The following is a 115343-nucleotide window of genomic DNA, read 5'->3' on the forward strand; positions in this document are numbered from 1 at the left end:
CAATCCTGTTGTAATTTCATACTTATTAATTTCTGAAAAAGCATGTAATTTATATATTGATAAATCAAAATTATCTGAAGAAGTTTCAAATTATTTGAAGGAAAATAATGTTTCTATTAAAGCTTATGAAGTTATGGCAAGAGATATTTCTGATATTGAAGCTAAGAAGAATTTATACTTAGAACCTAAAAAGACAAATGTAGCTGTTTACTCAGCGATTGGAAGAGGAGTTAATGTTGTTACTGGCTTAAATCTTACTTCTATTATGAAATGTCATAAAAATGAAATAGAAATTAAAAATACTAAGAATGCATTTATTAAAGATGGAGTTGCATTAGTTAGATATCTAAATTGGTTGGAAACTGGTGTTTCAACTGGAACTATAACAGAAATGATAGCTTCTGAAAAGTTATTAGAATTTAGAAAACAACAAGATTTATTTATTGAAGATAGCTTCGAATCTATTTCTGCTTATGGTGCAAATGCCTCAATGCCACATTATAAACCAAGTCATGAACATCCTGTAAAAGTTGAACCAAGAGGATTATATTTAATTGATAGTGGTGGACATTATTTAGACGGAACAACTGATATTACAAGAACAGTTGCACTTGGAGAATTAAAAAAAGAAGAAATTTATCACTATACATTAGTTTTAAAGGCACATATTGCTTTAATGGAAGCTAAGTTCTTAGAAGGAACTAATGGTGGATATTTAGATGCTTTCACAAGATATAATCTATGGAAGAATAGAATTAACTTCAATCATGGTACAGGACATGGAGTTGGTCATGTACTAAATGTTCATGAAGGTCCTCAAAGAATAGGTACTGGAGGAAACGAATATCCAATGGAAGTTGGAATGGTAACTTCTGATGAACCTGGTATCTATATTAGTGGTAGTCATGGAATTAGAATTGAAAGTATTATGGTTTGTGTTAAAGATGAAATGACTGAATTTGGTCAATTCTTAAAATTTGACAATTTAACAGTTGTTCCTATTGATACAAGACCAGTTGATAAATCATTAATGAGTGAAGAAGAAATTACTTGGTTAAATGATTATAATAAGATGTGTTATGAAAAATTATCTCCATATTTAAGTGGACATGATTTAGAATATTTAAGAGAACAATGCAAGGAAATTTAAGAGAATTTGATATAAATTATGAATTAAAAAAACTACCTGATTTACCAGGAGTTTATATAATGTATGATAAGGATGATAACATTATCTATGTTGGAAAGTCTGTCTCTTTAAAGAATAGAGTTAGGTCATATTTTACTACTAATCACAAATACAAAAAAGTTCAAGCTATGGTAGAACATATTCATAGATTTGAATATATAATTGTAAATAACGAAACTGAAAGTTTAGTTTTGGAAGCAAATCTGATTAAGAAAAATAGACCTAAATATAATATAAATTTAAAGGACGACAAGCAGTATCCTTATATAAAAATTACAAATGAAAAATTTCCTAAAATTTTAAAAGTTAGAGATGTAAAAAATGATAAGGCTCAATATTTTGGGCCTTTTCCTACAATTTCAGACTTGGAAAAATTGATGGAATTATCAATATTGATTTACAATATAAGAGATTGTAAGTTGAACTTTGATAAAGGAAAGTTTTTACAAAGATCTTGTATGAGCTATTATTTGGGAAGATGCTCAGCACCATGTACTCAAAATATAGATAAAGAAGCTTATAATAATGATGTTAAAAGAGTTATTAAGTTTCTTTCAGGAGAAACAACTGAGATAAAAGAAATTTTACTAAATAGAATGAAACAGGCATCAGCAAAAGAAGAATATGAACTTGCGATGAAATATAGAGATTTCTTAAGTGAAATTGATTATTTATTTACTAAGCAGATTTTTAATATCAAGAAATTTAAGGAATATCATTTGATTTCATATGCTTATGCAGAAAATATTTTGGTTGTTGCAATTTTTATTGTAAATGATGGACTCGTAGTTGACAGAAAACATTTCATCATTGAAAATATTTTGGACTTGGAAATCGAAGAGCTATTTTCCAATGTTATAAGACAATTTTACATAAGTCATCATAATAAGGTTAAGGAAATATATATTGATTATTCAGAGGAGAGATTTTTAAATGAAATTTCATTATTTTTATCAAATATTTTCTCTGAAAATTCCATTTCTGTAAAAAATCCTAAAAAAGGTGTAAAATTCGACCAAATGAAGATTTTGCAAAAAAATGCAAATGAAATTTTAACAAAACATATTTTTGACAGTAAAAATATTAATGTAAAATACCTACAAGCTATTAATTATCTAAAAAATATTTTAGATATTGACAATCTAAATAGAATAGAATGTTATGATATTTCAAATATTTCAGGAGATTTCAATGTTGGAAGTATGGTAGTTTACAAAAATGGTTTTAAAAGTTCAAAAGATTATAGAAAGTTTAAGATTAAGACGGTTGTAGGTCAAGATGACTATTCAAGTCATAGAGAGATGCTTACAAGAAGATTTAATAGATTTTTAGATGAAAAAATAAATTCTATTGGAAGTAGTTTTTCTGAAATGCCGGACTTAATTTTAATGGATGGTGGAAAGGGACATGTTAATGTAGCAAAAGAAGTTCTTTTAGAGAAAAATTTGAATGTTCCGGTTATTGGCCTTGTTAAAAACGATAAACATAGAACTAAAGGAATAATTTTTGAAGATAATTATATCGAATTAGATATAAATACTAATATATATAGATTTTTATTTGATATACAAGAAGAAGTGCATAGATTTGCTATTAATTATCATAGAAGTTTACAGAATAAAAAATTGCAAAATTCTGTGCTTGATGAGATAAAAGGAGTTGGAGAAATTAAAAAGATTAAACTATTATCTCATTTTGGGAGTATTTCTGCGATAAAAAAAGCGAGTGTTGAAGAGCTTCTTATGGTTGATAAGATGGATAAGAAAACAGCAAAAAATATTTTTGAATTTTTTAATAATGAGGGATAATATGAAAAAAAGTGTTTTATTAAAAGACTTAGTTGAAAAACTTGGATTTGAGATTGTTTATAAAAGTGATGATTACGATAAAATAGAAATAGATTTTAATGAAGTTAATAGACCTGGTCTTCAGCTATGTGGTTTTTTTGATACTTTTTCATATAAAAGAATTCAAATAATTGGACTTCCAGAGCATGAATACTATGATAAATATTTACCATTTGATGAAAGAAGAAATATTTTTGATAAGTTCTTTTCATATCCTATTCCTGCTTTGATTTACAGTTATGGAATTAACATACCTTATGAAGTTTATTCTTTGGCGAAAAAACATAATAGGACAATCTTAAGAGTAGATTATGGAACTACAAAACTTATTTCTAAGTTGAATGTATTTTTGGAATTTGCTCTAAGCGAAGAAATTAGAATACATGGCGGATTGCTTGAAGTATTCGGTATGGGAATTTTAATAATTGGAAAAAGTAGTATAGGAAAAAGTGAAACTGCTTTGGAACTTATTGCTCGTGGGCATAGACTGGTAGCAGATGATGCTGTCGATATAAGAAAAATAGATAATAAACTCTATGGAGAGTCGCCTGAAAATATTAGACATTTTCTAGAGATAAGAGGACTTGGAATTTTAGATATCCAAAGATTATATGGTGTCGGAGCAGTAAAAAAATCTACTGAAATAGATTTTGTTATTGAACTTGAAAATTGGATAGATAACAAAGAATATGATAGATTAGGTCTTGATGATAAATACAAAAGTATCCTAGGTCTTGAACTTCCATATATTGTAATTCCTGTAAAACCGGGTAGAAATATAGCGTTGATTGTTGAAGTTGCAGCAAGAAATATGCGCCAAAAAATGTATGGATATAATGCTGCAGAGGAATTAAATAAAAGAATAATGGAAGAAATAAAAAATAAATCAAATTAGGTGGTAAATATGTTATTTAGTAAATTGAATTGTATTGTAAGATATGACGAACCTTTAAAAAATCATACTACATTCAAAATTGGTGGAAATTGTATAGCTTTAATTGAACCAAGAGAAGTTTTCGATATAGTTGAAACTATAAAAATATGTAGAGAAAATAGTATTAAATTTTTTGTAATTGGAAATGGATCAAATTTACTTGTTCCAGATGAAGGCTATAATGGAGTTATAATAAAATTAAAGAGTGAATTTTCAAAAATAGAAGTTGAAGGAGACTATTTAATAGTAAATTCTGGTGCAAAATTATCAGAAGTTTATACTGTAGCTTATGAAAATTCTTTAACAGGATTTGAATTCGCTTCAGGAATTCCCGGAACAATAGGTGGAGCAATCTTTATGAATGCCGGAGCCTATGGTGGTGAAATGAAAGATATAGTGGAATCCGTTGAAGTTTTGGACTTAGATAATTTCGAATTAAGAGAATTAAAAAATGAAGAGCTTGAATTTTCTTATAGAAAAAGCATAATTCAAAGAAAAAATTATATAGTTACAACTATAAAATTAAAATTAAAAAAAGGAAACAAAGAAGAAATTAATTCTGTCTATGAAGATTTAAGAGATAGAAGAAATTCAAAACAACCTTTAAACTTTGGCTCAGCAGGAAGTACATTTAAAAGGCCTGAAGGGCATTTTGCATCAAAATTAATTGAAGATGCTGGACTTAAGGGATATCATATAAATGATGCTTGGGTTTCAGAAAAACATTCGGGTTTTATAGTTAATAAGGGAAATGCAAGTTATAAAGAAGTTATGGAACTTATAGAATATGTTCAAAAAGTTGTTTTTGAAAAATTTGGAGTTAAATTGGAAACGGAAGTAAGAATTTTAAAGGATTAGGTTATGGAAGCAGTTATAATTACAGGAATGAGTGGAGCAGGAAAGACATTGGCATTAAACCATTTTGAAGATATGGGTTATTATTGCATGGAAAATCTCCCTCCAAAATTTATTGTAGATTTTGTTGAATTAATAAATAATTCTACAAAGTCTATTGAAAAGTTGGCTATAGTTATTGACGTTAGAGCTAGGTTTTTTGAAGACTTATCAGAAACAATTCAAAATTTGAAAAAAATGGATTGTGAACTTAAAGTCTTATTTTTAGATGCAAGTAATAGAACTCTTATTAATAGATACAAGGAATTAAGACGTCCTCATCCTGTAAACCCGAATGGTGCACTTTCAGATTCCATAGAGCTAGAAAGGGAATTGCTTAATGATATAAAAGATAAATCCGATATTATCATAGATACTACAAGACTTTCTGCTATAAGTTTTAAAAATAAATTGAATTCAATTTTTTTCAATGGTAATAAAAAAGATTTAGTTATAAATATAGAATCATTTGGATTTAAAAATGGAATTTTGGTTGAAGCTGATTTAGTTTTTGACGTTAGATTTTTACCTAATCCATATTATATTGAAGAACTAAAAGAACTTAACGGAAAAGATGATGAAATCCAAAATTATGTTATGGATTTTGATGACTCAAAGATATTCTTAAATAAAGTAGTTGATTTATTGGAGTTCTTAATACCTAAATATAAGGCTGAAGGGAAAAATATGTTAACTATTGGTGTTGGATGTACTGGTGGGAAGCATCGCTCTGTTTGTTTGGCTGAAAAAATATACTCTGAACTTAAAAAAGAACATTCTAATGTTAATATTTCTCATAGGGATGAAAGACTATGGTAGATGATACAAGAATTGTAACCATTGGAGGTGGAACAGGAAGTTCAGCCATCCTTAAAGGTTTGAAAAAGTATTTTAAAGATATTACTGCAATTGTAACCGTCGCTGATGACGGTGGAAGTTCCGGAATGCTTAGAGATGATTTAGGAATTATTCCACCGGGAGATATTAGAGCTTGTTTGATTTCTCTGGCAAATACTGAAAAATCAATGGAAAGATTGATGAAATATAGATTTAAAGAGGGAAATCTTAAGGGACAAAGTTTTGGAAATTTATTCTTAGTAGCGATGGCTGATATATATAAGGATTTTATGCTTGGAATACAAGAAACTTCAAATATTTTAGCAATAACCGGTAAAGTTTTACCTGTTACTTTGGATAATATAAAATTATTTGCAGAACTTGAAAACGGAGAAATAATTGAGGGTGAAAGTAATATAACAGCCTTAAATTTGGAAGATGAAAATAGCAGTAGAATAAATAGAGTTTTCATTTCTCCAAAATATGCTAAACCTCTTAATGAAGTTGTACACGAAATTTATAATTCAGATGTAATCTTAATAGGTCCCGGAAGTTTATACACTTCTGTAATTCCTAATTTGTTAATTTCTGAAATAAGTGAAGCATTAACTAATACAAAGGCAAAAATCTGCTTTATTTTAAATGTTGTTAATCAGTCAACAGAAACATTCGATTATAAGGTTACTGATCATTTAAATGCAATTTATAAACATTGTGAGGGAATTAAAATTGACACTATTATAGTAAATAATGAAATAATTCCTGAAGAAGTCGATTTGAAATATAAAAGAAAAAGTGCAAGTCAATTATTATTAAGTGATGAAGAAAGAAAGTATTTAAAAAAATTAAAAATAAGAGTTTTAGAAGATAACTTGATTAGTAAATCTTCAGGCTATTCAAGACATAACGAAGATAGACTTGCAAGATTAATTTTAGAAAATTTTTAAATAATAATTATGTTTTTAACATTTAGATTGGGGATTTCCCAATCTTTTTTTGTGTATTTAGATTGTTTAAATTTCAATTAAATTGTATCATAACATAAACAAAAATAGGAAAAAAATTTTATTTGACAAACTTATAGCACTGTGATATAATGATAAAAATAATACTTTAGGAAGTTTTTTATCATAAAAAAATTTAAGAAAATTGTAAGTTTTATGTTATTAGTTAGCATGTTATCTTCGATATTCTTGCCGATTTTTTGTAAAGAAAAAACGATTTTTGCTGAAGAGAAAAATAATCAAAGAGTTATAAGAGAAGATAAAGACTTTGTTTTGAAAGAAGATACATCCAATGGAATTAGATATTTGTATCTTAAAACACTTAATATTTCAAATGAACGATTAGAAGAAATTTTTAAAATTTCTGACGAAGGAAAGATTACAACTAGAAGTGGTATAGTAGTTGCAATTACTATTATTGCATTTTTATACCAAATATATACTACAGAGATGAAACCTCATTTTGACTTGGAAAGAGAACATAAAATAAAGTTACAAGCCACAGCTAATGGATGGATAGATATAACTAAGTATGGATTAACTATGTGGTACTATAAAACATATGGTCAATTTAAAACAGGTTGGCACTATGATAATTACTATGAAGGTTGGTACTATTTTTCTCCAGAACATAATTTTATGTTTGACCCAAGGTATAGTAAGTCAGAATGGTTATCAATAAATAATAAATGGTACTGGTTTAATATTGGAGGAAATTTAAAAGAGTTAAGTGGTTGGCAAAGATATGGAGATAAATGGATGTATCATGTTCCGGGAGATTATGGAGCTTTAGCAGGATGTCTTTGTAAGATAGGAAGTAAATATTATATTTTTAATTATAATGGGTTCATGACTTATGAAGGTAATACAGCTCCAGATTTAAGTAAATTAGGATATTCGAGGTGATTTTATGGATACAGTTATAGTATTTTGTTTATTTTCGATATTATGTATACTTGAATATAAATTAGATAAAGTTCAAAAAAATCAAAAAGAAATTAAAGAAGAGATTGAGAAGATTAGGTCAAAATTGTAAATTTTATTTTTAAGGAGCGAATGCTCCTTTTTGTTTTTGTTAATTTTGAAATTTGTATATTTGTAAATGATGTGAGAGCAAAAATTATAAAAAAATATAACCTGTATGATAGAATTAAAGGAGAATTAATTCTCCTTTAATTCTAATAATTCTTTACGTTTTTCAATAGGTGAAAGCCAATTTAAAGTTTGCATAGGTAATCTATTAGATTTATATAGATATTTTTTCATTTGTACAACCAAATCTTCATAAGAATAAAAAGATAAATTACTGTAAAATCTTTCATTGTCATTTCTATAACTTCTTTCAACCTTTCCATTGTGTCTAGGAGTTCTAGGTCTGATTAATTGATGTTTAATACCCAATTCATTACATAGTTTTTCAAAAGGATGAACTCTTTTAGTATCTTTAAAATGTGTAAATTCAAAACCATTATCGGTTTAAATAATTTCAGGAGCATAACCAAAGTATTTAATAGCTATTTTAACAAAAGTAACAGGACTATAAGAAGATTGTACCTTAAAAGGATAAATAAACCTTTCACGAGTTGCCTCATTAATAATCGTATATTGGTAGAATTTATCTGGTTTTTTACCAACATAACAAGAATTAGGAACATATTTAACATCAAGTTGCATTTTAACACCAATTTTAGTAGGAGTATGATAAGGTTTAGAAGCTTGTTTAACGTCTTTAAAAAAGCCAAGTTTTCTAAGAAATCTAAAAAGAGAGCAAAGATGTCTAGAATAACCTTTATTAAGTTTAAGTTTAGCAAAAAGTTCGATTAAATAAATATTAGGATTTCTTCTAATAAGATTTTTAATCCAATAAATTTCAGTATCGGTATGAGAATTAGGATGTTTAGATAAAGGTCTATGAGATTTATCCTTAAGGGATTCAATAGAACCATCAAATCTTTTATTCCAACGCATAAGGGAGGATTTAGATATTTTATATCTTCTACAAACAAAGCTAACAGAATTACCATTTCTTTAAGTTTTAACGACATAGAATCTTGTTTGAAGTAAATGAGGGATATAACGTTGGTTGTGTTTTATATCTTCTTGATTTTGTGGTATATTATTATTCACAAAAAGGGAGTTCCTTTCTAGTTAATTTGTTGGTAATTTTAATTATACAGGATATTCTCTTTTTTTTGTATTCTTGGTCTCACATCAATTGTATCATAACAATATCATAACATTATTTATTATAAAAATAGTAGAAAGAAAGTTCATTTTATGGTAAAATAATATATTGAGTAATTATAAATTATATGTTTTTAGGAGAGAGTATGAGAGATTTATATGAGATTTTAGGAGTGGATAAAAATTGTAATAAGGCAGAATTAAAATCTGCTTATAGAAAACTTGCAAAAAAATATCATCCGGATGTTAATCCTGATAATAAAGAAGCAGAAGAAAATTTTAAAGAAGTAAATTTCGCTTATGAAATTTTAAGTGATGATAATAGAAGACAAAAATATGATACTTATGGCGAAGCAAGCTTTAATGCAAATGCAGCAGGAGGCGGAGGCTTTGGAGGCTTCTCTGATATGGAAGATATTTTTGAAAGTATTTTTGGAGGGTTTAAAGGTTTTGGAGGATTTGGAGGATTTGGTTCTAACAGAAATTCCAATCGTCCAAGAAAAGGAGAAGATACTGAAGTTTATTTAGATTTGGATTTTTTCGAAGCTGTTAATGGTGTTGAAAAAGAAATTTTTGTAAATGTAAAAACTGTTTGTAATGTATGTTCAGGTAGCGGTGCAAAACCAGGAACAAATAAAGTTACTTGTAAAAAATGCAATGGACGCGGAAGTATTAGAGTTCAAAGACAAAGTTTTTTTGGAACAGTTGTTTCTGAAGAATTATGTAATGAATGTAATGGTACTGGTGAAATTGTAGAAGAAAAATGTGAAAAATGTAAAGGCAAAAAATTTGTTCTTGTAAGAAAGAAGTTTACTATTAAAGCTCCAAAAGGTGTGAATACAAATAATATTATGACTTTAAAAGAACAAGGAAATTGTGGAGAAAATGGTGGACCTAATGGAGATGTATATGTTATTTTCAAAGTAAAATCTCATGAATTATTTGTAAGAAATGGAAATGATGTTTTCTATGAATTACCAATTTCCTTTACAGAAGCAACTTTAGGGGCAGAAGTAGAAATCCCAACTTTAGATGGAAAAGAAAAATATACAATTCCTGAAGGAACAGAGACTGGTACAGAATTTATCCTTAAAGATAGGGGAATTTCTGATGTAAATGGATATGGTAAGGGTAATTTAACTTTTAGAGTTAAAATTATTACTCCAAAGAATTTAACTGATAGACAAAAGGAACTTTTAAGAGAGTTTTCTAATGAGAGAGAAGAACATTTGACAGAGCATAAGAAAAACTTTTTTGAAAAGGTAAAGGAGCTATTTGAATAATGGACTGGACTGAAATTGAGGTTGTAGTAAAAAATCAATTTGAAGACAATATAGTTGGAATACTTTATTTATTTGATATTGATGGAATAAATATAAAAGATTCAAGAGATTATGAAGAGTTTGCAAAAGAAAAGCCTTATTGGGTAGTTTTAGATGAGGATGATTTTGAAAAAAGTGATTTTATTACTGTTAAGACTTATTTAAAAAATGACGATGAAATTGAAGAAAATTTGCAAATTTTACAAGAGAGAATTTCAAAATTTGAAAGAGAATACAACGAAAAAGTCATTTTAAAAATAGATTCTAAAATAAAAACGGAAGATTGGGCAAATGAGTGGAAAAAATATTATAAACCTACAAAAGTTGGAAAAAATTTTATTATAAAACCTACTTGGGAAGATTATAATTTATCTGAAAATGAAATTATGATCGAATTAGATCCTGGGATGGCTTTTGGAACTGGAACTCATGAAACTACAGCCTTATGTTTAGAAGCTATCGAAAAGATAGATTTAAAAGATAAAACTGTTTTTGATATAGGTTCAGGAAGTGGAATTTTATCTGTTGGAGCTTTGAAACTAGGAGCAAAAAAAGTAGAAGCCGTTGACATCGACATCTTAGGTGTTGAGGCAACTTTAGAAAATGCTAAGCTAAATAAAGTTGAGGATAGAATCATTGTTCATCATGGAGATTTATGTGAAAAATTAAATTCAAAAGCAGATGTAGTTGTTGCTAATATTCTTGCACATATTTTAGTAAAATTATTGGATGATATAAGTAAATTTATAAAAGATGAAGGAATTTTCATTGGCTCCGGAATAATAGAAGAAAAGTATTTAGATGTTGAAAATGCCTTAATTAAAAATAATTTTGAAATTTTGGAAGTGAATAAAAACAAAGATTGGGTTTGTGTAATTGCAAGGAGAAAAAATGCATAGATTTTTTACAGATGAGTCAATCTTAGATGGAAAAGTTAAAATTTATGGAGATGACTATAATCATATAAAAAAAGTTCTTAGAATTACGGAAGATGAAAAAATTGAGGTAGTAGTTTTAGGAGAGCTTTATATTGGGAATATAGAGATTTGTGATAAATATATTTCTGTTTATAATTTGGAAAAAATTTCAGAAAATACTGAATCAAAAATTAAAATTCATCTATTGCAATGTTTGGCAAAGGGTGAAAAAATGGATTTAATAGTTCAAAAAGCAGTTGAACTAGGAGTTTATGATATAACTTTGGTGAATTCTAAAAGATGTATCGTAAAAATTGATGAAAAAAAAGAAAATAAAAAAATTGAAAGATTGCAAAAAATTTCTTATGAGGCTTCAAAGCAATCAAAGAGATTAATTGTTCCTAAAATCAATGAATTAATACAAATTAAGGATATTATAAATTTTGTAGGAGATAATTACTTACTTGTAGCTTATGAAGAGGATAAAAATATTTCTTTAAGGGATGTAATTATGAAAATAAAAACAGAAGAATCCTGCAAAGATATTTATATATTAATAGGTTCAGAAGGTGGCTTTGAAAGAGAAGAAATCGAATTTTTAACAAATAATGGAGCTTTCAGCATTGGCCTTGGAGCTAGAATTTTGAGAACGGAGACTGCAGGCATAAATTTACTTTCAATTTTGCAATATGAATTTATGTAGGAGGTTTATGAATAAAGTTAGTTTTTTAACTCTGGGTTGTAAAGTTAATCAGTATGAAACTGAAGCTATGCAGGAGTTATTTAAGAAACGAGGGTATGAGATTTGTAATGAAAATGACATATGTGATGTCTATGTTATAAATACTTGTACAGTTACAAATTTGAGTGATAGGAAATCAAGACAATTTATTTCCAGAGCGAAAAAATTAAATAAGGATGCTATTTTAGCTGTAGTAGGTTGTTACTCTCAGGTTGCACCTGATGAAATTTCTGCAATTGAGGATGTAGATGTAATTATTGGAACTAAAAATAGAGCTAGAATAGTTGAATTATGTGAAGAATCAAAGAAGTCGAATTTAAAGTTTAATATCGTTTCAGAACTTACAAAGGATTGTGGTTTTGACGTATTGTCAATAGAAAATCAAGAAAGTAAAACAAGAGCATATATAAAAATTCAAGAAGGCTGTAATATGTTTTGTACATACTGCATAATTCCTTATGCAAGAGGACCGATTAAGTCAAGACCAATTGAAGATATATATGAAGAAGCTGTAAAACTTGCGAATAATGGATATAAGGAAGTCATAATAACAGGGATTCATGTTGGTTCTTATGGACTTGATTTAGGAAATGATACTAGACTTATTGATGTTATAGAAAAATTATCTACTATCGAAAATCTTGACAGAATAAGACTTAGCTCCATAGAAGCGGGAATTATTTCTGAAGATTTCTTAATTAGATTAAAAAATTGTAAAAAAGTTTGTGAGCATTTTCATTTGTCTTTACAAAGCGGTTGCGATAAAATTTTAAAACTTATGAATAGAAGATATACAACTGATATGTATAGAAAAAAAGTTAGAATGATAAAAGAAATTTTTCCAAATGTTGCTCTTACAACTGATATTATTGTTGGATTTCCAGGAGAAAATGACGAGGATTTTCAAGAGACATTAAATTTTGTAAAAGAAATAGGATTTTCTAAAATTCATGTTTTTAAATATTCAAAGAGAAAGGGAACTCCTGCTTTTGATTTTAAGGAACAGGTTGATGGAAACGTAAAGAAATTTAGAAGTAATGAATTAATCCTATTAGCAAAGGATATGACGACAGAATTTTTGAAAAAAGAACTTTCAGAAAAACATGAAGTTTTATTTGAAGAAAATATTAATGGAAATAGACTTGTAGGTTATACAAGAAATTATATAAGATTTTCTGCTCCTTATAATGAAGATATGAAAAACAAAGTTGTTTATTGTAATGGTATTTCGGTTGAAGGAGAAGAAATATTTGGATTAGCAAGTAAAATAAAGATTTAAAAATTAGGAGGCTTATTTTGGAAAAGAAAAACTTTTATTTGACAACACCTATTTATTATCCAAATAGTAATTTACATTTGGGTCATACTTATACTACTATAGTTGCAGATGTTTTGAAAAAATACAAACAAGCTCAAGGTTTTGATGTGTTCTTTACAACAGGAACTGACGAACATGGTCAAAAATTAGAAGAGTCTGCTATAAAAGCTGGTAAAGCTCCATTGGAATATATTGATCCCATTGTTGAAAGTGCAAAGGAACTTTGGAGAACTTTAGATATAGATTTTGATGCTTTTGTTAGAAGTACAGATAAAATTCACGAAAAAAATGTAAGTGAAATTTTTACTAAGCTTTATGAAAAGGGAGAAATTTATAAAGGAAGTTATAAAGGAATGTATTGTGTTCCTTGTGAAGCTTTTTGGACTGAAAGCCAACTTGTTGAAGGAAATAAATGTCCCGACTGTGGTAGAGAAGTTTCTCCAAGTGAAGAGGAAACATATTTCTTTAGACTTTCTAAATATCAAAATAGACTTTTGAAATTATATGAAGAAAATCCTGATTTCATTCAACCGGAATCAAGAAAAAATGAAATGATAAGTTTCATTAATGAAGGTTTAACAGATTTGTCAGTTACACGTTCAAGTTTTGACTGGGGTGTTAAAGTACCATTTGATGAAAAGCATGTTGTTTACGTTTGGATAGATGCCTTAAGTTGTTATTTAACAGGTATAGGTTATGGAACAGATGAAGAAAAGTTCAATAAATTTTGGCCTTGTGATGTTCATTTAATTGGCAAGGAGATTATGCGTTTCCACGCAATTATTTGGCCTGCAATTTTAATGGCTTTAGATTTACCATTGCCAAAGAAAATTTTTGGACATGGATGGATTTTATTTGATGATGATAAGATGAGTAAAAGCAAGGGAAATATAGTTTATGCTGAACCAATTATAGAAAGATATGGAATGGACGCATTAAGATACTTTATGCTTAGAGAATTTACTTTTGGACAAGATGGTAATTTCACTTATACTAAAATGTTAAATAGAATTAACTCAGACCTTGTAAATGACTTAGGAAATTTGGTTTCAAGATCTGTAGCAATGTGTGAAAAGTATTTTGGTGGTATAGTTCCTGCTCAAACAGAATTAACAGAACTTGATAATGATTTAATTGAAACTGCTACAACAACAAGAGATAGAGTTGCTGAGTTGATGGATAAACTTAATTTCTCAATGGCTCTTGAAGAAATATGGAAATTAGTAAGAAGAACAAATAAATATATTGATGAAACAACTCCTTGGACTTTGATTAAAGAACAAAAAGAAGAAAGATTAAAAACTGTAATTTATAATTTACTTGAAAGTATAAGAATTATTTCAGGATTAATTAAACCTTTTATGAAAGAAACTTCATTAAGAATAAATGAACAAATAGGTTATTCTGATTATTCTTATGAAGATTTAACTAAATTTGGACTACTTAAAGTTGGAACAAAAGTTTGTAAAGGTAAAAATTTATTTGACAGACTTGATGTTGATAAAGAATTAGAAATCATAATTCAAAAGAATTCAGAATTAATTGAATTGAGAAAAAAGAAAAATTCAGGAGCTGACGACGTGAAAGAAGAAGTTAAAGAAAGTGAACTTATAACAATTGATGACTTTGCAAAAGTTGAACTTAAGGTTGGAAAAATCTTAGAATGTCAACCTCATCCAAAGGCAGACAGACTTTTAGTTTTTAAAATTGATATAGGAGATGAAGTTAGAACTATAGTTTCAGGAATAAGAAAATACTATTCTGAAACAGATCTTATAGGTAAAAAAGTTATTGTTGTTACAAATTTAAAACCTGTTAATTTAAGAGGCGTGGAAAGTAATGGAATGATACTTGCTGCATCTGATGATGAGAATTTAAGTGTATTGACTGTTTTAAATGATGTTAAAGAAGGATCAAAGGTATCATAATGAAAATAGTAGATAGTCACTGTCATATTGATGATGAAAAATTTGATCAAGATAGAGAAATGGTGATTTCAAATTTTGAAGATGATGGAATAGATTTTATAGTCGATCCTGCTTCTGATATATCATCAAGTGAAAAAATAATTGAAATTGTAAAAAAATATGATAGAGTATATGGAGCAGTAGGAATTCATCCACACGAAGTTGAAGATGTAACTGATGAAGATTTAAAAAAAGTTTATGAAATGTCTTTTAGTGAAAAAATAGTTGCTATTGGAGAAATCGGACTTGATTATTACTATGATAATTCTCCAAGAGAAAAACAAAAAGAAATCTTTAGAAAACAACTTGAAATCGCTGAGAAAAGAAATCTACCAGTTATAATCCATACAAGAGATGCAATGGGAGATACTTATGATATTCTATCCGAATTTAAAGGTAAAGTAAAAGGCGTAATGCATTGTTATACAGGTTCAAGCGAAATGGCAAAAAGATTTATGGAGCTTGGTTACTATATTTCTATTTCAGGAACGGTAACTTTTAAAAATGCAGTTAATGTTAGAGAAATGGTAAAGACTATTCCACTAGATAATTTGCTTGTGGAAACGGATAGTCCATATTTAACTCCAGAGCCAAATCGTGGAAAGCGAAACGAACCTAAATATGTAAGATTTACAGCTGAAAAAGTTGCTGAACTTAAAGAAATGGAATTAAATGATTTAATCTATAATACGAATAGTAATGTGAGGAATCTTTTTTCAATAGAGGATTAATATGAAAAAAATCAAAGAAATAATAGTAGTTGAGGGAAAAGATGATATTTCAAAAGTGAAATCCGCCTTTGATTGTGATGTTATTGCAACAAATGGAACACATTTTTCTAAAAATTTGCTTAAAAAATTAAAAGAGGCAAATGAAAAATGTGGAATAATAGTTTTTACCGATCCCGACTATGCAGGAGAAAAGATTAGAAAAAATATAAATAGAGTAATACCAAACTGTAAAAATGCATTTTTAAGTAGGAGTCTTGCACTTAAAGGAGATAATGTTGGAGTTGAAAATGCAAAAGTTGAAGATATTATTGAAGCTATTGAAAACGCAAAAGTAACAGTTTTGGAAAGAAAAGATGAAATAGACTTAAGCCTTCTAACTACTTTAGGAATTAGTGGAATGGGAAATAGTAAAGAGCTTAGAGAAAAACTTTGTGATTATTTTAAAATTGGATATTGTAATTCAAAACAATTTGTAAAGAGATTAAATAGTTTTGGAATAACTGAAAGCGAATTAGTTTTAGCTGTTGAAAAAATTTTAGGAGAGGAAGTTTAAAATGGATTTATATAAATTGTCAGTAATAAAGGAAATTTGTGATAAATTCGGATTTTCATTTTCTAAAAATTTTGGACAAAACTTTTTAACAGATAGAAATATCTTAGAAAAGATAGTTGAAGTTTCAGCTGTTGACAAAGAGTATGGAGTAATCGAAATAGGTCCAGGTTTTGGAGTTCTTGCTAAGTTTTTACTTGAAAAAGCTGGGAAAGTTGTTTCAATAGAGATTGACACAAGATTGAAAGAAGTTTTAGACTATACACTTAGTGAATATGATAATTTTGAATTTGTTCAATCTGACGCTCTAAAAATTGATTTGAAGAAACTTATTGAAGAAAAATTTACGCAAAAAAAAATAGTTGTGGTTGCGAACTTACCATATTATGTAACAACGCCAATAATAACAAAACTTTTAGAGAGTGATTTAGACTTGGAATCCATAACTATAATGGTTCAAAAAGAAGTTGCTCAAAGACTTGTTGCAGATGAAAATAGTAAAGATAATTCAAGCATAAGTTTATTCGTAAAATATTATGCAGATGCAAATATAGCTTTCAATGTCTCTAGAAATGTTTTTGTTCCTGCACCGAATGTAGATAGTGCAGTTGTCAATATGAGACTTAAAAAGGAAAGATTTGAGTATGAAAAAACAATGTTCAAACTTATAAAAAATGGCTTTGAAAATAGAAGAAAAACAATTTTAAATTCATTTTGCAAGTCTGGAATTGAAAAAGAAAAAATTATTAAGGTTTTAGAAAAACTCAATATAGATACTAGAACTAGGGCTGAAAAATTATCACTCGAAGATTTTAAAAATATTGCAAGAGAATATGAAAATTTATAAATTGTTGAAAAACTAAAAAATCCTTTGTTTAAATAAAAAATCAAGGGGTATAAAATTACTGAATAAATATTGAAAATATTTAAATTATCAAAAAAAATTATTAGGGGGCAAAAAATGGCTAAAGTAGTAGTATATTCAAGCGAGTCTTGTACTTATTGTAAACAAGCAAAAGAATTCTTAAAGGCAAATAACATCGAATATGTTGAAAAAAATGTTTCAACTGATTTAGAAGCTAGAAAAGAATTAATGGCAAAAGGACATATGGGTGTTCCTGTAATCTGTGTTGATGATGTAGAAATGGTTGGCTTTGACAAAGCTGAATTATCAAAAGCATTAGGATTATAATATTAAAATAGTAAATTTTAGGGTTCAGTGATTATTGCTGAACCTTTTTTGTGCATCTTTTTAAGATGTTTAAAAATAATGAAAATACTAATTTACTATACTATTATATTACCTGAAAATAAAAAAATTTCAAAAAACTACTATTAAATTTTTGTAATTTTATGGTAGTTTTTTTGTTAAAAGATATGTATTTTTTTGATTAATAATCCAATTTATGATATAATTATTTTGGTTTAGGAGGAAAAATGGAAAAATTAAAATTAAGACAATTTATTGTTTTATTTTTTATAGTTTTATTTTGTAGCATTATTTTTGGTTTCTATCTAAAGAGTATTGAACTGACTAATAGTGTTGACTATAAAATTATGACTTTAATTCAAAATAATAATATTTTTACAAAAAATACTGTTCTCCTGAATTTTATTAAATTTATAACATCTTTAGGAAATGGATCAACTTATTTTATTTTGTTTATTCCTTTTGGAGTATATTTTTATTATAACAATTTGAAAAAAGAGTTTTTATTTTTAATTGCTACATTACTATTAACATATATGTTAAATGAGTTAATTAAACATATTGTATCTAGAAAAAGGCCTATTGAATTTTTTGTGATAAATATGGGGGGCTTTAGTTATCCAAGTGGACATGCTATGAATTTTTCAGCCTTTTATTTAACTTTTAAATTTTTATTTAAAAGTATGTTTATAAACGTAATTATTTATATTATGATTTTTTTAATTGCAATAAGTAGAGTGATTTTAGGAGTTCATTGGCCAACTGATGTTATTGTAGGGTTTATATTAGGGTATTTTTGTTATAGTTTAGCTAGAGTATTATACCTTAATTTTTGGAGGGATTAATGGTATATCTGATTATCTTTACTGTTGTTGTATTTGTTTTTACATCAATAGTTGGAAATAAATTGAAAAAACAAAACTTTTTGATTGACTTAAAGTTAAAAAATTTTTTTCAAAATAATAATTTGAGATTTTTAAAATCTTCAATGAAACATATAACTTCAATGGGAGATGTTGTAACTTCACTTATTATTATATTTCCTATCTTTTTTTATTCTGTTTCAGAAAAAAATTATGTGTTGGCAAGTGCGATTTTAAATTCATCGCTATTTAATATGATATTTTTAAATTCTTTTAAATTTTTATTTAGAAGAGAACGTCCAGTTTCACATTCTGATATAAAATATTGGGGATATAGCTTTCCAAGTGGACATTCTTGCATAGGATTGAGTTTTTATCCAACTGTAATGTATGTTTTGTTTAATGGACATAGTTCATTTCCTTTTTGGATTACTGTAGGTGTTTTATTTGGACTTAGCATTGCAATCAGTAGAATTGTTGTTGGAGTTCATTGGTTTTCAGATGTTATCTTTGGTTCTTTATTAGGACTTGTATTTTTTAGCTGGACAGTATATTTGTATAGTATTGGATTTTATTATAAATTTTTGTTTTAATATTAGGAGGATTTATGGTCAAAGCAGTTGTAGGAGCAAATTGGGGAGATGAAGGAAAAGGGAAAATAACAGATATGTTAGCTGAAAATGCGGATATAATTGTTAGATTTCAAGGCGGTTCCAATGCAGGACATACTATTATAAATGAGTATGGAAGATTCGCATTGCATTTATTACCTTCAGGTGTTTTTTATAAGCATACAACATCTGTAATAGGTAATGGTGTAGCGCTTAATATCCCTTATTTACTTAAAGAAATTGAATACTTAAAAGAAAAGAATGTTCCCGATATTAATATTTTAGTTTCAGACAGAGCACAACTTGTTATGCCTTATCATATTGATTTTGATGCATATGAAGAGGAAAGACTTGGAGAAAATTCATTTGGCTCTACAAAATCTGGAATTGCACCTTGCTATTCAGATAAATACGCTAAAATAGGTTTTCAAGTAAATGAATTATTTGATGAAAACTTGTTTGAAAAAGTTGAAAGAGTTGTTGAATATAAAAATGTAATTCTAGAAAATTTATATCATAAAGAAAAAATTAATGCAAAAGAATTATATGAGCTTATGCTAGTATGGAGAGAGGCAATCAAACCTTATGTTTGTGATGTATCAAAATTCTTGAATGATGCTATAAAATCAGGAAAGAAAATTTTACTTGAAGGGCAACTTGGTTCTTTAAAAGATACAGATCATGGAATATATCCAATGGTAACTTCTTCATCAACTTTAGCAGGATATGGAGCAATTGGAGCAGGAATTCCACCCTATGCTATCAAAGACATTGTTACTGTAGTCAAGGCTTATTCTAGTGCGGTTGGTGCTGGAGCATTCGTAAGTGAAATTTTCGGAGAAGAAGCTGAAGAGTTAAGAAGACGTGGTGGAGATAAGGGAGAATATGGTGCTACAACAGGAAGACCTAGACGTGTTGGATATTTTGATGCAGTTGCTTCAAGATATGGTTGTAGAGTTCAAGGTAGTACTGAAGCCGTATTAACTGTTATTGATGCTTTAGGATATTTAGACGAAATTCCAATTTGTGTTGGATATGAAATTGATGGTGAAATTACTAGAGATTTTCCAACAACTGATAAGCTTGAAAAAGCAAAACCGGTTTGGAAAGTTTTAAAAGGATGGAATAGGGATATAAGAGGAATTAAAAATTATGAAGAACTACCAATTGAATGTAGAGAATACATTGAATTTATTGAGAAAGAATTGGAAGTTCCGGTTAAGATGATTTCTAATGGTCCAAAGAGAGAAGATATAATTTATAAAAATAGTAATATTTAATTTTATAAATTAGTATTAATGGGTATTATATGAAGAAAAGTAGAGGAATTTTACCTAATGCCAAGGAACATTTAGGTTTAGTTATTTTAATTGTATTTATTAGTTTGTTTTTAATAAAAAATGTATTTTTTAATAAAAATTTAAATAAGGATATAATGGTTTTGGAAAATCCAAAAACTTATGATTTAAATCTTACTTCTAAAGCATTAGTTATAAAAGATGAATACCTATATTATGTCGGAAAAAGTAATATTGAAGTAGATAATTCTAAAGTTGGAGTTGATAAGGAAATAGGAGAAGTTGATGTTTCAAAAATTGACCAAAACTTTAAAGATTATTTAGCTGAAAAGGTTAAAACTTTACAAGAGCAAGAGGATAATAAAGATTCAAAAGTTGAAAATATTGACATGGAGAGTATCTTAAAACATATTCGAGATAAAGATTTTTCAAAAACTTTTGATATACTTTCAAGTGATCAGAACAAAACTGCTTTTGGTAAAAAATATAGTTCCGATAAATTATTTAGATATTCATTATTAAATGATACAATTAATTCTGGAAAAATTGTTTCAAAAAATTCTGGAGTTGTATTAAACAAGATTGATGGTCTAGAGAATGTATATGATTTTTCTATTATTGATTCTATAGATGAAAAGGACTTTAACTTCGATAATGCAAATAATATATCAAATATTGACGGAATAAAAATTGTAGATAATTTGAAATATTATCTTTGTATTAGAGTTAAGGCTGAAACTTTAGAAGATATAGATGTAAATAAAAGTATCAAGGTAAATGTTGGAAATTCTATTGCTACCGGAATAATCAAAAAGGTAAAAAAAGGTTCTGAATATGATTTAATTGTTGCTCAGTTTTCGTCTGCTTTTAATGAAATTGCAGATAAGAGATTCATCGACTTAAATGTAATAAAGACAGTTTCTAGTTCTTTTGAACTTCCATTAACGGCTCTTACTTCTAAAGATGGTGAAGATTATGTTTTAGTGGTTGATTCTTTCGGTAATATAACAAGAGCAAAGGTCAAAGTTAAATTTATTGATAGGATAAATTCAAAAGTTTATATTGACTCAAAAAACAGTTCAGTCGGAATTTTTTCTAATATCTTAAAAGATGCTAGTAAAGTTAAAGAAGGTGAAATTTTAAAGTAATGAAAGAAAATATAAATAATATACTTGAAAAAATTTCTCTAGCTTGTAAAAACTCAAATAGAGATAAAGAAGAAATATTTTTATTACCAGTTTCAAAAACAGTTGATGTTGATAAAATTCAAGAAGCTATCGATTTAGGTTTTGATACTTTTGGAGAAAATAAAGTTCAAGAAATACTAAAAAAATATGAATACTTTGATGGGAAAGTAAAATTTCATATGATTGGACATCTCCAAACAAATAAAGTTAAATCTATTATTGATAAAGTTGAATTGATTCATTCTTTAGATAGAATTTCACTTTTAGATAAATTGGAAACTGAAGCTAAAAATAAAGGGATTACTGTAAATTGTTTAGTTGAAGTAAATATTGGGAAAGAAGATAGTAAATCAGGAATTTTTGAAGAAGATGTCCTTGATTTTATAAAAGAAGTTTCAAAAAGAGATAATGTTTTTGTAAATGGACTTATGACAGTTGCTCCATACTGTGAGGATGCTGAAGATACTAGGGTTTATTTTAAAAAGATGAAATCATTATTTGATGAAATTTCAAAATTTAATTTAAAGAATATTGATATGAATATTCTATCTATGGGAATGAGCAATGATTTTATGATTGCCATAGAGGAGGGAGCTAATCTTATCAGGATTGGAACATCAATATTTGGTACTAGAAATTATGGAATAAATTAATATTAATGAAATATTAAAAAATTTATTAAAATGATTATAATTAGAAAATTTTAAATTTTCGTTTGTTATAAAATATATAAAAATATGAGGAGGAATATTATGGCAGGCTTTATGGACAAAATAAAGAAATTTGTTGGCAGTGATGACTTAGAAGATGAATACGATGATTATGAAGAAGAGGCAGTTGTTGAAAAACAACCTAAATCAGTTGGGGAAAGTTATGCTAGAAGTAGTAGCAAACTATCTTTAGAAAAAGAAAAATCAAATATCGTTACAATGCCTAACATTAGTAGATTTTTAATTTCTATCAGAGAACCAATCACTTTTGATGATGGAACTCAAGTTTTAGATGATGTTTTAAAAGGAAAAGTTGTTGTTTTGAATTTGGAAATGTTGGAAGTTGATAAGAAAAGACAAATTTTTGATTTTGTAAGCGGAGGTATTTATTCTCTATCAGGAAAAATACAAAAAGTTACAAAAGATATCTTTATCTTAGCTCCTAAGGGAATTGATATTGACGGAAAAGTTAAAGATCAAATTGAAAATAACGGATTTTATCAAATTTAATTAAATGAAATCATTTGATAAGATTAAGATTTTAGATAATATTAATAATATAGAAATTAAAAAGACCATCAATAAATTTTTAGATGGTCTTGTTTCTATGGAAAAAAGTTACAAAGAAGTTTTTGTTTCTAACTTTTTTACTCCGTTGGATCTTAAATATGTAGAGAGAATTTTAAAAAATTTAGATTTTAATTATGATATTATCTTTGCTGAAGAAGATTATGAAAGAAAATTTTTGATTTTTTATAGACATGACTATTCATTAAATGATTATTTAGAAACTTTAAGATTTAAAGATATTTCAGGAATAGAACATAGAAATATCTTGGGAAGTATTCTTCATTTAGGAATAACTCGTGAAAAAGTCGGAGAAATATTAAAATTTGATGGATATTGGTATGTTTATTGCTTAAAACCGATAGGGACATTTTTGTTTTCTAATGGGTTAAAATTTTCAGGACAAGATTTAAAATTGGAAATTATGGATGACAATTTTATACCTACTAATTTTAGAAAATACGAAAACGAAAAAATAATAGTCTCCAGTTTGAGATTGGATTGTTTTGTAAAAGAACTTGCAAGAACTTCAAGAGAAATTGCCCAAAAATTCATTAAAAGTGGAAATGTAAATTTGAACTATGAGGAATGTAAAGATTTCGATAAGAAGATAAATGAAAATGATATAATTTCAATAAGAAAAGAAGGAAAATTTAAGGTTGACAGTTTTGATGGTTTAACAAAAAAGAACAAATTTGTCGTCAATATTAAGAGGTATTCTATATGATATATGCAATTATAATAGTTGGATTAGCATTAGACCAACTTACTAAATACATTACAGTAGCCAATTTAAAAGGTGCTGATTCAGTGGTTTTAATTAAAAATTGGCTGGAATTTACCTATGTAGAAAATACAGGAGTGGCTTTTGGTAGTTTTAGAGGATATAAATATTTCTTTATTTTTATTTCTTTAGTTGCGTTTTTTTGGATTTTATTTTATATATATAAAAATAAAGATAAAATGGCTAAAATTGAAAAAATATTATTCGCTTTAATTGCTTGTGGAGCATTGGGAAATTGCATTGATAGAATTAGATTTTCTTTTGTTGTCGATTTTATACACACAAGATTTGGTGGGTTATATGATTTTCCTGTATTTAATTTTGCGGATATTTATATTTGTGTAGCTTGTTTTTTACTTATAGTTGTTTCGTTTACTAAAAAGGAGAATTAAGATGATGTCTAATTATGTTGCTTGGAATGAATATTTAAAAGATGAATTTAAAAAAGACTATTTTATTAAGATGAAAAATTTTTTAAATGAGGAATATAAACATAAAACTATATTTCCGCCTAATGAATCTGTCTTTACTATTTTTGATAAAATATCACCAAAAGACATTAAGGTAATTATCTTAGGGCAAGATCCATATCATGGGGTAAATCAAGCAAATGGAATGAGTTTTTCGGTAAATAGAGGAGAAAAAATACCACCTTCACTTCGAAATATATATCTTGAGTTATATTCAGATTTAGGAATAACTCCTCCAAATCATGGAGATTTAACTTCTTGGGTTGAACAAGGTGTTTTTCTTTTAAATGCTACTCTTACAGTTGAAAAGGCAAAGCCAAATTCACATAAAGATATAGGCTGGCAAATTTTCACAGATAGAGTTATCGAAATTATTTCAAATTTTGATTATCCTAAAGTTTTTATCCTTTGGGGCAGTTTCGCTATTTCAAAGAACAATTTGATAAAAAGAGATGAAAATAATTTTATAATTACAAGCACACATCCTTCTCCTTTTTCCGCTCATCGAGGATTTTTTGGAAGTAAGCCATTTTCAAAAGCAAATGAATTTTTGATTAGCAAGGGAGTTGAACCGATAGATTGGAGAGTGTAATTTTTGACAGAATTAAAATATATTAGTGATAAAAAAATTAGATGTGATGTTTTTTTATCCGAACAAATTTCTAATTTATCAAGGACTTCAATTCAAAAATTGATAAAAGAGAAATTAGTTTTTGTTAATGGGAAAAATATAAAGCCTAATGTAATTTTAGAAATAGGAGATGAAATTACAGTTTCTATTCCAGAAAAAAAAGAAATTACTTTAGTTGCTGAAGATATAGATTTAGATGTTGTATATGAAGATGATTATATCATAATTATAAATAAACCTAGAGATATGGTTGTTCATCCTGCTGTTGGAAATGAAGAACATACTTTGGTTAATGCTCTTTTAAATCATTGTAAATTATCAATGATTAACTCCGAAAGACCAGGAATTGTTCACAGACTTGATAAGGATACAACAGGACTTATAATCTGTGCAAAGGACGATGAAACACATCTAAAATTGGTTGAAATGTTTGCTAATAGAGAAATTAATAAAAAATATTTGACAATTTGTAACGGAAGTTTTTCAAAAGAAAATGGATTCATAGATAAGCCTATTGGTAGAGATGAAAAAGATAGAAAAAAGATGAGTGTAAAAAGCAAATCAGGAAAAGCAGCTATTACAGAATACAATGTTTTAATTTCAAATTTAAAATATTCATTAGTTGATGTAACTCTACATACTGGTCGAACTCATCAGATAAGAGTTCATTTTAGTAGCCTTAATCATCCAATTATTGGAGATGAAACTTATGGAAATAAAAATGAAAAGATAAAGGCTAATGGTCAGATGTTACATTCCTACTATCTTGAATTTTTACATCCAATTACGAAAGAAAAATTAAGTTTTACAGTTTTACCTGATGAATATTTTTTTAATATTTTAAATAAAATAGGATTGGAATTTAATAAGGAGTTATTATGCAAAGCGAAAGATTAATTTTTAGAAAATTCAGTTTAGACGATATAGACGATGTTTTTGAGTTTGGAAATGATGATGAAACTTGTAAATTCGTTACTTGGGATAAACACAAAAATATTTTGGAATCAGAAAAAGTAATTACTGATTATTTTATGAAAAATAAATATTGTTTTGCGATTGTTGAAAAAATTTCCAATAAATGTATCGGTTCTTTTGAATACAAAGCGGATATGAAAAATAATTCCTTATCTTTAGGATATGTTTTAAATAAAAATTTTTGGAACAAAGGTTATATGACTGAAACTTTGAATTTTATGCTTGATTATGCTTTTAATACCTTAAAAGTTAATAGAGTTTGTGCAGTGCATATTAAAGAAAACATCGCTTCAGGAAAAGTTATGGAGAAATGTGGACTTAAAGTTGAGGGTAAATTTGAAGATGAGGAATTTTTAAAGGGAAGATATATAACCTTAATACATAGAGCAATTTTAAGAAAAAATTATTTAAAAGGAGAAAAGAGAATGAAACAATTAGAAATGCCTAAAAATGGTGAAAAAGTTTATATAATGAAAACAAATGTGGGGGAAATTTCTTTTAGATTATTTAATGAAGTTGCTCCTAAGGCTTGTGAAAATTTTATTACATTGGCTAAAAGAGGATATTATGACGGGGTTATTTTTCACAGAGTTATTAGAGATTTTATGATTCAAGGTGGAGATCCAACAGGTACTGGAATGGGTGGAGAAAGTATCTGGGGAGAATCATTTGAAGATGAATTCGACGGAAATTTTAGAAATTATAGAGGAGCATTGTCAATGGCAAATGCTGGACCAAATACGAATGGAAGTCAATTTTTTATAGTTCAAAATAGTAAAATTTCTGATGATTATGTAAACTATTTAAAAAATTCAGATAAAAAAGTGTATCCTGATGAAGTTGTTGAAACTTATGAAAAATTTGGTGGAGCTTTCTGGTTAGATTTTAAGCATACTGTTTTTGGTCAAGTATTTAAAGGAATGGAAGTAGTTGATGAAATAGCAAATACTTACTGTTCAAATGACAAGCCGGTAGAAGATATTGTAATTTTGTCAATTGAAGAAAAAGTTTTTGAGGGTTAATTATGCATCAATATAAAGGTAAATTAATTTTACATACTGGAAGTATGTTCTCGGGAAAGACTTCAAGTTTATGGAAAGACTTAAATAGATTTGAAATTGCAAAATATGAAACTGTAGTCTTTAAGCCAAAATTTGATAATAGATATGCAGATAAAGAAATAGTTACTCATGATAATAATAAAATGAGAGCTATTCCGGTTGAAAATATTGATGAAATTATAGAATATATGAAGACGAGTACTGCAAGTATTATAGGAATTGATGAAGTACAATTCATCAAGGGAGATATTAATAAGATTGTTGAAACTTTAAATTTATTTTTAGAAAATGAATTTACTGTTGTTCTTGCAGGTCTTGACATGGACTTTAAAGCTGAACCTTTTGAGTTAGTAAAAGAGTTAATGCCAAGAGCTGATTATCTATATAAACATCATGCGGTTTGTGCAAATTGTGGTGTTGATGCTTGGGTTAGTTACAGAAAAACACATGATGATGAAAGAATAAAACTTGGAGCTGCAGAAAGTTATGAGCCTCTTTGTAGAAAATGTTATTATGAAAAAGAAAAAATCAGAAAACAAATGGAAAATCAATTAAGTATGCTAGAAGATGAATAAATTTTACTTGCTTTATTTTTTTAATTATGTTATAGTATGAAGGTAGTAATAATTTACTACATATTTCCTATAGTATTGGAGGATTAGAAGGATATGAAAGGAACTGTAAAATGGTTCAATGCAGCTAAAGGATTTGGATTTATTTCTACTGAAGATGGAGAAGATGTATTTGTACATTATTCAGCATTAGAAGAAACTGGTGAATTTAGAACTTTAGATGAAGGACAAGCTGTTGAATTTGAAATAGTTGACGGCGCTAAAGGTCCTCAAGCTTCTGGTGTTGTTAAGTTATAAGATTGTCTTTTCTTAAGAGAAAATTCAATTTAAACATACTTAAGTATGTTATTATATTAATATTAATCAAGAAGTAAAATCTCCTATTTGGGAGATTTTTTAAATTTAATTAAAAGGATATTTTATGAGTAAAAAATTATATGAGATGAGTTTAGAGGAATTGTGGGAAATTTTTCCAATATTTCTTGTTGAACATAATGATGAATGGAAAACTTGGTATAAAGATGAAAAAGCAAATATTTTATTTTTAATTCCAAATGAAAAAATTTACAGAATTTCGCATATAGGAAGTACATATATTCCTATAATATGGGCAAAAAATATTGTGGATATTCTTTTAGAGATTAAGAATAATGAAGATTTACAATTTGTAAAGGATATATTATTAAAAAATAATTGGCTTTGTATGAGTGAAGATGAAAAGAGAATTTCTCTGAATAAAGGATATACTGAAAAAGGATTTGCTAAAAAAGTATTTCATTTGCATATAAGATTAGTCGGAGACAATGATGAATTGTATTTTAGAGATTATTTATTTGAAAATTCTGAAATTGCAAAAGAGTATGAAAAACTTAAATTATCTCTATGGGAAAAATTTGAACATAATCGAGATGCTTATACAGAATCAAAAGGAGAATTTATTAAAAAATATACTGAAATTGCGAAGAAAAAATATGGTAAAAGATATTAATTTATCAATTGATTTCTTTAAAATTTTAGTATATAATTTTATGTAAGATTAATATTAAGGAGTTTTTATGGCAAAAATATTAAGATGTATTGATGAACATAATTCAATGAGATTTTTCTTTGCTTTTACAGATGATATAATAAAAGATTTTGAAAAATTACAAAAGAGTTCTGTCAGTTCAAATATTGAAATGGGAAAAGTTTTAACGATGAATGCTTTGCTTTATTCTGATTTAAAGAATGATACTGACTCTATTGACTTGAAGTTAAAGACAAATGGAGAATGTGGTCTTATAATTTCAAAATTATACAATAACTCATTCATAACAGGATATTTAGAAAATAAAAACTTAAGTAAATATGATAAAATCTATGAAAAAGGAAAATTTTCAAAAGATTTTATAGGTGATAAAGGAATACTTGTTTTGATAAAGGATTTAGGGCTTAAAGCTCCTTATGTTGGACAAACAAGCATAATTTCTTCAGATATTAGTGAAAATTTTACTAATTATTTCAGTGTCTCAAATCAAACTGTTACCTCTATTGATTTACAGGTTAAAAAGGTTGAAGATGATTATATTTCTTTTGGATTTATGATGGAGTTATTACCTAATTATACTGAAAAAGATTTATCACAATTTAAAATCTATTCAGATATGTTTAAGACAGAACTTGAAAATTATCTTGTTTCAAAAACTGATGATATGAGTTTTTATGATTATATTGTTTCTATTTTGAAGATTTTTAATATTAGAGTTATCGAGGAAAAAATCATTCGCTATAAATGTAATTGCAGTGATGAAAAGATTGATAATATGTTGTTGGGTTTAGGTAAAAAAGAGCTTAATGATATAGTTAAAGATAGAAAAGATATTGAAATTTCTTGTAATTTTTGCGATAAGAAGTACAAGAAAAGTATTGAACATATAAAAAATTTATTAAAAAAACTTTAGGAATTATTTATGAAAAAAATAAATTTATTAGATAATAGAATCTATAGAAATTTAGTAATGATGTCTATTCCGATAATGACAACTTCATTTATTCAAATGTCTTACACTTTAATGGACACATTTTGGGTTGGAAAGCTTGGAACTGAAGCAATTGCTGGAGTAGGAATTGTTGCATTTATTATGTGGTTTGCAAATTCCTTGGTTTTAGTTTCAAAAACTGGAATAGAAATAGGTGTTGCCTATAGTGTAGGTTCAAGGGATGATAAACAATTCAGAAAATATATTGATACTTCCGTTGCTATAAATTTATTTATGTCTATAACATTTGGAATAATCTTATATATTTTTAGACTTGATGTAATTAAATTTTTTAATATAAAAAGTGAAGTGGTAATTTCACTTGCAAATAGCTATTTGAAGATTGTATTATTAGGACTTCCTTTTACTTTTTTAAATCCACTATTTTCAGGGGTATTTAATGGTTCTGCAAATAGTAAGGTTCCTTTTATAGCAAATTCAATCGGACTTATAATAAATATAGTTTTGGATCCCATTTTAATTTATGGATATTTTGGATTACCGGAATTTGGGGTTAGTGGAGCAGCTATTGCTACAACTTTATCTCAACTTATTGTTACATTTATTTTTATAATATTTTCAATTTTAGACGGGAAAATTCTTAAAGGAATCAATTTAGTTAAAAATTTTAACAATGCTACATTTAAAGAAGTTTTAAGGCTTGGAGTTCCAACTGCTTTTAAATCTTGTATTTTTGCCTTTATTTCAACTATTTTACTTAGAATAATAGCAAATTGGGGGGAAAATGCAGTTGCTGCAGAAAATGTTGCTGTACAGATTGAAGCTATAAACTGGATGACTGTTGAAGGTTTTTCCATTGCACTTTGTGCTTTAATAGCACAAAATTTCGGAGCTAAAAATTATGAAAATATAGCTTCCGGATATAAAAAAGGACTTAAAATAATTTTAGGAATTGGAGTATTCTGTTCATTCTTTTTGTTTTTTTCATCAGATTATATAATTAGATTATTTATAAGAGATGACTTAAATACAATTAGAATGGGTGTTAGTTATTTGAAAGTTTTAGCCTTTTCAGAGATATTTTTAGCACTTGAAATTGGAATTTCAGGAATGTTTAATGGACTTAAAAACACAAAAACGCCGACAGTGATAAGCACATTTTCAAATGCATTAAGAATTCCCCTTGCTTATTTAGTTTTCTATCTAAAATTAGATATAGTTTATATATGGGCTGTAATTTCTTTTTGTACTTTTTTAAAGGGAATGCTAAATTATATATTTTTTAAGAAATTTATAAAGGAAAACTTTGATTTTAAGTTATAATGTGTTGAAAAAAAATAAAAAGTATGGTATTATATCTTTGTTATATTTTAGAAAATTTTTGATTGAAAGTAGTAAATATATTCAAATTTTTAGAGAGTTATTGTTTGGTGAAAAATAATATTTTGATGTATTGAACTTATTCATAAAATGCAAAAGCCGTTGATTACGTTATAATCTTAGAGTGAGTTTAATACTAATTAGAGTGGTACCACGGAATTTATACTTTCGTCTCTTTGTGAGGCGGAAGTTTTTTTTGTTGTGAATGGAGGAATGCTATGAAAAATTATAATCCGAAAAATATTGAAAAAAAATGGCAAGATATTTGGGATGAAAAGAAACCTTTTAAATGTGAAATTAATGATAAAGAAAAATTCTATCCTTTGATAGAATTTCCTTATCCATCAGGTCAAGGACTTCATGTAGGTCATCCAAGACCATATACTGCAATGGATGTTGTAAGTAGAAAAAGAAGACTTGAAGGACAAAATGTATTATTTACAATGGGTTGGGACGCTTTTGGTTTACCAACTGAAAACTATGCGATGAAAAATAAAATTCATCCTGAAGTTGTAACAAAAAATAATATTGAAAATTTTAAAAAACAATTAAAGAGTATCGGATTTTCTTTTGATTGGGATAGAGAAATAAATACGACAGATCCTGAGTATTACAAATGGACACAATGGATTTTTATGAAGATGTTTGAAAAAGGACTTGCATATAAAATGGAAATGCCAATAAATTTCTGTACTTCTTGTAAAGTAGGGTTATCAAATGAAGAAGTTGTTGGAGGTTGTTGTGAAAGATGTGGTAGTGAAGTTATTCATAAAGTTAAAAATCAATGGATGTTAAAAATAACTGAATATGCAGACAGACTTATTGATGACCTTGAAGAAGTTGACTTTATTGACAGAGTTAAAACTCAACAAATAAATTGGATTGGCAGAAGTTATGGAATGGAAGTTAAATTCCAAATTAAAGATATTGATGATACAATTTTGGTATATACTACAAGACCTGATACAATTTTTGGTGCAACTTATATGGTTATATCTTGTGAGCATCCATTACTTAAAAAATATGAAGATAAAATAAAGAATAAAGAAGAAATAGAAAAATATATTTTAGAAGTTCAAAAGAAATCTGAATTTGAAAGAACTGAAATGAATAAAGATAAGACGGGAGTTAAAATTGACGGGATAACTGCAATCAATCCTTGTACTAAAAAAGAAATTCCTGTTTTCATTTCCGATTATGTCCTAATGACTTATGGAAGCGGAGCAATTATGGCAGTACCTGCACATGATACGAGAGATTTTGATTTTGCAAAAAAATTTGGTTTAGACATTGTTGAAGTTGTTAGTGGTGGGGAAAATGTACAAGAAAAAGCCTATACGGATACTAATAGTGGAATTATGGTTAATTCGGATTTTCTAAACGGACTTTCAGTTAAAGAAGCAAAAGAAAAGATTTTTGAATATTTATCAAAACTTGGTATTGGAAATAAAAAGACAAACTTTAAACTTCGTGATTGGGTTTTTTCAAGACAAAGATATTGGGGAGAACCGATTCCTTTGATAAATTGTGAAAAATGTGGTTGGGTTGCAATTCCTGAAGAAGAATTACCTTTAAAACTTCCTGAACTTGAATCATTTGAACCAACAGAAACAGGAGAATCTCCACTTTCAAAAATTGATGAATTCGTAAATTGTACTTGCCCAAAATGTGGAGAAAGGGCAAAGAGAGAAACTGATACAATGCCACAATGGGCAGGGTCTTCATGGTATTATTTAAGATATATGGATCCACATAATAAAGAAAATCTTGTTGGAAAAGATGCCTTAAAATATTTCAATCAAGTTGACTGGTATAATGGTGGCATGGAACATACTACATTGCACTTGTTATATTCAAGATTTTGGCATAAATTCCTTTATGATATAGGTGTTGTTGATACAAAAGAACCATATTTCAAAAGAACTTCTCACGGAATGATTCTTGGAGAAAATGGAGAAAAAATGTCTAAGTCAAGAGGAAATGTTGTAAATCCGGATGAAATGATTGACAAATACGGAGCAGACGCATTGAGATGTTATGAAATGTTCTTAGGAGATTTTGAAAGAAGCGCATCTTGGTCTGATGGTGGAATTAATGGTTGTAGAAAATTCTTAGACAGAGTTTGGAAATTACAAGAAATTACAAACTCATCCGAAGAAATGACAAAATCATTAGAAAAATCAATTCATAAGACTATTAAAAAAGTATCAGAAGATTTTGAAAGTCTTAAATTTAATACTGCAATAGCAGCTCTTATGACTTTGATTAATGAGTTTAACTCAGCAAAAGAAATTTCAAGAGAAGATTTGAGAGTATTCTTAATTCTATTAAATCCAGTTTCTCCACATATAACTGAAGAAATATGGGAAGAAATGAATTTTGGAGGATATATTTTTGAACAAACTTGGCCAAAATATGACGAAGCTAAAACAATTGATGATGAAGTTGAAATGCCAATTCAAATAAATGGAAAAGTAAGAACAACATTAATGATTCCAAAAGATGCAGGATTTGAAGAATTTAAAGAAGCACTTTATGACAACGAAAATGTTAAAAAATTTACAGAAGGAAAAACTGTTGTAAAAGAAATTTTTGTTCCGGGAAAAATTTGTAATATAGTTGTTAAATAGTAATGAAAGAAAGATATGTATTTAATTGCATATCTTTTTTTGTTATAATTTATATAATATAATTGATATGATTAAAAATTTTATTTAATCAAGGAGGTTTGAAAATGAAGTATAAAACAAATATAGATATACCGGAATTGGATTTAGAACTTCAAGATGATGAATGGAATAAGGAATATATTGATCATAATAGACAAATTGTCAGAGCAATTGTTGTTGATGACTCAAATTATTTTTACTTTGTTAGAGTTCATAGAGATGATGACTTTGGCAAAGCTACTCTTATTGAAACTGCAGGTGGTGGAGTTGAATTAAATGAAAATTTAGAATCTGCTGTCAGAAGAGAATTAAGGGAAGAATTAGGAGTAGAAGTTGAGATTATTTGTAAAATAGGAGTTGTAAGTGACTATTATAACCTTATCCATAGACATAATATTAATAATTACTATTTTTGTAAAATAGAATCGTTTGGAGATAGAAATCTTACAACTGAAGAAATTGAGAGTTTTAAATTATCAACACTTAAATTGACATTTGAAGATGCTATAGAGGAGTATAAAAAATGTTCAAATACAAAACTGGGGAAGCTGATTTTAAATAGAGAGCTACCCGTTTTAAATTATGTAAAAGAAATTTTAAATATATATAAATGTTTTAATTAATTGTAAAATTAATTAAATTTAGTAGACTTACTTTTTTGTATATTTTTTGATTTTATGGTAAAATAATAAATATAATTAATATGATGTGAGGTGTTTTATGAATAATAAAGTTGCATTAGTTATTGAAGGCGGAGCAATGAGAGGAGCTTTTTTAAAAGGAGTTTTAGACTGCTTTAAAGAAAATGGAATTAAATTTCCATATATTGTAGGAGTATCTGCCGGAGCTATTACAGGCTTTGAATTTTTTAGTGGAATAGAATTTGATGTTAATAAATTGTTTCAAGAGTTTTTGAAAAATATGGAATTATTAAAGAATTCTTCTGAGCCTATTGATTTGAAATCAACAGTTAATAGTATTTTTAATTTTCCTGAATTTGATAAAAATTTAGTGGGAGATTTTGAAGCGGGGGTAACTTCTTTGATTGATGGCAGTTATAAATTTTTTTCAGCTAGAGATGCAAAAAACACTTCAGATATGGTTGATAAAATAATGGCATCATCTTCTCTTCCGGATATGGCAAAATTTGTAATGATTGATGGAATTCCTTATTTTGATGGAGGGATGTATAATAGTAATCCACTTGAGAGAGCAATTGAAAAAGGTTATGAAAAGTTTGTAATTTTGTTAACTAGAAATAGAGGCTATAGAAGAGAGAGTTCAGATGTTAGTGATAGAGTAAGATTTGCTTATAAAGATTATCCTAAATTTATTGAATCAATGGAAAATGAAAAAGATAAATATAATGAAACTATGGATTTAGTAGATAATCTAGAAAAAGAGGAAAAAGCATTAGTTTTTGCACCAGTTAATCCTTTGAAATTCAAATCATTTACAACTAATATGCAAGATGTTGTAGATTTATATAAGGAAGGATATATGGTTGCAAGTCAAAGTATTGAAAAGGTTAAAAAATTTGTTTAGGAGATAGAATGATATACGGTTTATCTGATTTGCATTTAGATTATACTGGAGATAAGTCAATGGAGGTTTTTGGCTCCGCTTGGGAAAATTATGAAGAAAGAATGTTTAAGGCTTGGAAAGAAATTGTAAAAGATGATGATTATGTCGTTGTACCCGGAGATATTTCTTGGGCTTTAAAAATTGAAGAGGCTTATAATGATTTAAAGAGAATTGAAAGTCTTCCCGGAAAGAAAATTTTTTTAAAGGGCAATCATGATTTATGGTGGAGTAGTCTTAATAAAATAAGAGAATTAAATTTAAAAAATATGTTCTTTTTACAGAATAATAGTTTTGAAACGGAAAAATATGTATTTATTGGAACAAGGGGATGGGTCTCTCCAAAATCTTCTGAATTTTCTGAAGATACAGATAGAAAAATATATAATAGAGAGCTCATGCGATTAAAATTAAGTTATGATTCTGTTAAAAATAAGGAAAAGGAAATAATTTGTCTTTTTCATTATCCACCAGTAGAAAAAGATAGGACTTTGAATGACTTTGGATTATTCGTTAAAGAACATAATATAAAAATTGTTTTATATGGACATTTACATGCATATTCTTTGAATAATGTTGTGGATGAAGTGGTTGATGGAATAGAATTTCATTGTATTTCTGCAGATTACTTAAAATTTATCCCAAGACTTATTAGGAGATAAAATGGAGAAAGAATTAGAAGTTAAAATTTTAAATATAGATGTTGAAGAAGTTAAATCCAAATTGGAAAATTTAGGGGCAAAATTTTTGAAAAGTGAAAATCAAGAAAATATAAGACTTACATCTTCAAAATTTGATTGCATTCCCAAGGGAAGTTTTTTGAGAATTAGAAAATTTTTAGATAAAAACGGAAAAGAAATTAATTCTGAATTAACATATAAAGAACATAGAGAAAATAAGTTTTTAAGAGAATTTAACGAATATAATGTTTCTTTGAAAAGTAGTGAAGAGATGTTAAAAATATTAAATTTTTTAGGATATGATAAACTTGATATAGAGAAAAAATTTAGAACATCATATACATTAAGAAATGCACATATTGATATTGATATATGGGATAAAGAAGTTTATCCTAATCCATATATGGAGATTGAAGTTTCCAATTATGATGATTTGTGTGAAGTTTTGAATTTATTAGAAATAAGTGAGGGGGATATTTGCCTTAAATCTTTACCTGAGCTTAAGGAAGAATTAAAAAATAGGAGTTAATATGAAAGGATTATTAGAAATTTTGGTGAAAAAAAGAACATCAGTGCTTATAGTTTTACTTGCAATATTTACTGGAATGCTTTTAACATATTTGCTTAGTAGATTGAAAAATAGATTTATTAAATTTATTCCTGCATTTATTTTAATTATAGTTGGAACTGTATTCTTAGCAGATGGATGGACAAATATTTTGACTGCAAGAGGTATAAATTCACTATACTATGCAATGATTATAGGTACAAGTGGTGTTGTTTCACTATTTTTTGCTTTAATACTTATGAATTTTAAGAGAAAGTAGGTGTTTATATGGGTAATATTGCTGCGTTTTTTGATATTGACGGAACTATCGCTAGAGAATCTCTTATGATTGAACATTTCAAAAGACTTATAAAATATGAGATTTTAGATGAAAGTGTTTGGGTAGATAATGTAAAACAGTTATATATGGAATATGTTAATAGATATGGGGCTTATGATGCCTATATTGAAGCACTTTCAGAAAAATATAGAAGTGATTTAAAAGGATTTGATATACGATATAATAAATTTATTGCAGAACAATCAATTAAAAAAGTATTTGAAAGAGTTTATGTATTCTCAAGAAATCAATTGGAATTTCATAGATCTAATGGGCATCTAATCTTTTTTATTTCAGGCAGTCCTGATTTTTTGGTTAAGGAAATGGCTGAAAAATACGATGTTACAGAATTTAGAGCAACAAAATATTTATATGATGAAGATGGAAAATTTACCGGAGAAATTGTACCAATGTGGCATAGCGAAGGAAAAGATGAAGTCTGTAATGAAATCATTGAAAAATATGATATAGATATCGAAAAATCTTATGCCTATGGAGATACAACGGGAGACTTATCAATGCTTAGAAGATTCGGTAATGCTTATACAATTAATCCGTCAAACAAATTATTGCAAAGAATAAAAAATGATGAAGAACTTTCAAAAAAAGTAAATATAATAGTAGAGAGAAAAGATGTTATTTATAAATTGAAAGCAGATGTAACAACTTTATAAATTATAATTTTTAATATTAAGAACATAAAAAAAGTAGCACATTGGCTACTTTTTGTTTTTTATTACAAAGTAACAAGGGTCCCGGGTACCCACCCGATGCGAAGCATCGTGGAAGGGTGGGGGGTTCTTATTTAATTATGCTTTAGCTATCTTTTCTCCGAATGCTACACAATCATCTTCATCTTCTGGTGTAGGACAATCATATACGCAAAGTGGTTCAGCTACAATTTTAGCTCCAACTCCTTCACATCTAACTTTCCAGTCTTTCATCCATTTTTGTCCTTCATTCCATTCATAAGATCCGAATAAAGCGATTTTTCTACCATTTAATTCTTCTTCAACTTCTTCGAACATTGGTTCAAAGCTTGATTCTTCAAGAACTTCATCTCCCATTGCTGGGCAACCAAATGCAACTAAGTCATAATCATTTAACATATCTGCTCCAAAATCGTCACAGAAGATTACTTCAACTTCAGAACCTGCATTCTCAATTCCTTCGGCGATACAATCAGCCATTTTTTCAGTATTACCTGTACCTGACCAATATACAACTGCTACTTTCATTTAAAAGTCCTCCTTAAATTTTGAATAACAAAGTAAAAATTTATTGTATCTATAAATGATACAACATGAATCATAATTAAATTTAAAATAAATATTTTAAACTTAATAACAATTTCTACAAGATAATAATAACAATAATCTAAAAATTTGTCAACCATTTACAATATTTTTGCATTATAATTTATATGATAAATAGATTACTTCATTATATAAGTTAGTAAAATATCTTTAAATTATTTAGAAAAATAGCTATTAAAAAATTTTTTTAATAAAATTGTTTTAAAACTTGACATAGGGGAATAATAGTAATATAATATTGTTAGCAGTCTAAGAGAATGAGTGCTAAAAAGAGGTGATAAAATGCTTGATGATAGAAAATTGAAGATTTTATATGCCATAATAGATAGTTATATCAGCACATCAGAGCCGATTGGTTCTCGTACAATTTCAAAACAATATGATATGGGAGTTAGTTCGGCGACAGTAAGGAATGAGATGAGCGATTTGGAAGAATTAGGTTTTTTAAACAAAGCTTATTCTTCTTCAGGTAGAATTCCGTCAGATAAGGCATATAGACATTATGTTAACTATTTATTGTCTTCACATTTTGATGAGATTTCAAAAAATATGTATGGAATTGACATTTTATCAAAACATATCAATGAAAAAAATAAAATTTTTAAAGAATCTGCAAAGATAATTTCAGAGGTAACGGAATGTATCACAGCTACAATGATTACAGATTATATGGATTGTTCCGTTAAGAGTATTGACGTTATCAATATAAGCGGAAATTGTTATGTTTTAGTTTTAGTTTTTGATACAGGAAAGGTAATTAATACTGTATTTGATTCAGAAACAGAGTTTAGCATAGAAATTTTACAAGAGCTTATATTCTATTTAAAAAAATATTTGATTAATATTAAAGTATCAGATTTGAACGAAAGACTAGAGTATTTAAAACTTACTTTTGTTTCAAAAATTCCTTTTATAACTGAGATTTCTGATTTAATAGGTAAAGAGATTTCAAAGACTGAAAAATCTAATATTGAGCTTGAAGGAATTTCTAATATATTTAATTTTCCTGAATATCGAGATTTGAATAAAGCCAAAGAACTAATTCATTTCCTAGAGGATAAAAATGAACTTGAGGATTTATTCTTAAGTTACAGTGGAGATGAAATATATGTAAGTATAGGAAGTGAAAATAATAAAGACTTTTTAAATGAAAATACAATAGTTGCAACATCTTATAATCTTGGAGACGGTAGCAAAGGAAAAATAGCGGTTATTGGACCTACTAGGATGGATTATGAAAAGATAATATCAGCTATGTTAAGTTTAAATGATAGAATTAGAGATATTTTAAAATGACGGGAGGCGAAATAGTTGAAAAAAAGCAAAAAAGAAATAGATGATGAAATTAAAGAAGAGACTACTGAAGAAGTAGAAGAAAAAGATTTAGAACAAAACTCTTCTGATGAAGTTGAAGAAAAATTAAATTCAGAAATTGAAGAATTAAAAAATCAACTTTTAAGACTTCAAGCTGATTTTGTTAATTATAAAAACAGAACAGAAAGAGAAAAATCAAATTCTATTATCCTTGCAAATGAAGGTTTAATTTTAAAATTGTTACCAGTTTTAGATAATTTTAACAGAGCTTTTACTCATGTAAATGTAGAAGATGAGACTGTTAAAGGTTTTGTTATGATTAAAGAACAGTTTGAGTCAATTTTAAAAACTGAAATGGTTGAGGAAATAGAAAGTGATGGTGCTGTTTTTGATCCTAATCTGCATAATGCAGTTATGACTGAAAGTAAAGATGGAGTAGACAGTGGCATCGTATTAGAAACCTTTGAAAAAGGATATAAAATTAAAGATAAAGTAATTAGACCAAGTATGGTTAAAGTTAGTGAATAATTAGGAGGGAAAAGATTATGTCAAAAATTATAGGTATTGATTTAGGTACAACAAACTCAGCAGTTGCTGTTATGGAAGGTGGAGAACCAACAATTATTGCAAACGTAGAAGGAAATAGAACTACTCCTTCAGTTGTTGCATTTGCAAAAAATGGAGAAAGATTAGTAGGAGAAACTGCAAAAAGACAAGCAATAACAAATGCAGGAAGAACTATAACTTCTATTAAGAGAGAAATGGGTACAGACTACAAAGTAAAAATAGATGATAAAGAATATAGCCCAGAAGAAATTTCTGCAATGATTTTACAAAAAATTAAATCAGATGTTGAAAGTTATTTAGGAGAAACTGTTTCAGAAGCTGTAATTACAGTGCCTGCTTACTTTACAGATAGCCAAAGACAAGCTACAAAAGATGCTGGAAAGATTGCTGGTTTAGATGTTAAAAGAATTATTAACGAACCAACAGCAGCAGCACTAGCTTATGGAATGGATAAAGATACTGAACAACATAAAATAATGGTATTTGACCTTGGTGGTGGTACATTTGACGTTTCTATTTTGGAAATTGGAGATGGAGTTTTCGAAGTATTATCTACAAGAGGTAATAATAGACTTGGTGGAGATGATTTCGACGAAGTTTTAATGAACTATATGATTTCTGAATTCAAAAAAGAAAATGGTATTGATTTAAGCAAAGATGTAACAGCAATGCAAAGATTAAAAGATGCTGCTGAAAAAGCTAAGAAAGAACTTTCAACAACAATGACTACAAATGTAAACTTACCATTCATTACAGCTGTTGATGGAGCTCCAGTTCATTTAAATATGGATATTAAGAGAGCAAAATTCGAAGAATTAGCTTCAGACTTGATTGATAAAACATTAGTTCCAGTTAGAGAAGCATTAAGTGATGCAGGACTTACTGCATCTGAAATTGATAAAGTTCTTTTAGTTGGTGGTTCAACAAGAATTCCAGCAGTACAAGATGCTGTTAAAAAATTAATTGGAAAAGATCCACAAAAAGACATTAACCCTGATGAATGTGTTGCCATTGGTGCTGCAATTCAAGGTGGTGTTTTAACAGGAGAAGTTAAAGATTTACTATTATTAGACGTAACTCCATTGTCATTAGGTATCGAAACAATGGGTGGTGTAATGACAAGATTAATCGAAAGAAATACAACTATTCCTGCAAAGAAGAGTCAAATATTCTCAACAGCTGCAGATGGACAAACAGCAGTAGATATTCACGTTTTACAGGGTGAAAGAGAATTTGCTCATGATAATACAACATTAGGAAGATTCCAATTAACAGGTATTCCTGCCGCTCCAAGAGGAGTTCCACAAATTGAAGTTACTTTTGATATAGATGCTAACGGAATTGTAAATGTTCATGCTAAAGATTTAGGATCAGGAAATGAACAAAAGATTACAATTACTGCATCAACAAAATTATCTGAAGATGAAATTAATAAGAAAGTAAGAGAAGCAGAACAATTTGCTCAAGAAGATAAGAAGAAAAAAGAAGTTGTAGAAACTAAAAATAATGCTGAATCTTTAATCTATCAAACTGAAAAAACTTTGAAAGATTTAGAAGGAAAAATCTCAGAAGATGAAAAATCTGCAGTTAATGCAAAATTAGAAGATTTAAAATCAGCAATAACAACTGACAATGTAGAAGACATTAAAGCAAAGAATGACGCTTTAACTCAAGAATTCTATAAAATTTCAGAAAAATTATATCAAAATGCTAACCCACAAGGACAAGGAGCAGAACCAAAGAAAGATGATGTAGTTGATGCTGACTATGAAGTAGTTGACGAAGACGAAAACAAATAGAATAAAAAATTCTAAAAGGTAGTGTGTGATGCACTACCTTTTCTATTGAAAAAAAATGTATTTATTGATATAATTAATTTGTTAAGTTTGTTTTTAAAAATAATATATTTAAGTGAGGAAATGATATGGAAATTAAGAATTTATGTATTAATACTATGAGAACATTAAGTGCTGATGCTATTCAAAAAGCAAAGTCAGGACATCCCGGACTTCCGCTTGGAGCATCACCAATGGCATTTACTTTATTTAATGATTGTATGAAGATTTCTCCTAAAAATCCAAATTGGTTTGACAGAGATAGATTTATTTTATCAGCAGGACATGGTTCTATGCTTTTATATTCATTACTTCATTTATTTGATTATGGTGTTAGTATTGAAGATATAAAGAATTTTAGACAAATTGACAGCTTGACTCCGGGACATCCTGAATATGGTCATACTGCTGGAATAGATGCAACAACAGGACCACTTGGACAAGGTGTTTCAATGGCTGTTGGTATGGCATTAGCTGAAAGTCATTTAGCTTCAATTTTCAATACTGACGATTGTAAAATAGTAGATCACTATACTTATTCAATCGTTGGAGACGGCTGTCTTATGGAAGGTATCAGCAATGAAGCATCTTCACTTGCAGGTACATTAAAATTAGGAAAACTTATAGTTTTATACGATAGCAATAATATAACGATTGAAGGAGATACTTCAACTGCTTTTGGCGAAAATGTAAGAGCTAGATATGAAGCTCTAGGTTGGGATACTTATTTTGTTGCAGATGGTAATAATATCAATGAAATTAAAGAAGCAATAGAAAGAGCAAAATTAACTGATAAACCTTCATTAATAGAAATAAAGACAAAAATTGGATATGGTTCAACTAAACAAGGAAGTGCTTCAGCACATGGAGAACCTTTAGGAGAAGATAATATTCCAACATTTAAGAAAAATATTGGTTGGGAATATGAAGAAAGTTTTTACGTTCCAGAAGAAGTTAAAAAATATATGAAAGAAGTTGTTGAAAGAAAAAATACTTTTGTTGATGAATGGAAAAGATTACTTGAAGAATACAAAGTTAAATATCCTGAAAAATATGATTTATTCCAAAAGTTTATGAAAGAAGAAATTGACGAAGAAATCTTAAACGATTCATCAATTACTGAATTTGATAAAGATATGGCATCAAGAGAATCAAGTGGAATTGTATTAAACAGATTTTCTAGATTATTACCAAATCTTTTTGGAGGTTCAGCAGATTTAGGACCTTCAAATAAATCAACAATGAAAGAATTTGACTACTATTCACCTGAAAATAGAAGTGGAAAGAATATTCATTTTGGAGTAAGAGAACATGCTATGGCTGCTATCTGTAATGGTATTTCATTACATGGAGGACTTTTACCATATTGTGCAACATTCTTTGTTTTCAGTGATTATTTAAAACCTGCTGTAAGACTTTCTGCACTTATGAATCAAGGAGTTATCTATGTTTTAACTCATGATAGCATTGGAGTTGGGGAAGACGGACCTACTCACGAACCAATAGAACATTTGGCAATGTTCAGATCTACACCAAATGTTTCAATGTATAGACCTTGTGATGCAAAAGAAACAGCTTATGCTTGGATATCTGCATTAAAGAATAGAAAAACTCCAAGCTGTCTAGCACTTACAAGACAAAAATTGACTAATTTAGAAGAAACTTCATCTGAAGCTCTAAAAGGTGGATATGTTCTAAAAGACTTTGGAAAAGACTTTGAAATGATTATTATTGCATCAGGTTCAGAAGTTGGATTGGCTTATAAAGTTTGTGAAAAACTTTTAGAAGAAAATATTTGCACAAGACTTGTATCAATGCCGTGTATGGAAGAATTTGAAAAACAAAGTAAAGAATATAAAGAAACTGTATTACCAAATAACATCAGAAAGAGAGTCAGCATTGAAGCTCTATCAACATTTGGTTGGGGCAAATATGTAGGATTAGATGGAATTTCAATAGGTCTTGATACATTTGGAGCATCAGCACCAGCAAATCTATTATTTGAAAAATTTGGATTTACAGTTGATGCAGTTTATGAAAAAATAAAAAAAGAATTATTCTAAATAATAAAAATTTGTAAAGAATAGCGAAGAAAAACTTCGTTATTTTTTAATGAAAATATTTTCATTAAATTGTTGAATATATTAGTTTAATTTGTTATAATCATCTTAAGTTATAAATTAATAAGATTACTAGGAGGATAACAATGAGATACTTATTTTTTTATGGTTTAATGGTTTTAATTTTGGCTAGATATGTATATATAGGACTTATGTTCTATAAGATTAGAAATAAAGAGTATGTTTCTGAAGCATATAATATTTTAATGAGAAATCCTAAAATGAAAAATCCTGAAAAGATTTTGAAATATTATGGATTATTTCATTTTATTATTGCTGCTTTAGTAATTATACTCTTTTTTATTGTAGATTTGGGAGTTATAGCATTATTTGTATGGGGTTTGGCTTTGCTAGAAGACATCTTTTTCATCATAATATCAAAGAAATCTGAAAAAATAAAACATATAATAAGTTTAGTTTCTATAGTAATAATAATACTTTTTGAAATAAAAAGTCTTGATGATTATGAAACTACAAAAAATATTTATAGCATTTCATACACAATTGTGATTGAAAACGGAGTAAGTGATTTTAAAGAACTAAAAGAAAAATCTATTCTTGAAGAAATTTTTAAGAGTGAAATTAAAAATGTATCTAAAATGAAAGATAAAAAAATTGAATTATACGACCAAAAAGGAAAGCTATTAATAAAATCCGACTTATACGAAGCAGAAGTAAAAGATTCTTCTACAAATGAATATGAAAAGCAGGAAAATATAATAAAGTATAAAGGAAAATATTATAAAATTTATGAACCTAAGAAATTTGATTAAAATATTAAAATTTGAAATTAAAATAAGATAATAAATAATAAATTAATATAAAGAGAGGTGTTTGTTATGAAAATTGTTTTAAAATTTAAAACAGATAATAATTTCATCCCTAAAGATTATCATCGTTTCTGCATTAAATTTTTTAAAACAGCGGTATCAAATTATTCTAATGGTGAATTTTTTGAAAATTTTTTTGGGGATGATTATATCAAAAGTGATGAAAAAAAATATTCATGGGCAGTTAAATTTTTTAAACCCAAATTTTTTTCTAACAGAATTGAAGTTGGAGAAAATAATTTTGAGATTACTTTTAAATCTCCAAAAAAAGATGTTGGAATTATCTTTTTCAATTCGTTTTTAGAATATAAAGACAAGGAATTTAAAATTTCTGAAAATAATTTTATAGTTTTAACAGATGCTAAAATTGTCAATGAAAAAAAGCTTGTAGGAAATTGTGCAAGATTTAAATTTTGTTCTCCTCTTGTAATTCGTGAACATAATAGAGAAGATAATACAGACAGACATATAACTGTTGAAGATGAGGATTTTTTTGATAAATTTAAAGAAAATTTAAAAATCCATTTTCCAAGTTATTCAAACTCTATAGATGATATGGAGATTGATACTTCTGAAATGAAAAAGGCAGTTGTACTTTTTTATGGATTATATATAGACGTTAGTTTAGGAGTAATTGAAATTAAAGCAGATAATAACTTATTAAACGAAATGCTGATTTCGTCTGTCGGAAGTAAAAATGCATCCGGTTTTGGACTATTACAGCTTATAGAATCTTGGGAGATGATTTAATGATAGAAGAAAAAGGGAATTTTAGCGGATATGATAGGAAATTAGAATTTTCCGATTGGAGATTTTCAGCTGCTGCAGTTGGAATTATAAGGTATCTAAAATATCATAAGCTCAATTATTCAACAGAATATAATGGAAGAAAAGATGTGCTTTTATATAATTTTGATGATATAGATATATCAAAAAATGAAGAGAAATATTACGAATTTGTAGAAGAATATTTTAAGGATAAAATGCATCATAAAAGATTAGAAAATCTTTTGAATTCTGAAGATTTTGATGAAGAAAAAGTTAAAAATTTAAAAAGTTTTTGGAATACAATAATGAAGAATACATTTAAAAATGATGAAATTTCTATAAAAAACAAGGATAATATTTTATTGAAAATATCTGATAATAAGCTTGAATTAATAAAAAAGACATTTGAAGGGGCAAAATCAATGTATTCAAAATTTTGTAATCCAAGTTGTATAGGAAAAAAGAAACAAAAAATATGTAGGTTATTGGGATACTATGTTGATCAAGGGAGAAAAACAAAATCTTTATCATTCAATTGGGACTATAATACCTATGTGTTTGAAGATTATTGCGAATTTGATTATATTCCTTTTGCGTTCTCAAAAGGAGATAGTTCGTTTTTTATTAATAATAATTTTTCAACTGATATGTTATTAAAATCAAATGATTATTTAACAGATGAAAATTTGGATTTAGATAAGAAAAATTCCGTAGGGACTTTTAAAAACTTCAAATTGAATTTATTTTTTGACATAAAAAATGTTTCAAGATTTTTAGATTATGAAGTTGAAATAATATCTAAAAATATGCAGATTAAAAATGACAAAAAAGAAAATTTTGAAACTATGTTTTTACGAAATTCAGCTATTAAAATTTTTGGGAAAATTTCAGATATGAAAGATGATAATATTTTTAAAGCAATAAACAGTTCTTGTAAATTAAGGACGGAGGAATATGAACCGGTTTTAGATGAAGTTATTGATTGTATCCTATATACTAAGTATTTGGATTATCTAATTGATAAGCTCCTTAGAGATGGCAGTAATCCAAAAAATAAAGATAACAAAGAAAACAAAATAGATAACCATAGTTTTTTAATTAGTCAATTAATTAGAATAAACCAAAAAATATATGAAGGAGTTGATATTATGGTGAATAACAAAAAAGAAAAAGAGCAATTTGAAAAGGAAGAGAAACAAATGAATTCTAATTTGAAAAATGCACAAGAAAGTGCAGAAAAAGTTGTTAATAAATTAATAGATACACCTAGAAAAGTCGATGCATATAGGAATAAATTAATTTCCTGTTTGACTTTTAAAGATTATGAAAAGTTTTCAGTAACATTACTTCAACTTTCATCTTATAGCTCTGTAACATTTGAATTTGCATATTATTTATTTAAAGATTTTGAAAAAAATAAAAATGTGGCATATACATTTGTAAATGCATTGCGTGTTAAAGAAGATAATAATAAAAATGGAAATAACGAAAATAAGTAGGAGGATTAAAAAATGGAAAATAAAGAAAAGAAAAACTTAGGAATAACACTTACTATTGTATGTAATATTACTTCAAATTATGGAGAAACTTTAGGGAATGCATCATCTGTACAAAAAGTTTTTAAAAATGGTAAAATTTATGCTACAAGAAGTAGAGAAAGTATGAAAAATGCAATTATGACTCAAAGTGGAATGTATGATGATTTGAAGGTTGTAGTACATGAAATAGCACAAAAAGACGTTACTAAAGAGATGAATGCATCAAATTGTAGGGCACTTGAAGGCGGATATATGAATACCAATAATTTAACAGTTATAAGAAAAAGTTCATTCTATTTAACAGATGCGGTTGCGTGTGATGAATTTGTTAATGAAACAAGATTTCACAACAATTTATATTTAGCATCAATAAGGGCTAAAGATAAAGGATTAAATTTACAAAAAGACGCAAAAAAGGTAGGACTTATACCATATCAATATGAGTTTGATAAATCACTAAAAAAATACAGTATAACATTCGATTTAGATAAAGTTGGTGTTGATGAAAATTTTAATGCAGAGGCAGAAGTTTCTGAAAAAATTGAAAGAGTAAATTTAATATTGGAAACAATAGAAAATTTATCATTAGTTGTTAAAGGAAATCTTGATAATTCTGAGCCTTTAATGATATTTGGAGGAATTGGAAACTGTAAAACTCACTATTTTGATAATGTCGTAAATGTTAGAAAAAGTACACTAAACATAACTGATGAATTGATTGAAAGGTTAAATAAAGGAAATTATAAAATGGCATTTATTGAAGGTGGAAATTTTGCAAATGAACAGGAAATAAAGGAAAAGTTAAATCCTATAAGTATAACTGAATTTTTTGAAAAGTTAAAAGGGGATGTAAAAAATTATTATGAAGGATAAACTTTTAAGGATAAAGTTACATCAAAATAAAGCTAATTATAAAAAAGAGGAGACTGTAGATAATAAAATGACTTATCCTCTTCCTCCTTATTCAACCATAATCGGTGCAATTCATAATGCTTGTAACTATAAAGAATACAAAGATATGGATATAAGTATTCAAGGTAAATTTCAATCCTTAGGGAAAGAAATTTATCGAGATCAATCCTTTTTAAATAAGATTGAACATGATAGGAATGATTTAGTTAAAATTAAAAACCCACATATACTTAATGATGGATATACAGTGATAACTAGAATAGAAAGCTCAAAAAACAAATCCAAAAATAAATCTGATAAAAAACTAAGAATAGATATAATTGATATTGATGAGGTTAAAGAATATATTAGGTTATACAAATTAAGTGGGAAAAAAACTAAAGATTTTGATAAATTTGAAGAAGCTATAAACGGAAGAATTTCTGAACTTAACTTAGAAAAAAACGAATCTATAAAACGAGTAGATATATCATTTGATTATAGTGATAATTTTAATTTGAATTTAGGAAAAGATAAGTCAAATAAAGATATTGATTCTTATAATTTTGATTCTTTCTATAAAGTTCTTGTTAATTCTATTAAGTATTATGAAGTTTTATATGATATTAATTTAGTAATTCATATTCGAGCAGACAAAAGCATATTAGATGAAATTATAAGAAATATAACCAATTTAACATCACTAGGAAGAAGTGAAGATTTTGTTGATATAGAAGAAGTTAAATTTGTTAATATCTATGAAGACAATCCGAATGATATTGAATTTATATATAATAGTGGATATATTTATACTGAAGCAATAGAGAAAGGAATTGTAACTTTTAAAAACATCAGAAAAAAAGTTAATAAGATAAAAACTAAAGGAACTAATTATTTTATTAATAAAAATTATAAAATAGAAAAAGGTAAAAGAATATTTAAAAAGTATAGAGTTGGTTATTTATCTGAATATAAAATAAATTTTGATGAATTAAAAGAATATAATAAATCCACAGATAAAAATATTTATTTGGATGAAGATGGTTATATTGTTAGTTTAGTTTAGGGGATTAAATGGAAATTTTCAAAAATAGATTTATAGCAGAGTCACTTGCAAAACCGGATGAAACTATTGAAAAGCATACAGAAAACTTATTAAAATGTTTAGAATTACTTATAAGTTTGAATTATGTAGATACTGAAGATAGTAAAATTTTAGAAAGAGCAATTATATACCATGACGTAGGTAAGGCAGATTTTTTATTTACTGAAAGGCTTAAAAATAATACTAAATTTGATAAGTTTAAAGAGGTTCCTCATAATATATTGTCATATTATATGATGTATATTGAATTAAATGATTTTTCTAATAGTTTTCTTAATGAGAATAGTTTGGCATCTTATGCAATTTTAAATCATCATCATTATATTGATAATTTTGAATATATAACTTGTGAAGACAACAGAAAGTTGATATTGGAGAGACTTTTAAATATTTATCCAGATTTAGATAAAAATCAAAAAGAAAAATTAGATAACAACTTAGAAATTATTGAAGATTTATATGAAGAAAATCAAATGGACTTTATAAAAATTTTAGGATTACTTAATAAATGTGATTATTCTGCAAGTGCTCATATTCCTGCTGAATTTTATCCTAATTTTTTGGAAAATGGATTGGATAATTTATTAAATACTTGGAAAAAAGAAGATGACAAAGCTAATTGGAATGAATTACAAAATTTTTGTAAGGAAAATAAAAAAGAAAATTTAATAGTAATTGCACAGACCGGAATGGGAAAGACCGAAGCGGGATTACATTGGATTGGTGATACCAAAGGCTTTTTTGTGTTGCCTTTAAAAACAGCTATAAATTCTATTTATAACAGGATTATAAATAATATTTGTAATGGTGAAGAAATCGAAGAAAAGGTCGCATTATTGCATAGCGATACTTTGAGTATGTATCTTGAGAATTTTGATGGTGAAGATAATGATAAAATTTTATCCTATTACGAAAATAGTAAAAAGTTTTCTATTCCTTTAAATATAACAACACCTGATCAGATTTTTGATTTTGTTTTTAGAAGTAAAGGATTTGAATTTAAAAATGCTATGATGAGTTATTCAAAAGTTGTTATAGATGAAATACAGGCATATAGTCCTGAGCTTCTTGCAACTCTTATTCGTGGGATACAGGATATAATTGAAATAGGTGGGAAAGTTTCCATATTTACAGCAACTTTTCCACCTTTCATAAAAGACTTGTTGCTTACGGAAAATTTAGATTATTTGAACGAACAGGAGCAAAAATATAAATTTATTACTAAAGAATTTACAAATGATATGAAAAGACATAATGTAAAAATATTAGAAGAAGAACTTAATTCGGAATATATCTATAATCATTATGTAAAAAACAATTCAAAAAACAAAAAATATTTAGTTGTTTGTAATACAATAAAAAAATCTCAAGAAGTTTTTGCAGAATTAAAACAAAAGGGATTAGAAAATGTAAATATTTTACACAGTAAATTTATAAAAAAAGAAAGAAATGAAAAAGAAAATAAGATAATAGAAGTTGGAAAAACTGAAAATATAGGAAATGAAATTTGGATTTCAACGCAAATAGTAGAGGCCAGTTTAGATATAGATTTTGATTTCTTATTTACCGAACTTTCAGATTTAAATGGTTTATTTCAAAGGCTTGGTAGAGTTAACAGGAAAGGGAAAAAAGAAGTTAATGATTACAACTGCTATGTTTTTACAGAAATAAATAAAAATTTAATAAAAGAAAACAAAGATTCAAAAAAAGGATTTATTTATAAAGAAATTTATGATTTAAGTAAAGAGGCAATTAAACAAAAAGGTGATGGAATTTTAACTGAAAAGGACAAACAGAATTTAATAAAAGAATTTTTTACTTTCGAAAAAATAAAGGAGTCTGCATTTTGGGAAGAATATAAGGACAGATATAATTATATTAATCTATCATTAAGAGATTTGGGAATAGAAACTGAAACTAAACAGACATTTAGAGATATTATATCATTTAATGTTTTTCCGGTAGATATTGAAAGAGGACTTTTAAATGAAAATGAGATAAATTCAATATTAAATGAACTTAAAGATATAAAGAGCAAGTTACTTTGTAGCAAATCCGAAGATGAAATAATAGAATTAAAGTTAAAATTTACCAAAAAGTTAGATGAACTTATGAAATATACTGTATCTGTCGGTTTATATGATACTAAATATTTAAAAGAGAAAATTGAAATATCAAAAAATATAAACTTATACAAAGTATATTGTAAATATGATGAAAAAGGATTTATCAGATTGACTTCTGAAGAAGGAAAGTTGTTAGACAGTACAGGATTTGAAAAAATAATTGATGTCGATAAAAAAGACTATGAATATGAATACGACAGTTTTATATAGGTGATTTTATGGATAGAGAAATTACGGGAATAATGATTTATTACAATTTTGTTTGCAAAAGGAAACTTTGGTACTTTTATAATGGGATTACAATGGAGCATACAAATGAAGATGTTTCGATAGGAAAATCCATTGATGAAGAGTTTTATAGTGGAGAAGAAAAGCATATTAATGTAAAAAATATTATAAATATAGATTATATAAAAGATGAAAATGTAATTCATGAAGTAAAGAAGAGTAAAGTAATGGAGGAAGCCTCTATTGAACAGATAAAATATTATCTTTGGATTTTACATAATGAAGGAGTTAAAGACATTACGGGAGTTTTGGACTATCCTCTTCTAAGAAAGAGTAAGAAAATTAAATTGGAATTGGAAGATTTTGAAAAGATTCCAAAAATTCTGGAAGAAATAAGAACTTTGGTTGAAAATGAAAAGCCCCCTGAATTTAAAAAGATAAAATTATGTAAAAATTGTGCATATTGCGATATATGTCTAATATAGGGAGGAGTTATGAAAAAAAGCTATTTTATATATTCTGAATCAGATTTAAAAAGAAAAGATAATACTTTACAGATTTGTACAAACAACGGAAATAAAAAAGATATCCCAATAGAAACTGTTTCCGATATTTATGTTATGACTGAAATGGGGTTCAATACGAGTTTGATAAATATACTTTCAAAATACGGAATATCTGTACATTTTTTTAACTATTATAATTTTTATACAGGAAGTTTTTATCCGAAAGAACAAAATATTTCAGGTAAATTGCTCGTAAAACAGGTAGAATACTTTTCTGATGAAGATAAAAGACTTATTTTAGCAAAAGAATTTGTTAGAGGAGCAACAGAGGGAATTTTAAGAAACTTAAGGTACTATAACGAAAGAGGAAAAAATGTAAAAGAATTTATTGAAATTATTTCAAATCTAAAAAGACATATTGATTTACAAACCAATATTTCTGAACTTATGGGGATAGAAGGAAATATTCATAAAGTTTACTATGATTCGTGGAATACAATTATTGATAAAGAAATAAACTTTGAAAAAAGAGTAAAGCGTCCGCCGGACAATTTAATAAATACTTTAATTTCATTTGTAAATACATTAATTTATACAACTGTACTTTCACAAATATACATAACTCAATTAAACCCTACTGTAAGTTATTTACATTCTCCAGGAGATAGAAGATTTTCACTTGCACTTGATATAGCAGAAATATTTAAACCTCTTATAGGGGATAGAATGATTTTTTCACTCTTAAATAAAAAACAAATTACAGAAAAGCACTTTATAGAAGGATTAAATTATCTTCAATTTACAAAACAAGGTTCTCAGATAGTTTTAAAAGAATATGAAGATAGATTAAATAAAACTATAAAGCATAAAACTTTAGGAAAAAGTGTAAGTTACAAATATTTAATTAGATTAGAGGCATATAAACTTGTAAAACATCTAATGAATGAAAAAGAATATGAAAGCTTTAAACTTTGGTGGTAGAAATGTATATAATATTAGTTTATGATATAGTGCTTGATGAAAAAGGTGCAAAAGTGTGGAGAGATACATTCAAAACTTGTAAAAAATATCTCTCTCATGTACAAAATTCGGTATTCGAAGGAGAATTAACCAAATCCCAACTATTTACCTTAAAAAAATCATTAGCCAAAATAATAAGAAAAGATAGAGATTCACTAATAATATTTAACAGTAGAGACGAAAAATGGCTCGAAAAAGAAATCCTAGGCATAGACAACGGAGCTACAGATAATTTTATTTAAAATGTCTATTATAGCTTTTAGTCGATATATATTTTAAAATTTTGTATTAGAGGAGGTTATTGTATGTGTGATTTCATTAAAGATATTAAAGAAAATTATTTAAAAATGGAAAAAGAATTGGTAACTCAGTTGAATTATAACGTTACTAATCAACAATTAACAGCTGGGACATATCGTGAAGAAATTTGGGCAGATTTTTTTAGGAGGATAGTACCTAAAAAATTTAATATTGAACGCTCAGTATTTATAATAGACTCAAATGAAAATATTTCAAAAGAAGTAGATATAGCAATATATGACGAACAATATACACCTTATATATTTAATTATGGGTTGATAAAATTTATACCAATTGAAGCAGTTGCAGCGGTTGTTCAATGTAAAAGTAGATCATTAGATAAGGACGACTTATTAAATTGGACAGACTCTATTAATAATTTACAAACTTCAAATGATTCAATAGTTAGATTAGCTACATATATTAATATTGGGAGAGAAAACAAAGATGCATCTATTCAGACAGCAACAAATCCTATTAAGATATTATGTCATATACCTACAGAGGAGACATCTAACGATGATACTTGTGGTAGGGATAGTTTCGACATTATTATTGAGGCATATCAAAAAAGTAAATCAAGTGAAGAACAAAATCAAAATAATTCTGAATATAATGGTAATTTAAAAATAAATTTTAGTGATGAAAATTTGTTAGAAGTATTAAAAAATTATAATCAGGCTGATAAGAAAGGATTGGAAGATGAAAAAGGAGATAAGAATAATAAATTTGAAACACTAAAAAATAGAAAAATAATAGATTATACTATATACAAAGGAAAAGAAAAATATACATTGCTTTCATTTATTTTTCAATTCAATCAAATGTTAATGATGATAAATAATCCTATGTTTTTTCCACATAAGGCTTATGTTGATATGTTTAATAAAGATATAAAGGAGAAATAGTTTATGCATACTATTATAGCAATAACTGTTGAAAAAGTTCAGAGATATATTTTTCAGGCGATTGATAAAACTCAAGCAGATGAAAAAACTCTTAAAAATATTATTTCTGCATCTAATAACGTTGCAACCAATATTTTGAAGGAAATTGAAACTAAATTTAATCTTAAAGATACAGAATACGGAGATGGTAATAAGATTCTTTGGATTTCAGGAAAAGTAGTTTTTTGTTGTGAATTATCAAAGGAAGATATTAAAATTAAGTTAAAAGACTTATATCAAAAGGTTTATGAAAATTATCAGGGAAATATTTTTTTGAATTATATAGTTTTTTCTGTTGATAAAATGGATAGACTAAATATTTTAAGAGAAGCGGAAAAGTTACTTAAAAGTAATAATACTAAATCACAAGTTATAAAAGATAATAGAGAAGTATTATTTAGGTTTACAGAATTAGAAATAAAAAATCAGAAAGAGTTAATTGAAACTAAAAATGATAAAGAAAATATATTTTTAACTAATATGGATGATTTAGTTGTAATGGACGAAAATCATGAAACAGACAGTAGTAATGGGAAGATTGCAATTGTAAAAGCAGATATTAATAATCTTGGAAAAATAATGGAGACAATTGATAATTATGATGAGTATTTACAATTAAGTAAGCTGTTATCAGAAAAAATTTCCTTAAATAATATTAGAAAAATGATTGAAGAATATAATGATAATAGTGATAAATTAATTAAAAAAATGGTTCCATTTTATGTTGCAGGAGATGATATCTTTTATGCAGTAAGGATTGATGCTTTATTTGATTCTATAATAATATTAAGTACTTTGATTAAAGAAATTAATGAAGAGTTAAAAATAAAGCAAAGCAATTCGAATAACATAGAATTATCAATAGCGATTGGAGTTGCTTTTGTTAATAACCATCAGCCGATAAGATATTATAGGCAAATAGTGGAAAATGAGTTATCTAAAGCAAAGAAAAGTATGAAAACTAAAAAATCATTTGACTCTATTGTCGGAATATGTATGGCAAACAATCTGTTTTTCATTTATAAAGAAGGTCTAGGATTCAAAGAAAATGATTCATTTTTCCGCTTTCGTAGTGAACTTGGAGAACTTAAAAAGATGATGGATGAAAAAATATTTTCAAGGACAGCATTGCATAATTTTCTAATAAATTTGGAAATAGAAGAAGATGAAGAAAAGAAAATGTTGTATGCTTTGTATTTCTTAATGCCAAATCTTAGAGTTGGAGAAATCAATAACATAGGAGAAAATAAGGAATTATATTTCAAATATTATTGGTTATCCCATTTGCTTGAAGATAAAAAAGGAGCTTTTGAAAGATATTTTGAATGTGGAAAAATTGCTAATATTCTAATTCCAAAGTTAAAATTAGTATTGTTATTTTTAAAAGATAATTATTGTTTAGAAACTTATACAAATCAATATATCATTTCATCTGAAGAAACTTCTAAAACTGATCAAAAGAGAAGAATACGTTCAGTTATGTTTCATAAACCGATAAACTTTTTATTAAGCAAGCTAAATGAAAATGATATAGAAAAACTGTTTATAAATAGAATCCCGAAAAATACAGAAAAAGGATTAAAACAACTATATGTATCAGTGCATTTTGAGCCAGCAATATTTTATAGAGCAAAAAGATTAATGGAACTGGGGAAAAAAGAACAAGTCCTAACAATGTTTATAAACTATAATAACAGTTTTAATCAAAAAGAAGCAGAACAAGAAAATAGCGTTCATACTATGAATTTTGACGAGGAAAAATTTAGAAAAAAATTTGAAGATAAAAAAGATATACGATGGTTGGATAAGCTTATTCTACTTTTTAAATACAATGAACAAAGAATTATCTTAAAAACGATAGAAAAAAATTCTAAGAAAAACCACAACAATAAACGGATTTAAAACATTTTATATAGAAAATAATATATAAACAAAAAATAGAGTATAATATTTTATAGAAAAAATACAGGAGGGTTAAATTATGTTTGAAATTAAAATAAAAATAACTACAGTTTCTTGTTGCTTAATTGGAAACCAAACGGAAAGTTTTTCCGTAGGAGGAGTTGACCAGTCAACAACTATAGATGAAAAAGGGAACCCAATTATTCATGGTTCAGCTTTTAAAGGAGCTTTACGTAATTTAATTAGAGAAAAATATCAAGATAAAATGGTAAATACTACTGGATATATGAAATCTGTTATTAAAGAAACTTTAGAGAAATATGAGAATGAAGATATAAATAAGACTGAAAAAATTAATAAAATAATATCAAATTTAAAGTATAAAAACGAAAATTTCAAATCAGAATATATTTTTGGAATTGAAGGAGTTAATGGTATGCCTAGATTATTTTGCTCTGATTTTAGGGTATCAAAACGTAAGAATAGAAAAGAAGATTATTTTTTAATAGATACAAAAAATAGTTTGGAAGAAAAAGACGGAAATATATTTAGTAATCCAAGAACCTATAAAGTTATAAAACCCGGTGTTGAGTTTGAAGGAATTATTAGATTCTATAATCCATTTTCTATGGAAACAGAAGATTCTTCAAAAGAAGGATTAATAAAAGGTGAGCTTGAAAAAGTATTGAAAGAATTTAATTGTGGATTGTATAGAATTGGCAACTCAAAGTCAAGAGGATATGGACAAATAAAAGTAGAAATAATTGATTAGAATAAAAAAGGGTGAATGAAATGATAACATATGAAGTTAAATTGAAAAAAATAGGAGAAATGACAACTATACCTGATTCTCAAAGACTTTTTGGTTTTTTAATTAACAGTTCTAAGAAATGTTGCACTGAAGATGAGATTAGCATATTTGTAAAAGGGGTTAAGGAAAAGAAAGAAAAATGTATGATTTCAAATTTAATGCCTACTGGGTATTATCCTACACCTAAAGCGTTTATTCTTCAAAACTTAGAATTTAAGTTAGCTGAAAATCAGGAAAAAATTAAAGAATATGAAAAAGAACAAAATGAATTAAATATTGAAAGCAAATCGATAGTTAAAGAATTAATAAGCAAAAATAATATAAAAAAAAATGAGAGTATCGAATTAAATAAAGAAGAGAAGAAAAAATTAAATGATGAAATAAATAATTTAAAATTAGAATTAGATAAAATAAAAAATAAATATAATAGTTTATCTGAAAATATAAATAATTTATCTGCTAAAAATATCTATGAATCTATTAAAAATATGGATTTTATTGAGAGATGTCAATTGAATGATTTTTTGATACTTTCAGAAAGTAAAGAAATAATTAATGTAAAAAAGATGAAAAATTTTAATTATATAAAGAAAAATCAAACTTTCATTCAAAAATTTCGTTTAGAAAATCAAATTAAAGAACTTCCAGGATTACCAAATGTTGCATATTCTTTACCTATTCTTTCTTTTGTAGATAAAGAAGATAATTTTGTAAAAGAATTTAGTTTCTTTGTTAAGGTAATGGAAGGAACTTGTATTTCAAATATTTTGAAATATATGAAAAATAGTATTTCTGAACAGAAGACAATAGGTGATAAATCTGAAATTCCATGTTTTTTAGGAGGGAAAGGAAGCTCGGGTTATAATGAGTACAGTATTCATAATATTGAAATTATAAGCGAAGAAGATGAGGAGATATCATCTACAAATGCAAATTATCTTAATATTGGAGTTTTATTACCAAATTTTGATAATATTGATGAGAATAATTCAGTTTTAGATATATATACATCTGACAGAAAGCCTTTTGAAATAGAAAATGAAATATCTAAAGTAATTAGTTTTGTAACTGCAGGGAGTGTTATCAAAGTAAAAGAAGATAAAACAGAATTATATAAAGTTGGGAAAAGTATAGATAATAGTAAATATAATCCTTTATATAAGAAAAATGCAATTATTTTTGGTAACTCTTATCTTATTAAATTGGAGGTGTAAATAGTGAAACTTAAAATTACAACTATTTCATCCTTGATTTTATCTCCTAGAATGGAAAAAGCATTGTACAAGGGTGTTGACTATAAAAATATTAATGAAAATATAAAAAATTCAAACATAGTAAATATTAATAATATAAATATTATTTACCCTTTTTATAGTTATGAAGAGAGAAATTTATTACCTGAGAATGAATTTTTATATGCACAAGAGTATTATATTCCAGCATCTTCTTTAAAAGGAGCATTGTTATCTGGTACAAAAAACGAAGATGATAATAGCTTTAGAACTAAAATTTTATTTCAAGATATTAAGATAAGTAAGGAAGATATAGAATTAAAAAATTTATATAAATTTCAATACTTATATCAAAATGACAAGAAGAAAAATAAAGGGAAAAATCAAAAGACTGTTTATAAAGCTCCAAAATTTGAAACCTTTTTTCCTAGTTTAGCTATAGAGATGATTGGAAGTGGAAAAAAATTTGAAACTGAAGTCTTATTTAGATGTGATGTATCTGCAGAATTCAAAAACAAATTAGAAGATAGTTTTGAAAGTACTAAAAATAAATTAAATAATTATATGGAAGAAATAGAAAGAAGGATAACAAATATTGAGTCTTGGATAAAGAATAGAAAATTAGAAAATCAGGTAGAAAAAAGTAAAGATAATGAAAATTATTTAGAAAAATTGAAAAAGATTAAAGATAATATTCAAAAACTACTACAACAAATACAAAATAATAAAAATATAGTGTTTTTAGGTGGTTATAAGGGAATTTTAGGTAGTCTATCTGAGCTTAATCAAAATCTTAATTTGCAAAATGGATTTTATATTGATGAAAAAACAATGCTACCATACGGATTGATTGAATTAAGTATAATTGAATAACTTGAATTTCAATATATTAAACTAAAGATAGTAAAATTATTAAAAAAGATGATTTGTCAACCTTCAGTATGTGAAATTTACTGGAGGTTCGACAGATTAAAAAAATGTTAAATTTTCAAGTAATTCTGTTTCAGTTAAAAAATTTAGTGGAAAATTTCAAAAAAATTTTGTAGGTAGACAGAATTGACTTATTAATAGTAGTATTTTCAATATGTATAGAACTACCTGTTTAAATAGAAACATACTGTAATGTAAATTACAATAGATGACGCAATAAAAGAAAGTGAAGAAAGGTTTAAATAGAAACATACTGTAATGTAAATTAATAAAAAAAATTAGGAGAATAAATTATGTATAAAGTTTAAATAGAAACATACTGTAATGTAAATGTTGGTTATGTGAAAGCTGAAAAATTTGGCAAGATTGTTTAAATAGAAACATACTGTAATGTAAATAAAATATTAAAAAAGATGAGAGTAAAGTACAAAAAAGTTTAAATAGAAACATACTGTAATGTAAATAACAAAATATAATAAATAATAGCAATATTTCTGAGTTTAAATAGAAACATACTGTAATGTAAATAACAAAATATAATAAATAATAGCAATATTTCTGAGTTTAAATAGAAACATACTGTAATGTAAATATAACTCATTTTTTAGAAGAAAATAAAAACGTAAAGTTTAAATAGAAACATACTGTAATGTAAATCAATACTTTTAACCTTTTAGCTTTCCATTCCTTTGGTTTAAATAGAAACATACTGTAATGTAAATTTTGCTAACATATAATTCCTCCTATGCTCTATAAATGTTTAAATAGAAACATACTGTAATGTAAATTTAGTTTGATTTTTCTGTAGCTCTAAGATTTTACGTTTAAATAGAAACATACTGTAATGTAAATTACATAAAGTCTGACGAAATAAAGACTTTTAAGGTGTTTAAATAGAAACATACTGTAATGTAAATTCAATAATTATTGGGATGGCATTTGCTTTTGTAGCGTTTAAATAGAAACATACTGTAATGTAAATTGTCTAATGGAGAAAGGAATAAAAAATGAGTGAAGTTTAAATAGAAACATACTGTAATGTAAATATTCAAGAATCGGAGAAAGTTCATTTCAAGAATCGGGTTTAAATAGAAACATACTGTAATGTAAATATAAATTCTAACGAAGCAGTTCCAGGGGATTTAGGTTTAAATAGAAACATACTGTAATGTAAATCAGCCTTACACCGTTTGCGAAAACTTGTTTAAGTATTTGTTTAAATAGAAACATACTGTAATGTAAATTGACTTAGAAGATGAATACGATGATTATGAAGAAGGTTTAAATAGAAACATACTGTAATGTAAATAAGTTAGTATGATATTCTAATTCATCTGCGATTTGGTTTAAATAGAAACATACTGTAATGTAAATATGTCTAAATATGGCGTTTCTTTTACACAGTCTTTTGTTTAAATAGAAACATACTGTAATGTAAATCTAAAACTGCCGCTTAATGCCATTAATCCACCGCGTTTAAATAGAAACATACTGTAATGTAAATATGTTATAGGTTGTCTTAATATTTCAAGACATTTGGTTTAAATAGAAACATACTGTAATGTAAATTTATCTTTATGTGAGTTAATTCTGTGATTAACCCAGTTTAAATAGAAACATACTGTAATGTAAATTAGCTTTTAAAACTATTCTTCTTTGCTCTTTACTTGTTTAAATAGAAACATACTGTAATGTAAATTTTTCTGTTTTTTTGAAAATAAGGGATTGAATTTTATCAGTTTAAATAGAAACATACTGTAATGTAAATTAATATATAGAGAATTTATAATATCTTTTATATTTTCGTTTAAATAGAAACATACTGTAATGTAAATTTGATTCTGGATGATATCTCACCTCTTCTTTTTCCTGTTTAAATAGAAACATACTGTAATGTAAATCTTTTAGCTTCCCAGTCACTATTATCTGCAACTCTTGGTTTAAATAGAAACATACTGTAATGTAAATTTAAGAATAAATCATTATTCAAAACGGTCTTTCCAGAGTTTAAATAGAAACATACTGTAATGTAAATTTAGTAGAGATGGAGTATTAACAGAAGAAGAAAGTTTAAATAGAAACATACTGTAATGTAAATAAAAAGTACTTAACTACATTTTTTATAATTTCTAGTTTAAATAGAAACATACTGTAATGTAAATATTGGATAAACAACGGTGCTTTTTGGAACGTATGGAAAGTTTAAATAGAAACATACTGTAATGTAAATGTATGAATACTTCCTTGAATTGCTACATTTCTTCGTTTAAATAGAAACATACTGTAATGTAAATCCTATTTATATTTCATCTGATAAATCTTCAATTTCGTTTAAATAGAAACATACTGTAATGTAAATAAAAGCTTGTAGCAATGAGTCATCATCTGTCCTCGTTTAAATAGAAACATACTGTAATGTAAATTGAATATTAACTATTGTTCCTTCAATTAATTTTATTGTTTAAATAGAAACATACTGTAATGTAAATTTTGTAGTAATTACAGGAATTTTAATAGTTTTTGGTTTAAATAGAAACATACTGTAATGTAAATGTATTACCTATTTTTGAATAAGTGTTTTCGTCTTGTTTAAATAGAGACATACTGTAATGTAAATCAGAAAACACGGAGCATATATGACTAGCGAAACTTGTTTAAATAGAGACATACTGTAATGTAAATATTTCCCTTGCAAAATTTGCTTCTGTACCATATTTTGTTTAAATAGAGACATACTGTAATGTAAATTTAAGTCTAAAAATCCGTTATCCACATTAAACAAATAAGGGTTTAAATAGAGACATACTGTAATGTAAATGTAGTTATGTTGCACCATCTTGCTAATATCAATATGTTTAAATAGAGACATACTGTAATGTAAATACTTTTAAAGATATTCAAAAACAAATGAATTTAAAAAAGTTTAAATAGAGACATACTGTAATGTAAATGGGAATTTTTGTGGTAAAACCATTAGTTTGTTTGAGTTTAAATAGAGACATACTGTAATGTAAATTAAGTTTTCTTAAAACTCTGTAAGCTGATGTTGCGTTTAAATAGAGACATACTGTAATGTAAATTCAACAAAAGTGTTTTTAACTCTAACTATATTATAGTTTAAATAGAGACATACTGTAATGTAAATGTAGTTATGTTGCACCATCTTGCTAATATCAATATGTTTAAATAGAGACATACTGTAATGTAAATAAAGGAACTTATGTCGAAGTTGGTCACCAAGGTGGGTTTAAATAGAGACATACTGTAATGTAAATATATTTGCAGATACCACAAAAGAAGAATTAATAAAGTTTAAATAGAAACATACTGTAATGTAAATAAAGGTTTTTCAAGTGAAAGTTTTAATAGTGGGGGATTTAAATAGAAACATACTGTAATGTAAATTAGTGTAGATATAGAAAATTCACTACTTAACAAAACATCATTTAAATAGAAACATACTGTAATGTAAATGTAGTATCGTTATATTCCATTGTGCAACCTTTTTATTTAAATAGAAACATACTGTAATGTAAATTCCATAACTTCATCGCATTTCTTATTAATTGAAAAGTTTAAATAGAAACATACTGTAATGTAAATAATCTTCAACTTTATAAATAGAATAAATAAAGTTGTGTTTAAATAGAAACATACTGTAATGTAAATGGACTTCCTTTATATTCTGTTTTTAATTCAGGAATTGGTTTAAATAGAAACATACCGTAATGTAAATCTTGAAAATTCACTTTCTAACTGATTTGCTTTTAGTTTAAATAGAAACATACTGTAATGTAAATAAAAGAGGAGTTCCTCCATTTAATTTTCCTTTATAGATTCAAATAGCAATATACTATAATTTCGTAGGGTAGTCAAACTTTTTACATTGAGACGGCGATTAAAGTCTTGATTTAGAGTGTTGAAAAAGTTATTATAATATTACAAATTCTAATAGAGTTATTTCTGTATTTTGATTAGCAGTTATGCTATAATATAAAAAAACTACAAAACTAATTATAATAAATGTTTCCTATTTTTTTGACACAGTGGTATGATAGTTTTAGGAGGTTGTCCAATGAACGAATTTAATAAGTACAAAATACTAAGTGCAGGAAAGGCATTTGGACATAGGGCTAAAATTGCTTTATTATTACTTGATAGTAGTACGGCTTATGAAGAACTTAAAGAGGAAGCTGCACAAACTTCAGTTGCAGGAAGTTATGATTGTGTAGGTGGTTTTCCTGCAGAAATACTTGAAAGAATAATAATTGAATTGATATGCTGTGATACATGGTATTTGCCTGACAATGTAAAATTTTGGGACAGGCGTTTTGGGAGTCTGTTTGAGACAAAGTTTTTTTGTTATGATAATGATGTAGAAACTTGGAGTAAGATACTGAATAAATTCTTTGTAAAGCTACAGTGGATGCCAAAAAGAGAAGATTATAGTTCAACAAAAAGTTTCAATAATGCTTGGGGATATTTTGCAGAACTTTTAGCAGTTGTAAAAGAAAATAATCATCCTGAATTCAATGATTATTATGAGATTGCAATAAAAAATGGTATGAATGAAGCGGTATTTGAAAAAAAGCTAAAAAAGTTGTCTGAAATAAAACAGTCATTTATTAATGTTTAGATAAATTAAGTTTGGAGTCAGAGCTGGTGATGCTGTAGTAGCAGTTATATTTTCCTATTGCACTAAGTCGTTTAACATATATAGGAGATATATTAAAATGGATATTTTATTTTTACAAGTAGTTTTATATTGTTTATTATTCACATTATTAGTTGCTTTATCATTTAGAGGAAATACGATTAATATTATATATTTTTATCCTAAATCCGTTATAGATAAGGTTGTTGAATTTGGTTATACAGATTATAAAACAATTAAAAGAAAAAAGATTATATTTTATTCTCTATTTATTGTTCTTATGTTTGGAAGTTTGATATTAATTGTTGGATTATGGAATGAAATCAAGGATTTTAAACAGGCATTTATTCAATTAAATATTTTTCTTCAATCTTGGAATATCTTTGATGGAGCGGTTATGGATATTTTATGGACTAAGAACAGCAAAAATTTAAAAATCAAAGGCATAGAGGATAGAGAGTATATACCTAGTGTTTTAGATGTAATTAAAAAGAGAATTATTTTTATTCCTGTTTTATTTTTAGTGGCTTTAATTTTAGCTAAAATCATTGTACTTATATATTAAATTATTTGGCAGTATATAATGAATAGTTTGTTTTAAACTGAATCAATAAGATCATGGAAAAGATATACTTTTATGATTAGAACAAGATTAAATATTATTGATAGTTTTTTAAAAAATATAATAGTAATATAAAGCGCAAATATTATTGGATGTAAATTGAAAAATTATGAATCCATTATTTTACAAAAGGATGTAATGTAATTTCTTTCTTTAATAATTCTTTAAATACATTATTTAGTTTAAATAGAAACATATTGTAAGCAAATTAGATATTTAAAATAACTATTATACTTAGTCAAAATATAAATGCATTTTAATTGAAAATTATTATACAAATCGGTTATAATATATATTACTAAAAAAGATTTTAAGTTTTAAATTAATATTATTTTTTATATATTTTTTTGATAAAATTAGTAATATTTAAGGAGGGGAAATGAAAGCTATATTATTTGATTTGGATGGAACTTTGCTTCCTTTGGATGAAAAATTATTTGTTGATATTTATTTTACGGAATTGTCAAAAGTTTTTTCAGAGTATAACATTGAAAGTAACAAGCTTGTTGAAGCTATTTGGACCGCAACTCATGAAATAATTAAAAATGACGGGAAGAGAACTAATGAAGAGGCTTTTTGGGAGAAGTTTAAGAGTATTATAAATATTGATTTATCAAATGTTAAAGAAGTATTGGAAAAGTTTTATGCAAATGAGTTTTTTACTAAGCTAAAGAAGTGCTCGACTGAAAATAATTTAGCAAAAGTTGCAGTTAATCTTGCAAAGAAAAATGGAAGAAAAGTTGTTCTCGCTACTAATCCGGTTTTTCCTATAGATGCATTAGTTAGATTAAAATGGACAGGACTTGATATTGATGACTTCGATTATGTTACTCATTATAGTAATAGTTCTTTTTCAAAGCCAAATCCTAAATATTATTTAGATTTATGTAAAAAACTGGATGTTGAACCAAAGGAGTGTTTAATGATTGGAAATGATGAAAGACAAGATATTTTTGCGGCGAGTAGTGCCGGGATGAATTGTTATTTAGTAACTGATTATCTTTATACTTATCCTGAATGTAAAGTAAATTGCGAAAAAGGAAGCTTTAAAGATTTAATTGAAAAGCTAAAAGTTTTATAATTGAAATATTTATAAATTAAAAAGACAACAATTAGTTTAAATTGCTGTCTTTTTTGATGTTCTTGTTTAAAATTAATAAAATTTAAATGTTATCTATTGTTATTAAAATACTTTTTATTTACATAGACCAAGGAAATTTCATTCTAAATAAAGCTTTATGAGATCTCTCGACTACACTCGAGATGACGTAGGGGGAGATATTCTTTGAATAGTAAAAAGACGTGAATTATTTCACTATTACACAATTATTCTCTCAAATTTACTATTGTTTACAAGTAAACAAAGTTAGGATTAGATTGACTTAGTTTCACATTGTTCAACCATACTATATATGATGCGTCGGGAGACATTCTAAAGATGACGTTCTTATTTCTTTTTAGCTATTAAGAATTTTATTTTTATTCCTAATGATTTGAATTTGTTTTCATATTCTGTTTCTATATTTTGTGGATAGTCAAAGTTTGCTAAGTCATAAGTTATTAGTATTACTTCAAAACCATTTTCGTTAAAGTATTCTAAACTTGCTTTGAAAAGATCGTCGTCATCCGTTTTAAAGTGTATTTCTCCTTCTTCTATAAGTAGTTTATTGTATTTTGCTAAAAAGTTAGGATGAGTGAGTCTCCTTTTATGATGTCTTTTCTTTGGCCAAGGGTTACAGAAATTTATGTAAATTCTGGATATGGAATTTTCGCTAAAAATTTCATTTATTTTTTCTATATTTGTGGGAATTGCACGAACATTTAATAATTCTAAATCCCTAATTTTTCTTGTTGCATATACAATAGCATTTGTGTCCAAGTCCAATATACAGTAATTAATATTTTTGTTTACATCAGCAATTTCACTTATAAATTTTCCTTTTCCACAACCAAGTTCAAGATTAATAGGATTTGTATTTTTAAATTCTTCATTCCATTTTCCTTTTAAACTTTCTGCATTAAATATTACCTGAGCATTTTCTTTCATTTCCGGGACTGCCCACCATTTTTTTCTAAGTCTCATTAATTTTCCTTTCATAAAAAATTTTTTCATCATAATTATTATATCATATTTTTGAATTTTATATTTATTTTATAAAAAATTTAAAAAATTTTTTAACTACTAATAGTAATATTTTTATATCCACCAAAATATTTTTAGAAATACCACAAAACATACTATATATAGTTCAAAATAAAATTTTATTTCTATATATATTTTGTTTTGTAATGGGTATAAATTTTCGGAGGTGATTTTATTGAAGATTATAAAGAGAGATTTATCAGAAGTATCATTTGATATTTCAAAGATAGAAAATGCAATTTATAAAGCATTTGTTAGTGTTGGTGATGAAGATAAAAAGTTACTTTCAAAACAATTGGCAGAAGAGGTTTTTGAAAGTATTTTACAAGATAAGGCAGAAAATTCAAGTATAAGTGTTGAAGAAGTTCAAGATTATGTTGAAAAGACTTTAACTAAGAATAATCATTATGAAACTTTGAAAAGCTATATCTTATATAGAGAAAAGAGAAATTCACTAAGAAAAGAATTAAATTCTTTTAGAGAATATATTGAAGATGAAAGTTTAATTGAAGTACTTGCTAAAATTCAAAAAGATTTTTCAACAGAAGGTTACGAGCTTGACAGATTATGTAGAAAGTTTTTGTCCTTTGTTAAACCAAATTCAACTTTGAATGAAAAAGTTGAGCTTTTGATAAAGGCATCTTCTGAATTAACTTCAAAGGAAAATCCGAATTGGGAGTATATTTCTGCTAGAATTTATGCTTATAAAATTCATAAAGAGATTTCAAATTATGAAAAAGAATGGCATATTGTTGATTTTAAATCAAAGATACAAGCTTTGACAAAAGCTAATTTATATGGGGAATATATTTTAGAAAATTATTCAAGTGATGATATTGATGAGCTTGAAAAGTATATAGATAATAGTAGAGATGAGTTATTTACTTATTCATCTTTAGATTTAGTATATAAGAGATATTTAATTTGTGATTCACATAAAAAAGTAATTGAAACAATGCAAGAGATGTTTATGGGTATTGCGATGCATCTTGCAATTCCTGAAAAAGATAGAGTTTCCTTTGCAAAAAAAGTTTATGACGTGCTTAGTAATTTAAAGGCGACTGTGGCGACTCCTACAATGTCAAATGCGAGAAAGCCATTCCATCAACTTTCTTCTTGTTTCATAGATACAGTTCCCGATACTTTAAAAGGAATTTATAGAAGTATAGATAATTTTGCCCAAGTTTCTAAACATGGTGGTGGAATGGGACTATATTTTGGAAAAGTTCGTGCAAGTGGTTCTGATATTCGTGGATTTAAAGGTGTTGCAGGTGGAGTTATCAGATGGATAAAACTTGCTAATGACACAGCAGTTGCTGTTGATCAACTAGGGGTTAGACAAGGTTCTTGTGCTGTTTATTTAGATGTATGGCATAGGGATATTCCTGAGTTTTTAAATCTTAGAACAAATAATGGTGATGATAGAATGAAAGCACATGATGTTTTCCCTGCAATTTGTTTCCCTAATTTATTCTGGCGTTTAGCAAAGGAAAACATAAATTCTAATTGGTATTTATTCTGTCCACATGAAGTAAAGGAAGTAATGGGCTTCTGTTTGGAAGATTTTTATGGAGAAGAGTGGGAAGAAAAATACAGACTTTGTATTAAAGAGCCTAGACTTGATAAAAGAGTTTTAACTGTAAAAGATTTAGTTAAATTAATTCTTAAAAGTCAAGTTGAAACTGGAACACCTTTTATTTTTAATAGAGATAATGCAAATAATGCTAATCCAAATTCACATAAGGGAATGATTTACTCTTCTAACCTTTGTACTGAAATAATGCAAAATATGAAAGAAATTTTAGATGTTGAAGATAAAATTTTACAAATAGATGGAGAAGATCATGTTGTAACTGATGTTAAAGCTGGAGATTTTGTAGTTTGTAATCTTGCAAGTTTAGTTCTTGGAAATATTGACCTACAAAATGATGAAGAAATGGAATTTGTAGTTTCTACAATGATAAGGGCATTGGACAATGTAATCGACTTAAATTACTATCCAACACCTTTTGCTAAAATAACAAATTCAAAATATAGAGCAATTGGACTTGGTACGAGCGGATATCATCATGCTCTTGTAAAAAATAAAATTATGTGGCAAACTGAAGAACATCTAGAATTTATGGACAAGGTTTATGAAAAAATAAATTATTTTGCTATTAAGGAAAGTTCAAAAATTGCTGAAGAAAAAGGAAGCTATAAATATTTTGAAGGCTCAGAGTGGCAAAATGGAAAATATTTTGAAAAAAGAGATTATAATTCTAAAGAATGGATTGAACTTAAAGAAAAAGTTGCTAAAAACGGACTTAGAAATGCTTATCTTTTAGCAGTTGCTCCGACAGGTTCAACTTCAATTATTGCAGGAACTACAGCGGGTGTAGATCCTGTTATGATGAGATATTTCCTTGAAGAGAAAAAAGGTTCAATTATTCCGAGAGTTGCTCCTGATTTAACTCCTGAAACTTTTTGGCTATATGAAAATGCTCACGAAGTAGATCAAACTTGGTCTATAAAAGCGGGTGGAGTTAGACAGAGACATATTGATCAAGGACAAAGTTTAAATCTTTATATCACGACAGATTATAAGATGAGTCAAATTTTAAAACTTTTGATTTTATCTTGTGAAGTTGGATTAAAGAGTATTTACTATATAAGAAGTAAGAGTTTAGATATTGAAGAATGTGATAGCTGTTCAGCATAGGAAGGAGATATTATGGAATTAAATAAAAAAGCTCTATTTAATGAAAATGGCGATATTGAATTGTCAAAAAGAAAAATGATAAACGGAAATACGACAAATTTAAATGATTTTAACAATGTAAAATATACTTGGACAAATGAATGGTATCGTAATGCCATGAATAATTTTTGGATTCCGGAGGAAATAAATTTGTTCCAAGATTTAAAAGATTATAAAATGTTGGATGAATATGAAAAAACTGCTTTTGATAAAGTTTTAAGTTTTCTTATATTTTTAGACAGTATTCAAACTGCTAATCTTCCATATATCGGAGAGTATATTACAGCAAATGAAATCAATCTTTGTCTCACTATCCAAGCTTATCAAGAAGCTATTCATTCTCAAAGTTATGGATATATGTTAGATAGTATATGTTCTCCTGAAGAAAGAACAAATATTTTATATCAATGGAGAGATGATGAACATCTTCTTGCAAGAAATAAATTTATTGGAGACTTATATAATGAGTTTCAAGTAAATAAAGACCCTTACAGTCTAGTAAAGACAATGGTTGCAAATTATATTCTTGAAGGGGTTTACTTCTATTCAGGATTTATGTTCTTCTATAATTTAGGAAGAAATGGAAAAATGCCCGGATCTGTACAAGAAATCAGATATATAAATAGGGATGAAAATACACATCTTTGGTTATTCAAAAAAATGCTTTTAGAATTACAAAATGAAGAACCAGAATTATTTACAGAAGAAAAAGTTGCTGTATATAAAGATATGATTAAAACAGGTGTAGAACAAGAAATTGCTTGGGGAAAATATGTTTTGGGAGAAAACATTCCTGGTCTTACAATGCAAATGGTTGAAGATTATATTAAATATCTTGGAAACCTTAGAAGTACAGCTTTAAACTTTGGAAAACTTTATGATGGTTATGATGAAGAACCTGAAAGTATGAAGTGGGTTAGTGAATATTCTGATCCAAATGCGATAAAGACAGATTTCTTTGAAGCAAAGCCTTCAGCATATTCAAAATCAAGTGTAATTGATGACGATTTAGATGATTTATAAAAATATAAAAACTACTTTTTTGATTTTTCAATTAAGTAGTTTTTTTTTACAAAAATTTTGATTTTAGCTATTGCAAAAATAAATTAATAGTAGTATAATATTAACACAAATAAGAATTATTTGCATTAAAGAAATTTTAAGGAGGATTATTTATGAATATAAAATTGAAAAAAATTATTTCAATTATTATGATTAGCTGTATGTTTTTAATTGCTTGTTCATCAAATAAAGATGAAAAAAATAAAGAGCAAAAAACTACAGAACAAAAAGGAAATAAGAAAGTTATTTATACAACTTTTTTCCCTGTAACAGATCTTACAAAGAGAATTGTTGGAGATAAAATGGAGGTTAAAACAATAATAAAAGGAAATCAAGAACCACATTCCTTTGAACTTAAAGCGGGAGATATGCAGGAAATTGTAAAAGCAGACTTGATTATTTATAATGGTGCAAATATGGAGTCTTTTATTTCTGCTATTGAAGATACTGTTAAGGATAAAAATAAATTTTTAAATCTATCACAAGGATTGACTTTGTTAGAAAGTGGAGATGGGTTGGAAGAGGAAGAAGAACACGGAGATAAAGATGGGGACAAACATGACGATGAACATGGACATAATCATAAACACGGACATGATCATAAACATGGACATGATAAAACAAATCCACATACATGGCTTAGTGTAAAAAATGCTATTATACAACTTGACACTATTTATAAAAAAGTTTCTTCTATAGACCCTGAAAATGAAGCTTATTACAAGGAAAATCTAAAAAAAGCACAAGATGAATTTAGAGCTTTAGATAAAAAATTTGAAACAGAGCTTTCAAAAGTTAAGAGTAAACAAAAGTATTTTGTTGTAAGTCATGCTGCTTTCAACTATTTAGCAAATGATTATGGATTAAAGCAAGTTGCAGTAACAGGTATATCACCAGAGGATGAACCATCAGCAAAGCAACTTCAAAAAATTGCCGACTTTGTTAAGAAGTATAAGATAAATACAATTTTCTTTGAAGGAAAAGCAACTCCAAAAGTTGCAGAAACTCTTGCTAAAAACACAAACACAAAGACTGATACTTTATACACAATGGAAAATTTGACAGATGAAGAAATTAAAATGGGATATTTAAAATTAATGGAATTAAATTTAAAAGCTTTAGTTAAATCTTTTAATGAATAGGAGGAGATTATGAGTAAAAATTTAAAAAAGAAAATTACAAAAATGAATTTAATTTTAGTTTGTAGTGCAGTTTTACTTGCAAGTTGTACGAAGAAAAAGGAAGAAACAAAACAAAGTACTTCTAAAAACTTTGAATTTGTTGAAAAAGAAACGAAATATAAAAAAGATGAAACAACAGAAGTTTTAATTGATGCTGAAATAAAAAAAGATGATATTGTAAGATCTTATAAACATGGAGATCATTGGCATGTATTTACTAAAGACGGTAAAGAACATATTACTTATACAGATCCTTCAAAATTGGGAAATGGAAATTCATTATCTCTTGTTAGTGTTGTTTCAAGAAATAAATTAAGAGGATTAAATGTAACATCAATATTAAAACATGGAGATCACTGGCATGTTTATACAGCTGATGGGAATGAATATTTAACTTATGAAGATCCATCAAGTATGTTTCCTAATATTACAGTAGGAACTTATGTAGGTTCACATAATTCACATAGAAACAGAAGAAATTCAAATAACTATTCACATGCAAATATTATTGAAGAGAAAAAAGATAGAGTAGTAAAAATTTTGAGACATGGAGATCATTGGCACATTTATACTGCAAGTGGTAAAGAATATATTAGCTACACAGATCCAACCTCAAAATATCCTGATGCAGAAGTCGGAGAATATCAAGGAAATCACGGAGATTCACAAGATAATACAGAGAAAGAAAAACCAAGTGAGAAACCTAATGTTCCAAGTGCTAGTGAGAAATTATATGAAGCTAGAAAAAATTTAAATATAATAAATGTTTTGGGAAAAGATCCTGTTAACAGATATGATATAGTAAAAATTTTAAAACATGGAGACCATTATCATATTTATGATTCAAAAGGAAATGAAGGAATAACATATACTGACCCGAGATCTCTTTATCCTGAAGCTGAGTTTGGCGAATATAAGGGAAGTCATGGAGACGAAAATAAAAAACCATTTGAATGGCCAAAAGGTGTAACAAAAATTGTAGATCATGGAGATCATTGGCATTTATATGTGGGAGATAAGGAAGTTGGAGTTGTTCATGAAAACCCTAGAAGCCGTTATCCTAATGCTGAATATATTAAAGAGGGAAGTGATCACTCAGATATAGGTGTAGATGAAAAAGAATTATTTACTTATGAAAGTGTAAAAGCTGAAATAAAAGACAAAGTAATCCCATATCTGGACAGTAACCTTAGAGCGATGAGACATTATGGAGATTTGGATACAACATTACCTGTTTATGGTTCAAATGGAGTGAAAAAGGGAATATTCTACTGGTTACATGGAAATCACTATCATGCTATAACTATAAAACAAATTATTCAAAATGCAAAAGCAGGTCAATATGGAGATTGTACAGCAAAAGAAATAGTAGCTGCTTTGAAATATATAATTCAAAATCCTGGTAAAGATATTGAATCAAAAGTAACTGTTGATAGAGAAGAAGTATTGAAGTATCTTAGAAAAGTATATAATTTAGAAGATGAAATGGATGCTTATACTATAGGTGATATTGCATATGTTTATGCAAATGGAGAAACATATACATTCAGTTTAGCTGATTTTGAAAAGGTAAATGGAGAAATTAGATATAAAAAGAAACTTCCACAAATTCCAAAAAAAGCTGATTCAAATGAGAAAAAGTCTGAAGAAAAGGAAGATGCTACAGAATTACCTAAACAAAATGAAGAAGATAAAAAACTTCCAAGTGTAGATAAATCTGAAAAAGAAACTAAAAACTCTACTACAAAGTCTGAAGATAAAAAAGTTGATGAAAAGAAAAATGAAGAAAAAACAAAAACAGATAAACCAACAAAATCAGACGAAAACAAAGAAGAAAAGGAAAATAAAAATAATTAGTTTTATAATTTAATAAATTTTCTAAATTTAAAATCACTCAATTATAGAGTAAAATCTGTATTGAGTGATTTTTTGTGAATAAACAAGTTTATTTTAAATAAAATTTTTTAATTAAAAAAATTTTTTTCTAAATATGTTTATAAATTATATTTTATGTGGTATAATATATCTGTAATTAATTAGCACTCAAGTTAATAGACTGCTAATAACTTTAATAGGAGGGATATTATGAAATTAAAACCAATAGGAGATAAATTAGTTATAGAAATGGTTGAGGTAGAAGAAAAGACAAGTTCTGGGATAGTTCTTCCTACTTCTGCAAAAGAGGCACCAAGTGTTGCTAAAGTTTTGGCAATTGGTGATGAAATTTTAAAAGATGAAGATAAAAAAGATTTAATTAAAGTTGGAGATAAAGTAATTTTCTCAAAATATGCAGGAACTGAAGTTAAACTTGATAAAAAAGAATATATTGTTGTAAAAATTGCTGATGTTTTAGCAGTAGTTGAAGATTAGGAGGTTTTTTAAATGGCTAAAGAAATTAAATTTAATGAAGAAGCAAGAAAAGGAATGGAAGCTGGTATTAATAAACTTTCAGATACAGTTAAAGTTACTCTTGGACCTAAAGGAAGAAATGTAGTTTTAGATAAAAAATTCGGTTCACCACTTATTACAAATGATGGTGTTACTATTGCAAGAGAAATTGAATTGGAAGATCCTTATGAAAATATGGGAGCTCAACTTGTTAAAGAAGTTGCAACTAAGACAAATGATGTTGCAGGTGATGGTACAACTACAGCAACACTTTTAGCTCAAGCAATTATTAGAGAAGGATTAAAGAATGTTGCAGCCGGAGCAAATCCTATGATTATTCAAAAGGGAATTAAAAAGGCAGTTGAAAAGGCAGTTGAAGGAATTAAAGAATTTTCAAAACCTGTTGAAACAAAAGAAAGTATTGCTCAAGTAGCATCAATTTCTGCAGCTGATGAAGAAGTTGGAAAATTAATTTCTGATGCAATGGAAAAAGTTGGAAAAGACGGTGTTATCACTGTTGAAGAATCTAGAAGTATGGGAACAACTTTAGAAGTTGTTGAAGGTATGCAATTTGATAGAGGATATGTTTCTCCTTATATGGTAACTAATACTGAAAAAATGGAAGCTGAACTTGAAGATCCATATATTTTAATTACTGATAAAAAGATTACTAATATTCAAGAAGTTTTACCTGTATTAGAACAAATTGTTCAACAAGGAAAACCACTTTTGATTATTGCTGACGATGTAGAAGGCGAAGCAATGGCAACACTTGTTGTTAATAAATTAAGAGGAACATTCAACTGTGTAGCTGTAAAAGCACCTGCTTTTGGAGATAGAAGAAAAGATATGTTACAAGATATTGCAATTTTAACAGGTGGTACAGTTATTTCAGAAGATTTAGGATATGAATTAAAAGAAACTTCTATTGAAATGTTAGGTAAAGCAAGAAGAGTAACTGTTGGAAAAGAACTTACTGTTATCGTAAATGGTGCTGGAGAACAATCAGCTATTGAAGAAAGAGTTGCTTTAATTAGAAATCAAATAGAAATAAGCGATTCTGAATATGATAGAGATAAATTACAAGAAAGACTTGCTAAACTTGCAGGTGGAGTTGCAGTAATTCAAGTTGGTGCAGCTACTGAAACAGAACTTAAAGAAAGAAAGTTAAGAATTGAAGATGCACTTGCAGCTACAAGAGCAGCAGTTGAAGAAGGTATTGTTCCTGGTGGTGGAACTGTATTATTAAATGTAATTCCAAAAGTTAAAGCACTTCTTGAAGAAACTAATGGAGACGAAAGAACAGGTGTTAATATAATTGTTAAAGCGCTTGAAGAACCTGTTAGACAAATTGCAATCAATGCAGGTTTAGAAGGTTCAGTTATCGTTGAAAATGTTAAAAATGCAGAAGCTGGAATTGGTTTTGATGCTTTAAGTGAAAAATATGTAAATATGCTTGAAAGCGGAATTGTTGATCCTACAAAAGTTACTAGATCAGCACTTCAAAATGCATCAAGTGTTGCATCAATGGTTTTAACAACAGAAGCTGCTGTTGCTGATGTAACTAAAGATGAACCAATGGGACAAATGCCTGGTGGAATGAATCCTGGAATGGGTTATATGTAGAAAGTAGTTAACTTATAGCTAAATTTATGGTAAAATAGAACTTGGATAAACCGAGTTCTTTTTTTATGGAGTTTTTATGATTAAAATATTTTTTAATATCATGTTTTTAGTTAGTATTTCTATTTTAGTTATACATCAAAGTTTTTATTATTATCAATTTAATAAGATTTTTAAAAAATTGAAAAATTTAAGTGAAGAGAGAAATATAATTGAAGATAGAAATTTAATTTTAGAGTACAATTATAATCTCGCACAGCTTAATTATATTTTTTGTGTATATTTTTGTGGGTTGATGAAAAAAATTCTATATAAAAAGAATAATTTTGAATATGTTGAATAGGAGAAAATTTTGAAAGATTATTTATTTATATATAAAAATGAAGAAAAAATTGAATATGGAAAAGTTTTAAATTCAAAATTAAACTCCTATTTTGTAAAAACATTTAGTGATTTTGAAATTGGAGACATATATAGAGCAAGGGTTGTAAAAAAAGTTGATGCATTACAATGTTTTTTTGTAGAACTTAAAAATGGAAAAAATGGATTTTTAGACTTCAAAGATACTATTGGAGAAGTAAAAGTTGGAGATGTAATATTTGTTGAAATTTACAAAATTAATGCAGGAGAAAAAGCACCTAATGTTTCAATGAATTTTTCTGTTTCTTCAATGTTTTCAGTTATATCTTACAAAAATAGAGAAGATATTTTGATTTCAAAAAAATTAAAAGAATATAATTTTGACTTTGAGAAGATAAAAAATATAAAATCAAATTTTTCAGTAAAATTGAGAACAAAAAGTATCGATTGTGATGAATATACTTTATTGAATGATATAAGAAAAAATGTAGAAAAAATGCAAGAAATAGTGGATAGTTTAAATAATTTACCTGTTCCGAAATTAATCTACAAAAAGGAGAATTTTTTAGATGACTTTTTATTTGAAAATGAAAAACATTGCTGTATATTAAGTGATAAAGAGCTGTATAAGAGTTTTAAAGATAATAAATTTTTGAAAAATGAATTAAAATACAATGATGAATATTCTCCAAGATATGACTACAATATTGGAGTATATCTTGAGGGATTAAATAAAAAAACAATTGAAGTTGAAGATATAAATATAGTTATAGAAAAAACGGAAGCCCTTACAGTAATAGATGTAAATTCAAAGAAAAAAACAAGTGAAATAAATAAAAGTAAAAATGCTTTAAGTGTAAATTTAATAGCAATTGAAGAAATTATTAGACAGATTTCTTTTAGGGATATTTCAGGGATAATAATTGTAGATTTTATAAATATGAAAACAAAAGAAAGAGAAATTTTAGAAGAAAAAATTAAGGAAATACAAATCTTTGACAATAAGATTTGGAATTTTCACGGATTTACAAAACTTGGATTATATGAAATTACAAGACAAAGAGGAAAATAATGGAATTAAAAAATTTAGAAATAATTGATAATACCAATGAGGGACTTGGAGTTGCAAAAAGTGAAGAAGGAATAGTTTTTGTAAAAGGTGGACTTGTTGGAGATATTGTCGATGTTGAAATAACACAAAAAAAGAAAAAATTTTCTAACGGATATGTAAAAAAATATTTGAAATATAGTGAATACAGAGAAAATTTATATGATGAAAAACTAACAGATATCTATCATTTTATAAATCTAAAATATGAAAAAGAACTTGAATTAAAGAAAAAGATGTTTTTAGACAGCCTTAGAAAAAATACAGCCATAGAATTAGAGCATGTTGAAATTTTAGAGAATAAAAACAACTTAAATTATAGAAATAAAATTGAATTAAAGACGAATGAAGATTTTGAACTTTGCTACTGTGTGGATAATGGGGAAAGTAAAATAAAACTTGAAAATTGTCCATTAAGTGATGAGTGTATAAATAAATTTCTTCCGTTTTTACAAGCAAAATTAAAAGAATTTAAAATTAAATCCTATGATGTAAATACGGATGATGGAATTTTAAAAAATATCAGTATAAGGTCAAATTTCAATTCTGAAATTATGATTACTGTTGTTGTAAAAGAAAATATAGTAGAAGCTCAAAATTTTGTAAAAAGTTTAAGTGAATATGAAAAATTGGTAAGTGGATATATAAATATAAATCCTAAAAAAGCAAGTATTATTATGGGACTAGAAAGTAAATTAATATTTTCGAAGAAATGCTTTACAGATAAAATCGGAAAATATGAATTTAATATTTCCCCAAAGAGCTTTTTTCAAGTAAATAGATTTCAAACTGAAAATTTATATAAAATAGCTAAAGATTTTTTAGGAGAAAACAAAGATAAGAATTTGTTGGATTTATATTCAGGTATAGGAACTACAAGCATATATTTTGCAGAAAATTTTAAAAAAGTAATTGGTGTAGAAGTTGTAAAAGATGCAGTAAAAGACGCTAAAGAAAATTTAAAACTAAATGATGTAAAAAATGTTGGGTTTTTATATGGAAAAAGTGAAGAAAAAATCGAAGAAATATTAAAAAATAATAACATAGATATAATATCCGTAGATCCTCCACGAAAAGGACTTGATAAAAAGGTTGTAGATACAATTATTAAAAGTAATATCAAAAAAGTTGTATATGTAAGTTGTAACGGAGCAACATTGACAAGAGATTTAAAACATTTTATTGACGGTGGATTTGAATTAAAGAAAGTAAAACTATGTGATATGTTTAGTAAAACAGCACATTGTGAAGTTGTTGTTTTGATTGAGATGATGTAAGAATAGGAATAATACTATGTATACTTTAATATTTTTATTGGAGGTAAAATGAGCAAGAAAAAATATTTAGAAAATCCAATTGAATATTCAGCTTTGTCATACTGGAAAAATAAAAATTTCAAAGTTCCTGATAATATGAAAATAGTTAATGATAAGTATTTCTCAAAAGATTTATTAAAAGATTTCAATGATGATATTTATTTTAAATTAGTTCACAACTTAAATAATATTATTTTACATAGCCTATCTGAGAATTTTATTTTTTACAAATGTAGTATTGAAGAATTTGGCATTCATATAAATAGTTGTTACGATGATGAGGGAATAACAATAAAAGAATTAGAGTCTTATAAAGAACGTATAGTATATGATGAAGAATTGTGGATTTGTATTTTTGATAAATATAATAAAAAAATAGTTGCTACAGGAATTGCTGAATTTGATAAGGAAATAAAAGAGGGATATTTGGAGTGGATTCAAGTTTCAAAAGATTATAGAAAAAAAGGATTTGGAACAGTTATAGTAAATGAATTATTGTTTAGATTAAAGGAAAAGGCTGATTTTGTTACTGTTTCTGGGAAACTAAAAAATGAAAGCAATCCTGAAAATTTATATTTAAAATGCGGTTTTGAAAACAAAACAATATGGCATGTTTTGACAAAAAAGGAGATATTTTAAAATGGATAGTAAATTTGAAAAGATAAAAGTTCTTGAGAGTTCAAATACAAAAAAGGAATTGGATTTAAAATTATATGGAGAAGAACAGGCGAAGGCTGTACTGAAATTTCATAAGCAAATTGAGGAATACAAGAAAACTCCACTAATTTGTCTTACTAATTTAGCTTCAAAGTGGAATGTTGAGGAGATTTATGTAAAAGATGAGTCAAAGCGTTTTTCACTAAATGCATTTAAAGGACTTGGTGGAAGTTATGCTATGTTTAGAATTTTATGTGATGTATTAAATCTTAATCCGGATACCACTAGTTTAAATGATTTGTTATCAGATAAATATAAAAAAAGACTTGAACAGATTGAATTTGTAACATGTACAGATGGGAATCATGGTAGAGGTGTTTCTTGGGCATCAGGGTTATTTGGATGTAAAGCTCATGTATATATGCCTTATGGAACAGCGGAAGTTCGTGCGGAAGCAATTCGTAAAGTTGGACCTGCTGAGGTAGAGATTACAAATTTAAGTTATGATGATACAGTAAAATATGCTTTAGAAATAAGTAAAAAACATGGTTGGATTTTAATTCAAGATACTTCTTGGGATGGATATGAGAAAATTCCAACATGGATTATTCAAGGGTATCTTACAATGGCTTATGAAATCACTGAAGAATTAGAAAAATTAAATGTAATTCCTACACATATTTTTTTACAGGCAGGAGTTGGTTCAATGGCTGGAGGAATGATTGCATATTTTGTAGAACATTATAAGAATAATAAACCTATATTTACTATTGTGGAGTCAAATGTTGCAGATTGTATTTATCGTTCTGCAGAGATAGGAGATGGTAAATCTTACTCTGTAGGAGGAGCTCCAACTACCATTATGGCAGGATTGAATTGTGGCTCTGTTTGTAGTCTTATCTGGCCAATTGTTTGGAATTATACTGACTTTTATATTTCTGGTTCTGATGATATGGCAGTTGATGGAATTAGAGCCTATGCTTTTAGTGAAGGAGAAGATTCAAAAATTATTTCGGGAGAATCAGGAGCTTCAACAATGGGTGCATTACTTGGAGTTTTGACGGAACCTGCTATGGAAGAAACGAAGAAAAAGATGAGAATAGATGAAAATTCAGTTATCCTTTTAATTAATACCGAAGGAGATACCAATCCAGAAAATTATAGAAGAATTGTAGATGGAACTTTTAAATAATAAATTAAAGACTAAGCAAGGTAGCGTGATTATTTATGGATAAAAATGTTACAATTGTTAGAAGAAATGTTAGTACTATACTTAGAGATATTTTGCAACATAAAAAGCTTTTAAAAAAAGAGTTAGAGGAATCTAACGAAAAAGTAAAGGGTAAAAAAATTAATGTTGAAGATATGATAAAAGATGAGCATTTATACTTTAGAGGAGAAAGTAAATTCTATAATTATCGTGTTCCTACATTATATAGAAAAGAAAAATTGGTAAAAAACGGAAGTGAATATTATTATAGAACATTGTTAAATGAATTAGGAAAAGATGATTATGGCGAGAACACTTCTTTAGTTAGAATGATATCTGAATTACAACATTATGGGGCAGTAACTAGAATGTTAGATATTACTAAAAGCCCTTTGATTGCTCTTTATTTTGCTGTAGAAAAAGATGATAATGAACCGGGATATATTTATATTTATCATGCTTATCCAGAAACTGAAAAATTTGATACAGGCCATACAATCGCTATAAAATGTGCTTTAAATTTTATGAGTCAATCTTTAATTGATGATTTTATTTTAGCTTGTGAATCGCTTAAAGAGAATTTTAATAAATTGCGTAATATTTCTTTAGATGAATTTATGCAAATATCTGATATAGATGATAAAGTTAAAGAATCAGTTAAAAAATTTATGGAAATTCTAAACCAAAGAGCAAAGGTTCAGGAAAAGTTGATTTATCCAATAAGAATTTTTGAAGACTTGAGTAAGTCTCATTTAGTTCTTCCAGCTAAAACAACAGATAGAGTTAGACAACAACAAGGAGCTTTTATATTTCCTAAATATACTAATTCAAAAGGAAGTTTAGGAGAAATCCAAAAAGAAATAAGTAATTCTATTTCCGAACTTAATTTAGTTTTGAAAACTGAAAAGTATGATGAAAAAAATAAGGAAAGATATGAGATTAATTTTAATTGTATTAAAATTAATGGTGGAGATAAAAGGGCAATTAGGAATGAGCTAGAACAGTTAGGAATAACAAAAGGATTTATTTATCCAGATATTGAACATGTTTCAGAATCTCTACTTGAATAAAAATATTTTAAATATGGGTATATATTAACTGAATTTAATTATAAATCTTAGGTAAATAGAAATAGTAAAGTTGTTTTTACAAATAGTTGAATTTAACAGAAAATAAGGAGGTAAATATGAAAGCTATTATTTTTTATTATTCAAATAGTGGAAAAACTAAAAAAGTTGCAACAAAAATACAAGAAAGTCTTGGTTGTGATATGATAAGTATTGAACCTGAGGTTTCTTATGGTTCATATTTTAAGGCTATTGGAAGAGCAATGGATGAAAAGAAAAAGGACGTAACTGCAAAATATGTAGCTCCAGTAGTAGATATTTCCGATGTTGATGTTGTTTTAGTAGGCTATCCAATTTGGTTTAGTAAACCTCCAATGATTGTATTAGATTATTTAAAGAATTATAATTTAGATGGAAAAAAGGTGGTTCCGTTTTCAACATCTGGATCTAATAATGTTAAGTCAACTTTAAATACTCTTAAAGAATTTATTGGTAATGCAGAGATATATCTTCCATATAGCAAAGCTATAATATTTAAGACGAACTTTAACAAATGGATTGAAAAAGTTAAAGAATTATAGTATGTAGGATTTTGATACTTAAAATAAAAAAAAGCAGTCATTTAATTGAACTGGATTTAAAAATACAGAAATTATTAAAGGAATGTAATCCACAATTAATAGGAGATATTCCTTTTAAATTATTCTTAATTATTTGAGTTGGAAATGATTAAAACCAATTTGTTTTTTCATCCCTAAATTTTGGTATTTTTCCATTTTGATAAGGATTATAGTTGTTTCGATTACAGCCGAATTCTTTTAATTCTTTTATTTTATTGTCATCAGTCCATACAACAAGAGAAATTCCGTCAAAATCTTCGATACTTCCATTATTCATTTTATTCTTAAAATACCATTCTACAATAGTTTGATTACCTTTATGAAAAAATTGTTTAATTGTCCAATCTATTACAATTCCACGATTATTCCATTCATTAAACCATAATTTTACTGTTTCACGATTTTCATATTTGGGGCTCCAACTTTCTGTGTAAATAACATCTTCTGTAAAAATTTCATCTATTCCTAAATCTTTTTGTTTTATCCACATATCAAACCATAGTTGAATTATTTTTTCTTTTTTATTCATCATACACCACCATATAAGCAATTCTCAATCAATTAAACAAACACAATTAAAAGAATGTTTTTATCATTATAACACATTTACATATAGTTTTATAGTATTCATTTTTACTTATAAGAGTCATTATTTCCTATATATTTTCACAGAATAATTTTTCTATTATTTTTATATTTAAAAACTGACCTTCAAAAAATTGTTTTTAATTTTGAGGTCAGTTTTAATTTCTTTATGACTAATTATATTTTCTTGATTTTACAAAAATACAAATGGAAACTACTATACTTAAGATTACTACCAATATTGATGCTTTTTCAATAGAAGTTTGTGGTAGTTTGTTACCCATATTTTTTGTATTAGCTTTTGTATTAGTATCATTTCTAGAAATATTATTATTGCTGTTATTGTCTAAACCTGAGTTATTGCCTTCAGAAATTTTTTCCTTTGTTTTGTTATATTCAATGATATATTTTGAAAAGTGTGTCGTTTCAAATGATACAGTTTCTTTAGTTTGAGAAAATTTACATGAAGTTAATTCTCCGGATTCGGAAAGGTGATAAACGGCTTTAACATCATTAAATTTTTTATTTAAAATTACTTTAAACTTACCAGTCATATCAACTGTTTTATCATTCAAATTTTTAAACTGTATGTCAAAGGCGTTTGAAAAATTACTTTGTAGATTTTTTATATTGTCTGAATTTATTTTTTCAACACTCAGCTTCAGATTTGTAAATTTTGTTTCTCCTAACGAAACTACAGTTATGTCATATTCTTCGTTTCGGATTACTTTTTCTTTATAATCTTTACAAGCATCTTTTATTGCTTCAAACATGCCTTCTCTATGATATTTTGCTTTTTCAACTTTTAGGATATTACCAATTGAATCAACATTTCCAGACAAAATTTCTCTATAGTCTAATCCTTCGTAATCTGATAAAGTATCCAATGCTAACTTGTGATATCCTTCGTTATCCTCATCAACATTTTCCACTTCCGTACCATATTGATTTAAGGTTCCTTTTCCTATATTGTAGCTCATATCCAAAATATATAAAATTTTACCATTCTTGTCAAAATAAACATTAACACCTATATGATATGATGGTATAGGTAATGGACTATTTAATTTATGATGACCTTGTAACATAACAGTTTTTGATATTTCGCCTTCTCCATTTACCAAGTCTGTAAGAAATTTTAATTCTTTCTTAAGTCTTTTTAATTTTCTAGTATCCAATGCACTGTTATTATATGATTTTTCAGCATAATTAATTTTGTCTTCTAACAATTTTTTTGATTTTTCATTACCATTTGAAAGACTTTTTTTAGCTTTTTTTAATAAAATATCAATATCTGATCTATCAATTAAAAAATTAGTTTCAAAAATATATTTAAGCATTTCTCCTTCTCTTAAATTAGTTTTTTCTAAGAGAAGTTCTCCTTCTTTTTTTACATCCAAAAATAATTTTTTTGTTTTTTCTTGAAATTCATCTAATTTTAAAGAATCAATTCTTTCAATAGTTTTTTTTAGTTCAGTTCTATCTTTAGCCAAAGTATTTTTATTTACAATAAAATTATTTCCATCAGGAATTTTATTAATATTTCCACTGGTAATTTCAACTAAAACTTTTTTATATTCTAAATTTCCTGGATTTTCATCAAATGAATTAAAAGCTATTTTTTTTAGTGAATTTGAGAAAATAACTTCTTTTATTGAATTTTTCCTAAATGCTTCTTCTCTTATTTCTTCAATGCCATAAGGTAAATTAACTGAAGTGATTAAATTACCTGCAAATGCTTGAACTCCTATGATTTTTAAATTTGGAGTTTGAGTTAAATCAACTTTATCTATAGCATTTCCTAGAAATGCCATTTCTCCAATTTCTGAAAGTTTTTCTGAATTCATCAAAAGCATATTTATTTTATTGTTTCTAAATGCTGAAATTCCAATTTTCTCAACATTTTTAGGAATAAATACAAATTCTAAATTGTTTATATGAAAAGCTGCATCATCAATAAGTTTTAAATTGTCATTCAAATTTAGTGTACTTATTTTATTATTCATAAATGCACCTTTTCCGATTTCAGTTAAATTTTCACACTCTTGAACATCTAATTCTGTTATATAATTTGACTGAAAGGCAAAATTTCCAATTTTTTCTATGCTATTAGGTAAGGTTACACTTTCCAAGTCATATTTTTTTAGACTTTCATTTTTAAAATTAATGTTTCTAAAAGCATCATCTGCAATTTGTGTTAATTTTATTCCGTTATGTTCACTTGGAATTTTTAAATTTTTATTCTTTTTAACTTTCAAAAGACCTCTATTAGAAAATCCTTCAATTACATTTTTATTAATTTTAAAATCAGCATTTTCCCAAACTTTATAATTTATTTCAGGTTTTTTTACTTTTAAATCATCAGATGGATCTACATAAAAAGAAGCTCCGAATAATTTATTTGGATTATTTTTATGTTCAGTCCAAAGCGTAACTATATAGTTATATTCTTCATTTCCATAATTGCCGTTAAATGCATCTGATGCTATTTTTTTTATACTGTTTGGAATATTAATGCTTTCTATTCTATTATCTTCAAAAACTTTTTCTCCAAGTTCAGTAATTTTTTTACCTTTAAACTCAATATTTGAAATTTTATTGTTTTTAAAAGTTCTTTCTCCCAAACTTTCAAACTTTTCTGGTAGAATAAGATTCCCAGTAATTTGACTTTCCATAAATGCAGAGTCGCCTAAAGTTCTTAATTCACTTGGTAATTCCAAACTTTTGTCTAATGCTATATGTGCAAAGGCATAATCACTTATTCTTGTTATAGTAGATGCAAGTTTAAGTTCATTTAAACTCTCATTAAAATCAAAGGCATCTTGCCCGATGTATTTATATCCATCAGGAATAGTAACAGATTTAATAAGTGTATTGTTAAACGATTCTCCTATATTACGAATTTCATTTCCATCAACATCTTTATTATTTTTTTCGCCATTCTTACCTTCACGACCGATATAATCTTCAATTTCTTTCTTTTTATCTGGATGAAAAGCAAAACTTGCTACCTTTGTTATTTTTATACCGTTTTTCTCTGTAGGTAAAATTACTTTTCCATTCTTCTTAAGTTTTTCAGCACCTTTATTAGAAAAACCGTAAATAGTGTCATTTTCTATTATAAAATCGTCAATTGTCCAGTCATCATTTATACTGTTATCATTTGCAGTAGCAGTATGACTGTTTATTGACAAAAATTTTGGTATTAATAGAGAAAAGACAAATAAAAATACCATAAATATTTTTAAAATTCTTTTTGTTTTCATAAAACCTCCATATATTTTTACATTACGATAATGAATATCACAAAGAGAATATTATAATATTTTTGTAAAAAAGTCAATATATATGAGGTTAAAATTATTTAATTTATTAATATACAATGTGTTTATAGTAATTTAAATTTATTTTTTTTAAAATCTATGATTCCTTCTTTTTTTAATTTTCCAAGTTCTCTTGAAAGATTACTTCTGTCTAGTGCAAGGTAGTCTGCCATTTCATTTCTATTTAGATTTATTTCAAAGTTGCTATCTATTGATAGTAACTTTTTTTGAGTTGCAAGGTATTCTAAAATTTTTTCTCTAGTAGTTCTCTTTGATAGTATTTGTAATTTTTTATTTAAAATTAAATTTTTTGTAGATATTATATTTAAAAGATTATTTAAAATTTTTTGGTAATATAGAGATTTTGATAGACTTTTATATTCAATCCATACAATAGATGAATCTGTTAGAGAAATTACTTCATGGGGGATTTGAATTTCTAATGAAACCAAAGCCTCGGCAAAGGAATCTTCTTTTTCAAAAACATTTAAAATATTTCTATTTCCAAAGTAGTCGAAATTTGATAAAGCTATTTTTCCATTTGTAATTATTCCAAAATATTCTATTTTTGTATTTTCAGCGAGTATAATATCATTTTTTTTATAAATTTTTTCGTAAAAAGATACTACTGAAAATATTTCTATTATTTCGTCTATTGAAAAGTCCTTAAATATCGGACATTCTTTTATTATTTCAAAGTTATTCAAGTTGACCTCCTAAAATTTATTAACTATATTTTAGAACTTTTTTTTACATTTTTCAAGATATTTTGTTTATAATTTATGAAAAATTTTTATTGTGGTGAGAAGAAAGTGATAAAGTTTAAAGAAATTTGTTATACATTCTAAAAAACTTTGTAAAAAATATTGCAATAAATTTGAATAGGTGTTATAATACTTAAAACGAGATTACGTTTTTTAATTTTACATATTAATACAAATAGTTGAAAACAAAAATGGTAGGAGGTTTATTATGTTGGATGAAAAAATTTCTGTTGCAGTTATAAAACGTTTACCTAAGTATTATAGATATCTAGAACTTATTGGGGATAAGGGAATTATCAGAGTATCTTCTCAAGAACTAAGTAAAATTACTGGCTTGACTGCATCACAAATTAGACAAGATTTGAATCACTTTGGCGCATTTGGTCAACAAGGGTATGGATACAATGTAGAAGAGTTAAAAATTGAATTAGAAAAAATTATGGGGGTTGATAAACCTTATAATGTAGCTATTGTTGGTTTTGGTAATATTGGTAGTGCATTGTTAAACTATAGCGGTTTTAAAAAGAAAGGTTTTAAGGTTGTAGGAATTTTTGACAATTCACCAGAGATTATTGGAAGCAAACAAAATGATGTCGTTGTAAAAGATATCTCAGAATTAGAAGAAGTTGTTACTAGAGAAAAAGTTGATATTGCAATTTTAGCAATTCCTGCAATACCTGCACAAGAAATTACTGATAAATTAGTTGCTTGTGGGATAAAAGGAATTTGGAATTTTGCTCCAATTGATTTAAAATTACCAAGAAATGTTGTTCTTGAAAATGTTCATTTAGACGGAAGTCTTTTGACTCTTACATATTATATGAATAGCTTAAAAGATTATCCTGGTGTAAGATAAATCTATAGTATATCAAGGTGTATTTAAAAAACCTTGATTTTTTTTTGTTTTATGCTATAATTGGAATAAGTTTTATTAAAGGGTATAACTTTTTGCAGATAAATTGAGTTAAAAGTTATTACAATTTTTCAATATTGCTAAACTGTCTTATGAAAGGCTTAAGATATATGAATTATATTAATGGAATTTTAGAAAAATATGGCCTGAATATAGATGAACTTTTAATTTTAATAGTTTCATTTACTGTATTTTTACCATTTTATTTTTTAGTTTTTTCATTTAATGCTCTATTTTTTTATTTATTGGTTAGTGGAAAAATTATTCCTGTTTTAAAAGAAACTCCTTATGTTAAAAATATTTTGGTATTTACAGGGCTTATATTTTGTGTATCAATTATTAAACAAAATTTATATGGTATAGGAGTATCAATAATTATATTTGAATTTTCTATATTTTTTATGTATTATAGATCCGTTATTAATAGAAAGCTATTTTCAAGAATTATAAATTTATATATGATTGTTTCGATATTTTGTTTTATTTTAACGATTCTTTCAGTTTTATATAAAAAATTCAGTATGAATTTAAAAATGTATGAGTTTATTGAATATATGGCTCTACATAGACCGATTTCATCATTTTTCAATACGAATTATTATGCAACAATCTGTGAGTTTATAATTATAATTGCGATGTATTACTTTTTATCTAATAAAAATAAAAATAATAGATTGTATTTTTTGTGTGTAAGTACACTTGCATTTATCGTTTTATTTTTAACTGAAAACAGAACAGCTTTGCCGACAATACTAATTGCAACACTGGTGCTTTCCTTAACAAAAAACAATAAGAAGGTGTTTGCATTTTTGGGAGTATTTACTATTGTTATAGTTGTTCTTATGATATTTTCAAATAGAATTTTTCCTAGATATGAATTTATAGGGAATTCTTTAGGAACTAGAAAAATTATTTGGGAAAATGCAATAAAATTATTTAAAGATACTTTTTTATTTGGAAGTGGACCTATGGCTTATCAAAACACAAGTTGGGTTACACATCCAGCAAATCATGCCCATAATATTTTGCTTGACTTACTGATTAATTTTGGTATTATAGGAAATTTAATAATTCTTCCTCTTTTTATAGGAATATTTAAGAAAGTTTACAGCATAAGAAAAAGAAACTTGTTTAGACTAATTGTTTCTTTAACTGTTGTTGTAATTTTACATGGAATGTTGGATGTCACAATACTTTGGCATCAAACTGCTTATATTTATTTTAGTGTTTTACTAGCAGTTGGAAAGGTTAGTACTTTTGAATCCAAGTTCTTTTTCTAAAAGGGTGTTTTATGGTTATTTTAAGTGTTAACGGCTTAACGAAGTCGTTTTTGAATGAAAATATATTAGAAAATTTGACTTTTTCAATTTCTGATAGAGATAAAGTTGGAATTGTAGGAGATAATGGTAGTGGAAAAACTACACTATTTAATCTTTTGACTAAAGAATTATCCGTTGATAGTGGAGAAATAAATTTTGCAAAAAATGTAAATTTTTCTATATTAAGACAAAATATTTCTTATAAGAGTGATAATAATGTTTATGAGGAATGTTTAGAAGTTTTTAAAGATATTATACAACTTGAAAAAGAAATTAGAGAATTAGAAGTTGAAATGGGAAATCAAAATTTAAGTGAAGAAGAAATTCATAAACTTTTTGATATATATGAGAATAAAAGACATTATTTTGAAGAGAATAATGGATATTCGTATAATTCAAAAGTTAGAGGAGTTTTGCTTGGACTTGGCTTTTCAGAGGAGGACTTTTCTAAATCAGTTAATAATTTGAGTGGTGGACAAAAAAGTAGATTACATTTGGCAAAAATTTTACTTAAACCGTCAAATTTAATTTTATTGGATGAACCAACAAACCACTTAGATATAGAATCAATCCAGTTTTTGGAGTCTTATCTTAGGGAATATAAAGGAAGTTGTCTTATAATTTCTCATGATAGATATTTTTTAAATGCTGTTTGTAATAGGATTTTTTCAATAGAAAATAAGAAATTAAAAAGTTTTAATTGTGGTTATGATGAATATATTTCAAGACGTGAAAAAGACTTTGAGATTAATAGACATCTTTATGAAAAACAACAAAAAGAGATTTCTAGGCAGAAAGAAATTATTCAAAGATTTGAAAACTATGGAAATAATAGATTTATAAAGCAGGCTAGTTCAAGACGTAAGCTTCTTGATAAAATTGATTTGATTGAAAACCCTGAAATTTATAAAAATTCTATGAAATTAAAACTTGTTCCAGAAGTTGAATCTGGGAAAGATGTTTTGACAATTTCAGATTTATCAATGGGTTTTAATGACAAAATTTTATTAGATAATATAAATTTAAATATTTATAAGGGAGATAAGATTGGTCTTGTTGGAAAAAATGGAGTTGGTAAGACAACTTTATTTAAAATAATTTGTAATAATCTAGATGCTATAAAAGGAAGTTGTGATTTAGGTGCTAGGGTATCGGTAGGTTATTATGATCAGGAACAAAAAACTCTGAGTAATCAAAATTCTGTTATGGATGAATTTTGGGATGCATATCCAAAGATGAATAATTTTGAAGTTAGAAGTCATCTTGCAAAGTTTAATTTTTATGATGAAGATTTATTTAAGTCTGTTGGAGAATTAAGTGGTGGAGAAAGAGCAAGACTTGAGCTTTTAAAACTTATGTTATCCAAATCCAATTTTTTACTTTTAGATGAACCGACTAATCATTTAGATATTGAAAGTAAAGAAGTTTTGGAAAAGGCAATTGTAGATTATTCTGGAACTGTTCTTACCATTTCTCATGATAGGTATTTTTTAAATAAGGTTGTAAATAAAATTTGGTATTTGGAAGATGGGAAAATAACTGAGTTCTATGGAAATTATGATTATTTTTTAGAAAAGTTAAATGAAAAAGATGAAGTGGAAGAAAAGATAATTTCAAAAACTGAAATTGAGAAAGAGAAAAAGAAAAAAAGAGAAGTAGAAAGACAAGAAAGAGCAAAAAAACAAAAATTAAAGGAAATTGAAAATAAAATTTTTGAAATTGAAGAGAAAATTGAAATTTGTAACAAAGATATTCAAAATCCGGAAATTTTTAATGATAAAGATAAATTTTTAGAGATTAGTCAAGATTTATCTGAGTTGATAAAAGAAAAAGAAAATTTATATTTAGAATGGGAAAATTACTTGTAGGAGAATAGTATGAATAATGTTAATCCGTTAGAAAATGTTCAAAAGATTTTAAAGAAATCTTGTGAATTATTAAATTTAGATGATAGTTTATATGACCTTTTAAAAGAGCCTGAAAGAACTATAGAAATAAATATCCCTGTTAAGATGGATAATGGAAAAGTTAGAATTTTTAAAGGTTATCGTTCACAACATTGTGATGTTATGGGACCATATAAAGGTGGGATTAGATTTCATCCTAGTGTAAATGTTGATGAAGTTAAAGCTTTATCTATTTGGATGAGTTTAAAATGTTCTGCAACTCATCTTCCTTTTGGTGGAGGAAAAGGTGGGATAATTGTGGATGTAAATGAATTATCCGAAAATGAACTTGAAAGACTTTCAAGAGGATATGTAAAAGAATTGTATAAATATATTGGAGATAGATTTGATATTCCAGCTCCGGATGTAAATACTAATGAAAGAGTTATGGCTTGGATGTTAGATGAGTATATAAAATTAACTGGAAACAATACTCTTGCAACTTTTACAGGGAAAGCATTAGGTTTTGGTGGTTCTTATGGGAGAAAAGAAGCAACGGGAGTAGGAGTTGCTGTAATGACAAGAGAAGCTCTTAAAAAAATGGGGATAAATATAAGAGAATCACAAATTGCTATTCAAGGTTTTGGAAATGTAGGGTCTAATACAGCAAAACATTTAGAAAGAATGGGTGGAAATATTTTATCAATTTCAGAATATGATAAAGAAAAAGGCGTTTATACAATCTATAATAAAAATGGTTTTAATGTTTCAGAATTAATTGATCATTTTTCAAAAAATCATACATTATATGATTTTGAAGGTGCTAAACATATTTCTATTGATCAGTTCTATTCTTTAGATGTAGATGTAATTATTCCATGTGCTTTGGAAAATTCTATCACTGAAGAAGAGGCTCAAAAAATAAGAGCTAAATTAATTGTTGAAGGAGCGAACGGTCCAGTAAATTATCTAGCAGATAGAATTTTAATACAAAAAAATGTTGTAGTTATTCCAGATATTTTGGCAAATTCAGGTGGAGTTATTGCTTCATATTTCGAGTGGGTTCAAAATATATCCGGTATTGATATGACTGAAGATGATGTTTTGAATAAAGTAGAATATAAAATGTTGCTTGCATATAATGAAATAATAAAAATACAAAATCAATATGGTGTAACAATGAGACTTGCTTCTTATATTTATTCTGTTTTAAGACTTAACAAAATACTAAAGTTGAGATCAAGAATTTAATTTTTAAAATAATTTTGCTTTGGTACTTGACATTAATTAAAAAATATTCTATTATATTAGTGTAAGTCGGACAAAGATATAATTAAATAAATAAAAAATTTAGTAAATTGGTTTTTTTTTTCTCTATTTAGAGGTAAAAAGAAGACCAATTTTTTTATAGGAGGAAATTATGAGCAGAATTGAAGATTTTGGAAAATTTACTTTTAACAAAAGTGCAATGAAAAGAAAACTGCCATATCCGATATATTTAAAGTGGAAAAATGCAATTAGAAAGGAAGAATTGTTGGATAAAGACAGTGCTGATATAATTGCACATGCAATGAAAGAGTGGGCGATTGAAAAGGGCGCGACACATTATTGTCACTGGTTTCAACCATTGAATGGTAATACAGCAAAAAAACATGAGAGTTTCATAAGTAAATCAAATGAAAATTTGCCTATAGTTAGATTTTCAGGAGAAGAACTTTTAAAGAGTGAACCCGATGCTTCGTCTTTTCCAAATGGTGGAATGAGATCTACATTTGAAGCTAGAGGTTATACATATTGGGATTGTACTGCTAATGCTTTTATAATGGACAATATTTTATATATTCCTTCAATTTTTGTTTCCTTTGATGGAATAAGTTTGGATAAAAAAGCTCCTCTTTTAAAAAGTATGGACTTTTTATCAAAACAAGCTACAGCTTTATACAATTTATTTTCAGATGAAAAGATTTTTAGAGTTAGAATTAAAGTTGGTTTAGAGCAAGAGTTTTTTTTAATTGATAGGAAATTCTATGAACAGAGAGTTGACCTTATAAATACGGGAAGAACATTAATAGGTGAAATGCCACCAAAGGATCAAGAGATATTACAACATTATTTCGGTTCAATTCCGAAAAGAGTTATGAATTATTATAATAGTATTAATAAAAAATTAGAGGAATTAGGAATAAATTCAAAGACTGAACATAATGAGGTGGCTCCTGGGCAATTTGAAGTTGCAATTTTATATGATACGGTAAATGTTTCAGTAGATAACAATCAAATTGTCATGGAAGTTTTAAGAAATACGGCTTATGAGCATGATTTAGTTTGTTTATTACATGAAAAGCCTTTTAAAAATGTTAATGGAAGTGGTAAACATAATAATTGGTCTTTAGTTACAAATTATGGTAAAAATTTACTAAATTTACCAAAAGATGATAATGAAATAGATAGGTTAATTTTTGCAATTTTTATGGTTGCTACAGTTTCTGCCGTAAATAAATATTCTTCACTACTTAGGGTGTCATCTTCTAGTGTTAGAAATGATTTAAGGCTTGGTGGAGATGAAGCTCCGCCGTCAATAGTATCTGTATATTTAGGAAATGAAATTGAAAATGTCTTATACGATATTTTAGAAATGGAAGTTAAAAATTCTATTAAATTAAATGATTTTAATATCAGTAATTTGGAATTTGCACCTAGAGATACTGATGATAGAAATAGAACATCGCCATTTGCTTATACAGGTGGAAAATTTGAATTTAGAATGTTAGGATCAATGCAAAGTGCGGCAGATTGTAATATAATTTTAAATACAATTGTAGGATCAGAGCTTAAAAATATTTTGGAAAAAGTTGAGAATATTAAAGATAAGACTGAGAGAATTTCTGCTTGTAAAAATATTTTAAAAGAAATTTTTATTGAAAGTGAAAGAATTTTATTTTCTGGAGATAATTATTCAAAAGAATGGATTGAAGAGGCAGAAAAAAGAGGGTTAAAAAATAATAGAACATATTTAGACGCTTTGTTATATGCTAAAGAAAGTAAAGAATATGAAGTTCTTTTGAAAAATGATATTTTAAATGATTTAGAATTGGGTGCTGTTTATGATGTTTGTATTCAAGATATTAAAAATACTTATATGTTAGAGATGAAAACATTGGTTAATATGATTAATAAAGATGTTATTCCATCTTGTATAAAAGAACTTAACTTTGAAATGATTTTAAATGAGAAAATAAAAAATGCAAAGCTTAATGAAAGAGTAAACAAACTAAATAATTTACTTGAAGGATTATTTGTTAAACTTGAAGAATTTAAAGAGTTTGAAAAAACAGTTATAAGTAAAAAAGGAATTGATGGAGTAATTAGTTTACATAAATTCGTTCCAAAAAATTTGGAAGAAATTAGGAAAATCAGTGATGAAATTGAATCAAATGTTTCAAGAGAAAATTGGGATATACCAACTTATGAAGAAATGTTTAGAGTATTAAATTAGGAGGATATGATGAGTAAATTTATTTTCATTACAGGAGGAGTTGTTTCTGGAATAGGTAAAGGAATATGTGGAGCAAGTTTGGGAAGACTTTTAAAGGATAGAGGATTTAGTGTTTTTATGCAAAAATTTGATCCTTATATTAATGTTGACCCGGGTACTATGAGTCCTTATCAACATGGAGAAGTTTTTGTAACAAAAGATGGTGCAGAAACTGATTTGGATTTAGGACATTACGAAAGGTTTATTGATGAAGAACTTACTCAAAGAAGTAATGTTACTACAGGACGAATTTATAGTGAAGTAATTCAAAAAGAACGTAGAGGAGATTATAACGGTTCAACAGTTCAAGTTATTCCTCATATCACTGATAGAATTAAGGGATATGTTTATAAGGCTGCTGAAGAGAGTAAAGCTGATATAATAATAACTGAAATAGGAGGAACTGTAGGAGACATTGAATCACTTCCTTTTATTGAAGCGATTAGACAAATTCATGCTGAAAACAAAAAAGAAGATGTTTTATTTATTCATATTACATTAGTTCCAACAATACCGGGATCGGACGAATTAAAAACTAAGCCAACTCAACATTCTTTTAAAGAGCTTATGAGTCAAGGAATAAAGACAAATATAATTGTCGTTAGAAGTCCTGAGAAAATTTCTGATGAGATAAAAAATAAAATCAGTCTTTTCTGTGATGTTCCAAAGAGTGCAATTGTTCAATCTGAAAATGTTGATTTTATTTATGAAGTTCCTGTTAGATTACATGAACAAGGTTTAGATGATTATGTTTTACATAAACTTTGTCTGGAAGGAAAACCAATAATAAAGAATAATTGGAAAGAAATGGTTGATTCTTATCGAACAGTAAAAACAGAATTAGAAATTGGACTTGTTGGTAAGTATGTTCAACTTCATGATGCTTACCTTTCTGTTTCCCAGGCCTTAATAGACGCAGGATATAAAAATGCTCATAAGATTAATATTCGTTGGATAAATTCTGAAGAAGTTACTGCAGAAAATTCTAAAGAAGTATTTAAAGGACTTGATGGAATTATAGTTCCAGGCGGTTTTGGAGGCAGAGGAATTGAAGGAATGATTGCTACAAGCAAATATGCAAGAGAAAATAACATTCCTTATTTTGGTATATGTCTTGGAATGCAAATTGCAATTATAGATATTGCTAGAAATGTTGCAAATCTTGAAGGAGCAGATTCAACTGAAAAAGATGATACTACAAAATATCCTGTTATAGATTTGATGGAAAATCAATTTGATGTTGAAAATATAGGGGGAACTTTAAGACTTGGAAATTATGATTGTGAACTTTTAAAGAATACTAAAGCTAGAGAACTTTATAATTCTGAAATTATTCAAGAAAGACATAGACATAGATATGAATTTAATAATAAATTTAGAAAAGAGCTTGAAAAAGCAGGAGTTATTTTTTCAGGCATAAATCCTGAACTTGACTTGGTTGAAATTATCGAATACACTGGTAGCGATTATTTTGTAGCTTGTCAATTCCATCCGGAATTTAAATCAAGACCAAATAAAGTTCATCCGTTATTTGATGGATTTATAAAGGCATCTATAAAAAATAAAAATAAATAGTTAATATTAAATAAGAAACAGATTTATATTTGTTTCTTATTTTTTATGGAAATAAATTTTATAAAATGATATAATTTAGTAGGAAAATTATTAAATACAATTTTTAGGAGGCAAAAATGGGATTATTCGATATAGTTAAAAAAGCTCTAACGGGAGCAAGTGATGAAGATAATAGAAAGAACAAGGCTAGAATGCGTGAAATTTTTAATTCTTGTGTTCCAAATGGTGATGAATATAAATTAATATATTGTCACATGCAAAATTATACTAATGCAGTTATTGTAGAAGTTACCAAACATAGCAATTTTATTGTAGGTTACAAGGAAGGCGAAGTTGTTATAATAAATGTAAATGCTACATTGACAGAATATTCAGAACCAGAATTTTTTAATAAAGAAAATGGTTCAACTATAAAAACAGCTATTGGATATTGTATTGCTGATAAAGAAAATGTTCATTATCAATTTGAACCTATAACATATGAGCCGGGAATTGGAAAAGGTGCGAAGTATTCAGTTGCAATTACACAAAGTGGAGCAGAAGTATCAGAATTTCGTAATTTTTTCAAACGTGGATTGTAATTTAATATTTATTTTATAAACTTTTACGATTAAGATTTAATCTTAGTCGTTTTTTGATTGAAATGGACCAGGAATTGAAAATTGATATGTAAAATAATTGTAATAAAATACAAAAAATGTTAAAATTAGATTGAAATAAGTAATTGAAAAAATTTATTAGTGATTTGGAGAAATATATGTTATTAGTTATAGATGTTGGAAATACAAATATTGTTTTGGGAGTTTATGAAGGGTATTCACTAATTTGTGATTTTAGACTCAACACGATAAAAAATAAAACAAGTGATGAGTATGCGATGTCCATTACAGAGATATTACATGCTAATGATATTAAAAAAGCTGAAATTGATGATGTTGTTGTAGCATCTGTTGTTCCTGATGTTATGCATTCAATTGAAAATGCTATAAAAAAATATTTTAATTTAAAGCCTATAATTATTGATGATAATTGTGATTTAGGAATTAAAATAAATCATGATAATCCTAAAACTATAGGGGCAGATAGAATTGTAAATTCTGTTGCAGGAATAAAAAAATATGGAGTTCCTTTGATAATTATAGATATTGGGACAGCAATTACTTTTGATGTAGTTGATGAAAATTCGGTCTATCAAGGTGGAGCTATCATTCCAGGTATTGGAATTTCATCTGAAGCACTATTTTTAAAAACTGCAAAACTACCAAGAGTTGAACTTTATAAACCTGACAGGATTGTTGCTAAAAATACAATGGATAATATCAGAGTTGGTATGGTAATTGGTTATATTGGACTTATTGAAAAATTAATTGATGAAGTCGTAAAAGAGATGAATTTTGATGTTTCTAAGTTAAAAGTTGTTGCAACAGGTGGATATTCCAGTTTGATTTCTAAAGGTATAGATAAAATAGATATTATAGATAAAAAACTTACCCTTGATGGAATGCTTGAAATCTATAAGATGAAAAAGGGGCTATAATATGCTGGGCGGAGATATTTATTTAGCTCCACTTGCAGGAGTTAGTGATGTTGCATTTAGAATTTTAGCAAGTGAAATGGGAGCAAGTCTAACTTTTACAGAGATGGTTTCAATAAAGGGTTTATACTATGATAATGACAAAACTTCAATTATAACTTATATTGATAAAAGAGAAGGCCCTGTTGGATTACAAGTTTTTGGAAGTGATGAGAATATCATGGAAGAAATAATACAAACTAGATTCAATAAAAGAGATGATATTTATCAACTTGATTTGAATTTAGGATGCCCTGCTCCAAAAATTGTTAAAAATCACGAGGGAAGTTACTTGATGAAAGACCCTAAAAAGGTGAAGAGTATTGTTTCAGCTATGGTAAAAAATTCTAAAGTTCCTGTAAGTGTTAAAATCAGACTGGGTTTTGATGACAACAATAAAAATTTTTTAGAAGTTGCAGATGCTATTGTTGAAGCAGGAGCATATATGATTACATTACATGCTAGAACTAGAGAAATGTTTTATTCTGGGAAAGCTGATTGGAATTCTATAAAAATTTTGAAAAATCATGTTCCTATAAAAGTTGTGGGCAATGGAGATGTTTGTAGTGTGGAGGATTATGTTAGAATGAAAGAAGAAACTGGTGCTGATGCTGTTGCAATTGGAAGACATTCTCTTGGAAACCCATTTATTTTTAAACAAATAAAGGATTATAATTTAACTAAAAAATATTCTTCTACAACTTTGGAAGAGGTTATAGACACTATAAAAAGACATTATAAATTGGAGTTGGAATTTAAACCTGAAAGAATAGCTATAAGAGAGATGAGAAAAAATATTTTATGGTATTTGAAAGGTTTTAAAGATTCAAACAAAGTGAAAAATACTATAAATACTTTAACTAATATTGACGAAATTTTCTATGTATTAAATGAATATAAAAATAATTTTAATTAAATAGGAATATTTATTTTCACTGTGATTATTCTAGTGAATCTTGGAGGATGTTATGAAAAAATTATTTAGAGTCTTATCATTTTTACTTATTTTTGTATTATTTTTAACTTCTTGTAAATCTGCAGTAAATGGAACTTATGAAGGAAAAGCTAGAGGCCATAATGGAGATGTTGTTATTGATGTAAGTTTTGAAAATAATAAAATAAAAAAAGTATCACTTAAAGAAAGTGTTGAAACGGAAGATGTAGGAAAACTTGCTATTGAAAAATTAATTGAAAAAGTTAATTTAGGAGATTTCAATTTAGATGAAGTAACAGGAGCGACTTATTCTTCAAAAGCTTTTATAAATGCTCTTGCAGATGCAATAAAAAAATCCGGTCTTGACTATAAAAAAATTCTTAAAAACAATCCTACTATGAATGAAAAGTTTGAAACTAAAGAAATGAATGTTGATGTGGTTGTTGTAGGTTCAGGTGGAGCAGGATTAATTGCGGCAATAAAAGCTAAACAAGTAGGAGCTAATGTTGTAATTTTAGAAAAATTGCCGTTAATAGGTGGGAATACTTTAATTTCCGGTGCTGAGTATTCAGCTCCAATGAATTGGTTGCAGGAAAAAGAAAATATAAAGGATAGTATTGATTTATTTAAAAAAGATGTCGAAAAAGCAGGAGGAGATAAGGAACTTATAGATGTTTTAGCCAATAATGCACTTGATGGTGCAAAATGGTTAAGAGATGATGTTAATGTTGAGTGGACTGATGAACTTATGTTTTTTGGAGGTCATTCAGTAAAGAGGTCTTTAATTCCTAAAGGACAATCCGGAAAAGAATTGATTAATAAATTACATGCAAAAGTTGAGGAGTTGGGAATAGAAATTTTAACAGAAACTAATGCTTTTGAGCTTATCACAAAGGATAATGCTGTTACAGGAGTTAAAGCTAAAATAAAGACTGGAGAATTGATTGTAAATGCAAAATCAGTAGTTTTAACAACAGGTGGTTTTGGAGCAAACAAAAAAATGCTTAACGATAATGATAAAGAAGTTGATGATAAAATTCTTTCAACAAATTCTGCAGGATCAACAGGTGATGGTATAAAAATGGCACAAGCTATTGGAGCTGATGTCATAGATTTAAATAAAATTCAGTTATATCCAGTTTGTGATGTTGAAACAGGTAAACTTTTATATACCGGAGATACAAGACTCGTTGGTGGTGCAATACTAGTAAATAAAGAAGGAAAAAGATTTGTAGAAGAGTTAGGGACTAGAAGAGAAATTTCAATGGGAATTAAGTCTCAAACAGATAATGTTGCATATCAAATATGGGACGAAGAATCCATGAAAAAATCAAATATTTTGCCTACTCATGAAGTTGAATATAACAATTTAATAGAAGGTAAAAAACTTTGCAAGGTGAATTCAATTGATGAAATGGCAGATTTTTTTGGAATAGATAAAGAAAATTTAAAAGCGACAATAAATAAATTTAATGAAGATTCTGAAAATGGAAAAGATACATTATTTAATCTTAGAAGATTAGGTTTTAAAATAGATAAAGCACCTTTCTATTGCTTAAAAGCTGTTCCTGCAGTTCATCATACAATGGGTGGACTTAAGATAAATAAAGACGCAAATGTATTGGATAAAAACGGAAAAATAATAAAGGGATTATATGCTGCGGGAGAAACTACTGGTGGTATTCATGGTAATAATAGACTTGGTTCTGTATCAATTGCAGATATAACAGTTTTTGGAATTATAGCAGGAACTAATGCAGCAAAAAACAAATAATTTATACACAAAAAAGGAGCTTAGCTCCTTTTTTAACATTTGTTTTTTAATTCATTGTAGAAAATTGAAGGGTCAACAGGTAGATTATTTCTTTCTTTTATTGTAAATAGGAGCAATCTTTTTTTCGCTCTTGTCATTGCAACATAGAACAATCTTCTTTCTTCTTCCAATAATTTTTCATCAAAAGAATTTAATACACTCTTTTGTGGAAATTCTCCATCAATTAGGTCAATGATAAATACATTATCATATTCTAAACCTTTTGCAGAATGTATTGTTGAAATTGATATATTTGAATTTGAACTTGATGCATTTTTAAGCAATTTCTTTAAATTGTCCAATTTTTCTATAAATTCATCAAAAGTTTTTAAATCTTTGGATAAATATTTTATCAAGTCAAAAATAAGATTATAATTTAGATTAGAAAAATCGTTGAAATTATCCAAATAATCTCCGTATCCTATCTCATAGAGAATACAGTCAATTTTATCTTCCATTTTCATCCTTTTTAATCTTTTAAAATCATTTCTTAAAGATGTAAATTTGTTTAGATAAAAATCATTTAACTCATCCAAGTCCAGCAAACTTTCCAAAACACATTGATTATATGGTTTATATTCCAATTTAGCAATGAAGTCCTTTTTTATATAGGCATTAAGTTTAAAATAAAATTTTTTAAAAACTTCCAAGTCGGATGTATCTTCTGAAAATAAAAGAATATCTTTTACATCATTTAAAATTCTATTTGAGTAAAAATCGAATTTATTCTCTTTTATAAAAAATTCTATATTATTATTTTTTAATATGTCCGCAACATATAGCGAAGATATATTATTTCGATATAAAACTCCAATAGTTTCATTAGGGTTTATTTCAAAAATTCTTTTCACCAATTCTCTGGCTTGAATAATGGAGTTTTTAACTTTAAAAAGCATTATCTGTGAATTTTCTTCAGTTGTGTGTTTAGAAGATTTTTCATATCTGATTTTATTTCCTTGAATTATTTTATTGCTTATTTTTATGATATTTTTTGTAGACCGAAAATTTTTATCCATAAAAAATATTTTGGAATTCGGATAAATATTTTTAAAATTTAATAAGTTTTCAGGACTTGCACCTCTAAAACTATAAATTGACTGATCATCATCTGCTACTATAAATACATTATTTTCAGGAAATACTATTTTTCTGATTATTTCAAATTGCAAAGTAGAAGTGTCTTGACCTTCATCAATTTGGAAAAACTTATATCTATTTTTTAAAGCCTTTAAAAGTTTTTTATCCGTTGAAATATATTCATTTGCTAAAATGAGCAAGTCATTAAAATCAATAAAATTATTTTGAATTTTTATTTCATCATACAAATTATACAGTTTTAACATTAAAGAACGATTGGAAATAAAATGATTTTTTCTTATATATCCTTCAAAATCATACATTTTATTTTTTGTAAAATCGTAAATTGAAAAGAAATCATTGATTTCTTCATCAGATAGTTTTTTATAATTTTTTTGATAATAAATTCTTTTTAAAATTAAAATTCTATTGAATTCTTTATTTCCTTCAATCAAAGTTTTTTTGATATTTTTTAATTTCATATAATTTCTAACAATTTCATAACAAAAAGCGTGAATTGTTTTAAAAGTTATTTTTCCTCTAAATTCAGGGTTTTGAGCTAAAAATCGTCTTTCCATATCAATTCCTTGAGATTTACTGAACGTTATTGAAATTATTTCACTTGGATCTATATTATGATTTTTAATTAAATTTAAAATTCTATTTAATAATACAGTTGTTTTGCCAGAACCCGGCACTGCCAAAATCAGAGCAGGACCTTCAAAATGTTTAATGGCATCAAATTGTTGATTTGTAAAATTCATATAATCACCTTAGTATATTCTATCATAAAAATAATTCCTTTTAAAGCGTATTTATGGTAAAATATAGGTCGGAGGTTATTACATGGATAAACATTATATTCCTAACACTGAAGGTGTTATATTTGCAAATAAGAATAAATTTTCTTTTAGTATTGATTCGATTTTATTATCCTATTTTTCAAAAGTGAAAAAAGATAAGATATTGATTGATATTGGAGCAGGAACTGGAATAATAGGCTTTAGAATTAATTTTTTAAATAATTTAAAAACAGTATATCTCATAGAAATACAAAATGAAAATGCAGAACTTATTAATCATAGTATAGTTGAAAATAAGCTAAAAAATGTTATTCTTTTAAATAAAGATTTAAAATTGTGTTATAATGATTTTGATAATTCTTCAGTTGATTATATTGTTTCAAATCCTCCATATAAAAAAATGAACACAGGAATATTAAATGAAGATGAGAATTTTTTAATTTCAAGATATGAATATATGCTTAAACTCGAAGATATTTTAGATTTTTCGTATAAAAAACTTAAATCTGGTGGAAAAGTATTTTTGATTTACAGTATGGAACGTCTAGTAGATGTATTAAGCGAATCCAGAAAATATAGATTAGAAGCTAAAAGAATACAATTTATTTCTACAAATATTGAGAAAAAACCACATCTATTTATGGTTGAACTAGTTAAAAACGGTAATAGCAATTTATTTGTTGAAGATAATATTTATATTTATGATAAAAATGGAAAATATACCGATAAAATTAAGGAGATATATTATGGACAGAATTTCTAATATTTATTTTGTTCCAACACCTATAGGAAATATGAAAGACATTACACTTAGAGGATTGGAAGTTTTAGAAAAAAGTGATATAATTTACTGTGAAGACACAAGGAACAGTCTTAACTTATTAAAATATCATAACATAAATACTAAATTAATATCATACCATAAATTTAATGAGAGCGAGAGAGTTGAAGAAATAATCAGTAATATTGAAGGCGGAAAAATTGTTTCTGTAATTTCTGATGCTGGAATGCCGATAATTAATGATCCAGGTTTTGTGATTTTGCAGGAAATTATAAAAAGAGATATATCTTATGAAATCTTACCTGGAGCTTGTGCATTAATAAATGGAATTTGCGGTAGTGGATTTGATGCGACAAGTTTTGTTTATATGGGATTTGTTCCTAAAATGGACTCGGAACGTGAAAAATACTTTAAAAACTTTAAAAATATGAATGTTACAGGAATATTTTATGAAAGTCCACATAGACTTTTAAAAACATTAAAATTTTTATATTCCTTATTTGGAAATATAAATGTGTGCGTATGTAGAGAACTTACAAAACTTTTTGAAGAGTACAAAAGGGGAACTTTAGAAGAAATTATCTCTTATTATTCTGAAAAAGGGGTAAAAGGAGAGATAGTCCTTATAATAGAAAAAATATCTGAAGAAAAAGAAGCTATTGATATTGAAAAGGAAATATTAAGTTTAAAAAATAATGGATACAGTAATAAGGACGTTGTAAAAATGCTAAAAAATAATTTTAATATTTCAAAAAATGAAGCATATGAATTAGTATTGAATTTTGAAAATGAGGAGGAAAAATAAATGTCAGAACAATTATTAAAAGAAAAACAATATCATATTGATATGAAAGTGGGAGATGTAGGAAGATATGTAATTTTACCTGGAGATCCAAAAAGATGTAAACTAATTGCAAAATATTTTGAAGATGCAGTTTTAGTTGCTGATAATAGAGAATATGTAACATATACAGGATTTTTAGAAGGAGAAAAAGTTTCTGTAACAAGTACTGGAATTGGTGGAGCAAGTACATCAATAGCTGTTGAAGAATTGCATAAAATCGGTGTAGATACATTTATAAGAGTTGGGACTTGTGGTGGAATCGACTTAGAAGTTGAAGCTGGAGATTTGGTAGTAGCTACTGGAGCAATCAGAATGGAAGGAACTTCAAAAGAATATGCGCCAATAGAATTTCCTGCAGTTGCTGATTTTAATATCGTAAATGAGCTTTCAAATGCTTGTATTGAAACTAAACAAAAATATCATGTTGGAGTGGTTCAATGTAAAGATGCGTTCTATGGACAACATCAACCAGAAACTAAACCTGTAAGTTATGAATTATTAAATAAATGGGAAGCGTGGAAAAGACTTAACACTAAGGCAAGTGAAATGGAATCAGCAGCGCTTTTTGTAGTATCAAGTTATTTAAATACAAGAGCTGGTTCAATATTCTTAGTTGTAAACAATCAAGAAAGAGTAAAGCAAAATCTATCAAATAATGTAATAGAAGATACTGACAGAGCTATAAAAACAGCAATACATGCCCTTAGAAATTTAATAAAAAAAGATAGAGAAAACAGATAAAATTGATAGATTTTTTTAATGTAATAATTTGATTGTTTTATAAAAATAAAGTTTATAATAAATGGTCTAAATTGCTTGACAATTGATTTACTTTATGTTATCATCTTATGAGTAATATAATGTATAATTATGTTCAAATTTAGCTTTCAAGGAGGTGTTTCTATGAGAGATAAAGTTGTGTTGGCATGTACAGAATGTAAAAATAGGAATTACAATACTAAAAAGAACAAAAAAGTTACAACTAACAGGATTGAATTGAACAAGTATTGTAAGTTTTGTAAAAAACACACTCTTCACAGAGAAACAAAATAGTTAGAGATTGGAGGAGAGTAGTATGGTGGCAAAAACTACTGATCAAAAACAAAAGAAAACTAGCTTTATGCGTGGAGTTCGTCATGAATTTAAGAAAATAGTATGGCCTTCTAAAAAGAGTGTTTTTTATTATAGCCTTGCAGTAGTTACAATTTCTATAATTAGTTCAACTATGATTTGGGGATTGGATAATATTTTAAAAAGATTGTTAGGTTTAATTATCCATTAATTATTAAGGAGGGAAGGACTTTAGTCCGCTTATATGACAACAGAAGAATTAAAGGATATTAAAGAAAAAGAAGCCAAATGGTATGTAGTACATACATACTCAGGACACGAAAACAAAGTAAAGGCTAATATCGAAAAGTTAGTTGTTAATCGTGGAAATGACATTGACATATTTGAAGTTGTTGTTCCAACGGTTAAAGAAGAAACAGAAACTGGAAAAATCAAAGAAAAGCAATTATTTCCTGGATATGTTTTAGTTAAAATGATAATAACAGATATTTCTTGGTATTTAGTTAGAAATACTAGAGGAGTAACTGGGTTTGTAGGTTCAGGTAACAAACCTGTACCGCTATCAGAAAAAGAAGTTGAAGCATTAGGTGTTTCAGCAAAACCATATAATGATGTGGAAATTAACGAAGGAGATTCTATTACGATTATAGATGGAGCATTTAAAGATTTAACTGCTAAAGTAATAGAAGTATCTCATGAAAATGGTAAATTAAAAGCTTTCGTTTCTTTATTTGGAAGAGATACGCTTGCTGAATTAGATTTTAGTGACGTAATAAAAAATTAAATTTGAAAATAATTTGAAAAAGTATTCAAAACAGAGATATACGAGAGTGGGAGGGGTTTAGCACCCGAAAAACCACATTAGTTTTTAAGGAGGAACTATAAAATGGCTAAAAAAGTACAAGCATTAGTAAAATTACAAATTCCAGCAGGAAAGGCGACTCCTGCTCCACCAGTAGGTACTGCACTTGGACCTCATGGTGTAAATATAATGCAATTTACAAAAGAATTTAACGCAAAGACAGCTGACCAAGCTGGATTAATTATTCCGGTTGTATTGACTGTTTACCAAGATAGATCATTTACATTCATTACAAAGACTCCACCGGTACCAGTATTAATTAAGAAAAAATTAGGTATCGAATCAGGATCAAAAGTACCAAACAAGACTAAAGTAGGTAATTTAACTAAAGAACAAGTTAGAGAAATTGCAGAAATGAAAATGCCTGACTTGAATGCTGCATCTATTGAAGCGGCTATAAGTATGGTTAAAGGTACTGCTAGAAGTATGGGAATAACTGTAGAAGAGTAATATTACGTGGGAGCAAAAAGCGAACACCACAAGGAGGATATAAATGAAAAAAGGTAAAAAATATTTAGAAAGTTTAAAATTAATAGATAAAACAAACTTATATGATTTAAAAGAAGCGTGTGAGTTAGCTGTAAAAACTTCAACTGCAAAATTTGATGAAACAGTTGAATTACATGTTAAACTAGGTGTTGACTCAAGACATGCTGATCAACAAGTTAGAGGTACAGTAGTATTACCTCATGGAACTGGTAAAACTTTAAGAGTTTTAGTTTTATGTAAAGAAAATAAAGTTCAAGAAGCTAAAGATGCTGGAGCTGATTATGTTGGAGCAGATGATCTTGTTCAAAAAATTCAAACTGAAAACTGGTTTGATTTTGATGTTATAGTTGCAACTCCAGATATGATGGGTGTTGTAGGTAGAATCGGTAAAGTTTTAGGACCTAAAGGTTTAATGCCAAACCCTAAATCAGGAACAGTTACTTTTGACATTGCTAATGCTGTTAAAGAAATTAAAGCTGGTAAAGTTGAATATAGAGTTGATAAAGCAAACATCGTTCACTGTCCAGTTGGAAAAGTTTCTTTTGGTGCTGAAAAAATAGAAGAAAATTTAAGAACTATAATTACTGCTATTATAAAAGCTAAACCATCAGCTGCTAAAGGAAAATATTTAAAATCAGTTTCTATTGCAACTACAATGGGACCTGGAATTAAATTAGCTTCTACTAAATTAGGAGAATAATTAATAAATTTAGACACCGCAAAGGTGTCTTTTTTTATTGTGAAACAACAAGGTTCCCGGGCACCCAGCCGATGCGAAGCATCGTGGAAGGGTGGGGTTCTTATTTTCTAATTTATTTTCTTATTAGATTATCTATTTTATAGAGATAGCCTTTTTAATTTAAAATAAAAATCAATATTAAAGATATTGAAAAGCAATATTAAAAGTGTTATAATATTTTTAAACGACGAAGACGTCGTTTGTGTAAAAATACTTATTCAATTTATTTCTAATATTTTTCAGAAATATATTGAATATAGAATAAAATAGGAGGGTTTAATGGATATTTATAAGAAATTATTTAAGTATGTGCCTGATAAAAAGCATCTCGTTTATATTGGAATATTTATGAGTCTTATTTCGTCAGTGCTTTCAATTTTACCATATTGGTTTTTGTATAAATTTTTGAACGAATTTTTATTAAAGAAGGATTTTACTCAAGCAAAAAATTATGCAATTACTATTTTTGTAATTATGCTTGTTCAGTCCTTAATTTATTTTATTTCAGTAGGATTTACTCATTTATTTGCTTTTCGATTGGAAACAAATCTTAGAAAAGCAGGAATAAGTCATCTAATGAAGGCTTCATTTTCATTTTTTGATGTTAATGAATCAGGGAGAATAAGAAAAATAATAGATGATAATGCTACTGATACTCATATGATAGTTGCACATTTAATTCCAGATATAACTGTTGCATTGATAACGCCAATACTTTTATTTGTGATAATGTTTTCTGTAGATATTTATTTAGGGATAGCAACTGTTATTTTAACTATATTATCTGCCATTTTTACTAAACTTATGTATGGTGATGTGAAATTTATGGAAAAATATAATAAAGCACTTGAAAGAGTTAATAGTGAGGCAGTTGAATATGTTAGAGGTATGCAAGTTTTAAAAATATTTAAAGCTTCAATATTTTCTTTTAAATCATTTTATGATTCTATTGTTGACTACTCTAGATGTGCTTATGAGTACAGTAAAAGCTGTAAACAGCCTTATGTTATATTTCAAATTATTCTGCTTGGGGCAGCTGCGTTTGTAACTCCATTTGCAATTATGCTTTCAAGGGGTGCAGAAAATAATGTGTCAATAATGATTAAATTAATTTTCTTTACATGCTTTATTGGAACTTTATTTGGTTGTTTTATGAGAATTATGTATGTAGGAATGCACCAATATATGGCAACACAAGCAGTAGAAAAATTAGAAAATCTTTTTACAGAAATGGAAGCGAATGATATTAAGTATGGAAATGATAAAGAGTTTTCTAGCTATGATATAGAATTTAGAAATGTTAGTTTTAAATATGATACTGCTAATATTTTGGAAAATTTAAGTTTTAGACTTGACGAAAACAAAACTTATGCTTTGGTTGGTTCATCAGGTGGTGGTAAGTCAACCATTGCAAAATTAATTTCGGGATTTTATAAGATTGACGAGGGAGAGATTTTAATAGGTGGAAAAAATATTTCTACTTATTCAAGGGAAGCTCTTATGAATAATATTTCGTTTGTTTTTCAAAATTCAAAGCTTTTTAAAACTACAATTTTTGAAAATGTAAAGATAGGAAATGAAAATGCTAGTTATGAAGAAGTTATGAATGCTTTAAAATTAGCAAGATGTGGAGATATTTTAGATAAATTTGAAACTCGAGAAAATACTGTAATAGGATCAAAGGGAGTTCATCTTTCAGGTGGTGAAATTCAGAGAATAGCAATAGCAAGAGCAATTTTAAAAGATGCGAAGATTATAATTTTAGATGAGGCTTCAGCAGCATCTGATCCGGAAAATGAACATGAGATACAATTAGCATTTTCAAATTTAATGAATAATAAAACTGTAATTATGATTGCGCATAGATTGAGTTCAATTAGAAATGTTGATGAAATATTGGTTGTTGATAATGGGAAAATTATTGAAAGAGGAACAGATAAAGAGCTTATGGAAATTGGTGGAAGATATAAATTTTTACAAGATTTATTCTCTCAAGCTAATGAATGGAGGATATAATTATGAAAATGCTTAAAAGAATGTTTCAATTAACTGATAAGGGAACTGCCGGAATCATAAAGGCATCAATAGCATCATTCTTTTCATATTGTAGTTTAATGATTCCAATGATTTTACTTATGTTTTTTATTCAAAATGTTATTGAAGGGAAAGAAAATACTATTTCTTTCTTTGTAATAGGAATATTAATTATGCTACTTATAATGTATATTCTTATGTCAATAGAATATGATTGCTTATATAATGAAACATATAAAGAAAGTGCAAATATTAGAATTGAAATAGCAGAGATTTTAAAAACTTTACCACTTTCATTTTTTTCAAAGCACGATGTTTCAGATTTATCTCAAACAATTATGAAGGATGTTGCGACTATTGAACATGCAATAAGTCATGCTATTCCGAAGGCTATAGGTCTAATATTTTATTTAATATTAATAGTATCTATGTTATTAATTTATAATTTTAAATTAGGACTTTGTATTTTAATTCCAATTGTTTTGTCAACTGGATGTATATTTCTATCAAAAAAAATGCAAGTTAATGGGAACAAAAAATATTATAATGTTATGAGAGGTATTTCAGAGGATTTTCAAGAATCCATTGAATTACAGCAAGAAATAAAAAGTTATGGACAAGTAGATAAAATTACTAAAAAAATATATGATGATATTGATTATTCAGAAAAAATTCATATAAAAGCTGAAGGTAAAATGGTATTTCCATTGAGTATTTCAACAAACATACAAAATTTAACTTTGGGAGCTACGATTTTATTTGGAACAGCTTTATATTTAAAGGGTGAGGCATCTATTCTTTATCTAATAGGTTATATAATGTGTGCTTCAAAGGTTATTGATGCTGTAAATGGAATGCTTTCAAATTTTGCAGAACTTATGTATTTGGATGGAAATTTACAAAGAATTAGAGAATTAAGAAGTACTAAAACCCAAACTGGAGAAGCTAAGGAACTTAAAAATTTTGATATAGAATTTAAAAATGTTGAATTTGGATATGGGGAAAATAAAGTAATTAATGATATTTCTTTTGTTGCAAAACAAGGTGAAGTTACAGCTTTAGTTGGACCATCAGGTTGTGGTAAAACAACAGTTTTAAGATTAATGTCAAGATTGTATGACTATGATAGTGGAAAAATAATAATAGACGGAAATGATATAAAAGGTATAGAAACAGAAAGTCTTTTTGAAAATATTTCAATAGTTTTTCAGGAAGTTACACTATTTAATACTTCAATTTTAGAAAATATTCGATTTGGAAATAAAAATGCAACCGATGAACAAGTCAAAGAAGCTGCAAGACTTGCTAATTGTGAAGAATTTATTGAAAAATTACCTGAAAAGTACGACACCTTAATTGGAGAAAATGGAAGTAAATTATCTGGTGGAGAAAGGCAAAGAATTTCTATTGCACGTGCATTTTTGAAGAATGCTCCAATAATTTTACTTGATGAAATTAGTGCAAGTCTTGATGTTGAAAATGAAATGAAAATACAAGAAAGCTTAAATAAGCTTATTAAAAATAAAACCGTATTGATAATTTCACATAGAATGAAATCTATAGAGAATGTAAATAAAATAATAGTAATGGAAAATGGAAAAATAGAATCCCAAGGAAATCACAATGAGCTTTTAGAAAAATCTAAGGTTTACAATACAATGGTTAAAAATTCTAATTTAGCTGAAAATTATAGTTATTAATATGAGTGCTGTTTTTACAGCACTTTATATTGTGAAACAACAAGATTCCCGGGCACCCAGCCGATGCGAAGCATCGAGGAAGGGTGGGGTTCTTATTAATTTTTAATTGATTGGGGGAATTTATTTGATAGAGCAACGTAGAATAAATTTATTTGTCTTAATTTTTATGAATTTGATTTTTGGAACGTTGATTTTAGTGTGGAATAATTTCAAATTAGATATGATTTATTTTTGTATTTGTTCTTTAATTTTAATTTATAGTGGAAAAACCAAAAGATTTATAAAATTTCTAATTTTTTATCTTATTTGTTTATATATAGTTTTTTATATAAAGTTGCCTGATGATTCATTTTTCTCTTTCATAGGTTTTATCAGTTATTCAAATGTAAAGATGTGTCCAACATACATGATAGCGAGTTTTATTGTTTTAGATATAAGAACAAGTGAATTGATTTATGTTTTAGGAAAATTGGGATTTGGTAAAAAAATAAGATTTGCATGTACGATTACTTTAAAATTTATTCCTATTTATTTTGCAGAAAAAAGAATTATAAAAAATGCTTTAAAGCTTAGAGGAGTAGATATTTCATTTACTAAACCTATTAAACGATTTGAATATTACATTGTACCAACTCTTTTTAGGGCATCGAATATTGCAAATGAAATGACAGAATCAGCATATACAAGATGTGCGATGTGTACTGATAGTATGAATTCAATATACTATAAAAATTTTGACATAGTAGATTTTGTTCTTATTGTTATGTTGATTTTACTAGTAGCTTCTTGGGGAGGTGGATTTATTGATAAAATTTGAAAATGTAAGTTTTACTTATGAAAATTCTGATAAAAAAGCCTTAGAAGATATAAGTTTTGAAATAAATAAAGGAGAATTAGTATTAATAACAGGAGCTTCTGGTTCTGGTAAATCTACGATATACAAATGTATAAATGGACTGATTCCGCATATTTATGACGGGGAACTTTTAGGAAATATTTTTATTGATGATAAAAATACGAAAGATTGTGAAAATTATGAGCTATGTAAAATAATAGGTTCGGTTTCTCAAAATCCGAGAGGACAATTTTTTACTGATAATACCACTTCTGAACTGGCATTTACTTTGGAAAATTTGGGATATGAAGTTAAAGAAATTGTAGAAAAAATAGAAAATATTTCGAATTTCTTTGGTATTTCAAATATTTTAAATAAAAATGTTTTGGAAATTTCTGGTGGAGAAAAGCAAAAAATCTCTATTGCATGTGTTTCAATATTAGATGCGAAAACTTTAATATTTGATGAACCTTCTGCAAATTTGGATTACTTGGGAATTGAGCTATTGAAAGAAATTTTTCTAAAATTAAAGAAAAACGGATATACTATTGTCGTTGTTGAACATAGAATTTTTTATTTAAAAGAAATTTTTGACAGGTTAATTCATATAAACAAAGGAAAACTTATTGTAAATTTAGGTAGAAAAGATGCTTTAAATTATAGTGCAGAAGATTTGAGAAGTTTAAATCCTTTCGATAATGAATTAACTGATATAAAAAAAGTAAAAAGAGAGGAAAAAATATTAGAAATAAGAAATCTTAAATTTAAAGACATTATTAAAGATATTTCTTTTGATATATATAGAGGTGAAATAGTTGGACTTGTAGGTAAAAATGGTGTTGGGAAATCTACAATTTCTAAGTTAATCTCTGGAATATATAAGAAGACTTCAGGGAAAATTTTAAGTAAAAGTTTACCTTTTGTTTTGATGCAAGATGTGGATTACCAGTTATTTTCAGAAAGTGTATTTTCAGAATTTTTCTTATCAAATAAAGACTTAACTGATGATGAAGTTTTGGAAATGTTAAAAGTTATTAATCTTTATGAAAATAGAAATTGTCACCCATTTTCGCTTTCTGGAGGAGAAAAACAAAGATTACTTATGGGAATTTGTGCGAAAAGTGATTCTGATATTTTGATTTTAGATGAACCAACTAGCGGTTTGGATTTTAATAATATGATTATTATTTCTGATATTATAAAAAAATTAGCAAAAGATAAAGCGATAATATTAATTTCTCATGACTATGAATTGTTGTCAAGAGTTGTTGATAGAGTGATATTTCTTGAAAATGGAAAAATCATAGAAGATTTTATTTTAAAAGAAAAAAATCAACTAACTAATATTTTTCAAAAAATAAAAGGAGGAAAATAAAATGAAAATTAAAGATTTAGTTTTAGTTGCTATTTTAGGAGCTTTAAATTTGGTTGTTTCAATGATTGTAACATTTGCATTATTTCCATTGGGACCATATGCACATTGTATAAGTCCTGGAATTGCAGGATTATTTTCAGGGACAGTTTTTGTATTTATGTGTAATAAGGTTGGAAAAAAGGGGAGTTTTTTGCTGTTTTCAGGTGTTTATTTGATTGCAATGGCTGGTGCTGGATTTTACCTTCCGTGGATTATTTCATATACGGTTTCCTTTATTATAGGAGAAGTTATACTTTCATATATGGGTTATCAAAATAAAATTGCTCAATTTATAGCTTTTGGATTGATTCAAGTAGGAAGTGAATGTGGACAAATAATACCGGTAAATTTCTTCTTAGAATCATTTAAGAAAACTTGGGTAGGAAAAAATGGAGTTACAGAGAGTGCTATAAATGAGATGATAAAATTTTCAACTGGAACATATGGATTAATTAACCTTTTGATTGTATTTATACTGGGCGGACTTGGTGTTGTAATTGGAAATAAAATTTTGAAAAAACATTTTAAAAAAATTTAAAAATTTCGAGAAATAAAGATTTTAAGAGATATATTTGCGTATATCTCTTTTGTTTTTTTTGAGTATATGTGATATAATTAATGTAGTTTTATGCCTTGTGATAAAACTACATTAATTTCATCGTAATTACCATAAGAAAATAATCAAAAAGGAATTACGATATAATTAAAACTTTTATGCCTTGTGATAAAACAAAATTTATTTTTTAAATAATAATATTAATTTAATTGCATATTAAAATATGTGATATAGATTTTATATAGTTAGGAGTTAGAGTATGAATATTACAATCATATTAGCTGCAGGTGAAGGAACTAGAATGAAAAGTAAGAAATCAAAGGTTTTACATAAAATTGTTAATCGAACTTTGATTGATTATGTTTATGATGCTAGTTGTGATGCAGGTAGTGATAAAACTATAATTATTGTAGGAAAAAATAAAGTTGAAGTTGAAGAAAAATTTGAAGATAAAGTATTATATAAGGAACAAAAAATAGGTAAAGAATATCCTTATGGAACAGGTTATGCGGTTCAACTTGCTGTAGATGAAATCAGTGATGACGATAATGTTTTAATTTTGAGTGGGGATACTCCTTTAATAAAAGGGGAAACTTTACAAAAATTATTAGAAGAACATATTGCTATGAACTCAAAAGCAACTGTTCTTACGGCATTTATCAATGATACTACAGGATATGGTCATATTATAAAGGACAATAATGGTAAATTTTTAAAAATAGTCGAAGATAAGGATGCTACTATTGAAGAAAAGAGAGTTAAAGAAATAAATTCAGGAATTTATGTTTTTAATGGGAAAGCATTAAAAAATTCAATAACAAAGATTGATCAAAATAATGTTCAAAATGAGTTATATCTTACAGATGCAATCAAAGTTTTAGTGCAAGATGGAGAGCATGTTTCAACTTATAAACTTGACGACATTGAAGAAATTTATGGTATAAATTCTAAACTTCAACTATTTGAAGCTGAAAAAATTATGCGTTACAGAATAAATTCAGAATATATGAAAAATGGTGTTATAATGGAAAATCCAGAAAATACTGTTATTGAAAAGGGAATAAGTATAGGAATAGATACATTTATTGGAAGTGGTGCTAGAATTTTTGGAAATACTAGAATAGGAGAAAATGTATATATAACAGGAGATTCTTTTATAGAAAATTCTGTTATAGGAAATGATGTTGTAATTAGAAGTTCTTACATAGAGGACAGCATTGTTGGAGATTCTGTAACTATGGGACCTTTTGCTCATCTTAGACCAAATAGTATTTTAAAAAATGAAGTTCATATAGGAAATTTTGTTGAAGTTAAGAATTCAACTGTTGGAGAGAATACCAAAGCTGGTCATTTATCCTATATTGGAGATGTAATTGTTGGGAAAGATGTAAATATGGGTTGTGGTTCTATTTTAGTAAATTACGATGGGAAAAATAAACACATTTCTGAAATTGGAGACGGTTGTTTTGTAGGTAGTAATTCTAATATAGTTTCTCCAGTAAAAATTGCAAATGATACTTTTATTGCTGCTGGAACTACTGTGGTTTCAGATGTGGAAAATGAAGGTTCTTTAATAATTGGACGCAGTGAAACTTTTGAAAAAGAAAATTGGGTTTATAAAAAGAATTTAAAAATAAGAAAGTAATATTTTAGGAGGAATTATGTTAGCTTATACTGGACCTATGAAAATTTTTTCAGGAACTGCAAATAGAAAGTTTGCAGAAGATATTTGTAAATGTCTTGATATGCCACTGGGGGAAATCAATATCGGGAAATTTAGTGATGGTGAAATTAATCTTTCAGTTGAGGAAACTGTAAGAGGTTATGATGTTTACATTATTCAACCAACTTGCAATCCAACTAATGACAATCTAATGGAAGTGTTAATTATGGTTGATGCTTTCAAGAGAGCTTCTGCAGGAAGAATTAATGTGGTTATTCCATATTATGGATATGCAAGACAAGACAGAAAAACTAAAGCTAGAGAACCAATTACAGCAAAATTAGTAGCTAATTTGATTGAAAAATCAGGGGCTGATAGAGTTATAACTATGGATTTACATGCAGGCCAAATTCAAGGATATTTTGATATTCCTGTGGATCATTTATCTGCTATTAAACCACTTGCTGATTTCTTCAAGGATGAATTAAAAGATGAAGACAAAAAAGATATGGTTGTAGTTTCTCCTGATTTAGGTGGAGTTACAAGAGCTAGAAATTTCTCTAATTATTTAGATTTGCCTATTGCTATCTTGGAAAAGAGAAGACCACGTCCAAATGTTTCCGAAGTAATGAATGTTATAGGCGATATAGAAGGAAAAACTTGTATA

The 115343-nt window shown here is 26.9% G+C and carries 105 protein-coding genes, 2 pseudogenes, 1 CRISPR repeat array and 1 other annotated feature (1 of these 109 running past the window's edge); of the genes and pseudogenes, 100 read left to right on the forward strand and 7 right to left on the reverse strand.

Features of this window, described 5'->3' with window-relative positions:
- The 8 genes from VJI95_RS06285 to VJI95_RS06320 all read left to right on the forward strand — a co-directional run.
- Window positions 1-1150 (forward strand): aminopeptidase family protein P (locus tag VJI95_RS06285; protein WP_324010696.1); only part of this gene is annotated, 1150 nt, incomplete at its 5' end.
- Window positions 1135-2997 (forward strand): excinuclease ABC subunit UvrC, encoded by a 1863-nt coding sequence (gene uvrC, locus VJI95_RS06290; protein WP_324010698.1) that lies wholly within the window; start codon window positions 1135-1137, stop codon window positions 2995-2997. The genes VJI95_RS06285 and uvrC, both read left to right, overlap by 16 nt.
- Window position 2998: 1 nt before the next feature.
- Complete coding sequence (gene hprK / locus VJI95_RS06295) at window positions 2999-3931, forward strand: HPr(Ser) kinase/phosphatase (RefSeq protein WP_324000351.1); 933 nt, start codon at window positions 2999-3001, stop codon at window positions 3929-3931.
- Window positions 3932-3940: 9 nt separating this feature from the next.
- Window positions 3941-4828, forward strand: coding sequence for a UDP-N-acetylmuramate dehydrogenase (murB, locus tag VJI95_RS06300; protein WP_324010700.1), 888 nt, complete (start codon window positions 3941-3943; stop codon window positions 4826-4828).
- A gap of 3 nt (window positions 4829-4831) precedes the next feature.
- Window positions 4832-5683, forward strand: a complete 852-nt coding sequence (rapZ, locus tag VJI95_RS06305) for an RNase adapter RapZ (RefSeq protein WP_324010701.1) — start codon at window positions 4832-4834, stop codon at window positions 5681-5683.
- The gene (locus VJI95_RS06310) at window positions 5677-6648 is read left to right on the forward strand and encodes a gluconeogenesis factor YvcK family protein (RefSeq protein WP_324010702.1); all 972 of its coding nucleotides are present in this window, start codon (window positions 5677-5679) and stop codon (window positions 6646-6648) included. The genes rapZ and VJI95_RS06310 overlap by 7 nt, the downstream gene beginning before the upstream one ends.
- Window positions 6649-6861: 213 nt before the next feature.
- Window positions 6862-7611, forward strand: a complete 750-nt coding sequence (locus VJI95_RS06315) for a hypothetical protein (RefSeq protein WP_324010704.1) — start codon at window positions 6862-6864, stop codon at window positions 7609-7611.
- Between the two features lie 4 nt (window positions 7612-7615).
- Complete coding sequence (locus tag VJI95_RS06320) at window positions 7616-7741, forward strand: hypothetical protein (RefSeq protein WP_324010705.1); 126 nt, start codon at window positions 7616-7618, stop codon at window positions 7739-7741.
- Between the two features lie 125 nt (window positions 7742-7866).
- On the opposite strand, the pseudogene VJI95_RS06325 reads toward VJI95_RS06320, so the two are convergent.
- Window positions 7867-8799, reverse strand: a pseudogene (locus VJI95_RS06325) (DDE-type integrase/transposase/recombinase).
- Window positions 8800-9035: 236 nt separating this feature from the next.
- On the opposite strand from VJI95_RS06325, the gene dnaJ reads away from it, so the two are divergent.
- The 33 genes and pseudogenes from dnaJ to VJI95_RS06490 all read left to right on the forward strand — a co-directional run bounded on the left by dnaJ (window position 9036) and on the right by VJI95_RS06490 (window position 37225).
- Window positions 9036-10172 carry a molecular chaperone DnaJ gene (dnaJ, locus tag VJI95_RS06330; protein ID WP_324010707.1) on the forward strand — a complete coding sequence of 379 codons (1137 nt, stop codon included), beginning with the start codon at window positions 9036-9038 and terminating at the stop codon, window positions 10170-10172.
- On the forward strand, window positions 10172-11110 hold the full coding sequence (prmA, locus tag VJI95_RS06335; RefSeq protein ID WP_324010709.1) for a 50S ribosomal protein L11 methyltransferase: 939 nt from the start codon (window positions 10172-10174) through the stop codon (window positions 11108-11110). The genes dnaJ and prmA overlap by 1 nt, the downstream gene beginning before the upstream one ends.
- Window positions 11103-11831 (forward strand): RsmE family RNA methyltransferase, encoded by a 729-nt coding sequence (locus tag VJI95_RS06340; protein ID WP_324010710.1) that lies wholly within the window; start codon window positions 11103-11105, stop codon window positions 11829-11831. Before prmA ends, VJI95_RS06340 begins: the two co-directional genes overlap by 8 nt.
- Before the next feature lie 7 nt (window positions 11832-11838).
- The gene (gene mtaB, locus VJI95_RS06345) at window positions 11839-13149 is read left to right on the forward strand and encodes a tRNA (N(6)-L-threonylcarbamoyladenosine(37)-C(2))-methylthiotransferase MtaB (protein ID WP_324010711.1); all 1311 of its coding nucleotides are present in this window, start codon (window positions 11839-11841) and stop codon (window positions 13147-13149) included.
- A 17-nt stretch (window positions 13150-13166) separates the two neighbouring features.
- Window positions 13167-15116, forward strand: coding sequence for a methionine--tRNA ligase (gene metG / locus VJI95_RS06350; RefSeq protein ID WP_324010712.1), 1950 nt, complete (start codon window positions 13167-13169; stop codon window positions 15114-15116).
- On the forward strand, window positions 15116-15886 hold the full coding sequence (locus VJI95_RS06355) for a TatD family hydrolase (RefSeq protein WP_324010713.1): 771 nt from the start codon (window positions 15116-15118) through the stop codon (window positions 15884-15886). Before metG ends, VJI95_RS06355 begins: the two co-directional genes overlap by 1 nt.
- A gap of 1 nt (window position 15887) precedes the next feature.
- Window positions 15888-16439 carry a ribonuclease M5 gene (gene rnmV / locus VJI95_RS06360; RefSeq protein WP_324010715.1) on the forward strand — a complete coding sequence of 184 codons (552 nt, stop codon included), beginning with the start codon at window positions 15888-15890 and terminating at the stop codon, window positions 16437-16439.
- Window position 16440: 1 nt separating this feature from the next.
- Window positions 16441-17283 carry a 16S rRNA (adenine(1518)-N(6)/adenine(1519)-N(6))-dimethyltransferase RsmA gene (rsmA, locus tag VJI95_RS06365; protein ID WP_324010717.1) on the forward strand — a complete coding sequence of 281 codons (843 nt, stop codon included), beginning with the start codon at window positions 16441-16443 and terminating at the stop codon, window positions 17281-17283.
- Window positions 17284-17397: 114 nt separating this feature from the next.
- Window positions 17398-17628, forward strand: coding sequence for a glutaredoxin family protein (locus VJI95_RS06370; protein WP_324000316.1), 231 nt, complete (start codon window positions 17398-17400; stop codon window positions 17626-17628).
- A 245-nt stretch (window positions 17629-17873) separates the two neighbouring features.
- Entirely contained in the window at window positions 17874-18491 is a 618-nt protein-coding gene (locus VJI95_RS06375) for a phosphatase PAP2 family protein (RefSeq protein ID WP_324010718.1), read from the forward strand.
- A complete protein-coding gene (locus VJI95_RS06380) occupies window positions 18491-19102 on the forward strand; it encodes a phosphatase PAP2 family protein (RefSeq protein WP_324010720.1) in 612 nt (203 codons plus the stop codon). Before VJI95_RS06375 ends, VJI95_RS06380 begins: the two co-directional genes overlap by 1 nt.
- 14 nt (window positions 19103-19116) lie before the next feature.
- Window positions 19117-20400, forward strand: a complete 1284-nt coding sequence (locus VJI95_RS06385; protein ID WP_324010722.1) for an adenylosuccinate synthase — start codon at window positions 19117-19119, stop codon at window positions 20398-20400.
- Window positions 20401-20429: 29 nt separating this feature from the next.
- On the forward strand, window positions 20430-21566 hold the full coding sequence (locus VJI95_RS06390) for an HlyD family efflux transporter periplasmic adaptor subunit (RefSeq protein WP_324000312.1): 1137 nt from the start codon (window positions 20430-20432) through the stop codon (window positions 21564-21566).
- Window positions 21566-22258, forward strand: coding sequence for a YggS family pyridoxal phosphate-dependent enzyme (locus VJI95_RS06395; RefSeq protein ID WP_324010724.1), 693 nt, complete (start codon window positions 21566-21568; stop codon window positions 22256-22258). Before VJI95_RS06390 ends, VJI95_RS06395 begins: the two co-directional genes overlap by 1 nt.
- Before the next feature lie 99 nt (window positions 22259-22357).
- On the forward strand, window positions 22358-22825 hold the full coding sequence (locus VJI95_RS06400; RefSeq protein WP_324000310.1) for a cell division protein SepF: 468 nt from the start codon (window positions 22358-22360) through the stop codon (window positions 22823-22825).
- A 4-nt stretch (window positions 22826-22829) separates the two neighbouring features.
- Entirely contained in the window at window positions 22830-23609 is a 780-nt protein-coding gene (locus tag VJI95_RS06405; RefSeq protein ID WP_324010726.1) for a YlmH/Sll1252 family protein, read from the forward strand.
- Window positions 23606-24058, forward strand: coding sequence for a signal peptidase II (gene lspA / locus VJI95_RS06410; protein WP_324010727.1), 453 nt, complete (start codon window positions 23606-23608; stop codon window positions 24056-24058). The genes VJI95_RS06405 and lspA overlap by 4 nt, the downstream gene beginning before the upstream one ends.
- A 1-nt stretch (window position 24059) precedes the next feature.
- Entirely contained in the window at window positions 24060-24728 is a 669-nt protein-coding gene (locus tag VJI95_RS06415; RefSeq protein ID WP_324000307.1) for a uracil-DNA glycosylase, read from the forward strand.
- Window positions 24729-24731: 3 nt separating this feature from the next.
- Complete coding sequence (locus VJI95_RS06420) at window positions 24732-25664, forward strand: RluA family pseudouridine synthase (protein ID WP_324010729.1); 933 nt, start codon at window positions 24732-24734, stop codon at window positions 25662-25664.
- Window positions 25646-26101 (forward strand): annotated as a pseudogene (locus tag VJI95_RS06425) (GNAT family N-acetyltransferase); the annotation flags it as partial. The gene VJI95_RS06420 and the pseudogene VJI95_RS06425, both read left to right, overlap by 19 nt.
- 66 nt (window positions 26102-26167) lie before the next feature.
- On the forward strand, window positions 26168-26764 hold the full coding sequence (locus VJI95_RS06430) for a peptidylprolyl isomerase (RefSeq protein ID WP_324000328.1): 597 nt from the start codon (window positions 26168-26170) through the stop codon (window positions 26762-26764).
- Between the two features lie 2 nt (window positions 26765-26766).
- Complete coding sequence (locus VJI95_RS06435; RefSeq protein WP_004833679.1) at window positions 26767-27378, forward strand: thymidine kinase; 612 nt, start codon at window positions 26767-26769, stop codon at window positions 27376-27378.
- A gap of 93 nt (window positions 27379-27471) precedes the next feature.
- Window positions 27472-27672, forward strand: coding sequence for a cold shock domain-containing protein (locus tag VJI95_RS06440; protein ID WP_324000300.1), 201 nt, complete (start codon window positions 27472-27474; stop codon window positions 27670-27672).
- Window positions 27673-27796: 124 nt separating this feature from the next.
- Entirely contained in the window at window positions 27797-28363 is a 567-nt protein-coding gene (locus VJI95_RS06445) for a GrpB family protein (protein ID WP_324010730.1), read from the forward strand.
- Between the two features lie 67 nt (window positions 28364-28430).
- A complete protein-coding gene (locus VJI95_RS06450; protein ID WP_324010731.1) occupies window positions 28431-29315 on the forward strand; it encodes an Hsp33 family molecular chaperone HslO in 885 nt (294 codons plus the stop codon).
- Between the two features lie 9 nt (window positions 29316-29324).
- Window positions 29325-30677, forward strand: a complete 1353-nt coding sequence (locus tag VJI95_RS06455; RefSeq protein WP_324010732.1) for an MATE family efflux transporter — start codon at window positions 29325-29327, stop codon at window positions 30675-30677.
- A gap of 49 nt (window positions 30678-30726) precedes the next feature.
- Window positions 30727-30913, forward strand: a binding site (T-box leader).
- A gap of 39 nt (window positions 30914-30952) precedes the next feature.
- A complete protein-coding gene (gene leuS / locus VJI95_RS06460) occupies window positions 30953-33364 on the forward strand; it encodes a leucine--tRNA ligase (RefSeq protein WP_324010733.1) in 2412 nt (803 codons plus the stop codon).
- A gap of 104 nt (window positions 33365-33468) precedes the next feature.
- On the forward strand, window positions 33469-34026 hold the full coding sequence (locus tag VJI95_RS06465) for an NUDIX domain-containing protein (protein ID WP_269754958.1): 558 nt from the start codon (window positions 33469-33471) through the stop codon (window positions 34024-34026).
- Between the two features lie 97 nt (window positions 34027-34123).
- The gene (locus tag VJI95_RS06470) at window positions 34124-34948 is read left to right on the forward strand and encodes a patatin family protein (protein ID WP_324010735.1); all 825 of its coding nucleotides are present in this window, start codon (window positions 34124-34126) and stop codon (window positions 34946-34948) included.
- A gap of 8 nt (window positions 34949-34956) precedes the next feature.
- Window positions 34957-35646, forward strand: coding sequence for a metallophosphoesterase (locus VJI95_RS06475; protein ID WP_323998428.1), 690 nt, complete (start codon window positions 34957-34959; stop codon window positions 35644-35646).
- Window position 35647: 1 nt separating this feature from the next.
- Entirely contained in the window at window positions 35648-36193 is a 546-nt protein-coding gene (locus tag VJI95_RS06480) for a class IV adenylate cyclase (protein WP_323998429.1), read from the forward strand.
- A 1-nt stretch (window position 36194) separates the two neighbouring features.
- Window positions 36195-36491: a hypothetical protein gene (locus tag VJI95_RS06485; protein WP_324010736.1), complete on the forward strand. Its 297-nt coding sequence runs from the start codon at window positions 36195-36197 to the stop codon at window positions 36489-36491.
- Between the two features lie 8 nt (window positions 36492-36499).
- Window positions 36500-37225: an HAD family hydrolase gene (locus VJI95_RS06490; protein WP_324010738.1), complete on the forward strand. Its 726-nt coding sequence runs from the start codon at window positions 36500-36502 to the stop codon at window positions 37223-37225.
- 135 nt (window positions 37226-37360) lie between these two features.
- Here VJI95_RS06490 and VJI95_RS06495 read toward each other — a convergent pair whose 3' ends face one another.
- Window positions 37361-37789, reverse strand: coding sequence for a flavodoxin (locus VJI95_RS06495; RefSeq protein ID WP_004833660.1), 429 nt, complete (start codon window positions 37787-37789; stop codon window positions 37361-37363).
- Between the two features lie 360 nt (window positions 37790-38149).
- Here VJI95_RS06495 and hrcA point away from each other — a divergent pair, with 360 nt between their 5' ends.
- The 21 genes from hrcA (at window position 38150) to VJI95_RS06600 (ending at window position 65194) form a co-directional block, all read left to right on the forward strand.
- Complete coding sequence (hrcA, locus tag VJI95_RS06500; RefSeq protein WP_324009198.1) at window positions 38150-39163, forward strand: heat-inducible transcriptional repressor HrcA; 1014 nt, start codon at window positions 38150-38152, stop codon at window positions 39161-39163.
- 15 nt (window positions 39164-39178) lie between these two features.
- Window positions 39179-39709: a nucleotide exchange factor GrpE gene (gene grpE / locus VJI95_RS06505; protein ID WP_323998437.1), complete on the forward strand. Its 531-nt coding sequence runs from the start codon at window positions 39179-39181 to the stop codon at window positions 39707-39709.
- A 17-nt stretch (window positions 39710-39726) separates the two neighbouring features.
- On the forward strand, window positions 39727-41547 hold the full coding sequence (gene dnaK / locus VJI95_RS06510; RefSeq protein WP_323998438.1) for a molecular chaperone DnaK: 1821 nt from the start codon (window positions 39727-39729) through the stop codon (window positions 41545-41547).
- Between the two features lie 125 nt (window positions 41548-41672).
- Window positions 41673-43646, forward strand: coding sequence for a transketolase (gene tkt / locus VJI95_RS06515; protein WP_323998440.1), 1974 nt, complete (start codon window positions 41673-41675; stop codon window positions 43644-43646).
- 143 nt (window positions 43647-43789) lie between these two features.
- The gene (locus VJI95_RS06520; protein ID WP_323998441.1) at window positions 43790-44476 is read left to right on the forward strand and encodes a hypothetical protein; all 687 of its coding nucleotides are present in this window, start codon (window positions 43790-43792) and stop codon (window positions 44474-44476) included.
- A gap of 66 nt (window positions 44477-44542) precedes the next feature.
- The gene (gene cas6, locus VJI95_RS06525; protein ID WP_323998442.1) at window positions 44543-45283 is read left to right on the forward strand and encodes a CRISPR-associated endoribonuclease Cas6; all 741 of its coding nucleotides are present in this window, start codon (window positions 44543-44545) and stop codon (window positions 45281-45283) included.
- On the forward strand, window positions 45283-46800 hold the full coding sequence (cas8a1, locus tag VJI95_RS06530; protein ID WP_323998443.1) for a type I CRISPR-associated protein Cas8a1/Csx8: 1518 nt from the start codon (window positions 45283-45285) through the stop codon (window positions 46798-46800). The genes cas6 and cas8a1 overlap by 1 nt, the downstream gene beginning before the upstream one ends.
- 12 nt (window positions 46801-46812) lie before the next feature.
- A complete protein-coding gene (gene cas7i, locus VJI95_RS06535; RefSeq protein WP_323998444.1) occupies window positions 46813-47712 on the forward strand; it encodes a type I-B CRISPR-associated protein Cas7/Cst2/DevR in 900 nt (299 codons plus the stop codon).
- Window positions 47702-48796, forward strand: a complete 1095-nt coding sequence (cas5, locus tag VJI95_RS06540; RefSeq protein ID WP_324010740.1) for a CRISPR-associated protein Cas5 — start codon at window positions 47702-47704, stop codon at window positions 48794-48796. Before cas7i ends, cas5 begins: the two co-directional genes overlap by 11 nt.
- Window positions 48797-48804: 8 nt before the next feature.
- Complete coding sequence (cas3, locus tag VJI95_RS06545; RefSeq protein ID WP_324010742.1) at window positions 48805-51171, forward strand: CRISPR-associated helicase Cas3'; 2367 nt, start codon at window positions 48805-48807, stop codon at window positions 51169-51171.
- A gap of 8 nt (window positions 51172-51179) precedes the next feature.
- Complete coding sequence (gene cas4, locus VJI95_RS06550; RefSeq protein WP_323998447.1) at window positions 51180-51674, forward strand: CRISPR-associated protein Cas4; 495 nt, start codon at window positions 51180-51182, stop codon at window positions 51672-51674.
- 9 nt (window positions 51675-51683) lie between these two features.
- Complete coding sequence (cas1b, locus tag VJI95_RS06555) at window positions 51684-52676, forward strand: type I-B CRISPR-associated endonuclease Cas1b (RefSeq protein WP_324010743.1); 993 nt, start codon at window positions 51684-51686, stop codon at window positions 52674-52676.
- A 2-nt stretch (window positions 52677-52678) separates the two neighbouring features.
- Window positions 52679-52957: a CRISPR-associated endonuclease Cas2 gene (gene cas2, locus VJI95_RS06560; protein ID WP_009448575.1), complete on the forward strand. Its 279-nt coding sequence runs from the start codon at window positions 52679-52681 to the stop codon at window positions 52955-52957.
- Window positions 52958-53020: 63 nt separating this feature from the next.
- Window positions 53021-53923 carry a DUF6602 domain-containing protein gene (locus tag VJI95_RS06565; RefSeq protein WP_323998452.1) on the forward strand — a complete coding sequence of 301 codons (903 nt, stop codon included), beginning with the start codon at window positions 53021-53023 and terminating at the stop codon, window positions 53921-53923.
- Between the two features lie 3 nt (window positions 53924-53926).
- Window positions 53927-55864 (forward strand): Cas10/Cmr2 second palm domain-containing protein, encoded by a 1938-nt coding sequence (locus VJI95_RS06570; RefSeq protein ID WP_323998453.1) that lies wholly within the window; start codon window positions 53927-53929, stop codon window positions 55862-55864.
- A 79-nt stretch (window positions 55865-55943) separates the two neighbouring features.
- Window positions 55944-56636, forward strand: coding sequence for an RAMP superfamily CRISPR-associated protein (locus VJI95_RS06575; protein WP_323998454.1), 693 nt, complete (start codon window positions 55944-55946; stop codon window positions 56634-56636).
- A gap of 20 nt (window positions 56637-56656) precedes the next feature.
- The gene (locus tag VJI95_RS06580; RefSeq protein ID WP_323998455.1) at window positions 56657-57889 is read left to right on the forward strand and encodes a coiled-coil domain-containing protein; all 1233 of its coding nucleotides are present in this window, start codon (window positions 56657-56659) and stop codon (window positions 57887-57889) included.
- 3 nt (window positions 57890-57892) lie between these two features.
- Window positions 57893-58780 carry a hypothetical protein gene (locus VJI95_RS06585; RefSeq protein ID WP_324010745.1) on the forward strand — a complete coding sequence of 296 codons (888 nt, stop codon included), beginning with the start codon at window positions 57893-57895 and terminating at the stop codon, window positions 58778-58780.
- A gap of 227 nt (window positions 58781-59007) precedes the next feature.
- Window positions 59008-62637: direct repeats of the CRISPR family, unit length 30 nt; unit sequence GTTTAAATAGAAACATACTGTAATGTAAAT.
- A 275-nt stretch (window positions 62638-62912) separates the two neighbouring features.
- Window positions 62913-63473, forward strand: a complete 561-nt coding sequence (locus VJI95_RS06590; RefSeq protein WP_029948759.1) for a hypothetical protein — start codon at window positions 62913-62915, stop codon at window positions 63471-63473.
- A 97-nt stretch (window positions 63474-63570) separates the two neighbouring features.
- On the forward strand, window positions 63571-64056 hold the full coding sequence (locus VJI95_RS06595; RefSeq protein WP_029948760.1) for a hypothetical protein: 486 nt from the start codon (window positions 63571-63573) through the stop codon (window positions 64054-64056).
- A 436-nt stretch (window positions 64057-64492) separates the two neighbouring features.
- Window positions 64493-65194 (forward strand): HAD family hydrolase, encoded by a 702-nt coding sequence (locus tag VJI95_RS06600; protein ID WP_118058916.1) that lies wholly within the window; start codon window positions 64493-64495, stop codon window positions 65192-65194.
- Between the two features lie 366 nt (window positions 65195-65560).
- On the opposite strand, the gene trmB is transcribed toward VJI95_RS06600, so the two are convergent.
- Window positions 65561-66196 (reverse strand): tRNA (guanosine(46)-N7)-methyltransferase TrmB, encoded by a 636-nt coding sequence (gene trmB / locus VJI95_RS06605; RefSeq protein WP_324010750.1) that lies wholly within the window; start codon window positions 66194-66196, stop codon window positions 65561-65563.
- Between the two features lie 235 nt (window positions 66197-66431).
- Here trmB and VJI95_RS06610 point away from each other — a divergent pair, with 235 nt between their 5' ends.
- From VJI95_RS06610 to VJI95_RS06670, 13 genes are all read left to right on the forward strand, one after another.
- The gene (locus VJI95_RS06610) at window positions 66432-68957 is read left to right on the forward strand and encodes a ribonucleoside-diphosphate reductase subunit alpha (RefSeq protein ID WP_324010751.1); all 2526 of its coding nucleotides are present in this window, start codon (window positions 66432-66434) and stop codon (window positions 68955-68957) included.
- A gap of 12 nt (window positions 68958-68969) precedes the next feature.
- Window positions 68970-70019: a ribonucleotide-diphosphate reductase subunit beta gene (locus VJI95_RS06615; RefSeq protein WP_324010753.1), complete on the forward strand. Its 1050-nt coding sequence runs from the start codon at window positions 68970-68972 to the stop codon at window positions 70017-70019.
- A 152-nt stretch (window positions 70020-70171) separates the two neighbouring features.
- Window positions 70172-71200, forward strand: a complete 1029-nt coding sequence (locus VJI95_RS06620) for a metal ABC transporter substrate-binding protein (RefSeq protein ID WP_324010755.1) — start codon at window positions 70172-70174, stop codon at window positions 71198-71200.
- Window positions 71201-71209: 9 nt separating this feature from the next.
- Window positions 71210-73096 carry a hypothetical protein gene (locus VJI95_RS06625; protein WP_324010757.1) on the forward strand — a complete coding sequence of 629 codons (1887 nt, stop codon included), beginning with the start codon at window positions 71210-71212 and terminating at the stop codon, window positions 73094-73096.
- 228 nt (window positions 73097-73324) lie between these two features.
- A complete protein-coding gene (locus VJI95_RS06630; protein ID WP_323998481.1) occupies window positions 73325-73609 on the forward strand; it encodes a co-chaperone GroES in 285 nt (94 codons plus the stop codon).
- A 12-nt stretch (window positions 73610-73621) separates the two neighbouring features.
- Window positions 73622-75253, forward strand: a complete 1632-nt coding sequence (gene groL / locus VJI95_RS06635) for a chaperonin GroEL (protein ID WP_323998483.1) — start codon at window positions 73622-73624, stop codon at window positions 75251-75253.
- A gap of 76 nt (window positions 75254-75329) precedes the next feature.
- The gene (locus VJI95_RS06640; protein ID WP_324010759.1) at window positions 75330-75593 is read left to right on the forward strand and encodes a hypothetical protein; all 264 of its coding nucleotides are present in this window, start codon (window positions 75330-75332) and stop codon (window positions 75591-75593) included.
- A gap of 9 nt (window positions 75594-75602) precedes the next feature.
- Window positions 75603-76682 carry a ribonuclease E/G gene (locus VJI95_RS06645; protein WP_324010761.1) on the forward strand — a complete coding sequence of 360 codons (1080 nt, stop codon included), beginning with the start codon at window positions 75603-75605 and terminating at the stop codon, window positions 76680-76682.
- Window positions 76682-77995 carry a 23S rRNA (uracil(1939)-C(5))-methyltransferase RlmD gene (rlmD, locus tag VJI95_RS06650; protein ID WP_324010762.1) on the forward strand — a complete coding sequence of 438 codons (1314 nt, stop codon included), beginning with the start codon at window positions 76682-76684 and terminating at the stop codon, window positions 77993-77995. The genes VJI95_RS06645 and rlmD overlap by 1 nt, the downstream gene beginning before the upstream one ends.
- A gap of 48 nt (window positions 77996-78043) precedes the next feature.
- Window positions 78044-78673 carry a GNAT family N-acetyltransferase gene (locus VJI95_RS06655; RefSeq protein ID WP_324010764.1) on the forward strand — a complete coding sequence of 210 codons (630 nt, stop codon included), beginning with the start codon at window positions 78044-78046 and terminating at the stop codon, window positions 78671-78673.
- 1 nt (window position 78674) lies between these two features.
- Window positions 78675-79883, forward strand: a complete 1209-nt coding sequence (locus VJI95_RS06660) for a diaminopropionate ammonia-lyase (RefSeq protein WP_324010766.1) — start codon at window positions 78675-78677, stop codon at window positions 79881-79883.
- 35 nt (window positions 79884-79918) lie between these two features.
- Window positions 79919-80971, forward strand: coding sequence for an FRG domain-containing protein (locus VJI95_RS06665; protein ID WP_324010768.1), 1053 nt, complete (start codon window positions 79919-79921; stop codon window positions 80969-80971).
- Between the two features lie 116 nt (window positions 80972-81087).
- Window positions 81088-81549 (forward strand): flavodoxin, encoded by a 462-nt coding sequence (locus VJI95_RS06670; protein ID WP_324010769.1) that lies wholly within the window; start codon window positions 81088-81090, stop codon window positions 81547-81549.
- Window positions 81550-81697: 148 nt separating this feature from the next.
- Here VJI95_RS06670 and VJI95_RS06675 read toward each other — a convergent pair whose 3' ends face one another.
- From VJI95_RS06675 to VJI95_RS06685, 3 genes are all read right to left on the reverse strand, one after another.
- Window positions 81698-82117, reverse strand: coding sequence for a nuclear transport factor 2 family protein (locus VJI95_RS06675; protein WP_324010770.1), 420 nt, complete (start codon window positions 82115-82117; stop codon window positions 81698-81700).
- A 229-nt stretch (window positions 82118-82346) separates the two neighbouring features.
- Window positions 82347-85439 (reverse strand): leucine-rich repeat domain-containing protein, encoded by a 3093-nt coding sequence (locus tag VJI95_RS06680; protein WP_324010771.1) that lies wholly within the window; start codon window positions 85437-85439, stop codon window positions 82347-82349.
- A gap of 122 nt (window positions 85440-85561) precedes the next feature.
- A complete protein-coding gene (locus tag VJI95_RS06685) occupies window positions 85562-86203 on the reverse strand; it encodes a Crp/Fnr family transcriptional regulator (RefSeq protein ID WP_324010772.1) in 642 nt (213 codons plus the stop codon).
- Window positions 86204-86468: 265 nt separating this feature from the next.
- Here VJI95_RS06685 and VJI95_RS06690 point away from each other — a divergent pair, with 265 nt between their 5' ends.
- From VJI95_RS06690 to VJI95_RS06735, 10 genes are all read left to right on the forward strand, one after another.
- A complete protein-coding gene (locus VJI95_RS06690) occupies window positions 86469-87116 on the forward strand; it encodes a redox-sensing transcriptional repressor Rex (protein ID WP_323998501.1) in 648 nt (215 codons plus the stop codon).
- Window positions 87117-87283: 167 nt separating this feature from the next.
- A complete protein-coding gene (locus VJI95_RS06695; RefSeq protein ID WP_324010773.1) occupies window positions 87284-88453 on the forward strand; it encodes an O-antigen ligase family protein in 1170 nt (389 codons plus the stop codon).
- Between the two features lie 11 nt (window positions 88454-88464).
- Window positions 88465-90360, forward strand: coding sequence for an ABC-F family ATP-binding cassette domain-containing protein (locus tag VJI95_RS06700; RefSeq protein WP_324010774.1), 1896 nt, complete (start codon window positions 88465-88467; stop codon window positions 90358-90360).
- 9 nt (window positions 90361-90369) lie between these two features.
- A complete protein-coding gene (locus tag VJI95_RS06705) occupies window positions 90370-91629 on the forward strand; it encodes a Glu/Leu/Phe/Val family dehydrogenase (RefSeq protein ID WP_324010776.1) in 1260 nt (419 codons plus the stop codon).
- Between the two features lie 169 nt (window positions 91630-91798).
- Complete coding sequence (locus VJI95_RS06710) at window positions 91799-93874, forward strand: glutamine synthetase III (protein WP_324010778.1); 2076 nt, start codon at window positions 91799-91801, stop codon at window positions 93872-93874.
- A 9-nt stretch (window positions 93875-93883) separates the two neighbouring features.
- The gene (locus tag VJI95_RS06715) at window positions 93884-95488 is read left to right on the forward strand and encodes a CTP synthase (protein WP_324010780.1); all 1605 of its coding nucleotides are present in this window, start codon (window positions 93884-93886) and stop codon (window positions 95486-95488) included.
- Between the two features lie 116 nt (window positions 95489-95604).
- The gene (locus VJI95_RS06720; RefSeq protein ID WP_324010781.1) at window positions 95605-96069 is read left to right on the forward strand and encodes a hypothetical protein; all 465 of its coding nucleotides are present in this window, start codon (window positions 95605-95607) and stop codon (window positions 96067-96069) included.
- Between the two features lie 176 nt (window positions 96070-96245).
- Window positions 96246-97025 (forward strand): type III pantothenate kinase, encoded by a 780-nt coding sequence (locus tag VJI95_RS06725; RefSeq protein ID WP_323998513.1) that lies wholly within the window; start codon window positions 96246-96248, stop codon window positions 97023-97025.
- 1 nt (window position 97026) lies between these two features.
- Window positions 97027-97977, forward strand: a complete 951-nt coding sequence (dusB, locus tag VJI95_RS06730; protein WP_324010782.1) for a tRNA dihydrouridine synthase DusB — start codon at window positions 97027-97029, stop codon at window positions 97975-97977.
- A gap of 52 nt (window positions 97978-98029) precedes the next feature.
- Entirely contained in the window at window positions 98030-99769 is a 1740-nt protein-coding gene (locus VJI95_RS06735) for a flavocytochrome c (RefSeq protein ID WP_324010784.1), read from the forward strand.
- A gap of 32 nt (window positions 99770-99801) precedes the next feature.
- Here the strand turns inward: VJI95_RS06735 and VJI95_RS06740 are convergent, their stop codons facing one another.
- Entirely contained in the window at window positions 99802-101649 is a 1848-nt protein-coding gene (locus VJI95_RS06740) for an ATP-dependent helicase (protein ID WP_324010785.1), read from the reverse strand.
- An 82-nt stretch (window positions 101650-101731) separates the two neighbouring features.
- Here VJI95_RS06740 and VJI95_RS06745 point away from each other — a divergent pair, with 82 nt between their 5' ends.
- The 15 genes from VJI95_RS06745 to VJI95_RS06815 all read left to right on the forward strand — a co-directional run.
- On the forward strand, window positions 101732-102451 hold the full coding sequence (locus VJI95_RS06745; RefSeq protein WP_323998524.1) for a tRNA1(Val) (adenine(37)-N6)-methyltransferase: 720 nt from the start codon (window positions 101732-101734) through the stop codon (window positions 102449-102451).
- A complete protein-coding gene (rsmI, locus tag VJI95_RS06750; protein WP_323998525.1) occupies window positions 102435-103274 on the forward strand; it encodes a 16S rRNA (cytidine(1402)-2'-O)-methyltransferase in 840 nt (279 codons plus the stop codon). Before VJI95_RS06745 ends, rsmI begins: the two co-directional genes overlap by 17 nt.
- A complete protein-coding gene (gene udp, locus VJI95_RS06755) occupies window positions 103275-104054 on the forward strand; it encodes a uridine phosphorylase (RefSeq protein WP_324010787.1) in 780 nt (259 codons plus the stop codon).
- Window positions 104055-104216: 162 nt separating this feature from the next.
- Window positions 104217-104366: a 50S ribosomal protein L33 gene (gene rpmG, locus VJI95_RS06760; RefSeq protein ID WP_009372623.1), complete on the forward strand. Its 150-nt coding sequence runs from the start codon at window positions 104217-104219 to the stop codon at window positions 104364-104366.
- 22 nt (window positions 104367-104388) lie between these two features.
- Window positions 104389-104595 (forward strand): preprotein translocase subunit SecE, encoded by a 207-nt coding sequence (gene secE / locus VJI95_RS06765; protein ID WP_323998527.1) that lies wholly within the window; start codon window positions 104389-104391, stop codon window positions 104593-104595.
- Between the two features lie 33 nt (window positions 104596-104628).
- Entirely contained in the window at window positions 104629-105168 is a 540-nt protein-coding gene (gene nusG / locus VJI95_RS06770; RefSeq protein ID WP_324010790.1) for a transcription termination/antitermination protein NusG, read from the forward strand.
- A gap of 102 nt (window positions 105169-105270) precedes the next feature.
- Window positions 105271-105696: a 50S ribosomal protein L11 gene (rplK, locus tag VJI95_RS06775; protein WP_323998529.1), complete on the forward strand. Its 426-nt coding sequence runs from the start codon at window positions 105271-105273 to the stop codon at window positions 105694-105696.
- A gap of 43 nt (window positions 105697-105739) precedes the next feature.
- Window positions 105740-106435, forward strand: a complete 696-nt coding sequence (rplA, locus tag VJI95_RS06780) for a 50S ribosomal protein L1 (RefSeq protein ID WP_323998530.1) — start codon at window positions 105740-105742, stop codon at window positions 106433-106435.
- A 318-nt stretch (window positions 106436-106753) separates the two neighbouring features.
- Window positions 106754-108490 carry an ABC transporter ATP-binding protein gene (locus VJI95_RS06785; protein ID WP_324010791.1) on the forward strand — a complete coding sequence of 579 codons (1737 nt, stop codon included), beginning with the start codon at window positions 106754-106756 and terminating at the stop codon, window positions 108488-108490.
- Window positions 108490-110208 carry an ABC transporter ATP-binding protein gene (locus VJI95_RS06790; RefSeq protein ID WP_324010834.1) on the forward strand — a complete coding sequence of 573 codons (1719 nt, stop codon included), beginning with the start codon at window positions 108490-108492 and terminating at the stop codon, window positions 110206-110208. The genes VJI95_RS06785 and VJI95_RS06790 overlap by 1 nt, the downstream gene beginning before the upstream one ends.
- 124 nt (window positions 110209-110332) lie before the next feature.
- Window positions 110333-111025: an energy-coupling factor transporter transmembrane component T gene (locus VJI95_RS06795; RefSeq protein WP_323998532.1), complete on the forward strand. Its 693-nt coding sequence runs from the start codon at window positions 110333-110335 to the stop codon at window positions 111023-111025.
- Entirely contained in the window at window positions 111003-112418 is a 1416-nt protein-coding gene (locus VJI95_RS06800; protein ID WP_324010792.1) for an ABC transporter ATP-binding protein, read from the forward strand. The genes VJI95_RS06795 and VJI95_RS06800 overlap by 23 nt, the downstream gene beginning before the upstream one ends.
- A gap of 1 nt (window position 112419) precedes the next feature.
- Entirely contained in the window at window positions 112420-112995 is a 576-nt protein-coding gene (locus VJI95_RS06805; protein ID WP_324010793.1) for an MptD family putative ECF transporter S component, read from the forward strand.
- A 277-nt stretch (window positions 112996-113272) separates the two neighbouring features.
- Window positions 113273-114658, forward strand: a complete 1386-nt coding sequence (gene glmU / locus VJI95_RS06810; protein WP_324010795.1) for a bifunctional UDP-N-acetylglucosamine diphosphorylase/glucosamine-1-phosphate N-acetyltransferase GlmU — start codon at window positions 113273-113275, stop codon at window positions 114656-114658.
- A 16-nt stretch (window positions 114659-114674) separates the two neighbouring features.
- Window positions 114675-115343 carry the 5' portion of a ribose-phosphate diphosphokinase gene (locus VJI95_RS06815; protein ID WP_323998535.1) on the forward strand. Its footprint extends 294 nt past the window's final position, so only the first 669 of its 963 coding nucleotides appear in the window; it begins with the start codon at window positions 114675-114677; the stop codon falls past the right edge of the window.

The sequence above is a fragment of the Parvimonas sp. C2 genome, from assembly GCF_035282405.1.
Taxonomy (GTDB): domain Bacteria; phylum Bacillota; class Clostridia; order Tissierellales; family Peptoniphilaceae; genus Parvimonas.

Coding starts and splice junctions, on each gene's coding strand:
- uvrC (WP_324010698.1), top strand. CDS start 1,135: ATGCAAGGAAATTTAAGAGAATTTGATATAAATTATGAATTAAAAAAA.
- hprK (WP_324000351.1), top strand. CDS start 2,999: ATGAAAAAAAGTGTTTTATTAAAAGACTTAGTTGAAAAACTTGGATTT.
- murB (WP_324010700.1), top strand. CDS start 3,941: ATGTTATTTAGTAAATTGAATTGTATTGTAAGATATGACGAACCTTTA.
- rapZ (WP_324010701.1), top strand. CDS start 4,832: ATGGAAGCAGTTATAATTACAGGAATGAGTGGAGCAGGAAAGACATTG.
- VJI95_RS06310 (WP_324010702.1), top strand. CDS start 5,677: ATGGTAGATGATACAAGAATTGTAACCATTGGAGGTGGAACAGGAAGT.
- VJI95_RS06315 (WP_324010704.1), top strand. CDS start 6,862: ATGTTATTAGTTAGCATGTTATCTTCGATATTCTTGCCGATTTTTTGT.
- VJI95_RS06320 (WP_324010705.1), top strand. CDS start 7,616: ATGGATACAGTTATAGTATTTTGTTTATTTTCGATATTATGTATACTT.
- dnaJ (WP_324010707.1), top strand. CDS start 9,036: ATGAGAGATTTATATGAGATTTTAGGAGTGGATAAAAATTGTAATAAG.
- prmA (WP_324010709.1), top strand. CDS start 10,172: ATGGACTGGACTGAAATTGAGGTTGTAGTAAAAAATCAATTTGAAGAC.
- VJI95_RS06340 (WP_324010710.1), top strand. CDS start 11,103: ATGCATAGATTTTTTACAGATGAGTCAATCTTAGATGGAAAAGTTAAA.
- mtaB (WP_324010711.1), top strand. CDS start 11,839: ATGAATAAAGTTAGTTTTTTAACTCTGGGTTGTAAAGTTAATCAGTAT.
- VJI95_RS06355 (WP_324010713.1), top strand. CDS start 15,116: ATGAAAATAGTAGATAGTCACTGTCATATTGATGATGAAAAATTTGAT.
- rnmV (WP_324010715.1), top strand. CDS start 15,888: ATGAAAAAAATCAAAGAAATAATAGTAGTTGAGGGAAAAGATGATATT.
- rsmA (WP_324010717.1), top strand. CDS start 16,441: ATGGATTTATATAAATTGTCAGTAATAAAGGAAATTTGTGATAAATTC.
- VJI95_RS06370 (WP_324000316.1), top strand. CDS start 17,398: ATGGCTAAAGTAGTAGTATATTCAAGCGAGTCTTGTACTTATTGTAAA.
- VJI95_RS06375 (WP_324010718.1), top strand. CDS start 17,874: ATGGAAAAATTAAAATTAAGACAATTTATTGTTTTATTTTTTATAGTT.
- VJI95_RS06380 (WP_324010720.1), top strand. CDS start 18,491: ATGGTATATCTGATTATCTTTACTGTTGTTGTATTTGTTTTTACATCA.
- VJI95_RS06385 (WP_324010722.1), top strand. CDS start 19,117: ATGGTCAAAGCAGTTGTAGGAGCAAATTGGGGAGATGAAGGAAAAGGG.
- VJI95_RS06390 (WP_324000312.1), top strand. CDS start 20,430: ATGAAGAAAAGTAGAGGAATTTTACCTAATGCCAAGGAACATTTAGGT.
- VJI95_RS06395 (WP_324010724.1), top strand. CDS start 21,566: ATGAAAGAAAATATAAATAATATACTTGAAAAAATTTCTCTAGCTTGT.
- VJI95_RS06400 (WP_324000310.1), top strand. CDS start 22,358: ATGGCAGGCTTTATGGACAAAATAAAGAAATTTGTTGGCAGTGATGAC.
- VJI95_RS06405 (WP_324010726.1), top strand. CDS start 22,830: ATGAAATCATTTGATAAGATTAAGATTTTAGATAATATTAATAATATA.
- lspA (WP_324010727.1), top strand. CDS start 23,606: ATGATATATGCAATTATAATAGTTGGATTAGCATTAGACCAACTTACT.
- VJI95_RS06415 (WP_324000307.1), top strand. CDS start 24,060: ATGATGTCTAATTATGTTGCTTGGAATGAATATTTAAAAGATGAATTT.
- VJI95_RS06430 (WP_324000328.1), top strand. CDS start 26,168: ATGAAACAATTAGAAATGCCTAAAAATGGTGAAAAAGTTTATATAATG.
- VJI95_RS06435 (WP_004833679.1), top strand. CDS start 26,767: ATGCATCAATATAAAGGTAAATTAATTTTACATACTGGAAGTATGTTC.
- VJI95_RS06440 (WP_324000300.1), top strand. CDS start 27,472: ATGAAAGGAACTGTAAAATGGTTCAATGCAGCTAAAGGATTTGGATTT.
- VJI95_RS06445 (WP_324010730.1), top strand. CDS start 27,797: ATGAGTAAAAAATTATATGAGATGAGTTTAGAGGAATTGTGGGAAATT.
- VJI95_RS06450 (WP_324010731.1), top strand. CDS start 28,431: ATGGCAAAAATATTAAGATGTATTGATGAACATAATTCAATGAGATTT.
- VJI95_RS06455 (WP_324010732.1), top strand. CDS start 29,325: ATGAAAAAAATAAATTTATTAGATAATAGAATCTATAGAAATTTAGTA.
- leuS (WP_324010733.1), top strand. CDS start 30,953: ATGAAAAATTATAATCCGAAAAATATTGAAAAAAAATGGCAAGATATT.
- VJI95_RS06465 (WP_269754958.1), top strand. CDS start 33,469: ATGAAGTATAAAACAAATATAGATATACCGGAATTGGATTTAGAACTT.
- VJI95_RS06470 (WP_324010735.1), top strand. CDS start 34,124: ATGAATAATAAAGTTGCATTAGTTATTGAAGGCGGAGCAATGAGAGGA.
- VJI95_RS06475 (WP_323998428.1), top strand. CDS start 34,957: ATGATATACGGTTTATCTGATTTGCATTTAGATTATACTGGAGATAAG.
- VJI95_RS06480 (WP_323998429.1), top strand. CDS start 35,648: ATGGAGAAAGAATTAGAAGTTAAAATTTTAAATATAGATGTTGAAGAA.
- VJI95_RS06485 (WP_324010736.1), top strand. CDS start 36,195: ATGAAAGGATTATTAGAAATTTTGGTGAAAAAAAGAACATCAGTGCTT.
- VJI95_RS06490 (WP_324010738.1), top strand. CDS start 36,500: ATGGGTAATATTGCTGCGTTTTTTGATATTGACGGAACTATCGCTAGA.
- VJI95_RS06495 (WP_004833660.1), bottom strand. CDS start 37,789: ATGAAAGTAGCAGTTGTATATTGGTCAGGTACAGGTAATACTGAAAAA.
- hrcA (WP_324009198.1), top strand. CDS start 38,150: ATGCTTGATGATAGAAAATTGAAGATTTTATATGCCATAATAGATAGT.
- dnaK (WP_323998438.1), top strand. CDS start 39,727: ATGTCAAAAATTATAGGTATTGATTTAGGTACAACAAACTCAGCAGTT.
- tkt (WP_323998440.1), top strand. CDS start 41,673: ATGGAAATTAAGAATTTATGTATTAATACTATGAGAACATTAAGTGCT.
- VJI95_RS06520 (WP_323998441.1), top strand. CDS start 43,790: ATGAGATACTTATTTTTTTATGGTTTAATGGTTTTAATTTTGGCTAGA.
- cas6 (WP_323998442.1), top strand. CDS start 44,543: ATGAAAATTGTTTTAAAATTTAAAACAGATAATAATTTCATCCCTAAA.
- cas8a1 (WP_323998443.1), top strand. CDS start 45,283: ATGATAGAAGAAAAAGGGAATTTTAGCGGATATGATAGGAAATTAGAA.
- cas7i (WP_323998444.1), top strand. CDS start 46,813: ATGGAAAATAAAGAAAAGAAAAACTTAGGAATAACACTTACTATTGTA.
- cas5 (WP_324010740.1), top strand. CDS start 47,702: ATGAAGGATAAACTTTTAAGGATAAAGTTACATCAAAATAAAGCTAAT.
- cas3 (WP_324010742.1), top strand. CDS start 48,805: ATGGAAATTTTCAAAAATAGATTTATAGCAGAGTCACTTGCAAAACCG.
- cas4 (WP_323998447.1), top strand. CDS start 51,180: ATGGATAGAGAAATTACGGGAATAATGATTTATTACAATTTTGTTTGC.
- cas1b (WP_324010743.1), top strand. CDS start 51,684: ATGAAAAAAAGCTATTTTATATATTCTGAATCAGATTTAAAAAGAAAA.
- cas2 (WP_009448575.1), top strand. CDS start 52,679: ATGTATATAATATTAGTTTATGATATAGTGCTTGATGAAAAAGGTGCA.
- VJI95_RS06565 (WP_323998452.1), top strand. CDS start 53,021: ATGTGTGATTTCATTAAAGATATTAAAGAAAATTATTTAAAAATGGAA.
- VJI95_RS06570 (WP_323998453.1), top strand. CDS start 53,927: ATGCATACTATTATAGCAATAACTGTTGAAAAAGTTCAGAGATATATT.
- VJI95_RS06575 (WP_323998454.1), top strand. CDS start 55,944: ATGTTTGAAATTAAAATAAAAATAACTACAGTTTCTTGTTGCTTAATT.
- VJI95_RS06580 (WP_323998455.1), top strand. CDS start 56,657: ATGATAACATATGAAGTTAAATTGAAAAAAATAGGAGAAATGACAACT.
- VJI95_RS06590 (WP_029948759.1), top strand. CDS start 62,913: ATGAACGAATTTAATAAGTACAAAATACTAAGTGCAGGAAAGGCATTT.
- VJI95_RS06595 (WP_029948760.1), top strand. CDS start 63,571: ATGGATATTTTATTTTTACAAGTAGTTTTATATTGTTTATTATTCACA.
- VJI95_RS06600 (WP_118058916.1), top strand. CDS start 64,493: ATGAAAGCTATATTATTTGATTTGGATGGAACTTTGCTTCCTTTGGAT.
- trmB (WP_324010750.1), bottom strand. CDS start 66,196: ATGAGACTTAGAAAAAAATGGTGGGCAGTCCCGGAAATGAAAGAAAAT.
- VJI95_RS06615 (WP_324010753.1), top strand. CDS start 68,970: ATGGAATTAAATAAAAAAGCTCTATTTAATGAAAATGGCGATATTGAA.
- VJI95_RS06620 (WP_324010755.1), top strand. CDS start 70,172: ATGAATATAAAATTGAAAAAAATTATTTCAATTATTATGATTAGCTGT.
- VJI95_RS06625 (WP_324010757.1), top strand. CDS start 71,210: ATGAGTAAAAATTTAAAAAAGAAAATTACAAAAATGAATTTAATTTTA.
- VJI95_RS06630 (WP_323998481.1), top strand. CDS start 73,325: ATGAAATTAAAACCAATAGGAGATAAATTAGTTATAGAAATGGTTGAG.
- groL (WP_323998483.1), top strand. CDS start 73,622: ATGGCTAAAGAAATTAAATTTAATGAAGAAGCAAGAAAAGGAATGGAA.
- VJI95_RS06640 (WP_324010759.1), top strand. CDS start 75,330: ATGATTAAAATATTTTTTAATATCATGTTTTTAGTTAGTATTTCTATT.
- rlmD (WP_324010762.1), top strand. CDS start 76,682: ATGGAATTAAAAAATTTAGAAATAATTGATAATACCAATGAGGGACTT.
- VJI95_RS06655 (WP_324010764.1), top strand. CDS start 78,044: ATGAGCAAGAAAAAATATTTAGAAAATCCAATTGAATATTCAGCTTTG.
- VJI95_RS06660 (WP_324010766.1), top strand. CDS start 78,675: ATGGATAGTAAATTTGAAAAGATAAAAGTTCTTGAGAGTTCAAATACA.
- VJI95_RS06665 (WP_324010768.1), top strand. CDS start 79,919: ATGGATAAAAATGTTACAATTGTTAGAAGAAATGTTAGTACTATACTT.
- VJI95_RS06670 (WP_324010769.1), top strand. CDS start 81,088: ATGAAAGCTATTATTTTTTATTATTCAAATAGTGGAAAAACTAAAAAA.
- VJI95_RS06675 (WP_324010770.1), bottom strand. CDS start 82,117: ATGAATAAAAAAGAAAAAATAATTCAACTATGGTTTGATATGTGGATA.
- VJI95_RS06680 (WP_324010771.1), bottom strand. CDS start 85,439: ATGAAAACAAAAAGAATTTTAAAAATATTTATGGTATTTTTATTTGTC.
- VJI95_RS06690 (WP_323998501.1), top strand. CDS start 86,469: ATGTTGGATGAAAAAATTTCTGTTGCAGTTATAAAACGTTTACCTAAG.
- VJI95_RS06695 (WP_324010773.1), top strand. CDS start 87,284: ATGAATTATATTAATGGAATTTTAGAAAAATATGGCCTGAATATAGAT.
- VJI95_RS06700 (WP_324010774.1), top strand. CDS start 88,465: ATGGTTATTTTAAGTGTTAACGGCTTAACGAAGTCGTTTTTGAATGAA.
- VJI95_RS06705 (WP_324010776.1), top strand. CDS start 90,370: ATGAATAATGTTAATCCGTTAGAAAATGTTCAAAAGATTTTAAAGAAA.
- VJI95_RS06710 (WP_324010778.1), top strand. CDS start 91,799: ATGAGCAGAATTGAAGATTTTGGAAAATTTACTTTTAACAAAAGTGCA.
- VJI95_RS06715 (WP_324010780.1), top strand. CDS start 93,884: ATGAGTAAATTTATTTTCATTACAGGAGGAGTTGTTTCTGGAATAGGT.
- VJI95_RS06720 (WP_324010781.1), top strand. CDS start 95,605: ATGGGATTATTCGATATAGTTAAAAAAGCTCTAACGGGAGCAAGTGAT.
- VJI95_RS06725 (WP_323998513.1), top strand. CDS start 96,246: ATGTTATTAGTTATAGATGTTGGAAATACAAATATTGTTTTGGGAGTT.
- dusB (WP_324010782.1), top strand. CDS start 97,027: ATGCTGGGCGGAGATATTTATTTAGCTCCACTTGCAGGAGTTAGTGAT.
- VJI95_RS06735 (WP_324010784.1), top strand. CDS start 98,030: ATGAAAAAATTATTTAGAGTCTTATCATTTTTACTTATTTTTGTATTA.
- VJI95_RS06740 (WP_324010785.1), bottom strand. CDS start 101,649: ATGAATTTTACAAATCAACAATTTGATGCCATTAAACATTTTGAAGGT.
- VJI95_RS06745 (WP_323998524.1), top strand. CDS start 101,732: ATGGATAAACATTATATTCCTAACACTGAAGGTGTTATATTTGCAAAT.
- rsmI (WP_323998525.1), top strand. CDS start 102,435: ATGGACAGAATTTCTAATATTTATTTTGTTCCAACACCTATAGGAAAT.
- udp (WP_324010787.1), top strand. CDS start 103,275: ATGTCAGAACAATTATTAAAAGAAAAACAATATCATATTGATATGAAA.
- rpmG (WP_009372623.1), top strand. CDS start 104,217: ATGAGAGATAAAGTTGTGTTGGCATGTACAGAATGTAAAAATAGGAAT.
- secE (WP_323998527.1), top strand. CDS start 104,389: ATGGTGGCAAAAACTACTGATCAAAAACAAAAGAAAACTAGCTTTATG.
- nusG (WP_324010790.1), top strand. CDS start 104,629: ATGACAACAGAAGAATTAAAGGATATTAAAGAAAAAGAAGCCAAATGG.
- rplK (WP_323998529.1), top strand. CDS start 105,271: ATGGCTAAAAAAGTACAAGCATTAGTAAAATTACAAATTCCAGCAGGA.
- rplA (WP_323998530.1), top strand. CDS start 105,740: ATGAAAAAAGGTAAAAAATATTTAGAAAGTTTAAAATTAATAGATAAA.
- VJI95_RS06785 (WP_324010791.1), top strand. CDS start 106,754: ATGGATATTTATAAGAAATTATTTAAGTATGTGCCTGATAAAAAGCAT.
- VJI95_RS06805 (WP_324010793.1), top strand. CDS start 112,420: ATGAAAATTAAAGATTTAGTTTTAGTTGCTATTTTAGGAGCTTTAAAT.
- glmU (WP_324010795.1), top strand. CDS start 113,273: ATGAATATTACAATCATATTAGCTGCAGGTGAAGGAACTAGAATGAAA.